Origin of the sequence: Chryseobacterium indologenes, assembly GCA_016025055.1 — a bacterium.
GTDB lineage: Bacteria > Bacteroidota > Bacteroidia > Flavobacteriales > Weeksellaceae > Chryseobacterium > Chryseobacterium indologenes.
Window position 1 is genome coordinate 634,384 of the sequence record CP065590.1, and the last position, 115,343, is coordinate 749,726.

97 protein-coding genes, 1 tRNA gene, 1 other RNA gene and 18 pseudogenes (2 of these 117 only partly in view) are annotated in these 115,343 nt (G+C 36.5%); 41 read left to right on the forward strand and 76 right to left on the reverse strand.

Going from position 1 to position 115,343, the window contains the following annotated elements; translation table 11 throughout:
• A protein-coding gene (locus H3Z85_02900; protein QPQ52453.1) for a ribonucleoside-diphosphate reductase subunit alpha crosses the window boundary here: on the forward strand, positions 1-765 show its 3' end. 894 nt of this gene lie to the left of the window's left edge; the window shows 765 of its 1,659 coding nt (coding positions 895-1,659); its start codon lies beyond the left edge, outside the window; it ends in the stop codon at positions 763-765.
• A gap of 201 nt (positions 766-966) precedes the next feature.
• On the opposite strand, the gene H3Z85_02905 is transcribed toward H3Z85_02900, so the two are convergent.
• Complete coding sequence (locus tag H3Z85_02905; GenBank protein ID QPQ52454.1) at positions 967-4,152, reverse strand: TonB-dependent receptor; 3,186 nt, start codon at positions 4,150-4,152, stop codon at positions 967-969.
• A 712-nt stretch (positions 4,153-4,864) separates the two neighbouring features.
• Between H3Z85_02905 and H3Z85_02910 the strand changes: the two genes are divergently transcribed.
• Positions 4,865-5,755: a DUF72 domain-containing protein gene (locus H3Z85_02910; protein ID QPQ52455.1), complete on the forward strand. Its 891-nt coding sequence runs from the start codon at positions 4,865-4,867 to the stop codon at positions 5,753-5,755.
• Between the two features lie 224 nt (positions 5,756-5,979).
• Here the strand turns inward: H3Z85_02910 and H3Z85_02915 are convergent, their stop codons facing one another.
• The 7 genes and pseudogenes from H3Z85_02915 to H3Z85_02945 form a co-directional block, all read right to left on the reverse strand.
• Positions 5,980-6,573, reverse strand: a complete 594-nt coding sequence (locus H3Z85_02915; protein QPQ52456.1) for a hypothetical protein — start codon at positions 6,571-6,573, stop codon at positions 5,980-5,982.
• Positions 6,574-6,610: 37 nt separating this feature from the next.
• Complete coding sequence (locus H3Z85_02920) at positions 6,611-7,255, reverse strand: HD domain-containing protein (protein QPQ52457.1); 645 nt, start codon at positions 7,253-7,255, stop codon at positions 6,611-6,613.
• Positions 7,252-8,097 (reverse strand): alpha/beta hydrolase, encoded by an 846-nt coding sequence (locus H3Z85_02925; protein QPQ52458.1) that lies wholly within the window; start codon positions 8,095-8,097, stop codon positions 7,252-7,254. Before H3Z85_02925 ends, H3Z85_02920 begins: the two co-directional genes overlap by 4 nt.
• Before the next feature lie 89 nt (positions 8,098-8,186).
• A complete protein-coding gene (locus tag H3Z85_02930; protein ID QPQ52459.1) occupies positions 8,187-9,077 on the reverse strand; it encodes a ribokinase in 891 nt (296 codons plus the stop codon).
• Positions 9,078-9,145: 68 nt separating this feature from the next.
• Positions 9,146-9,782: pseudogene (locus tag H3Z85_02935) on the reverse strand (DUF4241 domain-containing protein).
• A gap of 194 nt (positions 9,783-9,976) precedes the next feature.
• Positions 9,977-10,123: a hypothetical protein gene (locus H3Z85_02940; protein QPQ52460.1), complete on the reverse strand. Its 147-nt coding sequence runs from the start codon at positions 10,121-10,123 to the stop codon at positions 9,977-9,979.
• Between the two features lie 73 nt (positions 10,124-10,196).
• A pseudogene (locus H3Z85_02945) lies at positions 10,197-12,811 on the reverse strand (valine--tRNA ligase).
• Positions 12,812-12,939: 128 nt separating this feature from the next.
• Between H3Z85_02945 and H3Z85_02950 the strand changes: the two are divergent.
• The 4 genes from H3Z85_02950 to H3Z85_02965 all read left to right on the forward strand — a co-directional run bounded on the left by H3Z85_02950 (position 12,940) and on the right by H3Z85_02965 (position 15,638).
• The gene (locus H3Z85_02950) at positions 12,940-13,404 is read left to right on the forward strand and encodes a DUF1573 domain-containing protein (GenBank protein ID QPQ52461.1); all 465 of its coding nucleotides are present in this window, start codon (positions 12,940-12,942) and stop codon (positions 13,402-13,404) included.
• Positions 13,405-13,661: 257 nt separating this feature from the next.
• Positions 13,662-14,534 carry a polyphosphate kinase 2 family protein gene (locus tag H3Z85_02955; protein QPQ52462.1) on the forward strand — a complete coding sequence of 291 codons (873 nt, stop codon included), beginning with the start codon at positions 13,662-13,664 and terminating at the stop codon, positions 14,532-14,534.
• A gap of 147 nt (positions 14,535-14,681) precedes the next feature.
• Positions 14,682-15,059, forward strand: a complete 378-nt coding sequence (locus H3Z85_02960) for a hypothetical protein (protein ID QPQ52463.1) — start codon at positions 14,682-14,684, stop codon at positions 15,057-15,059.
• Between the two features lie 54 nt (positions 15,060-15,113).
• The gene (locus H3Z85_02965; GenBank protein ID QPQ52464.1) at positions 15,114-15,638 is read left to right on the forward strand and encodes a hypothetical protein; all 525 of its coding nucleotides are present in this window, start codon (positions 15,114-15,116) and stop codon (positions 15,636-15,638) included.
• A gap of 57 nt (positions 15,639-15,695) precedes the next feature.
• Here H3Z85_02965 and rnpB read toward each other — a convergent pair.
• Positions 15,696-16,019: RNase P RNA component class A (gene rnpB, locus H3Z85_02970), an RNA gene on the reverse strand.
• A gap of 185 nt (positions 16,020-16,204) precedes the next feature.
• On the opposite strand from rnpB, the pseudogene H3Z85_02975 reads away from it, so the two are divergent.
• The 3 genes and pseudogenes from H3Z85_02975 to H3Z85_02985 all read left to right on the forward strand — a co-directional run bounded on the left by H3Z85_02975 (position 16,205) and on the right by H3Z85_02985 (position 19,049).
• A pseudogene (locus H3Z85_02975) lies at positions 16,205-16,697 on the forward strand (sigma-70 family RNA polymerase sigma factor).
• Positions 16,690-17,364, forward strand: coding sequence for a beta-carotene 15,15'-monooxygenase (locus H3Z85_02980; GenBank protein ID QPQ52465.1), 675 nt, complete (start codon positions 16,690-16,692; stop codon positions 17,362-17,364). Before H3Z85_02975 ends, H3Z85_02980 begins: the two are co-directional and overlap by 8 nt.
• Positions 17,365-17,423: 59 nt before the next feature.
• Complete coding sequence (locus tag H3Z85_02985; protein QPQ52466.1) at positions 17,424-19,049, forward strand: AMP-binding protein; 1,626 nt, start codon at positions 17,424-17,426, stop codon at positions 19,047-19,049.
• A gap of 70 nt (positions 19,050-19,119) precedes the next feature.
• On the opposite strand, the pseudogene rpoN reads toward H3Z85_02985, so the two are convergent.
• From rpoN to H3Z85_03005, 4 genes and pseudogenes are all read right to left on the reverse strand, one after another.
• A pseudogene (rpoN, locus tag H3Z85_02990) lies at positions 19,120-20,582 on the reverse strand (RNA polymerase factor sigma-54).
• Between the two features lie 159 nt (positions 20,583-20,741).
• Positions 20,742-22,190 carry an asparagine--tRNA ligase gene (gene asnS, locus H3Z85_02995; protein ID QPQ52467.1) on the reverse strand — a complete coding sequence of 483 codons (1,449 nt, stop codon included), beginning with the start codon at positions 22,188-22,190 and terminating at the stop codon, positions 20,742-20,744.
• 744 nt (positions 22,191-22,934) lie between these two features.
• On the reverse strand, positions 22,935-23,237 hold the full coding sequence (locus H3Z85_03000; protein ID QPQ52468.1) for an AraC family transcriptional regulator: 303 nt from the start codon (positions 23,235-23,237) through the stop codon (positions 22,935-22,937).
• A 173-nt stretch (positions 23,238-23,410) separates the two neighbouring features.
• Positions 23,411-24,592, reverse strand: a complete 1,182-nt coding sequence (locus tag H3Z85_03005; protein ID QPQ52469.1) for a hypothetical protein — start codon at positions 24,590-24,592, stop codon at positions 23,411-23,413.
• A gap of 386 nt (positions 24,593-24,978) precedes the next feature.
• Here H3Z85_03005 and H3Z85_03010 point away from each other — a divergent pair, with 386 nt between their 5' ends.
• Positions 24,979-25,818, forward strand: coding sequence for an SDR family NAD(P)-dependent oxidoreductase (locus H3Z85_03010; protein QPQ52470.1), 840 nt, complete (start codon positions 24,979-24,981; stop codon positions 25,816-25,818).
• Between the two features lie 101 nt (positions 25,819-25,919).
• Complete coding sequence (locus H3Z85_03015; protein ID QPQ52471.1) at positions 25,920-26,834, forward strand: helix-turn-helix transcriptional regulator; 915 nt, start codon at positions 25,920-25,922, stop codon at positions 26,832-26,834.
• Positions 26,835-26,882: 48 nt separating this feature from the next.
• Here H3Z85_03015 and rimM read toward each other — a convergent pair whose 3' ends face one another.
• The gene (rimM, locus tag H3Z85_03020; protein QPQ52472.1) at positions 26,883-27,425 is read right to left on the reverse strand and encodes a 16S rRNA processing protein RimM; all 543 of its coding nucleotides are present in this window, start codon (positions 27,423-27,425) and stop codon (positions 26,883-26,885) included.
• A 24-nt stretch (positions 27,426-27,449) separates the two neighbouring features.
• Here rimM and H3Z85_03025 point away from each other — a divergent pair, with 24 nt between their 5' ends.
• Positions 27,450-27,791 carry a hypothetical protein gene (locus H3Z85_03025; GenBank protein QPQ52473.1) on the forward strand — a complete coding sequence of 114 codons (342 nt, stop codon included), beginning with the start codon at positions 27,450-27,452 and terminating at the stop codon, positions 27,789-27,791.
• Here H3Z85_03025 and rpsP read toward each other — a convergent pair.
• From rpsP to H3Z85_03045, 4 genes and pseudogenes are all read right to left on the reverse strand, one after another.
• Positions 27,739-28,005 (reverse strand): 30S ribosomal protein S16, encoded by a 267-nt coding sequence (gene rpsP / locus H3Z85_03030; GenBank protein ID QPQ52474.1) that lies wholly within the window; start codon positions 28,003-28,005, stop codon positions 27,739-27,741. The two genes, H3Z85_03025 and rpsP, sit on opposite strands and share 53 nt — an antisense overlap.
• 183 nt (positions 28,006-28,188) lie before the next feature.
• Positions 28,189-28,697: pseudogene (locus H3Z85_03035) on the reverse strand (nitroreductase).
• Between the two features lie 140 nt (positions 28,698-28,837).
• A pseudogene (locus tag H3Z85_03040) lies at positions 28,838-29,286 on the reverse strand (hypothetical protein).
• A gap of 213 nt (positions 29,287-29,499) precedes the next feature.
• Complete coding sequence (locus H3Z85_03045) at positions 29,500-30,024, reverse strand: SRPBCC family protein (protein QPQ52475.1); 525 nt, start codon at positions 30,022-30,024, stop codon at positions 29,500-29,502.
• Positions 30,025-30,236: 212 nt separating this feature from the next.
• Between H3Z85_03045 and H3Z85_03050 the strand changes: the two genes are divergently transcribed.
• From H3Z85_03050 to H3Z85_03065, 4 genes are all read left to right on the forward strand, one after another.
• Positions 30,237-32,258: a M3 family metallopeptidase gene (locus H3Z85_03050; GenBank protein ID QPQ52476.1), complete on the forward strand. Its 2,022-nt coding sequence runs from the start codon at positions 30,237-30,239 to the stop codon at positions 32,256-32,258.
• A 69-nt stretch (positions 32,259-32,327) separates the two neighbouring features.
• Positions 32,328-32,711, forward strand: a complete 384-nt coding sequence (locus H3Z85_03055) for a tetratricopeptide repeat protein (protein QPQ52477.1) — start codon at positions 32,328-32,330, stop codon at positions 32,709-32,711.
• 28 nt (positions 32,712-32,739) lie between these two features.
• Positions 32,740-32,940 carry a YqaE/Pmp3 family membrane protein gene (locus H3Z85_03060; protein ID QPQ52478.1) on the forward strand — a complete coding sequence of 67 codons (201 nt, stop codon included), beginning with the start codon at positions 32,740-32,742 and terminating at the stop codon, positions 32,938-32,940.
• A 63-nt stretch (positions 32,941-33,003) separates the two neighbouring features.
• Entirely contained in the window at positions 33,004-33,735 is a 732-nt protein-coding gene (locus tag H3Z85_03065) for a class I SAM-dependent methyltransferase (protein ID QPQ52479.1), read from the forward strand.
• 225 nt (positions 33,736-33,960) lie between these two features.
• Here H3Z85_03065 and H3Z85_03070 read toward each other — a convergent pair.
• A pseudogene (locus tag H3Z85_03070) lies at positions 33,961-35,363 on the reverse strand (MFS transporter).
• Between the two features lie 40 nt (positions 35,364-35,403).
• Positions 35,404-35,978 (reverse strand): annotated as a pseudogene (locus H3Z85_03075) (TetR/AcrR family transcriptional regulator).
• Between the two features lie 165 nt (positions 35,979-36,143).
• Here H3Z85_03075 and H3Z85_03080 point away from each other — a divergent pair.
• Both H3Z85_03080 and H3Z85_03085 read left to right on the forward strand, forming a co-directional pair.
• The gene (locus H3Z85_03080; protein QPQ52480.1) at positions 36,144-36,521 is read left to right on the forward strand and encodes a VOC family protein; all 378 of its coding nucleotides are present in this window, start codon (positions 36,144-36,146) and stop codon (positions 36,519-36,521) included.
• Positions 36,522-36,671: 150 nt separating this feature from the next.
• A complete protein-coding gene (locus H3Z85_03085; GenBank protein QPQ52481.1) occupies positions 36,672-37,283 on the forward strand; it encodes a hypothetical protein in 612 nt (203 codons plus the stop codon).
• Positions 37,284-37,338: 55 nt separating this feature from the next.
• Here the strand turns inward: H3Z85_03085 and H3Z85_03090 are convergent, their stop codons facing one another.
• The gene (locus H3Z85_03090; GenBank protein QPQ52482.1) at positions 37,339-37,707 is read right to left on the reverse strand and encodes a hypothetical protein; all 369 of its coding nucleotides are present in this window, start codon (positions 37,705-37,707) and stop codon (positions 37,339-37,341) included.
• A gap of 236 nt (positions 37,708-37,943) precedes the next feature.
• Between H3Z85_03090 and H3Z85_03095 the strand changes: the two genes are divergently transcribed.
• The 3 genes from H3Z85_03095 to H3Z85_03105 are packed head-to-tail and all read left to right on the forward strand — an operon-like array spanning position 37,944 to position 39,873.
• Positions 37,944-38,585 (forward strand): TetR family transcriptional regulator, encoded by a 642-nt coding sequence (locus tag H3Z85_03095; protein QPQ52483.1) that lies wholly within the window; start codon positions 37,944-37,946, stop codon positions 38,583-38,585.
• Positions 38,582-39,043: a GNAT family N-acetyltransferase gene (locus tag H3Z85_03100; protein ID QPQ52484.1), complete on the forward strand. Its 462-nt coding sequence runs from the start codon at positions 38,582-38,584 to the stop codon at positions 39,041-39,043. The genes H3Z85_03095 and H3Z85_03100 overlap by 4 nt, the downstream gene beginning before the upstream one ends.
• 5 nt (positions 39,044-39,048) lie before the next feature.
• Positions 39,049-39,873 carry a helix-turn-helix transcriptional regulator gene (locus H3Z85_03105; protein ID QPQ52485.1) on the forward strand — a complete coding sequence of 275 codons (825 nt, stop codon included), beginning with the start codon at positions 39,049-39,051 and terminating at the stop codon, positions 39,871-39,873.
• Positions 39,874-40,138: 265 nt separating this feature from the next.
• Here the strand turns inward: H3Z85_03105 and H3Z85_03110 are convergent, their stop codons facing one another.
• On the reverse strand, positions 40,139-43,129 hold the full coding sequence (locus H3Z85_03110; GenBank protein ID QPQ52486.1) for a fibronectin type III domain-containing protein: 2,991 nt from the start codon (positions 43,127-43,129) through the stop codon (positions 40,139-40,141).
• A 333-nt stretch (positions 43,130-43,462) separates the two neighbouring features.
• Between H3Z85_03110 and H3Z85_03115 the strand changes: the two genes are divergently transcribed.
• The 3 genes from H3Z85_03115 to H3Z85_03125 all read left to right on the forward strand — a co-directional run bounded on the left by H3Z85_03115 (position 43,463) and on the right by H3Z85_03125 (position 46,426).
• Entirely contained in the window at positions 43,463-44,056 is a 594-nt protein-coding gene (locus tag H3Z85_03115) for an NAD(P)H-dependent oxidoreductase (protein ID QPQ52487.1), read from the forward strand.
• 441 nt (positions 44,057-44,497) lie between these two features.
• A complete protein-coding gene (locus H3Z85_03120) occupies positions 44,498-45,697 on the forward strand; it encodes a tyrosine--tRNA ligase (protein ID QPQ52488.1) in 1,200 nt (399 codons plus the stop codon).
• A 264-nt stretch (positions 45,698-45,961) separates the two neighbouring features.
• Positions 45,962-46,426 carry a GNAT family N-acetyltransferase gene (locus H3Z85_03125; protein ID QPQ52489.1) on the forward strand — a complete coding sequence of 155 codons (465 nt, stop codon included), beginning with the start codon at positions 45,962-45,964 and terminating at the stop codon, positions 46,424-46,426.
• A 45-nt stretch (positions 46,427-46,471) separates the two neighbouring features.
• On the opposite strand, the gene H3Z85_03130 is transcribed toward H3Z85_03125, so the two are convergent.
• The 8 genes and pseudogenes from H3Z85_03130 to H3Z85_03165 form a co-directional block, all read right to left on the reverse strand.
• A complete protein-coding gene (locus tag H3Z85_03130) occupies positions 46,472-47,992 on the reverse strand; it encodes a kinase (protein ID QPQ52490.1) in 1,521 nt (506 codons plus the stop codon).
• A gap of 4 nt (positions 47,993-47,996) precedes the next feature.
• Positions 47,997-49,223 (reverse strand): protein phosphatase 2C domain-containing protein, encoded by a 1,227-nt coding sequence (locus H3Z85_03135; protein QPQ52491.1) that lies wholly within the window; start codon positions 49,221-49,223, stop codon positions 47,997-47,999.
• Between the two features lie 47 nt (positions 49,224-49,270).
• Positions 49,271-50,313, reverse strand: a pseudogene (locus H3Z85_03140) (VWA domain-containing protein).
• Between the two features lie 18 nt (positions 50,314-50,331).
• Positions 50,332-50,970, reverse strand: coding sequence for a VWA domain-containing protein (locus H3Z85_03145; GenBank protein QPQ52492.1), 639 nt, complete (start codon positions 50,968-50,970; stop codon positions 50,332-50,334).
• A gap of 86 nt (positions 50,971-51,056) precedes the next feature.
• Positions 51,057-51,734, reverse strand: coding sequence for a TerD family protein (locus tag H3Z85_03150; protein QPQ52493.1), 678 nt, complete (start codon positions 51,732-51,734; stop codon positions 51,057-51,059).
• Between the two features lie 27 nt (positions 51,735-51,761).
• Positions 51,762-52,336: pseudogene (locus tag H3Z85_03155) on the reverse strand (TerD family protein).
• Between the two features lie 169 nt (positions 52,337-52,505).
• Entirely contained in the window at positions 52,506-53,528 is a 1,023-nt protein-coding gene (locus H3Z85_03160; protein QPQ52494.1) for a flippase-like domain-containing protein, read from the reverse strand.
• 3 nt (positions 53,529-53,531) lie between these two features.
• The gene (locus tag H3Z85_03165) at positions 53,532-53,882 is read right to left on the reverse strand and encodes an aspartate 1-decarboxylase (GenBank protein ID QPQ52495.1); all 351 of its coding nucleotides are present in this window, start codon (positions 53,880-53,882) and stop codon (positions 53,532-53,534) included.
• A 399-nt stretch (positions 53,883-54,281) separates the two neighbouring features.
• Between H3Z85_03165 and H3Z85_03170 the strand changes: the two genes are divergently transcribed.
• Complete coding sequence (locus tag H3Z85_03170; GenBank protein QPQ52496.1) at positions 54,282-54,572, forward strand: HU family DNA-binding protein; 291 nt, start codon at positions 54,282-54,284, stop codon at positions 54,570-54,572.
• Positions 54,573-54,814: 242 nt separating this feature from the next.
• Here H3Z85_03170 and pdxH read toward each other — a convergent pair whose 3' ends face one another.
• The gene (gene pdxH / locus H3Z85_03175; protein ID QPQ52497.1) at positions 54,815-55,456 is read right to left on the reverse strand and encodes a pyridoxamine 5'-phosphate oxidase; all 642 of its coding nucleotides are present in this window, start codon (positions 55,454-55,456) and stop codon (positions 54,815-54,817) included.
• Positions 55,457-55,480: 24 nt separating this feature from the next.
• On the opposite strand from pdxH, the pseudogene H3Z85_03180 reads away from it, so the two are divergent.
• Positions 55,481-56,031, forward strand: a pseudogene (locus H3Z85_03180) (YqgE/AlgH family protein).
• Positions 56,032-56,136: 105 nt separating this feature from the next.
• Positions 56,137-56,713 (forward strand): annotated as a pseudogene (locus H3Z85_03185) (N-acetylmuramoyl-L-alanine amidase).
• Between the two features lie 80 nt (positions 56,714-56,793).
• Here the strand turns inward: H3Z85_03185 and H3Z85_03190 are convergent.
• The 9 genes and pseudogenes from H3Z85_03190 to H3Z85_03230 form a co-directional block, all read right to left on the reverse strand.
• Entirely contained in the window at positions 56,794-57,555 is a 762-nt protein-coding gene (locus H3Z85_03190; protein QPQ53830.1) for an aminotransferase class IV, read from the reverse strand.
• Between the two features lie 133 nt (positions 57,556-57,688).
• On the reverse strand, positions 57,689-58,075 hold the full coding sequence (locus H3Z85_03195; protein QPQ52498.1) for an SRPBCC domain-containing protein: 387 nt from the start codon (positions 58,073-58,075) through the stop codon (positions 57,689-57,691).
• A 188-nt stretch (positions 58,076-58,263) separates the two neighbouring features.
• Entirely contained in the window at positions 58,264-59,439 is a 1,176-nt protein-coding gene (locus H3Z85_03200) for an aspartate aminotransferase family protein (GenBank protein QPQ53831.1), read from the reverse strand.
• A 239-nt stretch (positions 59,440-59,678) separates the two neighbouring features.
• Complete coding sequence (locus tag H3Z85_03205) at positions 59,679-61,421, reverse strand: organic solvent tolerance protein OstA (GenBank protein QPQ52499.1); 1,743 nt, start codon at positions 61,419-61,421, stop codon at positions 59,679-59,681.
• A 3-nt stretch (positions 61,422-61,424) separates the two neighbouring features.
• On the reverse strand, positions 61,425-61,898 hold the full coding sequence (locus H3Z85_03210) for a transcriptional repressor (protein ID QPQ52500.1): 474 nt from the start codon (positions 61,896-61,898) through the stop codon (positions 61,425-61,427).
• Positions 61,899-61,965: 67 nt separating this feature from the next.
• Positions 61,966-63,960 carry a KUP/HAK/KT family potassium transporter gene (locus H3Z85_03215; protein QPQ52501.1) on the reverse strand — a complete coding sequence of 665 codons (1,995 nt, stop codon included), beginning with the start codon at positions 63,958-63,960 and terminating at the stop codon, positions 61,966-61,968.
• Positions 63,961-64,077: 117 nt separating this feature from the next.
• Entirely contained in the window at positions 64,078-65,058 is a 981-nt protein-coding gene (locus tag H3Z85_03220) for a pyruvate dehydrogenase complex E1 component subunit beta (GenBank protein ID QPQ52502.1), read from the reverse strand.
• Positions 65,059-65,331: 273 nt separating this feature from the next.
• Positions 65,332-65,751: a DUF2147 domain-containing protein gene (locus H3Z85_03225; GenBank protein ID QPQ52503.1), complete on the reverse strand. Its 420-nt coding sequence runs from the start codon at positions 65,749-65,751 to the stop codon at positions 65,332-65,334.
• A gap of 154 nt (positions 65,752-65,905) precedes the next feature.
• A pseudogene (locus tag H3Z85_03230) lies at positions 65,906-67,832 on the reverse strand (LTA synthase family protein).
• Positions 67,833-67,921: 89 nt separating this feature from the next.
• Between H3Z85_03230 and H3Z85_03235 the strand changes: the two are divergent.
• The 5 genes from H3Z85_03235 (at position 67,922) to H3Z85_03255 (ending at position 71,051) form a co-directional block, all read left to right on the forward strand.
• Positions 67,922-68,635, forward strand: coding sequence for a CDP-alcohol phosphatidyltransferase family protein (locus H3Z85_03235; GenBank protein ID QPQ52504.1), 714 nt, complete (start codon positions 67,922-67,924; stop codon positions 68,633-68,635).
• 61 nt (positions 68,636-68,696) lie between these two features.
• A complete protein-coding gene (locus H3Z85_03240) occupies positions 68,697-69,461 on the forward strand; it encodes a 3'-5' exonuclease (GenBank protein ID QPQ52505.1) in 765 nt (254 codons plus the stop codon).
• Positions 69,462-69,464: 3 nt separating this feature from the next.
• Positions 69,465-69,866 (forward strand): DUF2007 domain-containing protein, encoded by a 402-nt coding sequence (locus H3Z85_03245; GenBank protein ID QPQ52506.1) that lies wholly within the window; start codon positions 69,465-69,467, stop codon positions 69,864-69,866.
• Between the two features lie 81 nt (positions 69,867-69,947).
• On the forward strand, positions 69,948-70,562 hold the full coding sequence (locus H3Z85_03250; GenBank protein QPQ52507.1) for a fumarylacetoacetate hydrolase family protein: 615 nt from the start codon (positions 69,948-69,950) through the stop codon (positions 70,560-70,562).
• A 51-nt stretch (positions 70,563-70,613) separates the two neighbouring features.
• On the forward strand, positions 70,614-71,051 hold the full coding sequence (locus tag H3Z85_03255; protein ID QPQ52508.1) for a universal stress protein: 438 nt from the start codon (positions 70,614-70,616) through the stop codon (positions 71,049-71,051).
• 82 nt (positions 71,052-71,133) lie between these two features.
• Here H3Z85_03255 and H3Z85_03260 read toward each other — a convergent pair whose 3' ends face one another.
• Positions 71,134-71,367 (reverse strand): hypothetical protein, encoded by a 234-nt coding sequence (locus tag H3Z85_03260; GenBank protein ID QPQ52509.1) that lies wholly within the window; start codon positions 71,365-71,367, stop codon positions 71,134-71,136.
• A gap of 42 nt (positions 71,368-71,409) precedes the next feature.
• Here H3Z85_03260 and H3Z85_03265 point away from each other — a divergent pair, with 42 nt between their 5' ends.
• On the forward strand, positions 71,410-72,315 hold the full coding sequence (locus H3Z85_03265) for a hypothetical protein (GenBank protein QPQ52510.1): 906 nt from the start codon (positions 71,410-71,412) through the stop codon (positions 72,313-72,315).
• 6 nt (positions 72,316-72,321) lie between these two features.
• Complete coding sequence (locus H3Z85_03270) at positions 72,322-72,921, forward strand: DUF3109 family protein (protein QPQ52511.1); 600 nt, start codon at positions 72,322-72,324, stop codon at positions 72,919-72,921.
• 60 nt (positions 72,922-72,981) lie between these two features.
• Here H3Z85_03270 and H3Z85_03275 read toward each other — a convergent pair.
• The 17 genes and pseudogenes from H3Z85_03275 to H3Z85_03355 form a co-directional block, all read right to left on the reverse strand.
• Positions 72,982-75,840 (reverse strand): annotated as a pseudogene (locus H3Z85_03275) (insulinase family protein).
• A gap of 133 nt (positions 75,841-75,973) precedes the next feature.
• The gene (locus tag H3Z85_03280; GenBank protein ID QPQ52512.1) at positions 75,974-76,660 is read right to left on the reverse strand and encodes a hypothetical protein; all 687 of its coding nucleotides are present in this window, start codon (positions 76,658-76,660) and stop codon (positions 75,974-75,976) included.
• A 168-nt stretch (positions 76,661-76,828) separates the two neighbouring features.
• Complete coding sequence (locus H3Z85_03285; protein QPQ52513.1) at positions 76,829-78,163, reverse strand: trigger factor; 1,335 nt, start codon at positions 78,161-78,163, stop codon at positions 76,829-76,831.
• Positions 78,164-78,507: 344 nt separating this feature from the next.
• Positions 78,508-79,080 carry a hypothetical protein gene (locus H3Z85_03290; GenBank protein QPQ52514.1) on the reverse strand — a complete coding sequence of 191 codons (573 nt, stop codon included), beginning with the start codon at positions 79,078-79,080 and terminating at the stop codon, positions 78,508-78,510.
• A 51-nt stretch (positions 79,081-79,131) separates the two neighbouring features.
• Positions 79,132-81,516: pseudogene (locus tag H3Z85_03295) on the reverse strand (TonB-dependent receptor).
• A 246-nt stretch (positions 81,517-81,762) separates the two neighbouring features.
• On the reverse strand, positions 81,763-82,119 hold the full coding sequence (locus H3Z85_03300) for a hypothetical protein (GenBank protein QPQ52515.1): 357 nt from the start codon (positions 82,117-82,119) through the stop codon (positions 81,763-81,765).
• A gap of 146 nt (positions 82,120-82,265) precedes the next feature.
• Positions 82,266-84,197, reverse strand: coding sequence for an ABC-F family ATP-binding cassette domain-containing protein (locus H3Z85_03305; GenBank protein QPQ52516.1), 1,932 nt, complete (start codon positions 84,195-84,197; stop codon positions 82,266-82,268).
• A 138-nt stretch (positions 84,198-84,335) separates the two neighbouring features.
• Positions 84,336-84,584, reverse strand: a complete 249-nt coding sequence (locus H3Z85_03310; protein QPQ52517.1) for a hypothetical protein — start codon at positions 84,582-84,584, stop codon at positions 84,336-84,338.
• 72 nt (positions 84,585-84,656) lie between these two features.
• Positions 84,657-85,682 carry a hypothetical protein gene (locus tag H3Z85_03315; GenBank protein ID QPQ52518.1) on the reverse strand — a complete coding sequence of 342 codons (1,026 nt, stop codon included), beginning with the start codon at positions 85,680-85,682 and terminating at the stop codon, positions 84,657-84,659.
• 6 nt (positions 85,683-85,688) lie between these two features.
• On the reverse strand, positions 85,689-86,330 hold the full coding sequence (locus tag H3Z85_03320; GenBank protein ID QPQ52519.1) for a hypothetical protein: 642 nt from the start codon (positions 86,328-86,330) through the stop codon (positions 85,689-85,691).
• Between the two features lie 43 nt (positions 86,331-86,373).
• Positions 86,374-87,111, reverse strand: coding sequence for a hypothetical protein (locus tag H3Z85_03325; protein ID QPQ52520.1), 738 nt, complete (start codon positions 87,109-87,111; stop codon positions 86,374-86,376).
• 249 nt (positions 87,112-87,360) lie between these two features.
• A complete protein-coding gene (locus H3Z85_03330) occupies positions 87,361-88,713 on the reverse strand; it encodes a DUF2235 domain-containing protein (GenBank protein ID QPQ52521.1) in 1,353 nt (450 codons plus the stop codon).
• 149 nt (positions 88,714-88,862) lie between these two features.
• The gene (locus H3Z85_03335) at positions 88,863-89,540 is read right to left on the reverse strand and encodes a response regulator transcription factor (protein QPQ52522.1); all 678 of its coding nucleotides are present in this window, start codon (positions 89,538-89,540) and stop codon (positions 88,863-88,865) included.
• Positions 89,509-90,194 (reverse strand): annotated as a pseudogene (locus H3Z85_03340) (histidine kinase). The gene H3Z85_03335 and the pseudogene H3Z85_03340 overlap by 32 nt, the downstream one beginning before the upstream one ends.
• Positions 90,195-90,289: 95 nt before the next feature.
• Positions 90,290-90,912 (reverse strand): annotated as a pseudogene (locus H3Z85_03345) (hypothetical protein).
• 10 nt (positions 90,913-90,922) lie between these two features.
• A complete protein-coding gene (locus H3Z85_03350) occupies positions 90,923-91,696 on the reverse strand; it encodes a hypothetical protein (protein QPQ52523.1) in 774 nt (257 codons plus the stop codon).
• A gap of 59 nt (positions 91,697-91,755) precedes the next feature.
• Positions 91,756-92,376 carry a hypothetical protein gene (locus H3Z85_03355; protein ID QPQ52524.1) on the reverse strand — a complete coding sequence of 207 codons (621 nt, stop codon included), beginning with the start codon at positions 92,374-92,376 and terminating at the stop codon, positions 91,756-91,758.
• 220 nt (positions 92,377-92,596) lie between these two features.
• Here H3Z85_03355 and aqpZ point away from each other — a divergent pair, with 220 nt between their 5' ends.
• Complete coding sequence (aqpZ, locus tag H3Z85_03360; GenBank protein ID QPQ53832.1) at positions 92,597-93,313, forward strand: aquaporin Z; 717 nt, start codon at positions 92,597-92,599, stop codon at positions 93,311-93,313.
• Positions 93,314-93,362: 49 nt separating this feature from the next.
• Here aqpZ and H3Z85_03365 read toward each other — a convergent pair whose 3' ends face one another.
• From H3Z85_03365 to aceB, 9 genes are all read right to left on the reverse strand, one after another.
• Entirely contained in the window at positions 93,363-93,911 is a 549-nt protein-coding gene (locus tag H3Z85_03365) for a hypothetical protein (protein QPQ52525.1), read from the reverse strand.
• Between the two features lie 44 nt (positions 93,912-93,955).
• The gene (locus H3Z85_03370) at positions 93,956-94,948 is read right to left on the reverse strand and encodes an acyl transferase (protein QPQ52526.1); all 993 of its coding nucleotides are present in this window, start codon (positions 94,946-94,948) and stop codon (positions 93,956-93,958) included.
• A 192-nt stretch (positions 94,949-95,140) separates the two neighbouring features.
• Positions 95,141-95,911: a UDP-2,3-diacylglucosamine diphosphatase gene (locus tag H3Z85_03375; GenBank protein QPQ52527.1), complete on the reverse strand. Its 771-nt coding sequence runs from the start codon at positions 95,909-95,911 to the stop codon at positions 95,141-95,143.
• Between the two features lie 23 nt (positions 95,912-95,934).
• Positions 95,935-96,381: a 6-carboxytetrahydropterin synthase gene (locus tag H3Z85_03380; protein ID QPQ52528.1), complete on the reverse strand. Its 447-nt coding sequence runs from the start codon at positions 96,379-96,381 to the stop codon at positions 95,935-95,937.
• A gap of 71 nt (positions 96,382-96,452) precedes the next feature.
• Positions 96,453-97,895, reverse strand: coding sequence for a serine hydrolase (locus tag H3Z85_03385; protein QPQ52529.1), 1,443 nt, complete (start codon positions 97,893-97,895; stop codon positions 96,453-96,455).
• 82 nt (positions 97,896-97,977) lie between these two features.
• Positions 97,978-98,364 (reverse strand): acyl-CoA thioesterase, encoded by a 387-nt coding sequence (locus H3Z85_03390; protein QPQ52530.1) that lies wholly within the window; start codon positions 98,362-98,364, stop codon positions 97,978-97,980.
• 137 nt (positions 98,365-98,501) lie between these two features.
• Positions 98,502-99,071 (reverse strand): OmpH family outer membrane protein, encoded by a 570-nt coding sequence (locus H3Z85_03395; protein ID QPQ52531.1) that lies wholly within the window; start codon positions 99,069-99,071, stop codon positions 98,502-98,504.
• A gap of 166 nt (positions 99,072-99,237) precedes the next feature.
• On the reverse strand, positions 99,238-100,518 hold the full coding sequence (gene aceA, locus H3Z85_03400) for an isocitrate lyase (protein ID QPQ52532.1): 1,281 nt from the start codon (positions 100,516-100,518) through the stop codon (positions 99,238-99,240).
• A 119-nt stretch (positions 100,519-100,637) separates the two neighbouring features.
• Complete coding sequence (gene aceB, locus H3Z85_03405) at positions 100,638-102,212, reverse strand: malate synthase A (GenBank protein ID QPQ52533.1); 1,575 nt, start codon at positions 102,210-102,212, stop codon at positions 100,638-100,640.
• Positions 102,213-102,338: 126 nt separating this feature from the next.
• Between aceB and H3Z85_03410 the strand changes: the two genes are divergently transcribed.
• From H3Z85_03410 to H3Z85_03420, 3 genes are all read left to right on the forward strand, one after another.
• Positions 102,339-103,817 carry a helix-turn-helix transcriptional regulator gene (locus H3Z85_03410; GenBank protein QPQ52534.1) on the forward strand — a complete coding sequence of 493 codons (1,479 nt, stop codon included), beginning with the start codon at positions 102,339-102,341 and terminating at the stop codon, positions 103,815-103,817.
• A gap of 87 nt (positions 103,818-103,904) precedes the next feature.
• The gene (locus H3Z85_03415) at positions 103,905-104,558 is read left to right on the forward strand and encodes a ComF family protein (protein ID QPQ52535.1); all 654 of its coding nucleotides are present in this window, start codon (positions 103,905-103,907) and stop codon (positions 104,556-104,558) included.
• 150 nt (positions 104,559-104,708) lie between these two features.
• Positions 104,709-105,395, forward strand: a complete 687-nt coding sequence (locus tag H3Z85_03420; GenBank protein ID QPQ52536.1) for an alpha/beta hydrolase — start codon at positions 104,709-104,711, stop codon at positions 105,393-105,395.
• A gap of 1 nt (position 105,396) precedes the next feature.
• Here H3Z85_03420 and upp read toward each other — a convergent pair whose 3' ends face one another.
• Together upp and der are read right to left on the reverse strand one after the other, a co-directional pair.
• The gene (gene upp / locus H3Z85_03425; protein QPQ52537.1) at positions 105,397-106,047 is read right to left on the reverse strand and encodes a uracil phosphoribosyltransferase; all 651 of its coding nucleotides are present in this window, start codon (positions 106,045-106,047) and stop codon (positions 105,397-105,399) included.
• 155 nt (positions 106,048-106,202) lie between these two features.
• A pseudogene (der, locus tag H3Z85_03430) lies at positions 106,203-107,512 on the reverse strand (ribosome biogenesis GTPase Der).
• Between the two features lie 257 nt (positions 107,513-107,769).
• Here der and H3Z85_03435 point away from each other — a divergent pair.
• The 3 genes from H3Z85_03435 to H3Z85_03445 all read left to right on the forward strand — a co-directional run bounded on the left by H3Z85_03435 (position 107,770) and on the right by H3Z85_03445 (position 109,545).
• A tRNA-Gln gene (locus H3Z85_03435) sits at positions 107,770-107,840 on the forward strand.
• A gap of 249 nt (positions 107,841-108,089) precedes the next feature.
• Positions 108,090-109,025: a hypothetical protein gene (locus H3Z85_03440; protein QPQ52538.1), complete on the forward strand. Its 936-nt coding sequence runs from the start codon at positions 108,090-108,092 to the stop codon at positions 109,023-109,025.
• Positions 109,015-109,545, forward strand: coding sequence for a hypothetical protein (locus tag H3Z85_03445; GenBank protein QPQ52539.1), 531 nt, complete (start codon positions 109,015-109,017; stop codon positions 109,543-109,545). The genes H3Z85_03440 and H3Z85_03445 overlap by 11 nt, the downstream gene beginning before the upstream one ends.
• A 121-nt stretch (positions 109,546-109,666) precedes the next feature.
• On the opposite strand, the gene H3Z85_03450 is transcribed toward H3Z85_03445, so the two are convergent.
• From H3Z85_03450 to H3Z85_03480, 7 genes are all read right to left on the reverse strand, one after another.
• Entirely contained in the window at positions 109,667-110,254 is a 588-nt protein-coding gene (locus H3Z85_03450; protein ID QPQ52540.1) for a hypothetical protein, read from the reverse strand.
• Positions 110,255-110,467: 213 nt separating this feature from the next.
• Positions 110,468-111,481: a hypothetical protein gene (locus H3Z85_03455; protein ID QPQ52541.1), complete on the reverse strand. Its 1,014-nt coding sequence runs from the start codon at positions 111,479-111,481 to the stop codon at positions 110,468-110,470.
• Between the two features lie 47 nt (positions 111,482-111,528).
• Positions 111,529-111,975, reverse strand: a complete 447-nt coding sequence (locus H3Z85_03460) for a hypothetical protein (GenBank protein ID QPQ52542.1) — start codon at positions 111,973-111,975, stop codon at positions 111,529-111,531.
• Between the two features lie 10 nt (positions 111,976-111,985).
• On the reverse strand, positions 111,986-112,264 hold the full coding sequence (locus H3Z85_03465; GenBank protein QPQ52543.1) for a helix-turn-helix domain-containing protein: 279 nt from the start codon (positions 112,262-112,264) through the stop codon (positions 111,986-111,988).
• Between the two features lie 117 nt (positions 112,265-112,381).
• Positions 112,382-113,284: a hypothetical protein gene (locus tag H3Z85_03470; protein ID QPQ52544.1), complete on the reverse strand. Its 903-nt coding sequence runs from the start codon at positions 113,282-113,284 to the stop codon at positions 112,382-112,384.
• A gap of 464 nt (positions 113,285-113,748) precedes the next feature.
• Positions 113,749-114,372: a hypothetical protein gene (locus H3Z85_03475; GenBank protein QPQ52545.1), complete on the reverse strand. Its 624-nt coding sequence runs from the start codon at positions 114,370-114,372 to the stop codon at positions 113,749-113,751.
• Positions 114,373-114,385: 13 nt separating this feature from the next.
• Positions 114,386-115,343, reverse strand: the final stretch of a protein-coding gene (locus H3Z85_03480; GenBank protein ID QPQ52546.1) for an RHS repeat-associated core domain-containing protein. The gene runs 2,867 nt beyond the window's last position; 958 of the gene's 3,825 nt are visible here — the last part of the coding sequence; the start codon falls outside the window, past its right edge — the gene reads right to left on this strand; its stop codon occupies positions 114,386-114,388.

A 115,343-nucleotide genomic window follows, 5' to 3' on the forward strand; every position in this document is an offset into this window, starting at 1 on the left:
TCAGAATTTATTGATAAGACAGAAGGAAACTATTACCTTCAGGGAGCAAGAAACTTCGCTATGCGTCACAGAGCTCTTGGATTAGGAGTTTTAGGATACCATTCTTATTTACAGAAAAATATGATCCCGTTTGAAAGTTTTGAAGCAACCCAATTCAATGCAAGAGCATTCAGACATATCAAAGAACAAGCTGAACAGGCTTCAAGAGAGCTTGCCAACATATACGGAGAACCTGAGGTATTGAAAGGATACGGACTGAGAAATACCACGACCATGGCTATTGCTCCTACCACTTCAAGTTCTGCCATCTTAGGACAAACCTCTCCGGGAATTGAGCCTTTCTCTTCCAACTACTATAAAGCAGGTCTTGCTAAAGGAAACTTTATGCGTAAAAACAAATACCTTGCAAAATTATTGGAAGAAAAAGGATTGGACAACGAAGAAACATGGAGAACCATCATGTTGAACCACGGTTCCGTACAGCACCTGAATGAACTGACTCCTGAAGAAAAGGCAGTATTCAAAACATTCAAGGAGATTTCTCCGATGGAGATCATTTCTCAGGCTGCACAGAGACAACAATATATAGACCAGGCACAATCACTGAATCTTCAGATTCCTTCTACAATGCCTGTAAAAGATGTGAATTACCTGTATATTGAAGCCTGGAAAAAAGGAGTAAAAACATTGTATTACCAAAGAAGTTCTTCTGTTTCAAAAGAAATGATGGTGAACTTTGTGTCATGTTCAAGCTGTGAGGCTTAGACTCAAGTAATAAACACGCTATATTATTAAAGGCATACCGAAAGGTGTGCTTTTTTATTTTCTTAACCGGCCGGCTTTATCCCTAAGAAAATTGTACTACTTTTACAGTTACCAGGATAAAAAATTATTGCCATAGAAAAGGCCCGGAAAGAAAATCCGGACCTTGAAAAAGAATTATATCGAAGTAAAGTAAATAAAGTATTAAAAATTATATCTTATCCCCAGCTGCGCCTGGAATCTGGAGGCAAACTGATCGATAGTATATGGCAATCCCGGTGTTTTAAAGTTATAGGTAGGATCACCCGCTGATGGTTGACCTGCAGCTACGTTTCCTACTTTAGTCAATCCTACACTTGCCGTAGAGTTGAATGTATTAGGTACAAAATACACTTTTCCCCAGTCTTTATTCAGCAGGTTGGTAAAGTTGATAATACTTAACGAAATCTGTAGTGTATTTTTAGATTTTTCACTCAATTTGATTTCGTCCATTATTCTGATATCAGCCTGAATATTCCAAGGGGTAACATCTCCGTTTCTCTCGGTAAATTTTCCTCTTCTGGATTTTAAATAATCATTATTGTTGACAAAATTTTCATAATCAGCAATCTGTTGCTGGGCACTTACCAAAACATTTCCTGTTCCGTCTTTGATGGGAACGATGTATTTGGCTGCTTCAGCGGCATCTTTAAAAATATAAGACAGACCTGCCGCTTGTCCCGTATTAGCAATGGTACTGTTGACAAATCCCCACGTGAAAGGATTTCCTGATTGTGCATTGAAATATACATTGGTGTACAACCTGTTCGATTTAGAAATATTAAAGGCATATCCCAGATTTGCCACTACCCTGTTTTTGATGGCAAAGTTGGAAGTTGTCAGCTTAGGATCATTAGGAGTTAATGACTGGTTCATTTGCCAGTTGCTTTCCATAGAGTTTCTGATCCCGTTGGTAATATCTTTAGCATCCCCATAGGTATACGCAACAAAGAAATTGAATCCGAAGTTATATGATTTTGACAACTGCGCTGTCAGGTTATAGCGGTATCCTTCTTTTGTATTGGACAGGAGGTAAGCATTAGAAAACTTACTGTTGATATTGGTGGTATAGATCGGCATCTCATGATTCACATCATAGCTGTAATAGGTCACATTATCCGTTTTATTAACCTGCTGGAATTTTAAGTCGTACAGTACTTTTGTATAAATTCCTTCCAAAGTAAATTTATATCCTTGTAAGTTATAATCAAATGCAAGGGAACTTCTCCATACTCTCGGCATTTTAAAATTATTATCAATAAGGTCTACCTGTACCTTGGAAGAATTCTGCCAGTTCGCAAAATTGGAACCTATCAGCGGGTCTCCGTTGGCAGCAATCTGAGCAGCTGTGGGTGCATTATAATCGTAGCTTCCAAAACCTACCCCGTCATTGTAATACGCATATCCAAGCCATGCAAATGGAATTCTTCCTACAAAAATACCCGAGCCACCTCTCAGAACCATTGATCTGTCTTCGGTAACATCAATGGTAAACCCTAGTCTTGGAGAGATAGTCGGTTTATTAAGATACGTATTGGTTAACTGGCTTAAGGGCGTATAGGTATAAGTGTTCCCAAAATTAGGATCTTGTGGAGAATTGTTTACCAACGGGCTCAGCTGCGGTTTATTAGGCAAATCGGTATAATCGACCCTGATTCCCGGAGAAAGTCTTACCCTTCCCCAATTGATCTCATCCTGCAAGTATAATGAAAGGAGATTGACTTTATACTGGGCATAAGGATTATCAAAAAGAGTCTGTCTGCTGTCTCCGTTAAAAGGATAGGTTCCTCTTATTCTGGAAGGAGTACCGTTATAAAAATCATTCAAACTTTTATAAGATATTCTTCCGTTTAAAGCATTGACAAAACCGTAATTGATATTATACAGTTCATTATGAGTTCCCAATAAGAAAGTATGGTTTCCTGTTTTATAAGTAAGGTTGTCGGTAATTTCGAATGTTTTCTGTTTCATGTTGAAAACAGTTGCTTCCCTGTCATTACCCAACAGAATAGTTCCGCCGTTATAACTGATTTCGACCTGCGGAAACATCGCATTTCCTGAGGTAGGATCTCTGTAATCATGAATAGAAGAATACCCTGCCACAAAACTATTGCTCCATTTATCATTGAAACGGCTTTTCAACTCAAGTGTGGTAGTAGACGCAGTATTTTTCTGGACGAAATCCATACTGGCAAATCTGAAATTGGCGCCATCCCTTTCCAGGTTGGAAGCCTGGGAAAATACTGTATTATTTTTAATGGATAAGGTATGTTTATCATTAATTTTCCAATCTAACTTGTTGAAAAGCTTGGCGCTTTCAGAGAAATTATTGTACTGATTAAAACTACCAACGTTAAAGCCATATTTGTTTTGTACAAAATCTGAAATCTGTTGTGCTACGGTCTGGTTTACCAATGCATTGGGATCACTGGCGTTATAAAAAACAGGATCTGTTCTCTTTGTATATTCGAGATTGGTAAATAAAAACACCTTGTCTCTCACCACCGGCAAGCCAACTCTTCCACCATAGATAAAATCTGAGAAATCCTTGGGCATTTTTGAATGATCTCCTACCCTGTTATTCCCGGTAATCGCAGCATTCCTTCCGTACACATACATAGATCCCGTAATATCATTACTTCCGCTTCTGGTCACCGCGTTGATACTTCCTCCGAGAAAATTTCCCAGCTTTACGTCATAAGGAGCAATATAAACCTGTACATCCTGAATAGCATCCAGACTTATCGAGTTGGAGCGCGTACTGCTACCAGGCATCCCGGAGGTTCCCGTCTGCCCTCCTAACGAAGGACTGAACCCAATGGCATCATTATTTATAGAACCATCAATCGTAACATTATTATAACGGAAATTTGTTCCGTTAAAAGAGTTATTGGCGCTCTGAGGCACCAATTTGGTAACATCCTGAATCCCCCTGTTGATATTAGGAAGCCCTGATATCTGAGCCTGAGTGATTCCCACACCATTCTTTACCGCAGTCTTTTTAGATGTTATTTTCACTTCATCGATTGTTTTTTCCTTACTCCCCAGATCTACCAAAGGTAGATCGTTATTTCCTAAAGACAGCTGTAAATTGGTATTTTCATAGATCACCTTTGAACCATCCAGGACCTCGATCTTGTAAGGGCCACCCGGCTGAAGGTTATCCAGACTAAACTGTCCTTTACTGTTACTTTTCGTCTCAAAAGTACTATTGGTAGGCACGTGTACTACCTTTACAGTGACTTCAGACGAAATCCCCTTTAATCTTCCAAAAATTTTAGAACTGGTTTCCTGTGAAAATGCAAACCCAAACGATAATAAGGCAAAAGCACAGATCAATTTTTTCTTCATATTTTTTATTACTAAAACCTGCCGTAAAAGTAGATGTACTAAATATGAAGTGTGGTAACATAAAATTAATATTATGTAACAGGATGTTTAACATTTCCTTAAAAAAACTTAATATCAATACCAGAGGAGTTTCCGACATTTTTTCCCACATATTTATTATCATTGGCATCTTTACCGCTGATCAACCAGCTGAATATCTCTCCTAGCGGTAATGTAAGAAATGTCTTTTTTAATAATTGTCCCCAGATTACTCACCTCAACTTTTCCGGTTCATCACAATTGCAGGAAGTTTCGTTATGGAATATGGCGAATCTCACATGCGTGAACTTAAGAAACGGCTCAACGGAAGATTTAGTTGATTTTAACAATAATAACTCCGGCTTATCGGTTTGTGTGGATGACAGATGGATGAGGTTCAGATGATGTATCCTGATATCACATTTACGACCAACTGTAGGGAAAGCACACGGGCCCTCACACCGGAAATCACAGGAAAGAAAATCCGTTTTTTTCCCAACGCTGTAAAAGATATTCTTTTTGTGAACGCAGATTCTCCTATACAGGGTTATAACAAATAAAAATCGGGTTACAGAAAAAATCATCACAAAATAACAAGACTTAATACAATTGTTTTCGATAAAAATCATAGAACTTTCTATGATTTTTTTGGTTTATATTTGTGTTTATTGTTTAACACTACAAAATTACAGATATGAAATTCGGACAAGTAGAAGACCCGCCAAAAATAGATTTTACCCTACCCAAAGATCATTCTAAAACCAAAGAAATTTTAAACCTTAATAAAAAAGGTCTTGAAAATATCTCTATCGGATGTGCCAAGTGGAATAAAACGGATCTTAAAGGTTTTTATCCTAAAGGAACCAAAGATGAACTGACCTATTATGCAACTCAATTCAACTCTATTGAACTGAATGCTACTTTCTACGGAATGCCAACCCCGGATCAGGTCAAAACATGGAAGGAAAAAACTCCGGAGAATTTCAAATTTTTCCCCAAAATCACCAATACGGTTTCTCATTTCAGAAGGTTAATTGACGTGACAGATCCGGTTACCCATTTTGCATCGGCTGTCATGAATTTCGATGAAAAACTGGGAATGGCTTTTCTTCAGCTTCATGATAACTTTAAACCCAAAGATTATGACAGGCTGGAAAAATTTGTAAAAGAATGGCCTAAGGAAGTTCCGCTAGCTATAGAACTCAGAAATACCGAATGGTTTACTGACGAAGAAATTCTCAATACAACATGTGAACTTTTCGAAGCCCATCATATTACCAACATCATTGTAGATACAGCGGGAAGAAGAGATATGCTGCATATGCGCCTTACGACTCCCAATGCGTTTATCAGGTATGTAGGAGCTAATGCAGAAAGTGACTATGAAAGGCTGGATGATTGGCTGAAACACCTCACCCAATGGAAAAAGCAAGGGCTTCAGAATCTTTATTTCTTTGTACACCAGAATATCGAAAAAGCGTCACCGCTGTTATCAGCTTACTTTATCAAAAAATTGAACGAGGAATGGAAAACAGATTTGCATATTCCACAAATGGCTACGGAAAACACCGGTACACTTTTTTAATACAAAATAGAAAATTATCTAAAAAAAGATAATCAAACCGATTTTAAACTGTTGATTTTAAAGTGAAAAAATCCTTTTCACATCAAAAAAACATACATTAGGCATGATAAGGCTGTCCGGAAGACTGCAAAGAACAGATGATGCTGATCCTGAATTATCATTAACGCAATACAACCAATGGGTAAGATATCATCTCTTACCCATTGATTTTTTATCTTATATCACTATTTGTTTTTTCTCAGAAGCAATACCAGATTAAGAAATAAAAGCAGAAAATCGAGGGTAATCCAGATTCCCAGTTTTGTATTCTCATAATTATATGCATCGACTTGTTTTTTGGCAGCGTCAGAAAGTTTCATACTCTGGTTGATATAATTCTGTACTTCTACAATCTGATCAATATTCTTGTTGGGAACTGCATGCTGCGAAAAGTAGACGAGGTTCTTTTTGCCGAGATAGCCGACGATCCAGTACTCATCAGACTTATCCATTTTCAGATATTCTACTCTATAATATTCCGGGCGTATTTTACCGATATGTTTAGGAATAAGTGTAGTACTTTTATCCACCTTATCTACATTGATGAGATAAAAATCAAGGGCCTGAGGAAGTTTGTTCACCACCTGAAGTCCTACAGAATTATCCACAAATGCAACAGCACTTTTTTTGATAAACCAATACGCAAAAAACGAGATTGAAAAAACAAGCGTCAGGATCCGAAACAATTTTGCCCATTTTGCTATCCTTCCCGATTTAACCTTATATAAAATCAGGGAAAGCACACAAGTCCAAAAGATAACAACGATGAAAAATTCCATACGGCAAAGATACTGATTTCAGAATTGAGTGGGAAGATTAATCTACATTCCACTCTTTATAAAACTGATCGAGGAAATTCAGCATATAGTCATGCCTTTCTTCCGCCATTTTTTTTCCATGCTCTGTATTCATAAGATTTTTCAGAAGCAATAATTTTTCGTAGAAATGATTGATCGTAGTACCATTAGACTTTTTATATTGTTCCTTGGACATATTCAGGTCAGGCTTCGCTGCAGGGTCATACATCGGATTGTTTTTAAACCCTCCAAAATTAAACGTTCTGGCAATTCCGATAGCTCCAATGGCATCAATTCGGTCTGCATCCTGTACAATCTGAAGTTCAATAGGCGGATTTACCGGAGCCTGATCTCTGTTTTTAAATGAAATATTTTCAATGACAAACAAAACCTTTTCAATGGTTTCATTGGGTACATTCTGCTTTTCAAGAAACTCGCGGGATATTTTTGGGGCTATAGTTTCGTCACCATTGTGAAATTTAGGATCGGCAATATCGTGAAGAAGTGCAGATAATTCTACCACGTCTTTGTCGCAATTTTCTGTTTCGGCAATTTTTCGGGCCAGCTTCCACACTCTTTCAATATGAAACCAGTCATGTCCTGCTTCTGCGCCTTCCAGTTTTTCTTTTACAAATTCTACCGTGTTGTTAATCGTACTTTTCATTTATCTATCAGTTCATTTAAAATAATATCCCAAAGTTTGTGGTTATAACTTCTAAAAAAATTAACGTGGCCGATCTCTTTTTTCACAGATTCCGAGGTTTTTATAAGTCTGTAGGTAGGTTTCAGATTAGGATAGGTATTGTTCAGTAAGCTGAGCACTCCCTTTTCTGTAAGCCATACATCATCTTCGGCACGAATTACAAATACTTTTTGTGTCAAATTTTTAGAATAATCATCAATTTTTTCCAACAGCCTGTTGGTTGATTTCTTGTTTAAAATTAAGGTTCTCCAGTCATATGCACAATTTTTTGGAAGACTTTCTCCAAGTCCAAACCAATTTGCCGGGAAATATCCTAACAATGAAGTAGTTAACGGCTGAACGATTCCAAAGCCCAGATAAGCTTCAATTTTGGTTCTCAATTTCAGGTTTCCTACGAAAGCATTCTGTGTACCTACAAAAATAAATTCATCGAACATTTCGGAATCCTTGTTCATTCCTAAAATCAATGCTCCTACAGAATGGCCAAGGCAATATTTTTTATAATCGGGAAATTCTGTTCTGATATATTGAGTTACGGCTTTATAATCTCTGGATCCCCAAATCCTCATAGACCCGTGGAACCCCCTCATATCCTTCGGCTTCGAGAGTCCGATTCCCCGGTAGTCATAAGTAATCACAGTAAAGCCCTGTTGAGAAAAATAGCTGGCGAAAGAAAAATACACCTGTTGCTTTACTCCTGTTGCAGAGTTAATCAGCAGGAATTTACCGTTACTTTTTTCTGGCCGGAAAAGATGAACGGCTAATAATGCATGATCTTCTGTGGTAAGTATTAGTTTTTCCATATCTTAAAAGAAAATGTCCACTATAAAAGTGAACATTTTAGGTATATTTTTATGTTAAGTTTTAAACTTTTGATATGCCGTAAATAGCTTTAAGAAAGGAAATCTGAGATTCTGGGCAGCCCTGTCTGAGATCCTTTTCCTCTGGAAACCCTTGACGAAACTTCATTTCCGAATTTCACACAATCTTCAATGGTATTCCCATGGCAGAGTGCTATTGCAAATCCTGAAGTAAATCCGTCTCCCATTCCCATTTTATAAACGGTTTCATCTTTATCATTTCTGTAATACTTCATCTCTGTACCGTCAAAATAGATCGTTGAATTGGTATCATCCCTTACAAACACCTTGTTGAAGTATTTAGTAAGAACTTCTTCTCTTTTCTCTTGTCCAAAGATGATATACAGTTCGCTGCTTTTTGCTACAATAAAATCAACATTGGCTAAAACATCATCACTGACCCTCATCGCAGGAGAAGCATACAAACCTACTTTTTTACCATGTCTTTTGGCTTTTTTAACGGTGTATTCCACAACCTCCATTGATACTTCAAGCTGCACCAGAACAAGATCAGCACTGTAAAAATACTTATCCGCTTCGTCAATATGAGATTTATTAAGATATTTATTGGCTGCAGGCACCACCACAATCGCGGCATTTCCGTTGCTGGTTGTCACATATGCCGTTCCTGTCGCTTCTTTATCCGTTTCATGAACAAAACCCACATTGACATTCTCGCTCACAAGGTTTCTCATGATCTGTTGCCCCAGAGGATCCATTCCTACACAGCCTATGAAATAAACACTCGCTCCGAGCCTTGATGTACCTACTGCCTGATTCGCTCCTTTTCCTCCGAAATAGCTATCTGAATTTACAGCTAAAACGGTTTCATTCGGTAAGGGAAGCTTTTCTGTTTCCAGGACAAGATCTATCGAAGAACTGCCTACAACAATAATTTTGGGTTGTTCTGATGAGAAATTCATTGTGTTTTTGACATTAGTTTTACAATTTATAATGAATGAAAATTCTGTATAAAAATAAATAATTTTACTTAACTAATTTCAATAAATTCAGTTATTATCTTCACGGGTGATTGATCTTTATCATAACCAATGTAGCTGGCATAGAATCCTTCACCGTATCCTGTCTCAAAAGCAAGTATAGTTCCGGGATGTGTTTCTGAAGGTTTTAAAAATGCGTACTGGTCAATCGCTCCGTTTTCATCAAAGAAATGTCCATGGAAAAATTCTTCATAAATTCCCATAAAATCTCCGCCTTTATTTTCGTATAACCTCTGCTCAAGGTCATTAAGACTCTGCTGTGTTTCTACATCCATAAAGCAGCCCATTCCACTTTCAACGGGATAACCAAAGACCTCTCCATCAGCCAGTTCTTTTATATTCTGCCCGTTGGTGGTTGCCAGTTTCCATTCTTTAATTTCAGAATGGCTAAAGATAATTTCGGCATAGGCCACACAATTGCTTTCCCTTTCTTTGTGTAGCGTTCACAGAAAAATCCCCTTTCGGGAATTCGGTAGAAAACGGAATCATATCATTGGTGATCAGAGGATCACATGCAACCAGTTTCCCACTGGAAAGATAGATTTTCCCGATTTCAAAACTTTCCAATAAAGGACTTTCTACAAAGTCTTTTGAAAATAGTTTTTTTATGTTTTCTATATGTTTCATTGTATTATATTACTTATTCTCCGTGAAAGGTTAAACAACGCAGAAGGTATTCATCACGGTCAGAATAGCTTACTGACAATTCTTTGAATTGATCCCAATTATTTGTATAGCCCCTTTTCCCTTCTGTTCTGACTTTTCACCTGATTTTCAAACCCAAGAGTTTGAATGATGTCATTAAATGCAATAAAAGAAGACTAGTTGAACCGGTCTTCTTTTATAGGTATCATTTTCAGGAAATTTACCTGATTGATATTGTACAAAATGGTTTCAATATCATGGGCAACTCCTGTATAATAGGAGTTGTTGGAACATCTTAAAATATATACGAAATTTTGTTTCATTTTTATTTCAAAAACAGGCTTTGACTCTGCCGCAGCCCGACATTCCAACAACTTCTTTAGTTATTGGGGTTATTTACAAACTTTTCAGTTTCTCTTCCAAAATTGCAATTTTATCAAGAGCATCTTTTTGTTTCTTACGCTCAACCTCAACAACTTCGGGTTTTGCATTGGCAACAAATTTTTCGTTAGAAAGTTTTTTGTCAACTGAAATTAAAAATCCTTTCAGATATTTTAATTCTTCTTCAGTTTTCGTTTTTTCTTCTCCTAAATCCAGGTTTTCACTCAAAGGAATTGACACTTCCGTAGCTCCTACCAGGAATGTAAAGCTTGGCTTATCCGTTTTCTGTCCGAAGTGGATTTCCGCAACATTGGCCAATTTTCTCACTACTGCTTCATTAGTAAATTCTGCAGCATTAGTATAAACTTCAACAGCCTCTCTTGGCGAAATCCCTTTTGTCTGACGATAGTTTCTTACTCCGGAAATCAATTCTTTTGAAATCTCAAAGTTTTTAATGACATCTTCATTAAAGCTGCCTGCCTCTTTTGCTGAGCAATGACCAAAGCCTCATCCAACTTTCTTTCTGAAATCAGTTGCCAGATTTCTTCTGACTGGAAAGGCATGAACGGGTGAAGTAACTTCATCAGCTCTTCAAAGAAACCAATGGTTCTGTCATAAACTTCTTTAGAAATTCCTTCTCCATAATTCGGTTTGATAGCTTCAAGATACCATCCGCAAAAATCGTCCCAAATTAATTTATAGATCAGATGTAAGGCATCAGAGATTCTAAATTTCTCAAACTGATCATTGATTTCAACAATCGTTTTATTCAATTTATTCTCAAACCATTCTATAGCCTGATTATCTGTAGCAACAGCCGGTTTGTCCTCATGATTCCACATATTGATCAAACGGAAAGCACTCCAGATCTTGGTCATGAAATTTCTTCCCTGAAGCATAAGATCTTCATCAAAAAGAAGGTCGTTTCCGGCAGCAGAGCTTAACAAAATACCCACACGTACTCCATCAGCCCCGTATTTTTCCATCAATTCGATAGGATCCGGAGAATTTCCTAAAGATTTTGACATCTTTCTTCTCTGCTTATCTCTTACAATCCCTGTAAAGTAAACATTTTTAAAGGGAACTTCTTTTTTATATTCTAATCCGGACATGATCATTCTGGCTACCCAGAAGAAAATAATATCCGGTGCCGTTACAAGATCAGAGGTCGGATAATAATACTGAATATCTTTGTTTTCAGGATCTAACAACCCTTCAAATACAGACATTGGCCACAACCATGCTGAGAACCATGTATCCAATGTATCCTGGTCCTGTCTTAAATCTTCTGGAGTCAGTTCCTGGTTTCCGGTTTTTTGTTTTGCCAATAGCAAAGCTTCTTCTGCGGTTTCTGCCACTACAAAATCATCATCTCCCGTTCCGTAGTAGAATGCAGGAATCTGTTGTCCCCACCATAGCTGACGGGAAATATTCCAGTCGCGGATGTTTTCCATCCAGTGTTTGTAGGTATTTTTGAATTTCTCAGGATAGAATTTTACCTCGTCATCCATTACAACATCCAACGCCGGTTTAGCAAGGTCAGACATTTTAAGGAACCACTGAACCGAAACCTTAGGTTCGATAACAGCTCCGGTTCTTTCTGATGTACCTACTTTATTGACATAATCTTCTGCTTTTAATAAAAGATCTTTTTCTTCCAATTCTTTGGCAATCTGTTTTCTTACATCAAATCTGTTTTTTCCTGCATAGTGAAGGCCGTGCTCATTTAAATTTCCATCATCGTCTAAAGCATCAATCATTTTCAGCTGATGTTTTTGTCCGATCTCATAGTCATTGATATCGTGGGCCGGGGTAATTTTCAACGCACCTGTTCCGAATTCAATATCTACATATTCATCTTCAATAATAGGTACTACTCTGTTTACAATCGGAACGATTACATTTTTACCTTTCAGGTGCGCATATCTTTCATCATTAGGATTGATACAAACGGCGGTATCTCCGAAGATGGTTTCGGGACGTGTTGTCGCAACGGAAAGAAATTCTTCCGAACCTTCTATTTTATATTTCAGGAAATATAATTTTCCGTTCTGCTCTTTGAATATTACCTCTTCATCTGAAATATTGGTCTTTGCTTCAGGATCCCAGTTTACCATTCTGTATCCTCTGTAGATCATTCCTTTATTATAAAGATCCACAAAGCTTATAATAACCTGTTTTGAAAGGTTATCTTCCATGGTAAAGCGAGTTCTGTCCCAATCACAAGAACATCCCAGCTTTTTCAGCTGCTCAAGGATAGTTCCTCCATATTTATGAGTCCAGTCCCATGCATGTTGTAAAAACTCTTCACGGGTAATGTCTGACTTATTGATCCCTTCAGACTTCAACTTAGCAACAACTTTAGCTTCAGTAGCGATGGAAGCGTGATCTGTTCCCGGAACCCAGCAGGCATTGAAGCCGCGCATTCTTGCACGACGGACCAGAACATCCTGAATGGTATTATTCAACATATGGCCCATGTGTAAAATCCCCGTAACATTGGGTGGAGGAATTACCACGGTATATGGTGGTTTATCATTGGGTTCTGAATGGAAATACTTGTTTTCCAGCCAGTATTTGTACCATTTTTGTTCTGTTTCCTGTGGATTATATTTTTCTGAAATCTGCATAAATTCTATTTCTTTGGCTTACAATTTGCAAAAATAGTCTAAAGAAAAAAATTTTTAAGCATGAATTAAAATAATTTTTAACTTTGTTTCACAAAATTTATCTAACAAACATATTAACATTCAAGAATATGAAGAAATTAATCGCAGGAATTGCATTATTCGGAACATTTGCTCTGGCATCTGCACAAACTATTACGTTTGATAAAACTACTTTCGACTACGGTACTATTAAACCTGGTGCTGACGGTACAAGATTTTTTACAGTAACCAACACTGGTGATAAGCCTTTGATTATTTCAAATGTAAAACCTTCTTGCGGATGTACTACACCTGAATTTAGTCAGGATCCGATCATGCCTGGAAAATCAGCTAAGATCAAAGTAGGATACAATACTGCGCTTAACGGAGGATTCAACAAAATGATTGAAGTTTTCTCTAACGACCCTGCCAACAGCAGAAGCGTAATCTATATTAAAGGTAACGTAGATGCTAATGCTCCTGAAGCAAAAGTATTAACTCCTGCTGAGCAGAAAGAAGCTGCAAAAGCTGAGAAAAAAGCTGCAAAAATTGCTAAGAAAGCTGCTGCAAAGTAAGCTTTACTCAAAAAAATAAAAAAACCGTCTCTGAAGAGGCGGTTTTTTTATTATATTTATGTTTGATTAGATAGTGTAGAAGCAATAATACGTAGCAGGTATTCAAATTTTTCAACAACATTACCCAACGTTTTGACTGGAACCGGTTGATAGGTTGTACTTTATTCAGGCAGATAAAGCTCGCCTCTTTTGATATAACCACGCACAACGACAATATCTTTTAATCAATACTGAATCATTTAAATTTAAAAAAACATATGGACACCAATTTCACAAATGATTTTCGGGTAGACGGAAAATTCTCAATCAAGAAAGCATCAACATCATACAAAGGAAAACTGACTAAAGAGGAAGGTACTGAACTATTGATCAAGGAGAAAGAAAAACTTCGTGAATTGCAGGAAAGATTGTATGCAGACGGAAGCCAGTCTTTGCTGGTTGTGCTTCAGGCAATGGATGCCGCAGGAAAAGACAGCATGATTGAACATGTTTTCGGAGGCGTTAATCCACAGGGTTGTAACGTTACCAGCTTTAAAACTCCCAGCTCAAAAGAATATTCCCATGATTTTTTATGGAGGCATTATCTGGCATTGCCCCAAAAAGGAATGATCGGAATTTTCAACCGGTCTCATTATGAAAGTGTATTGGTTTGCAAGGTACATCCGGAATATAATTTAAGTGAAAAAACCTGGTCTTCAGTAAAAGATTTTGATGATACATTCTGGGAAAACAGATATGAGAGCATCCGTAATTTTGAAAAACACCTTGCCCAAAACGGGACTACTGTTATCAAGATCTTCCTGAATGTATCGAAGGATGAGCAAAAGAAAAGATTGCTGGACAGAATTAAGGAGCCTGATAAAAACTGGAAATTTTCCACAGGAGATTTACCTGAGCGGGCATTGTTTGATCAGTATATGAAAGCGTATGAAACGGCAATTAATGAAACTTCAAAAGATCATGCTCCGTGGTATGTACTTCCCGCTGATAATAAATGGTTTGCAAGGGTTGCCGCTGTTCAGATTATCATTGATGCTTTAGAAAAAATGAACCTAAAATATCCGCAACTTTCGGACAAAGACAAACAAGGGCTTATTGATGCTAAAAATACTCTTGAAAGTGAACAATAAAATAATGTAGTATTTTTATACGTAATTGAATAAATAAGAATATTTTTAATTTAATAAATAAAAACAGTGAATAATTTAAATTAATCACTGTTTTTTTATATATTTATCACAAGTGATTTTCACTTTCAATTATAAAAACTTTTACCTATGAAAAAATACCTATCGGTAGCTGCATTAAGCCTTATTGGCTTAATCTCCTGCAGTAACGAACAAAACATTCTTACCAGTGTAGAAAGTATGAAAACTCCCGAAGTAGAAGCTTTTGACAAGGCTTTCAAAAGTTTGGGAGATCCCAAAAACCAACCTACAGCTGAAGAAAAACAAGGAAATTCTGTTGAATTAAGTGACAGAAGAAAAGAAATCATCCTTCCGTCCTCAAAAGCATTAATTGTCTCTACAGGTGTTTCGGAAGCGGAAATGAACAGAAAAACAGGAGGTGATAAAAATAAAATCATCGCCTGGGCACTTGATATTAGTTTCAAACAGAAAGAACAGATATACAAAACAGTAAAGATTGCTAACTAATCTTTAAGAGTTTCAATATCACTTTTTTATTCTCTCACATTTTAAATTATTATCATGAAAAAAATAACCCTGTTCATTTTCTTACTGGTGACAACCATTTGTTTTTCGCAAAGTAAGGTCTTTGTTGTTTATAATTATTCTGACCTTAAGCTTGAAGGCCGATTAACTGCCTGTAACCCAACCAATTTCTATCCTGCTGTGACTGCCAATCCCGCTCCAGGAACTACAATATTTACAATACCTGCCAAACTGATGACGAAGATTTACTCATTGGATACTTCAGGAACTTCGATTGTACCAATATATGACTGGTCTGTAAGTACTTCTCCTCAGACCGGTGGCAGCTATAATTATACTGATCCTTACCTCACTACCATTATGCCTTATCTGGCCTGGGGTGCCTTTTCATTTAGAACTGTGGATAAGACGGGTGCTATCCGGGATTATTTCAATATGGGAAATCCAAATGTATATCCCTCCACAGTTTATACTAATCAGGTTGGCCAAAATATGCCCAATATCACTGTGGAATGGGTAGAATATGCAGATTATATAGCTTTAAGCGTATATCAAAACTAAAAAAATAAAGCGGAGAACATTCTCCGCTTATTTTTGATATAAAATACAGTCTATAAAATCACGAGAAAATCTATAAGCCGGATTTTGTACTTCTGAAGAAGCGCCTGTTATTTATCTACGTTTTACATTACTGCAAAACTTGAGCTGATTACCCCTCGGCTTTCAGGACGAGCCGCCCCTATTTCCATTACTGAAAAGAACCGATATACTTATCATTGCACCGCAAAGAGTTTACCTGGTTTCACTACAGCCGAACTGTACCTGCTTTCTGTTGCACTTGTCCTACCCTCACGGGTGACGGATGTTATCCGCTTTGCTGCTCTATGGTGTCCGGACTTTCCTACCTCCCGTAAACGGGAAATCAACAGGCCGATTTTCTCGCGGATGCAAAGATACGTAAATTTCATGGTAAAACAGGTACACACACCTGAGAGCAATCTGATCTCAGCATTTTTATCTTCGGCTCGAAACTCATTTTTATGCTCAGTTTTTATCCTTTTAGGATTTTACGATTATAATTTTCACTAATTACCACATTATTATTATCTTCGTGCGATTATACATCTATGAATTCCAGGGAAAAAGAATTTGCGCAACTTATTAAAGATAATCAGGGCTTGATTATTAAAGTATCGCGCTTATATACCAATTCTCTTGAAGATGAAGAGGATCTTTTTCAGGAAATCGTATTACAGCTCTGGAGAAGTTATGATTCTTTTAAAGGAAATTCCAAAATTTCTACATGGATGTATCGTGTAGCGCTCAATACAGCCATTACTCTTTTTAGAAAAAAAAAGCAAAAGCCTTCCCACGAATGAACTTGATATCAACCACAAGGATTTTGTGGAGGATGATGATGAGAAACAACAACAAATTTCGCTTTTGTATACTGTGATCAAGACTCTTCCTAATATAGAAAGAGCCATTGTCATGATGTATCTTGACGATCTGCCTTACAAGGATATTGCAGAAAACCTCGGTATCACTGAAGTCAATGCCCGCGTGAAAATGAACAGATTAAAGAAAACCCTTAAAGAACAGATGGAAAAATATGCCTGAATTTGATTTAGACAGTTTTAAAAAAACATGGCAGGAACAACCTGTTCAGCCTAAATATGACAACAGTGAGATTCTTCAGATGTTGAATCGAAAGTCGCGTAATTACGTAAAGTATATTTTCTGGATCAGTGTTGTAGAATTTTTATTCTTTTCCGTACTGGGGTTGTTCTATTTTTTCCAGGAAGAAGAATCAGATAGTTTTCGCAAGGTACTGGAAAGATTGGGAGCACAGGAAGCGCCCGAGGTTGAAAACAATTTTGGCCATGTCTACCTGGCGATTAAAATACTAAGCTTACTCATTACAGCATATTTTGTATTAAAATTTTATCAGAATTACCGGAGAATAAAGATCGAAGAAAATCTTAAGGGGCTTATTACAAGAATCATTAAATTCAAAAGAACAGTTAATGCCTTTATTTTGATCAGTATTGTACTTCTGCTTGCCTTTACCTTCGTACTGACAGCTTTTATATTTTATATTTTAGACGCTCAGAATGTGCAGCCTAGCAACTCCAACCTTACCATTATCATTGTCGGGATTACAGTGAGTACATTTCTTGCTATATCGATGATCTGGCTGTATTACAGGCTGGTATACGGTACCATTATTAAAAAACTGGATAAAAATTTAAAGCAACTTAAGGAAATAGATTCTCAGGAAAATTAATATACGTAGGTTATAGTTCAAGATATATTCATTATTTTTATTCCACCAAATCTTACACTATGCCTTTATCTTATGTCTATGGAGCATCCGAGGTTCCATTATTAGGACAGACTATCGGAGCCAATCTTAAAAGTACAGTTGAAAAATACCCCCATCAGGAAGCATTAATCTGTGTTCATCAGGATTACAGGGCTACGTATCAGGAATTTTATAATCAGACAACTGCTGTTGCAAAAGCATTGATATTCTTAGGTGCAAAAGCCGGTGACCGGGTTGGAGTATGGTCTTCCAACCGTTACGAATGGGTACTTTTACAGTATGCAACGGCCAGGATTGGGACGATTTTAGTCAATATCAATCCCGCTTACCGTACGCATGAACTTACCTATGTTCTTAATCAGTCTGAAGTTCGTTTTATCTTTTCTTCTTTACATTTCAAAACCAGTAATTATAAAGAAATGGTAGAATATGCGAAAGAAGTATGCCCGAGCCTTGAGCACGAAATTTTCTTTGATGATACCTGGGAAGATTTTGTAAATAACGGGCAGAATATTTCTGATGAAGTACTTCACAGTTTTGAAGAACATGTACAGTTTGATGATCCTGTGAATATTCAGTATACTTCAGGCACTACGGGTTTTCCTAAAGGAGTAACACTTTCTCATCATAATATTTTAAATAACGGGTATTTTATCGGGATACGTTTACATTATACGGAAAAGGACAGGGTGTGCATTCCCGTACCTTTTTATCATTGTTTCGGAATGGTCATCGGGAATATATGCTGTACCGCTCACGGAGCCTGTATGGTAATCCCGAATGACAGTTTTGATCCGGATATCACCTTAAAGGTAGTCTCGGATGAAAAATGCACATCTTTATATGGTGTTCCTACTATGTTTATTGCTGAACTGGCTGTAAAAGATTTTGAAACCTATGATTTTTCAAGTTTAAGAACAGGAGTGATGGCAGGTTCAGTTTGTCCGCCAGAAATCATGAAAAAGGTGGAAAGCCTGATGAATATTAAGGAAATGAGCATCTGTTACGGAATGACGGAGACCTCTCCCGTCTCTACCCAGACTTTAATTGGAACTCCATTGGCCAAACAGGTAAGTACCGTAGGCACAGTACAGGATCACCTTGAGATAAAAATTGTTGATGAAAACGGCAGAATCCTGAAACGCGGGGAACATGGCGAACTTTGTACGAGGGGATATTCCGTTATGCTGAAATACTGGAATGACCCTGAAAACACAAAAAAAGTATTAGACCACGCGCGCTGGATGCATACAGGTGATCTGGCGGTAATGGATAAGGATGGCTATATTACCATTTCAGGAAGAATTAAGGACCTGATCATCCGCGGAGGAGAAAATATTTCCCCTAAAGAAATTGAAGATTTTTTATATACCTATACCCATATTCTGGATGTTCAGATCATAGGTATTCCCAGTGAAAAATTTGGAGAGGAAGTCATGGCATGGGTGAAGGTAAGAAAAGGATTTACCATTACTGAAGATGAATTGGTTGAATACTGCAAAGGAAAAATTGCCCATTATAAAGTTCCGAAATACTGGAAATTTGTAGATGAGTTTCCAATGACAATCTCAGGAAAGATAAGAAAAGTGGAAATGCGTGAAATTTCTATGAAAGAATTGGGTCTTGAAAATGCTAAAAATATATAACTAAATTATATTTTACTAAAAACAAAAGGTGAACATTTAACGTTCACCTTTTTATATTATCCGATACTATCTATAGTTCTTTCCTTAATCTTGCAACAGGAATATTAAGCTGCTCACGATATTTTGCGATCGTTCTTCTGGCAATATTATATCCTTGTTCTTTTAAAATCACTACCAATGCATCGTCCGTTAATGGTTTTCTCTTGTTTTCTTTATCGATTACTTCCTGCAGGTGGGTTTTGATTTCTTTTGTAGAAACTTCTTCTCCGTCATCATTCGTTAAACTATCAGAGAACAGATCTTTAAGATAGACGATACCGTTTGGGGTATCGGCATATTTACTTTTACCACTCTGGAGATGGTAGAAATATCAAATCCCGTTATATCTGCAACATCTTTTAAGATCATTGGTTTCAGAGATTTTTCGTCCCCTGTAATGAAATAATCTTTCTGGAACTTTACAATCGCGGTAATGGTTTGTAATAATGTATTCTGACGCTGGTTAATCGCATCGATATACCATTTGGCAGCATCAAGCTTTTGTTTGATAAACAAGGCCGCTTGTTTATGCTCTGAAGAGTTTTTATCGTGTGAGTAGGTTGACAAAATATCTTTGTATTCCTCAGATACTCTCAGAGTCGGTGCATTTTTACTGTTAAGCATCGGAATTACCTGTCCGTCCTTCACCTGAATCACAAAATCCGGGATAATTTCCTGATTGATGGTAATCGTCTGGGTATCAAAGTTACCCCCTACTTTTGGAGATAGTTTTGATATTTCGTCCAATGCATCCTTCAGATCATCTTCTTCAATATCATATTTCTGGATGATCTTATTGTAGTGCTTATTAGTCAGGGCATCAAACTGATACCTCAAAATATTGGCTGCTAAAGAAACAGCTTTATCTGAGCTGACCTTCTTCTCAATCTGTAATAATAAACATTCCTGCAATCCTCTTGCACCGACACCCGGTGGATCCAGTTTCTGAATGTAATTTTCTAGAATATCCTCTACCCTTTCTCTGGTAGTATAAATTCCTTGTGAGAAAGCAAGATCATCAACGATAGATTTAATTTCCCTTCTCAAATATCCGTCAGTATCCAGATTGCCGATAAGGTATTCTGCAATTTTCAGGTCTTCTTCACTGATATTCACCAAATGGATCTGCTCCAGCAGATAATCATATAAAGACTGGCCTTCCGTCAGCAGGCTTTCATTATCAAACTCTTCATCATCAGGGGAGTAATTGCTGGATGCGGTTTTATAGCTAGGTTCGTCGTCATAAAGATATTCATTAACGTCGAAGTCTGTTTCAATGCTTTCTGTACCCTCATCCTGATAAGCATCTTCCAAAGAAGAATATTCATCTTCTTTAGAATCTTCTTTTACAATTTCCAAAGCAGGGTTTTCTTCTAACTCTCTCTCCAACTCCTCTTCAAATTCAAGAGTATGAAGCTGAATCAGCTTCATCAACTGGATCTGCTGAGGAGCCAGCTTCTGTCCTAATTTGAGTTGTAAGTGTTGTTTAAGCATATTCGTGTTTGCGTTTTAACATAACATATTCTACGAATTTAATAAATTTATTTGATAAAAGATACAATTAGCATGATTTTTGCATTACAACTTTCAACATAATAAACTATTAAACAATAAAAAAAGCCTTAATTTTTCATTAAGGCTTTTTTTATTGTTCTAGAATTCAGCACTTTTCGGCGTTCTAGGGAAAGGAATCACATCTCTGATATTTGTCATTCCCGTTACGAAAAGAACAAGTCTTTCCAATCCCAAACCGAAGCCTGCATGCGGCACAGAACCAAACTTACGGGTATCAAGGTACCACCAAAGCTCGTGCTCATCTACATGCATATCTGCCATCTTCTGTTTTAAAACATCCAGTCTCGCTTCTCTTTCCGATCCTCCGATAATTTCACCAATTCCCGGGAAAAGAACATCCATTGCTGCCACTGTTTTATTGTCATCATTTAACTTCATATAGAAAGCTTTGATTTCTTTCGGATAGTCAAATAATACTACTGGGCTCTCAAAATGTTTCTCAACAAGATATCTTTCATGCTCAGACTGAAGGTCTGTTCCCCATTTTTCAACAGGGTATGCAAATTTTCCTTTTTTGTTTTCCTTAGAGTTCAATAAGATCTCGATTGCTTCCGTATAACTTACACGCTTGAAACGTTTAGCCACTACATTCTGAAGTTTCTCGATAAGGCCTTCTTTTGCTCTTTCTTTTTCAGGTTTTGACTTCTGCTCTTCTTCGAAGCGCTTATCAAGGAATTCAAGATCATCTTTACAGTTGTCCAGAACATATTGAATCACATACTTCAGGAAATCTTCTGCAAGGTCAATATTGTCTTCAAGGTTGTTGAACGCTACTTCCGGTTCAATCATCCAGAATTCTGCAAGGTGTCTTGTTGTGTTAGAGTTTTCAGCACGGAAAGTAGGGCCGAATGTATAGATTCTTCCTAATCCCATAGCTGCAGTTTCTCCTTCAAGCTGTCCTGAAACGGTAAGGTTGGTTTTTTTTCCGAAGAAATCCTGTGAAAAATCAATTTCGCCCTCTTCAGTTTTTGGCATATTGTTCAGGTCAAAGTTCGTCACCCCAAACATTTCTCCTGCTCCTTCTGCATCAGCTCCGGTAATTACAGGCGTATTGATATAGAAGAACTGGTTTTTGTTGAAGAATGAATGAACGGCAAAACTCACTGCGTGACGTACTCTGAAAACAGCTCCAAAAAGGTTGGTTCTGAATCTCAGGTGGGCCTGCTCACGAAGTTTCTCCAAGCTGTGTTTCTTAGGCTGAAGAATTGTACTTTGAAGTTCTTCAGTAAAGTTATCTCCTAAAATGATAATTTTTTTAGCGATAATTTCCACAGATTGTCCTGCTCCCTGGCTTTCTACCACTTCACCTACTACTTTAAGAGAAGAAGCCGTACTAATTTTTTTGATGATCTCTTCATCAAAATTTTCGAAATCAACAACTATCTGCAAATTATTAATCGTAGAACCATCATTAAGCGCAATAAAGCGATTCGCACGGAATGATCTTACCCATCCGTAAACTGTAATGTCATGATGTAATACTTTCTTGTAATCCTTCAGGATTTCTTTGATCGTTTGCTTTTTCATTTGTTGATGATAAATTTTTTATATAAAAATTAATGTCTGCAAAGTTACAAAAAAACAGCGCAACTTAATGATTGCGCTGCCTTTAAAAATCATTTAACAAGCATTAAAACTTTCAATTCAGGAAAACTATATTTTTTATGGTTATTACCTGACCACTCTAAAGATTTAAATTTATCTGAATATGATCCTGAATTTCAATAAAATTCGCATTAACCTGAACGAATATCACTATTTTATAAAGAATACATTATATTCTGAGTTTTCATGGTTTTTAGTTTTTATCCTTTGTATCGAAATGGTTATTAGTTTTTTTTGAGGTGATACTTTTCCGGTCAATAATCCGATCTATAACAACGTGGTTGATTCTCATGGTTTTTGTTGAAAGCAGATCGAACGGACTTCTGTTTTAATTACTTTAATAATTTTCAAATGATTATTTTCTACGTACCAAATTTTTAATGTTTACCTGTTCACTTTCTTTTTTCTTTTTTCTTTTTTAATGTTTTTTTTCGATTAATTTTTTCCGGTCATTCAAACCTGATTGTTTTTTTGCTGATCAGCAATTTTAATTTTGAAATTCAGACTGTGCACATCCAAGTTCCAAATGTTGTGTGTTTTTACCTGGAACAAAGATGCATGAAGAAGTGTAACGACACAAGCAAATAGTCCATAAATTCATAAATTTATATACCTAAAAACATGAATTTATAGATGATAAAATATTGATAACGAAACAATTAAATATTAATCCACTTTCATTTCTTCTATTTCTTTCAAATAGACGGAAAGTGGTGTTCCGGTTCTTTTTTTGAATGCCATTGTGAAGGCCTGTTCATTATTGTACCCTAATTCTTCGGCAATAAAAGGAACTTTATAAGAGCGAAATTTTCTGTCGGTAGCCAATCTGCTGATGGCATAATCAATTCTTAAATCATTCAGATAGGTAGCGAAATTTTTTCCTTTGTAGGTATTGATGATTTCTGATAAATATCTGGAGTTGGTTTTTATTTTTTTAGCAAGAACACCTAATGTAATTCCTTTACTCAAAAACTGTTCTTTTGTTTCAAAGGTTCCAAGCTCCTGCAAAATAGTCTGGGCAATGTCTTCAGAAATTGTTCTGCTCGTTTTATCTTCAGCATTATCGGTGAGAAAAGAATCTGAATCTATTTCATTCTTTGATTCGTCATCCGTCTTTATTTTTTTCTCATTTACAGACTGGATCAGATCCTGAGCAATTTTTTTATATTTTTTTCTGTTTTTTTATACTTAAAATAAAAGTTGATAAACAGGAGATGGGAAATCAATAAAAGGCTTATGACAATATAAAAGAGTTTCTTCCTTTTTTCAAGTCCATTCGTAATCGTTTCTTTTTCCTGTTGTAAGGTCAGCACATCATATCTTCCCGGGAGTTCCCGCGATATGTACCGGAACTGCGTATTGAGAATATGGTCAATTTTAAAAAAACGTTCAACATAGTACAGCTGTTTTTCCTGATCTCTTATTTCCTTATAATGATTAATCAGATAGGTATAAACTTCTCTGAGCTCAGGATATATATAATCTGTCTTAAGGACTATAGAATCAATTTTCTTAAAACATGCGATCGCGTTGTCTTTTTGTTGAAGTCCTGCATAGGATCTTCCTAGATTCAAAAGTGTGTAATTTTCATTTCGTTGACTTTCATTACCGGGTGTAAAGAAAAATTTTTCGCATTGCAACAAATCATCAATTGCATTTTGATATTTTTTTGACTGCAAATGATAATACCCTAATAATCCTAAGTTTTGATAATAGCGGTACATATCATTATTTTTTTTGGAAGCCTGCAAACCCTCTTGGATCAGTATATGAGCCGAATCCATTTTATTAATCTCTATATAAGCGCCCGCAAGATTGAGCTTAAGGCCATCGCGCTCCTCATCGCTCATATATTCAGCATTATACAAATAATTCCTTAAGGTTTTAGCGGTTTCGGCGTGTTTTCCGATATAATTGTTCAGATTAGCAATTCCGATATGAGCCAGGGCAATCTGTCTTTTATCATCTTTTTCCTGTGCATATTTCAGCCCCAGCAGATAATTATCCAGCGCAGCATGAAGATCATTGAACTTCCAGTATAAATTGGCCCTCAACAAGTAAGTTCTGGCAGGATTATAAATTTGTTGAGAGTTTTTTGTAATCTTTTGTAGACTGTCAAGATATTTTAAAGCAACCGGTAAAGGTTTATCAAAATGTAAAAGTACATATGCCTCAGCAATCTGATCAACATTGTTCTCAGCTTTAGCTTTTTTCAGATACAGTTCAGCATTATTTTTTCTGATTTTGTCATCACCTGATTTACCTTTATAGAAATTGTTTTCCAATTCGCCATAGGTACTTTTTTTCTGAAATGTTCTTTTCAACACTTGTGGTTTGTGCATTTAATATGTTACTGAGAATGAGTAACAGGATCAGATATTTTATTCTCATCAATTTCCAGGGTATCTTACAAAAGTATTATTATTTGGTATAAGTTACAACAAAGGCAGCCTAATCCGGTCAGGCTGCGTTTTAAAATCATAAACAATTTTAATCCAGAATGAAAAACCAGTCTGTTTCTACGGAAAAAGAATTAAATCCTTTGATAAAAAACGTTTCCTGAACACTTTGATAAAGGTGAATATTGATTGAGATTTTTCTGTATAATCATCATTCACGATTTGGATACATCATTCACCGATCCGGCTACATTTTCTCTGTCGTAAGTTTCCATCTTTGTCCCATCATTTAAACAAAAAAATATTTAAAAATGGAAACAAAAAAAGTATGGTTCGTGACAGGAGCTTCAAAAGGCTTAGGATTTGAATTGGTTAAAAAATTACTGTCGGAAGGATTTCGGGTGGCCGCAACAAGTCGTTCCGTTGATTCCCTGTTTTCCGCTTTCGGAGAAACTTCAGAAAACTTTCTTCCTCTCGGTGTAAACATTACAGATAATAACGATATTAAATCTGCTATAACGAAAACAGTGGAACATTTCGGACGAATTGACGTGGTTGTGAACAATGCAGGCTACGGGCAGATCGGAACTCTTGAAGAGCTTACCGATGAAGAAGCAAGAGAAAATTATGCCGTGAATGTTTTCGGAACGCTGAATGTGATCAGGAATGCAATGCCTTATCTTCGTGAACAAAAATCAGGAAATATTTTCAACATTTCTTCTGTTGGAGGGTATTCTGCTAATTTTCCAGGCTGGGGAATCTATTGTTCTACAAAATTCGCTGTAGCCGGATTTACGGAAGCACTCGCTGAAGAAGTAAAAGACTTCGGAATTCATGCTACGGTTGTTTATCCGGGGTATTTCCGCACAGATTTTTTAACGAAAGATTCGGTAAAAACACCAGCCAACCCAATACAGGCCTATGAAGCAGCAAGAAATTCGGAACAGGCTCACCTCAATGAAATCAATGGTAATCAACCTAATGATCCTGAAAAAGCAGCAGATGTCCTGATCCGGATTAGTAAAGAAAAAAATCCGCCTGTCCATTTATTATTAGGGGTAGGAACAGTGGAATTTCTGAATAACAAAATTGATATTTTAAAGAAAGATGCAGAGAAATGGGAAAGTCTTACGGTTTCTACAGCGATTTAGTCTGATCATATCATCCTTTAGCTTCGCTCACGTATGGGGAGCTAAAGGCTTTTTAAGTCAGTGCATTATATATTATTTACAAAACCCCTACCTTAGCTAATATGAAACAGCCCGTCCGTTTTAATTCTATTTCAGATTTTCATGCTTTTTGTAGTCTGCCCAATCCTGAGCATCCGTTGATCAGCATTATAGATTACAGCAAAGTGCGGTATGTAGTGGATGATCATGAATTGAAGTGGATACAGAACTTTTACTCCATCGGCCTGAAAAAGAACGTCAGTCCCAAGTTCAATTACGGACATCAACAATATGATTTTGATTCAGGAGTATTGTGCTTTGTTTCACCTCAACAATATTTAAGTCTTGAAATCAATCCGGATGTTGAAGTAGAACCTACCGGGTTTTTATTGCTGATTCACCCTGATTTTCTATGGAATACTTCATTAACGAGGAAAATTAAATCTTATGACTTCTTCAGTTATCAGGTAAAAGAGGCTCTTTTTCTTTCTGATAAAGAAGAAAAAATTCTTGTTGATATTTTTAAAAATATTGAACGTGAATACCAGACCAACAACGATAGATTTACACAGGAACTGATCATTAGTCAGATTGAATTATTACTGATTTATTCTGACCGTTTTTATGAGAGACAATTTTTCACCAGGAAAAAATCGAGTCATGAGCTGTTATATAAATTTGAAGATATTCTTTCCCGGTACTTTGATAACGGAAACCTTCTTGAAAATGGTATCCCATCCGTAAAAAGCATTGCTGAGCAGATGAATATCTCACCCAACTATCTTGGGACCTTGCTCCGCCTGCATACCCGGCAAAATACACAGCAGCATATTCAAAATAAGTTAATTGATTGTGCAAAAGAACGTTTGAGCACCACCAGTTTATCTGTAAGTGAAATTGCTTATGAGCTGGGATTTGAGCATCCGCAATCTTTCAGTAAACTGTTTAAGCAGAAAACCAACCAGTCTCCGGGAGAATTCAGAAAATTATTTAATTAGTGATATAATAAAAAGTAAATGACGATGAGGATTATTGTTTCACTGCAATTATTCGTCTTTCTTGGAAGGGATCAGAAAAACATCGATAAGCCCTTCAGGAAGTTCCATTTTAATGAATCTTTCTTCTCTGTTTACTTCAAGAATCCAGTCTTTAATCATAGGAATTACCACTTCTTTTCCATCCAGATTGGTAATGAAATATACCTGTGCTGTCTGATCGTTTACAGATCTTATGACTCCACAGTTATTATCATTTTGGTCAAAAATTTCAAATCCGATGATCTCGTGATAGTAGAATTGTTTTCCTGAAAGTGTAGGCAATGTAGTAAGCGGCAGGTAAACACTTTTACCTAAAACCTGATCTACCATTGCTTCAGAAGAGTTTTTGAATGCAAGATTCAGAGCATCTAATTTGCTCCATGATGATTTTTCAATAAAAAATGGAACCAATAATCCGTTGATTTCAACGAATATTGATTCCAATTTATTGTAAAGCTCGGGTTGATCGGTATCCAATTTAAGGATCACGTTGCCCGCAAGTCCGTGTCTGCGTGTGATTTTACCTAAAAAATAGCAATCTTCTTTACGCATAACAGAGTTTGTTCTTAAGCTTCAGTGTTTTCTTCAGTTTCAGCAGCAGGAGCTTCTCCTTCTGTAGCTTCAGCAACAACTTCTTCAGCAGGTGCGTTTGCAGCTTCTTCAGCAGCTTTAGCATCAGCCTCAGCTTGTGCAGCAGCAGCTACTCTAGCTTCGTTTACTTTTACTTCAGCTTCGAAAGCAGCTTTCTTAGCATCAGCTTTAGCAGTAGCTAAACCTTCTACTTTACCTTGTACTTTAGCATCTTTAGCTTCTACCCAAGCGTTGAATCTTTTCTCAGCTTCAGCTTCATCAAAAGCACCTTTAGCTACACCACCTTGTAAGTGTTTTTGTAAAGAGCACCTTTGTAAGATAAAATAGCTCTAGCAGTATCAGTAGGCTGAGCACCGTTGTTTAACCACTGTACAGCAGAATCAACGTTCAACTCGATAGTTGCTGGATTAGTAATTGGGTTGTAAGTTCCTAGTTTTTCGATGAATCTACCATCTCTTCTAGCTCTTGAATCTGCAACCACGATGTGGAAAAAAGGTTTACCTTTTTTACCGTGTCTTTGTAATCTGATTTTTACTGACATAATGTTTGAATTTTACGGGAACTCGTCCCAGTTAAATATTTAAGAGTGCAAAGATACATAAAAATTCTAATTGAACAATTAATAAATATAACAATTTATTAATCTAACGGTATAACAATATTTTGCACCTGTTTAAACCATTGATATATTGGAAAATTTTCACATTGCTTACATAGAAACATGCTATACTGTCCCCATATAGAACAGCCCCAAACATTTTTGGTTTTCTTCGATAGTGAGAGAATCTTTCAAGTGGTTGACAATTGTTGGGGAACTCCAGTAACAGCCGATATTGTTTGCTGTACAAGTCAGATACATGTTCTGCACGGCCATGGAAGTAGCTGCTATTTCTTCCCAATCAGGAACCATACCGCTGAAGTTAACAACGATAGAAACGACTACGTCAGCTTTATTGATTTTAAAACCGATATCATTATATTTTTTTCCAGGAAAAGCTGTTCAGGCTGGGTTGCTTTATAAATAGCCTGCATTTCTGAGGCAAGCTGAGCTTTTTCTTCTCCTTTGAATATTTTGAAGCGCCAAGGCTTAGTCCGTTTATGATTAGGAGCGAATGTGGCAGAGTGTAGAATTTCTTCCAAAATTTCCTGAGATATTTCTGCATCAGCATAATCTTTTGGAAAAATACTTCTTCTCTGCTCTATGATTTCTTTTAAAATGGGTGCTTTATTCATACCTGCAAATTTACAACATGGAATTCAATCTGTTGTATTTAAAACAAGTATTCCATAAAAGAAAAAACTTCAAATACATTTGAAGCTCTATTGATCAGATTTATGATTAATAACCTGTGAAAAAAAAAATTATCATTCACTTATAATACTTCCACAATCTTCTGATGGATCTTGTTTAACGTAAATTCATCCCCAGATTTCATTCCCATCATTTTTTTGGCCATCGGACTTTCCGAAGATATGGCATAAAACCTGTCTCCTTCAAAAAGAACTCTCCCAGGGATACAGAAATATAAAACCGGGCTTTATTGGTAATCACCAGCGAACCAAGCTGTACTCTTTCCGTAGAGGTATTCAGTACTTTTGCCATATTTCTTTTAAGATCGTTCAAAGCTCCCAGCTGTCGCTGCATCTGATAGATCTCCTCCTGCATTTCTTCCCTCATGCTGTCATACTTCGGAGTTTTCTTGATGTCACGGCTGGCTTCAAGAGTAAATTCGATAAAATTTTTAAGCTTCTCTATTTTCTCTGCGATAGTCATTGTCACAAAGTCTCTGATATCACTTTTTTCAAATACAATCTTCTCCATACAATCGATTCTTTATATAAAGATAATATTTTTAGAATAATAATATCCATTTTCATTCCATCATAAAAATTATTAATCATTTATCGTCAAAAAAAAAGAAAAACTTAGCAACAGTGACTTTTATTACTAAAAAAGCTGTCTTCAACCAGAAAACAGCTTCAATATAATTTTTTTTAAATGCTCTATTGAATATGTGAGGACCTTTCTGAGATTCTACTTCTCTGCAAGTTTCTTAAGATCTGCCAGCCCCTGTCCGAACATTTTATCCATATTATTATCCATCATTGGCTTCATCATTTTCATCATGGTATTCAACTCATTGTCGATCATCCATGTTACCTTTGTTCCGTTTCCTTCCGGAGTTAAAATTATATTGCTCACCGCGTCACCTTCAAAGGGTTTAATAAAATGAAGTTTTGTCACCATCTTTTCATTAGGTACAATTTCAGTAATTGATTGTTCACCTTCACTGTCATCACCTTTCCAATGATAAGAATCACCCATTTTACTGCCTTCTCCTGAGTATGTAATGGTAATATTTTTTATTTCTTTCGAAAAAGGGTCCCAGGTATTATAGGCTTTTAAAGAACCTGCGTGCTGCCATACCTTTTCTTTAGGTGCATTAATGACTACAGATTTTTCAAAATGATAATTTTTACTGAAAGCCAGCATAGCAAAGATCGCGTATACGATAATCAGCAAAATGATAATGCCGATAATTTTTAAGAGTGTTTTCATAGTATTATTATTTAAGGTTTAATTTTCTTGTGTAATCGTTTACATTTTTGTTCAAAATTAAATATTCTCCCTCCACTCCAACTTCTCCTATGACAAGATAAATTAAAGATAGTGTATTTTTGTCATACCTGTACATTAAGGCATTATTTTTGAGTTTTCAAGCCCAGATTCCCCTGTGAATCATTAAATTTACCTTTAATAAAAATCGAAAAATGAATATTTTAACAGAAAAATTTAACACACCATATCATTCGGCTCCTTTCAGCCAAATTAAAAATGAAGATTATCTTCCTGCCTTTAAGGAATTGATTCAGAGATCAGAAGAAGAAATTGATGCTATTGTTAACAATCCTGAACCGCCAACATTTGAAAACGTTATTGAGGCATTAGCTTATTCAGGAGAACAACTGGATGTGGTTTCCAATATTTTTTTCAATTTAAATTCGGCAGAGACCAGTGATGAAATTCAGCAAATTGCCCAGGAAGTTTCTCCGATTCTGACAGAATATTCTTCAAAAATATCTCAAAACGAAGCCCTTTTCAATAAAATTAAAAAAGTATACGACGAAAAAGAAAAATACGACCTTAATGAAGAGCAGGAAATGCTTTTGAATGAGACCTACAAAGGCTTTGTAAGAAGCGGTGCGTTATTAAATGAAGAAGACAAGGAAAAATTAAAAAATATCAGCATGGATCTTTCTGTAAAATCGCTACAGTTTGGTCAAAATGTACTGGCTTCTACCAATGCGTATTTTAAGCATATTACTGACAAAGGGCAATTGGCAGGTATTCCGGAAGCCATTAGTGATCAGTTTGCTGAAGAAGCCAAAGAAAGAAACCTGGAGGGATGGGTAGTTACCCTTCAATATCCAAGTTATATTCCTTTCATGACTTATGCTGAAAACCGTGAATTAAGAAAAGAGCTGGCCTTAGCAAATGGTAAAAAATCTTTTGACGGTGGTGAATTCGACAACCAAAATCTGATCAAAGAACTTCTTCATTTAAAACAGCAGAAAGCTCAGCTTTTAGGATATACTGATTATGCTGACTATGTTCTTGAAGAAAGAATGGCCAAATCTCCGGTGAAAGTTTTTGATTTCTTACATGAGCTTTTAACGAAAGCAAAACCTTATGCTGATAAAGAAATTGAAGAATTAAAATCGTTGGCAAAAGCTGATGGTATTGATGACATGCAAAGTTATGACCATGCTTTCTATGCAGAGAAGCTGCGCAAACAAAAATACGACCTTAATGATGAAGAACTGAAGCCTTATTTTCCTTTGAACCAGGTTCAGGATGCTGTTTTCGGACTGGCTGGTAAACTTTTCGGATTAACATTTGAAGAAAGAAATGACATACCAAAATACCATGAAGATGTAAAAGTATATGAAGTAAAAGAAAACGGTGAGTACAAGTCATTGTTATATGTTGATTATTTCCCGAGAAAAGGGAAAAGAGCCGGGGCATGGATGACGAGCTACAAAAATCAATTTATACAGAATGGAGAAAATTCCCGTCCGCATATCTCTATCGTTTGTAATTTCAGCAAACCTACAAAAGATACTCCTAGTTTACTGACCTTCCAGGAAGTGACTACCCTTTTCCACGAGTTTGGACATGCGCTTCACGGGATGATGGCCAATACACAATATCCTAGTCTTTCCGGAACTTCCGTAAAGTGGGATTTTGTGGAATTACCGTCACAGTTTCTTGAGAACTTCTGTTATGAACCGGAATTCTTAAAAACGTTTGCTAAACATTATAAAACCGGAGAAGTGCTGCCGGATGAAAAAATAGAAAAAATCGAGCAGTCTAAAAACTTTATGGAAGGCTACCAGACATTAAGACAACTCGGATTCGGAATCCTGGATATGAGTTATCATACAAAAGTCGAAGAACTTGAAAAAGAAAGCATCAAAGACTTTGAAGACAAGTATACCAAAGCCACCACACTTTATCCTTTGAATGCTGAAACCGCTATGAGCCCGAGTTTCTCGCATATCTTCCAGGGTGGATATTCTGCAGGATATTATTCTTACAAATGGGCGGAAGTATTGGATGCAGATGCTTTCCAGTATTTTAAAGAAAACGGAATTTTCAATCCTGAAATTGCGGCAAAATATAAAGTTCTTCTTTCGTCAGGAGGAACAAAAGATCCGATGGAGTTGTACAAAAATTTCAGAGGAAGCGAGCCGAAAGTGGAAAGCCTGTTGAAAAGAGCGTTTGGCAGCTAACAAAAATAGAATACTAAATTTTCATCATATAACATATAAACGGTAAGAATCAATTCTGTAATTGTAAAAATGAGTAGTATAACATCAAGATTAGAAAACGTAAAAAAACTCCAGGCTAAAAGATGGGAAAATGAAGACCATTGGGATACATTAAATGATTTACTGGTTAAGGAACTGGATGAAATTTTGCTGGTTGAGCCTGAAAATACTTCAGCATTAATCAATATTGGTGCGATTTACTCTGATATGGGGGAAAATGAAAAAGCGTTATTCTATTTAAAAAAAGCGTTACATCTGGGTTCGAATGACAAAAACTTATTTGTCAATCTTGCAGTGGTACTGATTTATATGGAAAAACATCAGGAAGAGTATCTGGAATACCTTGAAGAAGTTGAGGATAAAACCGAGGATCCGCTTACGTTTAAAGCCTATTTTGATCCTCAGTCTCATTAAAATCTATTATCAATTAAAACCTTACGCCATGTTATTAGCTATTTTACTTCCCTTCCTTTCCTTTATGGTTCGTGGGAAAATTATTACGGGAATTATCTGTCTGATTTTACAAATCACTGTAATCGGATGGCTTCCTGCCGCGATCTGGGCTGTATTATCTTTAAATAATGCCAGAGCAGACAAAAGAACTGACCGTTTGATCAAAGCAATGCGTGAAAACGAAAAATAATTTATATTTTGAAATCCTTTACCCGGGTAAAGGATTTTTTTATCTCACCTAACGACTGATCCTATGAAAGAAAATAAATACGATACCCCGTCACTTTTCGATCAATATGAAAAAATGCTCCGTTCTCAATTGGGGCTGGAAGGTGCCGGAGAATGGCAGACTTTAAAAGGAATGCTCCCTGATTTTAAAGCTAAAAAAGTTCTTGATCTCGGATGTGGATTTGGCTGGCATTGCCGCTATGCCATTGAAAACGGTGCCGAATCCGTTACCGGAATTGACCTCTCTGAAAAGATGCTGGCCAAAGCTCAGGAAATCAATAATCTGAAGGGCATTCAATACGAACGAAAAGCTCTGGAAGATGTCTCTTATCCTGAAAGCACATTTGATATTGTTCTCAGCTCATTAACATTGCATTATGTGGAATCATTTGACCCCATCGCCAAAAGTATTCATGGATGGTTAAAACCCGGAGGATATTTTGTGTTTTCAGTGGAACATCCGGTCTTCACTGCAGAAGGTGGACAGGACTGGGCATATGATAAAGATGGGCAGAAAATCTATTGGCCGGTCGACCGTTATTTTATAGAAGGAAAGAGAAATACGACATTTTTAGGTGAGAATGTGACCAAATATCACAGGACCCTGACCTCCTACCTGAATAGTCTGTTACAATGTGGTTTCAGGCTTAAGGAAATCATTGAACCTCAGCCTGGCGAAAGCATGCTGAAAGAAATCCCTGAAATGAAAGAGGAGCTCCGCCGTCCTATGATGTTGTTAATAGCTGTAGAAAAGTAAACAAATATTAGTAATATTAGGATTAATCGCATTCGTCACATGGGAGTCTACCTTCCGGAAGAAGATCTCTACGTCACATGGCTCAGCAATTGCGACTGCCATTCTCTTACTGAAATCACTAGAAATATAGCAAAACTCACATCGGCATTTTTGAAAAAACAAACTTATAATAGCAGGAAGTAAAAGATTATCATATTACTAAACAAAGCATGCCGTTCCGGATGCTCAGGGACGAATTCTTTTGGGAAGAACATATTCCGGAACTTTGAAAACAGCCAGCATTACAAAAAAAGACAAAGAATATTAATCAATACAGCTATTGAAAAAGCATACTGATAATGCTCTTGTAAAGACTTCCCGCCAAGAAAATAATAATATATACTTCCAACAGCCACAATTCCTACAATAGCTGCTACCTGCTGGAAAGTATTGTAAACCCCCGAAGCACTCCCCGCCAAAGATTCAGACAGTCCAGATAATGCAATATTCGCTAAAGAAGGAATGACAGATCCGACTCCCACGCCATGCAACAACAGCAAAATATAAAAAATATACAAAGGCGTTCCGGTTTTGAATAAAAAAATCTGCAGCATAAGAACGATTACAATCAAACTCAGGCCCAGCAGCAAAACATTTTTCCCATAGGTTAAAATCAGTCGGGGAGAAACAAACGAAGCCAGAATAAAGCCGGCACCCTGGAATACAATCACCTCCCCTGCTGCTAACGGGTTTATTTGTAATCCATCCTGAAGAAACACAGATAAAATATAAAAATACGAATCCAGCATAATGAAAAAGAAGGTCACCGCTATAATGCCGAGGTTAAAATTTTTGTATTGAAACAATTTAAAATCAATCAGGTAAGAGCATTTGTTCCGGAGTTTTGTTTTCTGGCTTTGAAAAAAATACAGCATCACCACAACCGATACGAGTATGGAAAGAATATTCTTCGGAGTAAAACCTTCCTGCTCCGATGACGTCAATGCATAAGTAAAACAGAAAAGTCCTGTTGAAAGTATAAGGACACCCTGGATATCAAAAGTTTTTCTGACAGGGTCTTTAGATTCTTTCAGGAGTTTCAGGCTTAGGAAAACTGCCGGAAGACAAATAGGAATGTTCATCAAAAAAATAAGTCTCCAGGCTTCTTTCATAATGGTAAGAGACGAAAAATATCCGCCCAGAAATTGCCCGAGTATAGTCCCTATCCCAATAGTGATCCCGTACCATCCCATAGCTTTTGTTCGCTCTTCATGATGAGGAAACAGGATCTGTATCATCGACAGCACCTGCGGAGCCATCACCGCTGCACTGATTCCCTGAATGCATCTTGAAATAATAAGCGGAACAGCCCCTACAGATATTCCACACGCTACAGAGCTGAGCATAAAAAATACCAAGCCCATAATAAATATTTTCTTTCTGCCGTATACATCTCCAAGCCGTCCCCCTGTAATCAAAAAAGAAGCAAAGCCGATAAGATAAGCGGCAATCATCACCTGCATTTCACCATGAGACGCATCAAGATCTCTTTGGATGGAAGGAATGGATACGTTGATAATAAAAATATCCATTATGGTTAATAGCTGACCAAAAAGTACAACTATAATTATTAATTGATTACGTTTCATTTTTATATAGATATATCTATTTTTTTTAATTCAAAAAAACTTAGGATACTAAATCTTCCACAATTTTTTTCACCTGAACAAAAGCGTCATTGCTTTTAGTAATCGTTGAGGTGACCACAGCTCCTTCGATCAGTAGAAAAATATTTCCTGTAAGTGCCTCTGCATCTCCTCCACATTCAATTACCATAGTTCTGATCAAGTCTTTTTGTTTCTCTTTATGTTTTTTACAAACTCTGAAACAGCAGGATTTGTATCTCCTATTTCAGAAATAATCTTTATAAACTGACAGCCGGCAAATTGAGAAGATCGCTGTAGTTTTATACGATAATCGATCAAACTCAATAGTTTTTCTTTAGGATCAGAAATTTTACCCGTACCTTCTTCAAAACCGTTAAACCATTCCAGCTCTTCCTGAAGTAAATAAGCCTGAAGAAGATCATTTTTGGATGAAAAATGATTGTAAAGAGATCCTATGGCAATACCGGCCTCTGCAATAATCTGGTTGATTCCCGTAGAATTAAAACCTTGCTTATAAAACAGATCTGAAGCTACCCTGATGATCCGGTCTTTAACTTTTTCTTTTTCATTCTGAAAACTTTGTACAAAGCTATACAAAAAATAGATAGATCTATCTATTTTTTAGCCTTAGCTATAATTTTTTTTATATTAGCACACAAAATAGTTCTGTAGATGAGATTGATACAATTTATTTTTCTTTTTTTCACAATGATAGGTGTATCTTGCAATTCACTGCAGAAAGAGCCAGCCAAAACAAAAATTATGACCCGATCTAATCCTGTTGTTTACTTTGAAATTCCGGTTGCTGACCTGGAACGTGCAGAAAAGTTTTACACTGCTGTTTTTAACTTCACATTTGAGAAGGAAATCATCGATAATTACGAAATGGCTCTGTTTCCGTTTGAAGAAAAGAATTCAGGTATCACTGGAGCATTAGCGAAAGGAGAGGTCTATAAACCTACTAAAGAAGGCGTGATTATCTATTTTAAGACAGAAAACATCGATGAAACTTTAAACAGAGTTCTGACACAAGGTGGAAAAATTCTTTATCCAAAGAAAACAGATGAAAAGCATGGCTTTGCTGTTGCAGAATTTGAAGATTCAGAAGGAAACAGAATTGCTTTGCATCAAACCCTGTGATTACAATAATCTCTAATCTCTTATTCAGTATATTTAATAATAATAATTTAAATTTTACTATTTCGCATTACCATTCTATGCATACTATTTTGTAGATGTTATTTTGTATCTTTAGTTACCAATTCCACAAAAAATATTTGGTACATAGCTATGGCAGAAGAACTTTATTTCATAAAAACCAACCCGAATATTGCCAAGATTAATTTGTACAATAAAATCTGTCGTGAAGAAGATGATGCTCTTAAGTTTATACCGGAAGGTAATCTTGACACCATTAAAGATAAAATAAAAGATTCTGTTGAAGAACTTTCTAAAGAAGAACTTTCAAACATATTCACCTGGTTTTCTTCCATTTATCCGGCAGATAATGAAGAAATTAAAACTCAGCTTTTTATCAACGGAATTGATCTTTTCTATGAAATTCCCACCTCAGAGCATGTAAAAACGTTTTTACAGATCCTTTCTGATTATGAAAAATCGGCTAAAGAACATCTTGATTACATTGTTGATGCCCAGAATTTCAATCAGTTTCTGATCTATGGAATTTTTTTTACAGAGATTATCAGCAAAGACAAGAAACAAGATAATATCCTTTCCGACTACCTGAAATCGGATTATCAGACTTTATTTTTACTCGCCGAAAATCAATGTAAAGAAAAAAATTTCGAAGAAAAAAACGGGCTTATCCTTCAACGCAACTTTGTTGAACTCTATGACCAGACTAAATTTTACAAGGGCTCTATCATACAACTTGAACAGTAACGGGAATTATACTTTCAAAAATTTAATTAAACCTAACTGATCAATCTCCGGACCTTTATTTTTCTTCTTTTTTAAACCTTCTGAATGATTTTATTCTAAAAAGATAATATAATATTCCTCCGGAAAAATACGCCATCACATCGAAAAAATCTGCAGTAAAGACATTGGAAAGCCGGGGGCAAAGTACTTCAAACAAAAAAGACAGATAAATGGCTGAAGTGAGCACAAACTTTACATCAGATTTCCATGTATATCCCAAAAAGTTCATGATCATTTCTATCAGATAGCAATACATCGGAACCGTGATAAGATCCGTAAAATACTCATTGATAACCGGGAGATAAATACTGTTTTTTCTCAATCCTATGATAACAGCCCATAGAATCAGGCCAAGACAAAACCAATATGATATTTTCCCTTTCATCACATATGTAAAACAGCCATAATAATCCCGATGATGACCTGCAGAATTTTGGCTGTAATATCCTGTATTGCAGGTTCATTCTTCTTTTCGTTTTGGGCAGCTGATTCATAATCAAATTTTCTTTTACCTTCCATTGTGACAAGATTTGATAGTGCAAATATAATAAATTAGAACAATTGTTCTAATTATTGAAATATGACTTTTATCCGCTCTTATATTTTTTTTATCTTTGATGGATGAACACAAAAGAAAAGATTCTGTCAAAAGCTCTGGAATTATTTAATGAGAAGGGCTACAATACCATTACCACAAGATCTATTGCGGCAGAACTTGGGATCAGTGCAGGAAATCTTCACTATCACTTCAAACATTCTGAAGACATTCTGAAGATTCTTTTTTCTGAAATGACTCAAAAAATGGACGGGCTCATGGACGGGATGAAGAAAATGGAAAACAAAACCCTGGAAGATCTTTATCAGCTTACTCTTTCAAGCTGTGAGGTTTTTTATTCTTACCGTTTTATCTTTATCAATTTTGTAGATATATTACATAAAATCCCTGAAATAGAAACACAGTACGAAGGTATCAACTTCAGCAGAAAAGAAGAGTTTCAACAGATATTCTCCGGTTTTCAGAAAAATAATATTTTCAAAAAAGATATTCCTGATTTTCTCATGAAGAGCTTTACGGAACAGATTTTTATTATTGCAGATAACTGGCTCACCCACAACAGATTAATTTTAAAACTTGATAATGAAGCAGCAGTACAACATTATGCATTGCTTCAGATGAACCTGTTTTATCCGCTTTTGAATGAAAAACAGCAAAAAATTTACGAACAAAAATATATTGACGGAAAGAAAACGATATCAAAATGATCATAAGAAGGGGAAATGAAAATGACCTTGCTGAAATGAAACAGCTTTTTGCAGAAACGATCACCAGTATCTGCAAAGATGATTACACTGAAGAACAACTTGAAGCATGGAGATCAGGTGCTGAAAATAATGAACGTTGGCTCAAAGTCATCCACGAACAGTTTGTCTTGGTAGCCATATCAGAGCATACTATCGTTGGTTTTGCTACACTTGATCAAGGAAATTACCTGGATCTTTTCTTTGTTCATAAAAATTATCAGCATCAGGGTATTGCCTCTCAGCTTTACGAACAGATTGAAAATGCTGCCAGAAAACAGACTGAAAGATATATACGTTCGGACGTAAGTAAAACCGCGAAATCTTTTTTTGAAAAGCTGGGATTTTACGTTCTTAAAGAGCAAATCGTACCTATAAAAGGAATTGCTCTTACCAATTTTAAAATGCAGAAAAATCTTTAATGAGTATGCAGAATGTAAAACAGGAATATCGTGAACACAGAATTCCCGCAACGCAGGAATTTGAAAATGTGTTTACCCATTTTTACTTCGCCGAAAACGGTTCTGAACATCCTGTGACCAAAACCCTGCTTCCTACTTATCAGACGATTCTCTTGTTCTGTTTCGGAGAACAGGTTTCTATGTCTACCCATGAAAAAACAATAATCACAGTAGACGAATGTATGGTTTTCGGACCTGTGAGACAGTCTTTTGACTATACCCTGCCTTCAAAAACATCTATTCTGGTGGCCAATTTTAAAGACGACGCTTTCTACCGTTTTTTTGGCAAAGGGGCAATTGAATCCCATGTTGTACAACATCCTGATGATTTACTGAAAGAAAATTGTTTCGCCAACCTCTGGTATCAGCTTACTACCCTACAATCACCTGAAGAACAGGTTAACTTTATTTTGAATTTCTGCAGGCCTTACTTACGTGCTCGGGACCAGACAAGCCTGTTACTGAGTAATTTTGAACAGGACCACCTTAATCCTGTGAAAACGATTGCTGAACAAATCCAGCAGACAGAAAGGAATATTCAGCACAAGCAGAAAAAACAGTTCGGATATTCTTTGAAAGAAATCAATCGCTACCTCAGGTTTCTGAAAGCTATCCGACTGATAGAAGAGGAAAGTGCCGGACCAACCAAAATAAGCTGGTTCAATATTATAGACCAGTGTGGATACTACGACCAGAGCCAGCTCATCCACGATTTTAAGCACTTTTTACACATATCGCCGGCCAAGTATCTGAAGTTCCAACAGGATATATGCAACCCGAAATCTGAATAACCCATTTTGATTTTTACTATTTTCAAACATTCCTGATGCTGTACATTTGTTTTATCCACTTAAAAGCAGCACAGTGAGACATGTAATGATCTCTCCGGGTTTTTGCAAATCACGTTCATAATTCCTCTAAAACCATTCCCTGGATTTCCCATGAGTTAGGAAAAAACAAAAACAGTAGAAATATTAAAATTTCTACTGTCTTATGATAAAATTGTATTTGTTTTACTGTCGGAAGTATTTATCGAAATCTTTCCAAAGCCTCATTTTATTTCTTGATGAATTTAGATTTAAATACATCTTTTCCTTTGTCATCAATTGTAATTACATATCCCCCTTTTATCAAAGAAGAAATATTAATTTTTCCGTCATTGATACTTCCGGTATTCAGTAGCTGACCAGCTGCACTATAAATCTTATAGGTTGCTTTATCAGAAACTTTCGTAATATTTAATACATCACTTGCCGGGTTAGGATATAATTGGATAGTATTATTTTTAACCAAGTCTGATGTTCCTAAATTAGATGAAGCGGCCACAACACTATAGTCTTCAACCTCCCCATAGCTAACTGTTCCACAAGCATTTATCAGCGAACCACCTACATTAGACTGCCCTCCATACGTTAACTTAATTCTCATTCTCAAAGGCAGACCGGTCACAGCGGATTGAGGAACAGTAAATGAGCCGGTAACAGGGCCTGTTATCGCGCCAACTGGAAAGTTAAGAATTTTTTCAGAGTCATCAAATATACCGTTTCTATTAAAATCGATCCAGGCAGCCACTGCATCAAGATCCGGATTTCCTACGGTTACTGAAATTGGATACGTTGTACCTCTTACTACATTAATCTGAAGAGCAGGATTGTTTGTATAATTAGTATAAGCACTTCCGGTAGAGGTATTATTGATATTTGCAACTGTAACGTTAGCAATATACTCATCATTTATATTATTTGCCTGAGATGTACAATAAGTTAAAGTTAGTGTTGTAAAGTTTGCAGATGGAGAATAAGTTCCGGTTGTTCCACTACATACCGTAGCGACCTGTACTTCATACGTAGCACCGTCCTCTAAAGTATTTAATGTGGCATTAGGTGAAGTTAAACTTATTTCAGTCCAGGTAACATCGCTAGCTTTTTTGTAACGAAGTTTATATGTTGCTCCTGTAACCGGCTGCCAGGTAACATCAGCTGAATGCGTTGTAATATTTGTCACAACCAAATTGGTAGGTGCATTCCCGTCACAAGGAGCAAGCGTAGTAACCATTACTGATTTAACTGCGTAAAATATATTTCCTATTGCAGAAATTCTTAGTTTAATGGTCTGTCCGTTCAAAGAAGATGGAAAAGTATAGTTTTCAGAACCGTCATTTGGTGTGGAATCTGATAATACAGTCCATGTTGTTCCGTTATCTGTTGTATAATCTATCTTTACATTGGCTACATTATACGGAGCTGCTGCAGTATTGGCTACATCCCATTCTATTGCAGTAGGAACACTGTTATTAGCATATAAAGTATTGATTTTAAATGGTCCGTCACTTCCGACAATAACTGTTTGCTCTGCAAACTGAGTCTGCTGCTGATCGGGTGCGGGATTATTATCTCGCACTGTTACAGAGAATTTTGTGGTTCTCGGTACCATAGAAACGGACTCCCATTGGTTATTTGAATTATTTAAAACTCCGGACATTACTGATGACAACTTCGGGAAATATCTGGTTGGGCTGGCAGAAGGGGCAACAGATCTAAACGAACCTCCTGTAGAAGTTGTCCCTATATTACCACTGTTAATCCTTGTACCTGCATTATCTATCTCCTCCCAGGTATATGTTAACGGATCATTCTCCGCATCAGTAGCAGAAGCTGTTAATACAAATGCAGTTCCTAAAGGAATATTATAGGTTGGTAATGCAGCTATAACAGGTGGGTTATTTGTTATTGCAGTTTCTACATCACAATTTTTTGCAATTAAGTTGGCCTGAACCTGCTTAATACTTGCAATATGGAAATAAGGATCCGAATGAAGCTGTACATCTGTTGTGGTACCTGCAGGAGCACTTTGGTTTGTAATACCTGCATATCCCATAATTGTAGATCCGGAACCGGGCTCCATGTTAACACTATAACCTTCTAAATTATGTGAAAAAGTATGGTTTGCCCCTAACTGATGCCCCATTTCATGGGCTACATAATCGATATCAAAAGTATCTCCTGAAGGAGGGAATGTAGAAGAGGAATTTACTGTTCCTGTAGCAGGAGAAGTAATTCCAGCCCCTTTTCCTATATCATTAGGTCCCAAATTTGGATTGCCGGGTTCTAAACATACACACCCGATACATCCTGCATTTCCTCCTCCTCCGGAAGCTCCAAACAGGTGACCTATATCATAATTATCATTTCCTACGTTCGCTGTAAGCTGGCTTTGTAGTGATGTATTCCATGAACCAGGAGGAGACAGGGGATTAGTAACCGTTGCATACGGATCCGTAGCAGGATTATCAAAAATAAGAGCAGGATAGCTCAAAACATTTAAATGGAGTGCAAAATCTTTTTCAAAAACAGCATTTACTCTGGTTATTGTTGCATTAATTTGTGCAATAGCATTAGCAACTCCTCCAAAATACTGCGTATATTCTCCCGTAACTGACATTGCCAGTCTCATGGTTCTGTATTTTTTATCAGACGACCTGGAAAACGAATTTGACTGGTTAGCAAATGATTGTCCGTCTTTCAACAATTCTTTAATCTGGCTTTGTGATATTGCATTCTCTTCTGTTGAGCATAAAAATCCGTTTTCATTCTTTTTTGTTTTGGGATGTAGTCCATACACTGTTTTATCAGCATTTACCGGATCAATAAATTCATACTTCCCATCCTGAATAATCATCGATTGAAAATCATTAGGAGCAACAGAAAATCTCAAGTATTTGGTAGGATCGTCCAAACTAGCTCCGACATAAGATCCTAACTGATATTGATCAGCAAATTGTTTTGTCATAACTGGAAAACTGTACACTGCAAACCTTTCTATCTTTCCGCCCATAGTTGGGAGCAAAATTTCCACAGGTTTTGCATTCGGACCCATTTCCTGGGCATTTTTCAACTGTGATTTTATTTTATCCAAATCCAGTTTGTAATAATTTCGGATATTATTCGATCCTAATTTGTCTCCTCTTCTATAATCAGTAGGAGTCCACTGTGAAAAAACAGTGATTCCTAGTAAACTACAGAATAAGACAGTAAATAATTTTTTCATTTTTTGTAAAATTTAATAGAACAAATGTAAACAATATACCCCAGCAAAGTGAAAAAAATTTATTATGTTAAACACTGCAAACCAATACAATACAAATGTAAATTATTTAATTTTAATTAATCATTCTTTACTATTATGCGTTTATTTTATTATAAAAAAACAAAATACAAGTAAAATATTCACATTTGTTCTTATAATATCTTTTTAAGATTTTCCGGAAAGCCGGCTGTTGCATATACGATAGTTACATCCTGATGTTGAGATTTCGTTTTCTTACAATTTTTGAAACATCAGCTGCTCTAAATTTGTCTCATAATGTAAAACAACAGAGCAATGAAACACTTAATCATCTACGTACACCCGAATGAAAACAGCCTAAATCACAGTTTATTAAGCCATGTCAAAGAAATCCTCAGTTCAGGAAATAATGAGGTAAAGATCAGGGATTTGTATGCCCTTCATTTTGACCCTGTTCTTTCTCTGCAGGATATGCAGGGCTGGCATGCAAGAGAAGTTTCGGAGGATGTACAACGGGAACAGGAACATATTTTATGGGCAGATCAGATTACATTTATTTACCCTATCTGGTGGACGGGTTTACCGGCTGTGATGAAGGGCTATTTTGACCGTGTCTTCAGTTATGGTTTTGCCTATCGGTACGACCAGGGAATACAAAAAGGACTTTTAAAAGGGAAAAAAGCGGTTATTATCAATACTCACGGGAAATCCCATGAGGAATATCAGCAATCAGGTATGGATAATGCTTTGGCACTGACTTCAGATCTTGGAATTTTTAAATATTCGGGGCTGGAAATCATCCGTCACTTCTTTTTCGACAAAGCAGATAAAGCATCATCTGAAAATATCAAACATTGGAAAATGCAGATTTCAAATGCTTATTATCCCTCTTTACTGAACGCTGAATAAATTGATTACCATAAGGCACTTTAAAAATATCATCCTTATAGTGCCTTCACCCAAACATCAGATACCTGGGTTGATATCATGTTTTTTATTTTATTATGGCATGGTATTAGCTTCAAAGGATGTAAGTAAAATTGTTTTGAACCATTATTTTAAACCATTAAGATTCGAAAATGGTTAAGTTTTAAACTAATCTTGTTATAACCTTTCACTTATATCTTAATGGTTTAAATATTGGAATTTTCAAAAAAACTTTATATTTGTCATATAGTTCATGAAACATTTAAACAGCATATTGCGTCTTCCGTTTTTCAGTGAGTATTACATCCCGTTCTATCGTTCGGGAAGACTTTCTATAGCTGTAATTCAATAAAAATAACCTAAAATTATATACAGAGCCCGGACAGAATTTGTCCGGGCTTTTTCATTTTAAAACCATTCAATATGATCAACACATTACAGGAAAACGTGGCCATTATCCTGCCTGAAAAAGGCTTGGAAGAAAAATTACTGCAGGCCCAGTCAGAAAACAGAAAATTATCTATCAAACTTGGCTTTGACCCGACTGCCCCTGATTTGCACCTCGGGCACGCAGTCGTACTCAAAAAGCTAAAACAGTTCCAAGACCTGGGACATCAGATCATTATCGTCGTAGGAAGCTTTACCGCCAGAATTGGTGATCCTACAGGAAAAAATAAAGCCAGAAAACCCTTAAGCCCCGAAGATGTACAGCATAATGCCCAAACTTATATCAACCAGCTTTCCAAGGTTATAGACGTAGAAAAAACAAAAATTGCATTTAACTCTGAATGGCTGGATGCTCTTGATTTTTCGGAAGTTATCCAGCTTTTATCGAAAGTAACGGTGGCACAGCTGATGCACCGTAATGATTTTAATAAAAGATTTACCGAAAACACTCCTATCGGAATGCACGAACTTGTTTATCCTATCCTGCAGGGCTTTGACTCTGTAAAAATTGAATGTGATATTGAGATGGGAGGCACCGATCAGTTATTTAACTGTACCATGGGAAGACAACTGCAGGAAGTTCACCGCATGCCCGCTCAGATCGTTATGTGCATGCCCCTGTTGCGAGGTCTTGACGGAAAGGAAAAAATGAGTAAATCACTTAATAATATCATCGGACTGACTGATGAACCCAATGAAATGTTTGGAAAAACAATGTCTATTCCCGATGCATTAATTGATGAATTCATTGATCTTACCACCGACTTTCCCTTGGAAGAAAAAGCAGCATTGAAGTCAAAAATAGAAAATGGGGAAAACCCGATGGCTATCAAAAAACTCATTGCTAAAAATATTGTCCGACAATACCACGATGAAACTTCAGCAGAAGATGCAGAGGCATTTTTCATGAATCAGTTTCAGAATAAAAATTTTGAAAATAAGGCTTATGAAGCTATTTCAATCCACAATTTATCCCATGTCGGAAATAAAATGATTGCTGTCGACCTTTGTCATCAATTAAAAAGTGACCTCAGCAAATCTGCCGTTAGACGACTCATCGAAAGTGGAGGAATTCAGATCAATACTATAAAAATAACAGATCCGAATGAAGAAATAGAGCTTTTTCCCCACATGAAAATAAAAATCGGGAAAAGAGCGTTTTATGAACTTGTATAAAAAGGATGAAAGCAGGAAGTTGGAAGCGAGAAGTGTGGTTGACTTATTTCCGGCTTATTTGCATGTGTCAACATTGATAAGGTAATTCTTCCAACTTCTTACTCCTGGCCGCTGGGTTGTCATTTTTTTATGCCTGAACCATCATAATTCAATATCTTCGTTCCATTAAACTGATACCAGTGAGCTATATCATAGCTGATATTAAACCGGATGGACTGATTCCCGGAGATTTTTGTATGGTATAAAATTAGATTTTGAAAAAATATGGATATTGAACTTACTTACAAAAAAGCAACAGAAAACGATATTGATTATCTTTTTGATCTGAGAACAAAAACGATGGTTCCGCATTATGAAGAATCTAATCTTCCGACTGACCGTGAAACTACCCTTCAGAGAATTCTTTATGAGTTTGATAAAGCATACATTATCTTCATGGATCATCATCGTGTCGGATTATTAAAAGTCAATGAAACTGCTGAAAAGACAGAAGTTCTGCAGCTTCAGATAGGGCCGGAATTTCAGGGCCGTGGATTGGGTGGAAAAATATTAAAAAATATCCTTGATGATGCTGCCCAAAAAGGCAAGATCGTATGGCTGAGTGTTTTAAAAACAAACAAAGCACAACATCTTTATACCAGCCTTGGCTTTAAGGTCGTAGGTGAAGATGAGCACTCTTTTTTATGGAAGCTAAAAAGCGTTGATCTTAAGGTGAAAACGGAAAGGTGAAAATGAAGAAACGACGGCCAACTTAATAATCTTCATTTCGCGCTGCTATCCATTCATTCCGTTTACCATCGTCACATACATCAGCCTTCCTCCTTCTTCAGCGGAAAGTAATATTTTTTTACCATCGGTGAGCTCTACCATGGAACCCGGAAGGATCTCCTTCTGTTCCGTGATATCTTTCATTCCCTGTAAGCTTTGATTAACGAGTACCCATTTTCCCTGATGGAATGTGAAATATCCCACCGGCATTTTATCCTGCATGGTCAGGTTCTCATTGCGGATTATTTTCCTGGAAACATGCCACTTGAATACATATTGATTGTGATACACCATCAGCCTGTGATTTTCCGGTTTCCATACCTCATCATCAAATTTAAAATAGAGATCCAGCACCGGAAGTGTTCCCTGATGAAGAGTACCACAGAAAGGGCACTTAGGATGAGCCGTATTATCGAAGACATACCATTTTTCCGTACAAGCGGGATTCCTGCAAGGCTGTATGAGATCTACGGTTTTCAGCAAGGCGGTCTCCCATTCATTAGCCGTGGGGCGTCGGATCGGATCATGTAAACCGTCTACAAATGCTTTCCTGAATAAATCGGAAATATAAGGACCTGTAACCGAATGGGGAATCTTTTCAGGATCTCCCCAGAAAGCATCCCATTTCCTCAAATGATCAGCTTTTACCTGATTGGTGGTATTTTCCGGATCTTCTACAAACTGGGCTTTTTCGCCCATAGAGAGAAGTTCGTCTTTTTCCGGATCAAGATCCCATATTTTACCGCCACGCAGAGGATGTCGTCTCAGCAGATACATGTAAATCAGCACTGCAAGGGCGTGCAGGTCTGTTTTTTGGTTGGGATGAAACCGTTGAGGGTCCTGTAATCCCAGGTGTTTTGTTTTTAAAACTTCAGGAGCGATAAAATCAGCTGTCCCGATGACTTCGGGAGGAAATAATTTTGGAACAACGAGGCCGTCAATATCAATGATACATGCAGATTTGGTAACCGGATCCACCAAAATATTATTGTATGACAAATCGGAATGGGCCAATCCCATCTGATGGAGTTTTTTAACGCCGCGACTGAAGTTGATGGAAATCTGAAAATAGCTGAGCCAGTCCCCCAGCTCAGAAGGATCAAGCCTCAACGGATATTGCTGATTTCTGAACATTGGAGCCGTAAACCACTTTCCTACTTTATCTTCTCCCCGGATATTATCTGAACCGATGTATCCTTTGGCAAAGAAAAATTTCTGAGGATAAATAGGAACGACAATTCCCGTGAGCTTATTTTTTTCCACAATATCATAGGGCCATCTGAAAATTTCATTGAGAAAATAGCCGGAAGCATTGCCGTTTTGTATGCTTTGCAGGTAAGTGGAAACAATTCTTCTGATCCGCTCCTTCTGGCCTTCCTCCAGAGGATTCCGGTAAAAAGCGACTACATAATCTCTTTCCGGAGAAAAATAGACATCCTTCACACCTCCCTGAATGGGCTTTTCATCTACATACTCATAGGATTGGGTTGCATCCAGGATAGAGACAACTCGTATGGTCTTTTTCATGTTATTAATAAATTATTCCCAGGGTACGGTCATCATGATTTCCTCTGCTCCAGAAATCCCCCCAATGGAGAAGTTGCTGATCAATTTCTTTATCGTTGGTAAAGTCGACTTTCCGGCGGTCATCATTATTTCCGTTCAGATCATTGAAGAATGCCTTCCAGCTTTCCGGATCTTCGAGTTTATTTTCTGTGGCAAATTTAGGATCGTAAATACCGTCTGTCATCAGTACAAGATAGGCAAAATCATCAACACGGGTCATTTCGAAACGGGAAACAATCTGATCATTAAAAATTTCTTTCATGGTAATAAAGCGGGTTCCACCACTGAATTCCCCTACATCCATGGGGTTCAGAAGTTTTACATCGGAAAAATCAGAATCAATAAGATTAACCGGGCAGTCTCCTACTCCAAAGCTCATAATCACATATCCAAAACTGAATTTTTTAACCAAAGCAAAAATAAGGGTAGTATTCAGATCACTTAAAGAAAAATCATGCTCTGAGCTCCATGTTTCTAAGGTATTGTGGGTATTTAAAACACCTTCATACAAAATCCTGACAATATTCTGATGAGCTTCATACTGTACTTGCGGAGAATAATCTGTGGAATAATGAAGCCGGATATTTTCCTCAATCTTATGCAAAATTGTCGTTGAGTCAAAAAACCGGTTTATTGATTCCGTAGCTATTTCTGAGCCTTTTCTTGCCAGTTTTGCGGATCCGGCACCGTCTGCAACAGAAATAATATTCCAGTCCGCAGGAAGGTTCCTGACAGCAAAATCATCTTCCCGGAAATTGCCCTCATGGGCATGGGAACGGCCTCTTTTTGAAACCACTACAATTCTCTTATCTGAAAACTTCCCTTTGTAAGAATCTTCATCCGGCTTGTAGAATTCATCATGGATATCAGAAGGAATATTTTTCCACAAATCTTTAGGATTGGCATTAATGAGCAACTGTACTTTTTTTATTTCAACAGTATGAGGGTCTGCAGTATGAAAAAATTGAATGTCAAGATGATGGACATTGGCAGCAGCCGGAACCCCGGACAGTCTATCATTTTCAAAAAGAAGTCCCGTTTCTTTGAGGTTATCTATATTTTTAATCCTGATATCCGGAAAGTCCTCCATGTCGAAAATGAACTCATAAAATTGATCTGAATTCGCATTTTTCAAGACCCAATATACTTCTTTAAACTCTTCTTTCTTCCTATCAATAACAGATTTCTCCATAGGCTTTGATTGAATTTTAGAAATCAGCTGCTGAAACTTTCCCATGGTTATCCCAATGTTCTGTTAATGTCAAATCCCTCACTGGAAAAGCCATAATAGTCTGAAGTACCACACCATGGACACTTATTGTATCCTTCGCCCTTTAAACAATGGATGCCTCCACACGAACAGGTAGCCAATGCCACAGGATTGGCACAATGCGGGCACGAAGTTCCTCCCTGCAGTTCTTCTATGGAAATTTTTAAATGCGTCCTTTGGGAAGAAGAAAGCCTGTAATATGATTTTTCATCAATTTTATAAGCCCCGTCTAACCGGTAATACCTTGTAGACATGCCCGGAATTCCGGATGCTGCAAAAGTTTTTTTAAACTTCATCAGGTAGAGCTTTTCCGTTTCTGAACATTTACCGTTCAATACCACAAAGTTATTGTCCGGAAACCTCTGTTCTATATCAGGATCTACTTTTTCAAGAATCACAGTATCTATTTTTGACAAATTGATTCCTTCTTTCTTTGCTTCAGTAACACTCTGGCTTGTCGTCTTAATAGAATCTGTTACCCATTTGAAAAATTCTTTGTATGAATTTTCATCAGAGTTATTAAACAATAAAACATGTTCAGCCAGGGAACCCAGCAGTTTATAATTGGTATTTTCGCCAATAGATACCGCAATGGTACTTGACTTACCATTGTATTTATTATTCCACCTTTCAATAGCTTTGGTGGCATCGTCGGTCGGAACTCCGTCTGTAAACAGAAAAACTATAGGTTTCCAATCGCCCTTTCTTTCATACGTTGTTTTTACAATGTCCCTGTCTATGCAATCCATAATCTTAATCAGCCCCTGAGACAATGAAGTCCCGCTTCCGATTGGAATTTTCGGAGGATAAAAACTGATAATATCCTGTAACGGAGTAATTACTTCAGCTTCTCCGGCAAAACCGACAATGGAAATATAAACCGTCTCCAAGGAATAGGGATCTTTTTCAAATCCCTGATAATATCGGCAATACCTTCCTGTACCTGCTCAATAGGTTCTCCTACCATAGATTCGGAGATATCCACTAAAAAATAAATAGGCAGTCTTCTCATACCTGTAAAGAGATATTTTTAAATGATAATATTAAGTTCAGATGGCGGCGGCGGTAATGTTATGCTTTCTCCCGTACTTTGTGACTGGCCTCCCTGAGTAATGGAAGAGCTCACCCATCTGAAAAAAGAAGAAAGGGTAATGGCATCCGTAGTATCCAGTTTTACGACATGATCTGTCAATTCTTTTAAAAACTGTTCGTCTGCTTTCGGCCCTGCTGCACAACCGACAATCGCTCCGAACTCAAGATCTCTGAGTACGGGAATCATCTGTCTGTACTTCTGAATATCCGAAGGTTTTCCATCCGTAAATATAAAAAGTAACGGCTGCCAGTCGCCCTTCTCTTCAGAAGAACCTTTTACATGCTCTTTCTTAACGAGTTCTGCCACCATCTCCAAAGCAGCTCCTGTATGCGTGGGCCCGCTATCCGGACATGTAATCTCCATCGGATAGAAACTGGCAAGATCAATCAGAGGAACAATATTTTTAACATCCCTGTCAAAAGTAGTGACACTCAGATGAAGGCTGTCCATCGCCTGCGGATCTGCACGAAGCATGCTGACAAGTCCGTTGAACCCGTTGTTTAGTGCCTGGATCGGCTCCCCGTTCATAGAACCTGAAGTATCCAATAAAAAATATGCTAATAATCTTCTGGTCATGGTAAGACAAGTATTAGTTCTGAAGCCGGCGGGGAAAGTCGAAGACTTTCAAGCCGGCTTTGATATGTTAAATAGAAATCTAAGACTTAGTTTGAATAGGCGTATTGCTGTCTTAAAATATCAATAAAGTTATCCGTATGGTGCGGTTCACCTACAGCGCGGAACTTCCAGTCTCCATTGTGGCGGTAGGCTTCCGCAAAGACCATGGCACACATTCCGTTCATACTTGAATCCCCGGAAAGGCTGTATCTGGTAATTTCTTTTCCTTTAGCATCCACGGCACGGATAAAAGCATTTTCAATCAGTCCGAAATGCTGGTTATTGGTTCTTCCCTGGTAAATGGTAACAAGGAAAACAATTTTCTGATAACTCTGGTCCAACTGATCCAGTTTAACGATGATCTGCTCGTCATCACCATCTCCGGCTCCGGTTCTGTTATCTCCTGTTAGCCATACATTTCCACTCGGGTGTTGCATAGAATTGAAGAAAACCACATCTCCCTGATAAAGTCCCATCTGTCTTCCGTCATTCGTCTGAACGGTTCTTCCCAGATTAGCGACCTTGCCGTTTCCATCCAAAAGAAATGCGACTGCATCAAGATCGTATTCAGCTTCTTTATTAAATAATTTCCCAAAGAAACCACCTCCCTGCTTTCTGACATCCCATCCTAAACCGATCGTTACTTTTGAAAGGTCATAAACACTTTCTCCGCGGTCATTTTTTCTTAAATCAATCGTCTGACCTTTCTGTAAATTAATTGCCATAGTTATCGTTTTGTGTATTTGCTTATATTATTTGATAATTTGTCCTTTATAATACTTTTCCAGGAAAAAGCCTAAATCTGCTCTGTATCCGATTCCTGACGCTTCAAATTTCCAGCTGCCGTTTCTCTTATACAATCTTCCGAATTCAACACCGGTTTCAATGGAAAAATCCTCATCAAGTTCATATTTTGCAATTTCCTGGTTGGAATGGTTATCCACAACCCTGATGTATGAATTTCTGACCTGACCGAAGTTTTGCTTTCTTCTTTCAAAGTCTTCTATGGTTACCACAAAAGGATTTCCTCAACCCTTGAATCTACTTTATCAAGATCAATAATGATTGCTTCATCATCATCTCCGTCACTGTTTTTCCCACTCGGATCATCTCCTGTATGAGAGAGGGCTCCATCCGGGGAATTCAGGTTATTATAAAAAACAAAATATTCTTCGCTTACCAATTTTCTGTCCGAATCAATCATGATCGCTGAAGCATCAAGATCGAAGTCATAGCCCGTTCCTTCATTAGGATCCCAACCGAGTCCGATCGTCATTTTAGTCAATCCTATCTCGATTTTCTGTCCTTTCTGTAGATTAATTGCCATAGTATTTTAAATTATGAATTATTTTTTGCATTAAGATAAATGTGATTTATGAATTAACCAAATATATTGATGAAAATAATATTCGCACTACACCTTTGGGTAGTAGAAATCCACAAAAAAAGTCCAATTTTTCAATTGGACTTTATCTATAGATTATAAAATTAATTTTTTATAAATTCTGATCTGAAACGGCGGCATTTCTTGCCTTTGCCAGCATCGGGATAGAAATAAGCCCCATGACAAGCATAATCACAATCTGAAGCGGTAACGAAATAAAGGAATAGGTAAGCCCCATCTCCCCTCCAAGTTCGGCACTTTTCCCCATTGAAATAAATAAAGCCATAAATCCGAACTTCATCGCCAGATTATACGCCCCTATTCCTCCACTGGCAGGAATAATCATTCCTAACGTTCCTACAACAATAATGAAAAATCCGTCTGCAGGGCTGAATCCTGAAGTTTCCGGAAGGGCAAAACATACAAGATATGCTGCAAAATAGTAGCAGATCCAGATTCCCAGGGTATAAAGAATGAATTTTCCTTTTTCTTTTAATTTGAAAATAGTCGTCAATCCCTGGAAAATCCCGTCGATAAAATTTACAATTTTACCTAGAAAAGGAACTCCGGAAAGTCTCTTTTTAAATACAAAGAATAAAACAGTACCGGCAATCAGTATAAGAAGGACCAGCAGTATCTTATCAGGATTAAGCTGTACCCCGGAATTTTTATAGAATGACAAAATTGCTTCGTACTTAAATAGCAATGTCAATCCAAGAAATCCCATCATACATAATAAATCTACCACTCTCTCCAGAATAATGGTACCGAAAGATTTGTCTACGGGAACTTTTTCCACACCATACAATGCTGTAGCTCTTGCCAGTTCTCCACTTCTCGGGATGGTAAGATTCATTAAGTATCCAAAAGAAATTGACCAGAGCGAGTTTGAATTTGAGATGCTGTGCCCCATTGGCTCCAGCATAAGATTCCATCTGATCGCCCTGAACCAGTAAGCGAGTAAACCAAATACCGAAGCAAATACTACCCAAAGATAGTTGGCTTTGGCCAATGACTGCTGAATCACTTTAAAATCAAGCCCTTTTAAGGCAAGCCATAAAAAAAAGCCTGCAAAAGCAAGCGATATTACTATTGTGAGAACCGACTTTAAGGGATTTTTTGATGTTTTCTCCATGAATCAGGTAAGAAGGTTTGTTTTTTCGTCGGGGAAAACAATTTTCGGCTGAAAGTCTTTCGCTTCCTCCGGGGTCATCTGTGCATAGGCAATGATAATGATGATATCATCTTTCTGTACTTTTCTTGCAGCAGGACCATTCAGGCATACTTCTCCTGATTTCCTTTTTCCTTTGATAACGTAGGTATCAAAACGCTCTCCGTTATTGACATTGACGATATAGACCCTCTCTCCCACTACCAATCCGGCAGCTTCAATAAGATCTTCATCTATCGTTATACTTCCTATATAATTAAGGTCAGAGGCTGTTACTCTCACCCTGTGGATCTTAGACTTAAAAACTTCTATTAACATACTGCAAATTTATTAATAAAAATTAATAAAACAGACCTTCTTAATCATTTTAAAACTCCCACTAACACAGGTATTTAATTTTACAAAATACAATAAATACAAACTTTGATTATAAAATCAATAAGCATATGCTTAAAAACTTTAATACTTTATACGTAATTTAGAATTTAATAAATACAGAAAATAATATTAACTTTTTGCTAAAGTCAATACACATAAGCATTTGGCATGATTTTAGTAACCCGTAACGTAGATTTTTCGTGAAAAACCGAATTATCATATTTTAACTATTTTCCCTGAAAAGTAAAAAAATTGTATAAGTTTTAATAAAAAAATTGCACAATTAGAAAATAGTATTATATTTGCTATAATTACGAACTAACTTTAATATTAAAAATTATGAACAAGTCTGAATTAATCGACGCAATCGCAAAAGATGCAGGTATCACTAAAGTTGCAGCTAAAGCTGCTTTAGAATCTTTCATTGGTAACGTAACTACTACTTTAAAGAAAAAAGACGGAAAAGTTTCTTTAGTAGGTTTCGGTACTTTCTCAGTAGCTGAGAGAGCAGCTAGACAAGGTATTAACCCTGCAACTAAAAAACCGATCAAAATCGCTGCTAAAAAGGTAGCTAAATTTAAAGCTGGAGCTGATTTATCAAATGCAGTTTCTGGTGCTAAGAAAAAATAATCATTCAGATTACAAAAATTCAAGGGCTGTTTCTTAGAAGCAGCCTTTTTTCATGTGTTTATGTGAGCGATTTCAGATACTATCCTGGAAAGGTAGCTCTTGAAGATAATATAAAACTCGAAAAATGACATTTTGCCTCTCATCTTATCAAGCACCAAAAAAATAAGCGGACTCATGCCCGCCAGTGTAATTATCGAGGATAAATCTCTCTAAAATAATTTTCAACTCTCAACTTTCACCTCTTAAGGTGCTAATCTTGAAATCTTCCAATCCAAATTTTCGAGTTGATAGATAATTCTGTCATGAAGACGATTGGGTCTTCCCTGCCAGAATTCAATTTCATACGGTTTCGCAATATATCCTCCCCAGTTTTCAGGCCTTGGGACTTCACTGTTTTCGTATTTCTTTTCCAGGTCCTTCAGTCTTTCCTCCAGGAACTCTTTATTGGGAATCACCTGACTCTGTGGAGAGGCCACTGCTCCCAGCTGGCTTCCTTTCGGTCTTGAATGAAAATATCCGTCACTTAAGTTTTCAGCTACTTTTTCCAGGTTTGCTTTGATAATAATCTGTCTCTCCAGATTGGGCCAGAAGAAATGAAGACACGCCTTATGGTTGCTTGCTATCGCCTTTCCTTTTCTGCTGTCATAATTGGTATAAAAAATAAATCCTTCATGAGTATAAGCCTTAAGCAACACCATTCTTGTTCTCGGACAACCATCTTCTTCCATTGTAGAAACAGCCATAGCATTTGCTTCAGAGATCACAGCACTCTCACTTGCCTCCAAAAACCAATCCCTGAACTGCTCTATGGGATTTTGTTTTATCTCACTTTCAATAAGTTGGGATTTCTCATACACTTTTCTTTTGTCATGCAGGTTTTCCATAAATATTTTTTATTAAATTTGAGTATGAATCACTCATACAAAGGTAAAATATTAATCTCGACCCCTGACATTTCCGGCGATCTTTTTCAAGATCTGTAGTCTTGGTTATTGAACATAATGAAAGTGGTGCATTTGGTTTGATATTAAATAAAAAGAACAGCCAGATGAGTACTAAATTCAACGATTTTTTTGATTTTAAGATCGAAGTATATGATGGCGGGCCTGTAGAGAATGATAAAGTATTTTTTATTGTAAAAAGCAATAAAAAAGTTACTGAAATTTATACTGACATTACTGATGAGTATTATCTTACAGAAGATATTGAACGGATCATCAGTGCTGTTTTAAATAACGAACTGGATATCCACAACGTTAAAATCTTTTCGGGATATTCGGGATGGTCTCCCAACCAGCTCGATACCGAAGTACAAAGAAAAATGTGGACGGTAGTGGATGTTTATAATCTTGACTACACGCTTCCGAATGATCAGACTTTATGGAAATCTATCATGCAGAATCTTGGAGGTGAATTTTTACTATGGGCCAATTCCCCGGAAGATATATCATTGAATTAATAAAAGATCGGTAAACCTTTTGAAAATAATTAACAAATTTTAAGATTACGTTAACCAATTTTTAAAAAACTTTTCACGTTATTTGAAAAACCAAAATCAATAAAAATGAAAGGGATTAATTTACTTGCTATATCAATCTTTTCTACTTTGTTTTTATCGTTTACCCCTGTCAGCAAAAAGTACATTGTCATAGATGCCGGCCATGGCGGAAGTGACAGAGGAGCCGTATATGGTAACTTTTCTGAAAAAGATATTTCACTGAGTATTGCCAAAGAAATACAGAAACTTAACGTCAGCGATACGTATGAGGTGATTTTGACCCGAGATTCCGACAGCTATCCAAGCCTTTCTGAGAGAACAAAGCAAATCAATACACTTAATCCCGAAATGGTTATTTCACTTCACATCAATTCTTCATCCATGGAAGAAACTCCCAAACACGGACTTGAAGTATTTGTTCAAAATGCAGAAGAATCAAAGAAACTGGCGGGAAAAATCTATAAAATTTAATGTCCGTAAAATTGAAGAAACCAATCTGCACATGCTTCGAGAAACTAAAGCGCCTGCGGTATTGGTAGAACTTGGATTTATTAATAACTCGGCAGACAGAGCTTACATGACGAGTGAAAAGGGACAAAAAGAAATCGCGCAAAAATTCGTTGAGATCATCAACGGAAATTAATAAAAAAAAACAATTTCTGATGTTATCAGAATAAAACCCGGTAAAGGACTTTATAATGTTGTTTACCGGGTTTGTCAATTTTATGAGGTAAAACTCTCTTTCCAGCTTTCTACCAGTTTCAGGAAACGAGAGGTTTCAAAAGTTTTATTTCTGATTTTACCTACAGAGAAGATCCCTTTCTCATCAGAAATCATTAAAATTTCTTCAGCTTTCTGAGATTCAAAAGCAATGATCTCATGCTCCTGAATGTCTGCCAGTTTATTTTTATGTAAGAAGGTAACAAAATTTTCCATTAAAGGAGAAATGTAAGCGCCTTCAGTCTGTTTAGGCACCTTAATGACATCCCCTTCTAAAAAGAGAAGATTCCCTGAAGTGGTGCGTGCAATTCTTTTGTTGGGATTTAAAAGAATAACATCATCCAAATCATTTTCCTGAGCATAGATTCCGCCATAAATATTTTCCGGGCAATGGACTCTGATATTGCTCAGCAGGTTATTGTTGACATTAATTTCTTTAATCAGATCCAGCTCCAGCGGTCTTTGATGTACATCCAGAAAGTCGTTCATTTGCTGTACTTCATAAAAGTAAGAAACTGAAGATTTTGATAATGTTGTTCCATCATTATTTCTGAAGACCTGAAAATTGATAATTCCATTCTGGATTCCGGCATCTTCTATTATTTCTTTTTGAAAAAGAGATTGGAAATACTCCAGGGTGTAGGTTAAGGGAATATTCATTCTCATCTTTCTCATGGAAGCCATCAGGAAGAAATAGCATTCTTCATCCATGACCAATTCACCGTTTCTCACAAAGAAAGAAACCTTCACAGCATCACCTAACATAAATGCTCTGTTCTTTACATGTAATGCTTCTGATGTAAAATATAGATTTTCCAATTTTTGATGTGATTTATTTACAAAAAAATAATGAACGATAAATCGTTCATCAGTTTTATCATTTTAATACAGCCCGACATTATGCTGCACCTAATTTTATTCTAAGGTTTTCAATAAGATTTTCCCAATACATTGCGTTTTCCTCTTCATCACCTTCTTCACAGAAATCTGTAATATTCAGTGCTAAATCTTCTGTAATATCATCTATTACGATAGTCATTTCAAAGAAATTCTTAGTTCCTTCGTCTTCTTCCCATCTGAAACGCACGAAACCTTCAGGCTTATATCTGATCAAAGTGGCCTTTTCTGCGGGTCCTCCGCCCCAGCTAAAAAAGAAGTCATCGCCTTTCTCTGTTACCTCATCCGCAAACCATTCAGACAATCCCTCTGCAGTTGCCAGATATTCGTATAAAATCTCTGATAAACAGTGCATTGGAAATTCGTAATGGACTTTATGTTTCGCCATATAATCTTTGTTTTATCGTCCCGCAATATATAAATTAATTTTTTTATTACACAAAAAAGGAATTACTTTTTTAAAGAATCTTCATGATATTTATCAGAGATTTTAAATCTGTATTATGTTAAATAAGAACAATTTAAACTATGATGTAAAGCATAAAAAAATCTCTCCGTTTTGGAGAGACATGATATTTAATTTTCATTCAGAATGTCTAGTATAATCTGACAACCTTCCCTGATTTCTTGAGTGGAGATTGTCAGTGGCGGGGAAATTCTCAGATATTCGTTTCTGTATAGCTGCCAGAACACAATAAGACCTTTCTCCATACATTTTTTGGCGACATCCAATGTATATTCCGGAGTCCCCAGATTGACAGCAAGCATGAGTCCCTTGCCATTAATATTTTTAATTTTAGGATGCACCAACAGTTCTCTGAATAATTTCTCTTTTTCTGAAACTTCTTTCATCAGACCACTTTCTAAAACTTCTTTTAACGTAGCATGACTGGCTGCTGCAATCAGAGGGTTTCCTCCAAAGGTGGTAATATGTCCGAGTTTGGGAGAATGGGATAATGTTTCCATGATCGCTTTAGAACTCATGAAGGCTCCTACAGGAACTCCTCCACCCATTCCTTTTCCCATAACAAGGATGTCGGGAACGATTCCGAAATGTTCGAAAGAAAATAGCTTTCCGGTTCTTCCGAATCCGGGTTGAATTTCATCAAGGATCAACAGTGCCCCAACTTCTTCACACCTTCTCTTCAGTTTGATCAGGTAATCATGATGGGGAACTAAAAAACCTGCTGCCCCTTGGATAGTTTCCAAAATGACACAAGCTGTTTTCTCGGTGATTTTATCGAAATCATTTTCATTATTAAACTCTATAAAAGATACCATTGGCAGCAGCGGGCGAAATTCTCTTTTATGGATTTCGTTTCCGGAAACACTTAAAGCCCCATGAGTATTTCCATGGTAAGAATCTTTAAAGGAGACAATTTCTTCTCTTCCGGTATATCGTTTTGCCAGTTTTAAGCTTCCATCAATTGCTTCAGCTCCGCTGTTGACCAGATAAGTAACTTCCAAAGGATCAGGAGTGGCTTCTGCGAGTAATTTACATAACGCGATGGGTTTATCCTGTGCATATTCACCATACACCATTACATGAAGGTATTTATCGGCTTGTTCTTTGATTGCATTGACTACTTTAGGATGTGAATGTCCTAAGGTATTGGCAGAAACACCTGCTACAAAATCCAGATATTTTCTACCATCGGTACCGTAGATATAACTTCCTTCCGCTTTTTCAACTTCAAAACCGGCGGCAAACTTTGTTGTTTGTGCCTGATATATAAAAAAATCTTTTTGCATTTCCATGATCACGAAAAATTTCAGCAAAGCTATAAAAGATTCATCAAACTCCGAAATTTTTAGTTACAATAAAAATCACTCTTACCATAGGGATAAGAGTGATTCGTTTAATAACAAACTTACTTTATAGCACCTTTTCTACAGTCATATAATTATCATTGGTAATCGTATAACCAATAGTTTCACTTACTCCGGAAACTGCATAAAAAAACCGCCTTTCCGGCGGTTTTTTATCTATATTATTTTCTGGTTCTTTTTGGTTTTTTGGCTTCCTCTTTAGCCTTTTCGTCATCTATCGCTTTCTGCGCCTTATCGAATAATTCGTTATCAGAGATATACTGTATTTCTTCATTGTTGGGACTGTCAACCAGAATATCCTGCCATTTCCTGATCCGATCTTTGGTATTCCAGTTAAAATCCGGAAACTTTCTTTTTGATGGTTCTATTTTACTCATCGGATAGGTATCTGAGTTGGCACCAATACTACAGGAGATAATCTGTAAGGCTTTTTCTTCAAATAGTGCTCCGATAATACCGCAGGTTGACAAGGTAATTCCAATTCTTTCCGGTTTTTTAGTCTCCTGATCCGTATCATCTACGTAAACGATAGATTGGGCATTGCCTATAACTTTTGCTTCTTTAATGTCATTCTTTTCATAGTAGACTGTCATTAATTTTCCTTTCACCTGATTGAATTCATCTTTCAGGTTAAGAGAATCAACTTTACTGATGGCAAAGGCATTTCCAATTACCCTCAGAGAGTCTATATTTTCGTTTTCAGTATTAAAATAAGCTTCTACTTTATCACCGGTCACCTGTTTCTCTCCACTCCATAAAATCGGCTTTGTATACATATGCATAATACCGTCCGTTTCGTTAAAGGTGATGGAATCTGCTCTACCCTGGGCATTTGATTTGTAGACCCTGGCTTTTTTATAAGCCCGTAAAAAGCTTTTCTTTATTTTAATGTCAAGTGAATCCGGTTTTTGATAAGAGATTATTTTTTCTGCGGCAAAATACACGGAATCTTTCTCCATTGCTTTTACCGCATAGGGATTTTTGGTCATCATCGCAGAATCTTTCTTCTCAAAAATCTCACCGTATCCTCCTTTTATATATCTTCTTTCCTTAGGATCATCCAATGTTACATTACCCGTAGCTTTTCCGAATCCTGTAAGCTGATTAAAATACATATCATCACCGGTAAGGATCTTATCGTTATAAAAGATCTTGGAATTCTTATTAAGGAAAGCTTCCTTCGTTTCCATTCGATAAGTACCTCTTTCGGTGTACACCCTGTTTTTGGGATTGGCTCTGTTGGTAATGGTGGTGGGTCCGAAAAATTCAGCCACTTTGGTATTCTGGTTCTGTTTGATATTTACGCCCTCAATAATGTATTGAGCATTATCGATCTTTACATTTCCTACAAAGTCGATCATCTTTGTATCCAGAAAATACGTTGCAGACTTTGTATACATCACATTTCCCTGGCTGTCAGAGATTGTTCCGCCGGTATTGAAGTAGGCCTGATTGGCAAGCCTGTCGTAGTACAGAATATCTGTTTTTATGGTTTGTTTGGGATCGGTAAGGACAACGCTTTTCCGGGCTACACCTTTTTGGGTGTTTCCGTCGTATTCCATTTCTCCTGCGGTAATTACCGAGCCGTCAGCGTTCTGAAGCCTTGTATTCCCCATGGCCTTTACAAAGTTCTCTTCGTTGTATAAGACCACCTCATCAGCTGTAAGAACAGATCCCTGATGTTCTATCTGAACATTTCCTGTAAAGTATTGATTACCCTCATATTTTGCAGGGTCTTTTATGATTTTATCCGCATGGATGATCTTTATTTTATCCTCAGGTTTTTGCGGTTGCGGTTTTGCCGGAGAAGGAGCCTGCAAATAAGGATCTCTCTTCACTGGAGTTTTATCCTGCGCAACACTGAGCGTAGAAATAAAGATAAACAGAAAAAGGATTATTCTCATTAATTAGTCATTCTTAGTGCCATAGAAATATAGCGAATGAGAATCAATTTTTACGCCAAAAGCTTCTTCGATGGCTTCTTTGATTCCTTGGATTCTTGGGTCACAGAATTCAATAATTTCTTCAATTTCTTTATCAGAATCTTTTTTGTAGATCACCAAATGGTCATGCTGTTTATCAAAATAAGACTTCTCATAAGATGAAGAGGTTAATGTCTTTTCTCCGAACTGATGTTTACGGATTAGTCCTGCGTCAAGGAAAATCTCAATAGTGTTATAAATCGTAGCTTTGGAAACGTGATATTTTTTCTGCATCATCAGAAGATACAGATCATCCACATTAAAGTGATGATCCATATTATAAATTTCTTCCAATATTGTATACCTCTCAGGTGTGTTTCTGAACCCTTTTTCTAAAAGGTAGTTCCTTAAAACATCCTTGATCAAAGCTATATTTTTTTCTTTTTGTACTGTATCCATTAAAAAAATTATCTACAAATTTATCGATTTTTATTTAAATAGATAGTATGGTTTAAAGCCTTGTGACTTAAGAATTGTGACGGAAGTATCCGGATTGTTCAATCTTATTGTCGTAAACCGTCAATTCTGTGATGGGTGCAGATTCTACCTCAACGTTGTGTGAAGACACTCCCCATGCCTTAAAGTCGTCACTTCCGATATACTTCACAAAGTTGTAAATATTAAGGGTAATCTTCTGTTTAACAGTTAAAAGTATATCGTTGATATAGGTGTTATCTATGATCACATATTTAAGATCCGGCGGTATGTTATGGGCTCTCAAAGACGGGTGACTGCTTCTTGAAGGAATGGTTTCGTCTGCCATTAGATCCTTCAGAACCATATTGAAATAATCGTTGATTCTTCTGTCTACTTTGAACCCTAATAGGAAGTTAATTTTATATACTGTTCCGGGAAGTATTTCATCCACAGTGTATTTAAAAGTATAGGGATCTTCCTGATTGACTATGCTCAGGATGAAATAATGATCTGCTCTTTTTGGCTGCTTTTTGATGATAGAGTAAATAATTTTTGATTCTACTTCATCATTTCTTTTAGCACGACTTAGGTAGGCTAAGTTGGTGGCATATTTTGGAATAGACTCATCCAGTTTCATATCTTTAAGAATAGATACGTATTTTTCTATTTTCACAAACTGGATAAATCTGGTTTTGATCAGTCTTCCGTTGTACCATGCATACATGGAAACTCCGATAGAACCGGCCAATACAACTGTAATCCATCCACCTTCCATGAATTTGATAATGTTGGCACTGAAGAAGCCTAATTCGATAGCCATATAAACCATTGCAAAAACCAGAATCAATACTTTGCTTACTCTGTGTTTCAGTAGCCAGAAAACCAACAGGACTGTCGTCATCAGCATTGTTACTGTGATGGAAAGTCCGTAGGCAGCTTCCATTTTCCCTGATTCCCTGAAATGAAGAACCACAATGATACACAGGATAAGAAGTCCCCAGTTGATTCTTGGGATATACATCTGCCCTTTTACTCCCGAAGGGTAATCAATTTTTTGATTTGGCCAAAGGTTAAGAGACATGGCTTCTGAGAATATGGTGAATGAACCTGTAATCAATGCCTGGCTGGCAATAATTGCAGCAGCTGTTGCCAAAATTACTCCCGGGATGATCATCCATTCTTCCATGATTCCAAAGAACGGGTTTACTACAGAGAATCCAGGCTTGTCATAATTGGTCAGAAGCCATGCTCCCTGCCCAAGATAGTTAAGAATAAGCATAATCTTAACGAATGCCCAGCTTACCCTGATATTTTTGGCTCCGCAGTGTCCCAGATCAGAATATAGTGCTTCTGCTCCGGTTGTACAAAGGAAAACAGCTCCAAGGATTACAATTGCACTCGGAGAATTGACAATGAGTTTATAAGCGTAATAAGGATTGAAAGATCTTAAAATCTCAAAATTTTCGCTTAAATGCATTACTCCCAGACCTCCTAATACAAGAAACCAAACTACCATTACAGGACCAAAAAACTTCCCGATAAAGCTGGTTCCGAATTGCTGTACCACAAAAATGGCAATCAGGATCCCGATAGTAATAGGTACAACAGGAGTATGTGGATTATAAATTTCAAGACCTTCAATAGCTGACATAACGGTAAGCGATGGCGTAATGACGCCGTCTGCAATAAGGGCTGCAGCACCAATGATTGCTATAAGGTACAACCAGCCTTTTTTAAGATTTCTTACCAAAGAAAATAAGGCAAGAATACCTCCTTCCCCTTTGTTATCTGCTCTTAAAGCAATAATCACATATTTGATTGTAGTCTGCAGGGTAAGGGTCCAAATAATACAGGAAAGGGCTCCCTCAATGTATTCGTTGAATGGCATATTGCTCCCTTGGGATCTTGCATTCACAATTGCTTTCATTACGTAAAGCGGAGAGGTACCAATATCTCCAAAAACAATTCCTAGAGACACTAAAACTCCAATAAAGGAAAGTTTCTTGATGTCGAAGTGGTAGCCATCTTCTGTAACTTCTGCCATATCAGCTTAATTTATTTTAAAGGCGCAAATTTATATTAATTTTATGACGTCAAGAACTTTTCTTCATGAATATAATAAATGAAAAAACTTCCTTTCGGAAGTTTTTCTCTATGATGATTACTTAACGTACATTGCTTTTTTAATTTCCTCTTTTACTTTTTCAAGCTTCGGGAACCATTCTGCGAATAATGCAGCTGAATATGGAGCAGGTGCATCAGGAGTAGTAATTCTCTTGATCGGAGCATCTAAATAATCGAATGCTTTTTGCTGTACCATATACGTAATTTCTGAAGATATTGAACCAAAAGGCCATGCTTCTTCTAAAATAACCAATCTATTTGTTTTCTTTACAGATGCTAAAATTGTATCGAAATCTAAAGGACGAGCTGTTCTAAGGTCAATTACCTCCACAGATATTCCTTCTTTTTCCATATCTTCGGCAGCTTGCAATGCCAATTTCATGATTTTACCAAAAGAAACCAGGGTAACATCTTTACCTTCTCTCTTGATATCAGCTTTGCCTATTGGTAGGTAGTATTCTTCCTCAGGAATTTCCATTTTATCTCCATACATCTGCTCAGATTCCATAAAGATCACAGGATCGTTATCCTGAATTGCAGTTTTCAGCAATCCTTTTGCATCATATGGGTTAGAAGGCACTACCACTTTAAGTCCCGGGCAGTTGGCAAACCAACCTTCAAAAGCCTGAGAGTGGGTAGCTCCCAACTGTCCTGCAGAAGCCGTAGGCCCACGGAAAACGATCGGGCAGTTCCACTGTCCACCACTCATCTGACGGATCTTTGCCGCATTATTGATAATCTGATCAATTCCTACCAAAGAGAAATTGAATGTCATAAATTCTACGATAGGTCTGTTCCCATTCATTGCAGCTCCTACAGAGATTCCTGTAAATCCAAGTTCTGCAATCGGTGTATCGATCACTCTTTTTGGACCAAATTCATCCAGCATTCCTTTTGAAGCTTTATATGCACCATTATATTCTGCAACTTCCTCCCCCATCAGATAGATGGATTCGTCTTTACGCATTTCCTCGCTCATTGCCTGTGCAATTACCTCACGAAAAGTATATTCTGCCATATTTTCTTGAAAAATTTAGACTACAAAAATAGTGTTTTTTTATTATACACATCATAAAAAAGGCATCTCATTTGAATGAAGGGCTTCAATAACCATAATAATTCAGGAAAGAATATTTTATAAAATAAGGAAGTTACCGACGGACGAGGCCTATTAAAAATAAATTTCACCGCTTACCTCCTAATCATAAGAGATTGAATTTTCATAACAGGCATTAAAAAAAACAACATTTCATTTCTGAAATGTTGTCTTAAAATTCTATTTAAACTTATATTAATTAGCTTTTTCCCAAACCTGGGTTCTTCCAAGTAAAGATAATCCAAGGTAACCTCTTACGTTCAGCTTATCTCCGCTTTTTGTAATGGTACATTTATAGGTTTTCCCTGTTTTAGGATCTGTAATGCTTCCACCTGTAAACTCATCACCATCCTTTTTGAGTCCTCTGATGATTTCCAGGCCCAGAATAGGTTTTCCTTTTCTGTCGTCTTTACAGGCTGTACAGTTTGGATCGGCAGGTTTTATCAATAACTGGGAAACTTTACCGTAATATTTTCCATCTGATTTTTTAAATATCTCTACAATAGATTTAGCCTGTTTTGTTTCGTCATCTATCGTTTTCCACTTACCTTCTATCTGTGCAAATGTAAGCACACCAAACATCGAAAGCGCGAATGTTAACAACATTTTTTTCATATTTCTTATAGTTTTAATTTTAATTCAATATTCTTATCTACGTATTGATAAAAATATAAATTAATTTTCAACAAACAAAAACTTTTATTATACGAAGCATAAAGTGGTGAAAATAACAAACATAATCGCCGGCTTTGGGTACATCAAAGAGTTTTTAATTCAATTTTCTGTTAATTACCCTGCTCATATAATCCTGATACCAGGCTTTTGCGGTTTGCTTCCCTTTTTCCACTTCAGGGGTTTTAAGTTGGCTGATCAGATTCTTTTCAAGTCCGAGGTCTGATTTTTCATAGACTCCTATGATATCTTTTCCGTCAAAACGATAGATATAATTTCCGATGATAAATTGCTCGGTACTCCCGTCGGAGTTAACCACGATGGAAGTGTAGTTTTTGTCACTTACCAGGCTTTTCCCCCAGCTTCTTATAGGTTTATTGTATCCGATAAGGTCTGCCAAGGTAGGATAAATATCTGTCTGCTGTGCAGTTTGCTCATTCACTCCTTTAAGCTGATATTCAGGATTCGGGGAATAAAATATTAACGGAACGGCAAACCTGTTCATTGCCTTTTCATATTCAGAATAATAAATCTGATTGGTGTGGTCTCCTGTAAATACAAAGATAGTATTGTGGAACCAAGGCTGTTTTTTAGCCGTTTCAAAATACTTTTTAATGGCATAATCGGTATACTGTATCGGCTCATGCATTTCTATCTTTCCTTTTTAAATTTACCGTTATATTTTTCAGGAATTTTAAAAGGGTGATGGGATGAAGCCGTAAATACTGTGGTCATAAAAGGCTGGGACTTTCCTACATTTCTGGCAAAATACTGAAGGAAAGGCTCATCCCATATGGCCCACATCCCGTCAAAATCTTCATCATGATTGTATTCTGTCTTCCCGAAATAATGTTTAAATCCTAGAATATTACCAAATCCTAGAAATCCCATAGATCCATTTGGGGCCCCATGATAAAAAGATGTATCATAGCCCAGGTCGTTACAAACTGAAACGATAGATTGTATTTTCTGATTAGAATAAGGTGAACCTGTGAAAGCATCTGTAAGGCTCGGAATTCCTGCCAGTACACTGCTCATCCCGTGAATAGACTGTCTCCCGTTGGCAAATGCATTGGGAAAAATAAGGCTTTGCCCCGCCAGACTGTCCATAAAAGGTGTGTAGGAAACATAGTCTTTGATATTTTTATCTTTATTAAAGGCTCCGGAATATTCTCTTCCGAAAGATTCTACAATAAAAATAACGATGTTGGGACGGTTTTCTACTTTTCTTTCATACAGTTTGTAAGGCTGCACATTATCTTCAATATATTTTTCGTCTACAAAATGTACCTCTTTAAAATTATTAGTATTTAAGGTTCTGAAAAACGAAAAAGTGCTGTTGAGAACAATATTTCCCTGAAGCGGATTCGTTACAAAACGGGTGGCATCCACCATGTTGATAGGCCTTGTGCTATGTTTGAAATCTCCTCTGATTCCGCCTACCACCAAAACTACGGCAAGGCATAGAACAAGTATGGAGGAAAGGAAATAATGAACCATTTTTACGGGTTCTTTCTCCTGAACTTTGACTCTTTTATATAGAAAAACCCACAGAATCATTAAAACAATATACCCAATAAATACAAATGGGTGCTGCCCTATAGAAATGAAGAGTGTTTTAGAAACATTGGATTCATGCTCTGCTACCTGAAATACTGCTGAAGTAAGCCTTGACTGTGAGAATTTATAATAAATAAAATCTCCGAAATTCATAGCATAGGCAATCCCGTTGGTTAAAAAATAAGTCCAGAAAAGAACTTTTTGAAAGCCTTTCCTGGTATTGATTATCAAAGGTAAAAGACTAAGCAGGATAAATAGGGAATTGACATATAAAATTGCGGTGGTATCGAAAGCGATACCATGATAGGCAAGCTTTACATATTCTGATATCGAATCAACTTTTATGAGATCTTTATTAAAGTACCAGAATAAAAGTCTTGCGATCTGATAAAAAAAGTATGCTAAAAAATTCTATACAGTAATGCCAGAATTTCCTGTTTTCTCAATCCTTTTAAAAATTTCATGGGGCAAATTTACATCAAAATCACTTTCATGCCATTTTTAGTTCATATTATTTTGAGTCAGAACTTTTAAAAACTGTAATTTTGTGCTTATGAATTTTATAAAAAATAATCTGGCCAATGCCTTAACCCTGGCTAATTTATTTGCAGGTTGTATAGGAGCAATACATCTTATTTCCGGAGATTATCAGACTACGGCAATTTGCCTTATTCTCTCCGCCGTTTTCGATTTTTTTGACGGTTTTGTAGCCAGAGCTTTACGATCAAATTCAAATCTGGGACTTCAGCTTGATTCTCTTGCCGATATGGTAAGTTTCGGACTGATCCCGGGACTCACGATGTATAAAGCTCTTGAACCGTTTGGAGCAGAACTGATGGGGCTTCATTTACCATTTGAGGTAAAATACCTTGGTTTAATTGCTACCAGCTTCTCGTGCTTGCGACTTGCTATTTTTAATCTTGATGAAGAACAGAGATACTATTTCAAAGGTTTAAATACACCAACAAATACGGTTTTACTGTTTGGTTTGTATTATGCTTTTAAAGAAACCGGAAGTTTCAGTTTCCTTTTTGAAAGTGAAATCCTGTTACTTTTACTTACCCTTATTACTTCCTTTATGCTGATCAGTCCTGTTAAAATGATTGCCATGAAGTTTAAATCCAAAGCATTAAAAGACAATTACCCTAAAATAGCATTATTACTGGGTGGTATTGCAATTCTGGCAATATTTAAACTGGTTGGGATTCCTTTGCTCGTTATTTATTATATCCTGATTTCCCTTGTTTTTCAGAAACAATTAAAATAAAGTAGAAAACCAGGTTTATCCTTTATAATATTATTAATACTTTCAAATTACTACTATAAAAATGAACTTAAAACTCCATAAACCTCTTTGTGTATTTGACCTTGAAACCACAGGAACCAATATTGGAAAAGACAGAATCGTTGAAATCTGCATTTTAAAAGTAAATCCTGATGCTTCCAGAGAAAGCAAAACATGGCGTGTAAATCCTGAAATGCCGATCCCGAAAGAAAGCAGTGACATCCACGGAATCTATGATCAAGATGTAAAAGATGCTCCAACTTTCAGAGATATTGCTCCTAAAATTATGGAAATGCTTGCAGGCACTGATCTGGGAGGATTCAATTCGAACAGGTTTGATGTTCCCCTTTTGGCTGAAGAGCTTTTAAGGGTAGGTATGGATTTTGATCTGAGTAAATTCAGATTGGTGGATGCGCAAACTATTTTTCATAAAAAAGAGCCCAGAAACTTAGGAGCTGCTTATCAGTTTTATTGTGGAAAAACATTGGAAAATGCACACTCGGCTGAAGCTGATGTCATGGCTACTTTTGAAGTTCTGGATGCCCAGGTGGGTAAATATGATGACATCCCGAATGAAATTGCACCGTTAAGTGAATTTACCTTTCATAATAAGCATGCTGATCTTGCCGGGTTTATCGGATATAACGAAAAACTTGAAGAGGTGTTCAACTTCGGAAAGTACAAAGGACAGTGTGTAAAAGTAATATTTCAGAAAGATCTGGGGTATTTCGGATGGCTTCAGAATGCTGATTTCCCTTTATACACCAAAAAGATTTTTACAAAGATTCAATTATCAAGTAAATTTTAAAAAATGTCAGACCTGATTCGTTTTAAGTTTTATGAAACGGCCCTTGAAGCTAACAGGGACAAACAGATATTGGCTGAAAACGGCATCAACAGCTTCATTGCAAATGAACAGCTTATTCAATCTGATTGGTTGCTATCGCAAGCTGTAGGCGGCATTCAGCTGCAGGTATTTGAGAATGATGTGGAAAAGGCAAAAGAAGTTCTTCAGGACTATAATGATAATGAGAAATTCACTCTTGAAGTAGAACATACGATTTCAGATCCTGAATTTGATTTTGTATGCCCGAAATGCGGCTCTAACCATATCTACAGAGATGACAGTGCAACAAGCTTTTTTGGTATATCTTTTTTGACGAGCCATACATTCAAATGCTACTATTGTGGAAATGAGTTTAGTCACGAATAAATAGAAAATAAAATATTCAGAGTAATAAAAAGATTGCTTCGTTCCCGGCAATGATGCAGTTTGAAAAATAAATAACGAACTATGAAAATAATCTGCATAGGAAGAAACTACAGCGAACACGCGAAAGAATTAGGAAACGAAATTCCTGAAAATCCTGTTATTTTTATGAAGCCCGATACGGCTGTTTTAAAAGGGAATGATTTTTATATCCCGGAATTCTCAAATGACATCCATTATGAACTGGAAGTCGTGGTAAAAATTTCAAAAGGCGGGAAATACATTCAGAAAGAATCTGCTCACAAACATTATGAGGAAATAAGCCTGGGAATTGATTTTACAGCAAGGGATCTTCAGTCTGAACTAAAAGGAAAAGGGCTTCCCTGGGAACTTGCCAAAGGTTTCGACGGCTCAGCTGTAGTGGGAAATTTCTTTAAAAAAGAAAATTATAATCTTGAAAATCTGTCTTTCTCACTGCTGAAGAACAAGGAAAAAGTACAGGATGGAAACACAAAGGATATGATATTCAATATTGATGATATTATTGCTTTTGCTTCCCAGTATTTTACATTGAGGGTAGGTGATCTTATTTTCACAGGAACCCCAAAAGGAGTTGGAAAAGTTGAGGAGAATGATATTCTTGAAGCTGACCTTGAAGGAGAAAAAAATCCTGGACATCCGAATATTATAAGTATTTAACACCAAAGTCTGGTAAATTTTTCCTATCTTTAGGTAACAAAATGAAAGGTTATGATAAATATTGTATTACCCGTAGATTTTGGGGACAAGACAGACCAATTGGTGGAAGGTGCCATAAAATTTGCAAAACAGCTTAACGGCAGAATTTACCTCATTCATGTAGCACCATCAGATATAGGATTTGCTATTGGTGATATGGGATTTCAATATTTTCCGGAAGTGGAAGCCAATGAAATCAGAGAGGAACTGATTCAGCTCAACAAAATTGAACAAAGAATCATTGCTCATGATATCGATTGTGAACATCTGTTAAAGCAGGGACTTGCCAAAGACATTATTCTGGAACATGCCAGGGATAAAAATGCAGATTATATTGTAATGGGTTCTCATGGCAGAAGCGGAATCTATGATGTATTTGTGGGCAGCCTTACCAAAGGGCTTACCAAGAGTTCCCCGGTTCCGGTTTTGGTACTTCCTATCCACGACTAAGAAAAGAAAATTTTAATCGTTAGTAATAAAAAAACCGATCAAATAAATTATTTGATCGGTTTTTTACTATATAACCAATTAATTAACCTTCTTTTTTATAGATATTCGGATCGTAGTAAGGATGCTTACCTTCCGTTGGAGAATAATAGTCTTTATCTTTATCACCACCTAATGTTACAACCAATACGTAGCACCAGTAAGTGAATAATACACAGCAAACTATAAATAGAATCCAGTTTAAAACATTTCCAAAAGCATCAAAGAATCCGAAACTCCATTTGAAAACTTTGCTTAAGAATAGAAAGAAAGACGTCATTATTTTCCTTTTTTAAATTAACTTTGTACAAATTTATAAAAAATGTTTAAATTACTTTCAAAAGAAAGCAATATTTTTTCAATTCCTGTATATATTGGTTTTCTTCTTTTAGTAGTAATAATATTTAACATACTGAATTTCAATACTTACGAAGCAATAATTGCCGGAATTACTTTTCTGGGAATTGCTTTGGGATATTTTTGTTTTCACAGTGTTGCACTTAATTATCAAACTCACCTTCCTCTATTTTTATATACTTGTTTTGCCTTCGGGTTGTATCCCGGAAATTTAGATATAGGAATTGCGGTTTCTCTGCTTACCAATTCGTTTCTTATCCTTCTTCTGACCAGTGCGGATGAGGATATCAGAAAAAAATCTTATGTTTTGGTAGGAGCCATTGTAGCATTAAATTTTATATTTCTTCCTACCACCTGGCCCATGGCTGTATTTGTTATCATCCATGTTATTGCAACCTCGGCGAAAATAGGATTAAACCTTTTCAGGTTTTTACTGGGGATCGTGCTGATTGCATTCAGTTATTTTTCTGTCATGTATTTCGTACATTTTACTTCATGGAATATCGATTATTTTCCTTTTGGCAAGATGAGACCTATGGCTGATTATACGGAATTACTTCCTTTGATTCCGGTAGTCATGATGTTAATTTATGCAGTATATGACCATTTTCAAAACTATAATAAGAAAAGCCCCATAAGCAGGTATAAATACACTTTCCTGCTGGTCTTTTCTCTGGCACAGCTTGTTACCATTATCATGTATATGAATACCAACTATGAGTATCTGCTCCTGTTAGCATTTCCTTCAAGTATTATTCTGAGCAGGATGATGAGATTTTTACCAAAATATTGGATGCAGGAGGCCAGCTTATGGCTTATTATTATCAGCCTGCTTACCTTTAAGGCAGGTACAGTTTTTGACTTATTTTAAAAAATTATGATTCAGATAGACGATAAATTGATTTCTGAGGAAATTTTTTCCGAAGAATTTGTTTGCAACCTTACCAAGTGTAAGGGTGCATGTTGTGTGGAAGGAGATGTGGGAGCTCCGTTGGATAAAGACGAGCTTGAAATATTGGACAGTATTTTTGACAAAATAAAACCTTATCTCACTCAGGAAGGCATCAAAGCCCTTGAAGAACAGGGAACATGGACTACTGATCCGCACGACGGAATGTATGTTACTCCTATGGTGGAGGATCGCGAATGTGCCTATGTAACTTTTGATGAAAAAGGCATTACGAAATGCGGTATTGAAAAAGCCTACGAAGACGGTGCTGTAGACTGGCAGAAACCTATTTCCTGCCATCTTTACCCGATTCGTATTACAGAATATTCTTCATTCACTGCTTTGAATTATCATGAATGGAATGTGTGCAGCGACGCCTGTACTCTGGGAAAAGAGCTTCAGGTTCCTGTCTATAAATTCTTAAAAACTCCATTGACAAGAAAATACGGAGAAGATTTTTATAACGTACTCAGCGAAGCAGCCGAGGAATGGAAAAAGAATACGGCTCATAATCTTATCAGGATTTGATTCAAATAAAAACCGCAGAAAATTAGTTTTCTGCGGTTTTTATTTGAAAGAGCAGCAATTTTATTGTTTTGCTCCTTTATGCTCTTTACTGTCTGTCAATACTTCAGTTTTATCCGTCTTTTCCCAGCCATCTTCCGGCATTAATACGGCGACATTACGACCTTTAGAAAGATATTTTTTAGCCACTTCCTGCAGGTCTTTTACGGTAAGTGCCTTTACTTTTTCCTGGTGGTTCAGAATATCATATGGATCGCTTCCGTCTACCTGACTCTGAGCAATACCCTGCAACCAGAATCCGTTGTCTTTTAGGCTTGTTTTGTATTCGTTGTATTCACCTTCTTTATATTTGTCGAGGTCTTTTTGCTCAGGACCTTTATCAATAAGCTTTTGAAGTTCGGCCGTTGCACTTTTGATTAATTTTTCAACATTTTCGGGCCCACAAGGGAAATTAATACTAAAACTATAGGTACCATACGGAACTTTGCTCAAGCCGCCACTTGCTCCGCCGCCATAAATGCTACTTTCATCTTCTCTCAATTTTTCGAGAATTTTAATGGTAGCCACTTCTCCCAGTGCCGAAAGGGCCAATGCTTCTTTTTCGTTATATGGTGTTTCTCCGCTGTAAGAGATGTTTACCAGGCTTTTAGGTTCTTTGCCTTTTTTGTAAACCTTTGTATAATTTCCTTCTACCGGTCTGTACCCTGTATCTCTAAAAGTAGAAGGCTGTCCTGAAACAGGAAGATTAGCAAGATAATGAAGGGCTTCATTTTCAAGCTGCCCTTCGTCTATATTTCCAACAAAATAAAAATGGAAGTTCGCTGCATTGGCAAATTTCTGTCTGTAGATCTCATAGGCTTTTTTATAGTCTGTGTTCTTCCAGTCTTTTTCAGTAGGTTCAAGACCTATAAATCGGGGGTTCTTTTGATTGACAAACTTTGCATATTCACTGGAAAAATAATATTCAGGATCAGCAGCCAGATGAGTCAGCATCGCAGATTTCTTTGTCTTATATGCATTGAATGATTCCGGATTATAATTTAATTCCGTAAAACAAGCATAGATAAGCTCCATAGCTGTTTTTAAGTCTTTCTTGGAACTTGTTCCCGACACCCCTTCTGTCAATCCGCTAATGTAGGAACTCGCGCTCACCTGCTTACCTGCAAGATAATGAGTGAGATCCGTTTTTGAAAGGCCACCAATTCCTGCTTCTAATAAAGCATCAAAGGCAAACTGTGTTTTATTGTAATCCGCATCCGGAATAATGGAGCTTCCACCTAAGCTTACTGCTGCAAATAGAATCTCATCGTCTTTAAAGTCTGTTTTTTTGAAAGTAACTTTTATGCCGTTGTTTAACGTCCAGGTTGTTGTTCCCAGTTTAGCATCTGTTTCTGTCTTTGTGATTTTTCCTTTAGATTCAAAGGGTTTTATTAAGGTTTCAGCTTTTACCTTTTCTACGTATGGTTTGAGATCTGCCACTTTCAGATTTTCAAAAGTATTCAGAACCATAGATTCTGTCGGCATTTTTATATCATCTTTTGCAGGGCCGGTAATGACTACTACTCTGCTGTCGTCTTTCACAAGCTTGCCAATAATTGCGTTCGTTTGCGTCAGTGTTATCGTGGGTAAAAATTTTTTAATCTGGTCATATTCCCAGCTGATTCCGGGAATGGGTTCCTGTCTCAAAAAGTTGTCGACATACCCACCGATCAGGGCACCACTTTCATTTTTATCTCTGTTATTATAGGCCCATTCATAAGAGGAAAGAACCTGAGATTTCGCCCGATCCAACTCAGAAGGGGTAAATCCGAATCTTTTGCTCTTTCAACCTCTTCCAAAAGGATCTTCAGTGCATTAAGCTGATCACCATCTTTGGTTACGGCCGATCCCTGAAATGCTTCCTTTGTTCTTGCATAGGTTCCACCGTGATATACAGCGCCATAGGTAAAAGGTGGATTCGTTGAATTGATCAGTTCTCCTAACCTGCTGTTCAGCATGATATTCACAAGTCCTTCTACAACTCTTTGCTGATATTGCTCAACAGTACTATCCGGTTTGTAGGCTTCCTCGTCTTTGATCATAAACTGTACCCCGGAGCTTGTGGCATCAGGATCTGTTTCTATGGCTACAAGTGTTTGTTTGTGGTTGGGAAGATCAAAACTTTTTCTTTCTTTGGGATTTACCGCTTTTTTATACTTCCCGAAATTATCCCTGATTTTCTTTTCAACCTCTTCTACATTGATATCTCCTACAACGATAATGGCCATCAGGTCAGGCCTGTACCAATCCTGATGAAATTTTCTGATCAGATCAGGGGTAAAGCTTTCCAGCACTTTTTTATCACCAATGGGAAGTCTCTCTGCATACAGAGATTTATACAGCTGTTTGGGAAGATATTTATCCTGCATTCTTTTATCAGGACCAAGCCCCAATCTCAGCTCTTCCAGTACGACTCCTCTTTCTTTATTGATCTGTTCGTCAGAAAGGGTAGCATTAAATGCCCAGTCTTCCATTACCTTCAATCCTGTATCCAGATTCCCGGGTTTGTCCAGCGGAACCGGGAGCATGTAAACCGTTTCATCAAAACCTGTGTATGCATTAAGATGCTGCCCGAACTTTACTCCAATCGACTGCAGGAAATCTACTAATTTATTATCCGGAAAGTTTTTGGTCCCGTTAAAGTTCATATGTTCCATAAAATGGGCAAGCCCTCTTTGATTTTCATCTTCAAGAATGGAACCGGCATTGATTGCCAGGCGGAAATCGACCTTCTTTTCAGGAAGCGCATTTTTCTTAATATAATACTTCATCCCGTTGGGAAGGGTACCGATTTTTACAGAAGGGTCTACCGGGATATTTTGTCCGAAAAAAACTTGTGGAAATCAAGCTGACAAACATCAATGAAACTAATCTTTTCTTCATATGCTTTCTTTTTCACTACAAAAGTATACATTATTTGTAGACTATGTCCTTAAACTATAGTTAAACCTTGATAAAAGGTCATAAAAAAACCGGAAATCATCCGGTTTTCATTTTATTAGAGTTATATGACTGCTTATTTGAAATCAGCATCCGTAACTCCTGAATTGATTACAATTTTAGTAGTTTTAATATTCACTTTCTGTCCTGCACCTTCAGCCTCTATTTCAGCAGGGAACTGCAATCCGTCTACAGTCATATAGCTTTTCATCGTTACATTTCCTTCCCCTGCAATAGATTTGTATAAAAGCCCCGTTGAAGCGTCAAAGTAGAATTTTCCTTTATCTGAAGTAAGCACATTATAATCTTTCCCATCCAGTTTTTCTACAGTCACATTCTGAAAAGTGGCCGCCTCAAAAGCCAATGCATCTACAGGTCTTCCTTTTTTAAATTCAGCAATTTTATCAGCAGGAATATCAGTCTTTGTTCCCATCTGATCAAAATATCCTTTTTCACCGTCAAATAACTGAACCATCTGTTGTCCCATCAATGATTGTACGGATTTGAATTTATTACCTAACTTTTTTGTTGTCATGGTAATTTCCATCCCCTGAGCGCTGATAACGTTGTCTGTAATAACAGATTTTACAGCATCTAATTTATCTTTTCCTCCTAAAACTTTAAAATAATTATCAATTACCTGTTTAGGTGTCAAGTTTGATTTTGCGGCCTCCGTTTTCACAGAAGCGGCATCTTTCTTCTGAGCTACAGCCGGAACAGAAAATAGTACGGCACAGAAAAATGGAATGATGATCTTTTTCATATTATATTAATAAGTTTAAAGGGTAAATATATGAATATTGACGGACATGTAAATAACCGGTCATTAATAATTGACAAACGGGTCTTTAAGATCAGTTAGTTTCAGAAAAATGAAAATAAAAAAACCGCCAGCAAACTGACGGTTTCAAATATTTATATCGGTGTATAATTATTTTTTAAGTTCTTCTAAAAATTCGTCGTGAGAAATTTTAGTTTCTTTTTTGCTAGCTTTTTCAAGAATTACATCTTTTAATTTTGCCATAGCAACTTCAGAAGAGATTTGTCTTACCTGCTCCTGATCTTTCAGCATTTCAACAGCATATTTCTGGATTTCCTCATCACCTAAGTGGTGGATTCCGTAGATAGCCAATTGGTTTTTCACTAATTGCTCAGCTTGTGCCAATACATCAGCGTAGTCAAGGTTGATTTCGTTATCAGTCATCAATTTACCTTCAATGATCTGGTATCTTAGCTGGCTTTTCTCTGCTTCAAGAATTTCTTTAGCCTGATCTTCAGACTGAACATTCTGGTTAGAGAATAGTAACCACTTTACAAGGAAAGTTTCCGGAAGTTTTACTTCTTCCTTCTCTGTTACTTGCTCTAATACTTTATTCACAAAGTGAACATCAGCATTTTGCTGGAAATATTCATCCAATTCAGTCTTTACTTTGTCTTTCAACTCGTCTTCAGACTTGATGTTTCCTTCTCCGTATACTTTGTCGAAAAGATCCTGGTTAAGTTCAGCCAAATCTAATGAATAGAAGTCTTTTACTTTTACTTCTACTTCGTTGTGGTGTAGGTGCTCAACTTCTTCTTTGCTGAATCCTAATTCTTTAGCCAGTTCTTCGTCACCTCCAAGAGTTTCTTTCGTCACTTTTACAGATCCATCCATTTTTAACCCTTTTACTAATTTGAAAGCTTCTTTGTTTTCAGCTGTTATAGTAACATTTTTTGGGTGGTGGTGGTGCTCTCCTTCAGCATCTTCTTCTACAACCTGAGAAACTTCTAAAGCGATATAAGAATCTTTGGTGATTTTATCTTGAGGAACCTGCTCAGCGAAACGCTTTTGCATGTTTTCAATGCTCTTGCTGATTTCTTTTTCAGAAGCTTCTACTTTATAGTGAGGAGCTTCATATTTAGCTAAATCTATCGTGAATTCAGGCTCATATCCTACTTCGAAAGCAACTTCCAACTGATCAGCGTTGTAATCTAATTCGTTTACTGGCTGAGGAATTGGCTGACCAACTAATCTTAATTTGTTTTCATTAACATAGTTGTTCAAAGCATCAGAAACCTGTCTGTTGATTTCTTCAAATGCAATACCTGCTTCATATTGTTTTTTAACCATACTCAAAGGCACTTTCCCTTTTCTGAACCCAGGAACTTGCGCATTTTTAGCATAATTAATCAATTGCTTTTCTACTTTTTCTTTGTAGTCAGATTTCTCCAATGTTACAGTAAGTAATGCACTTACATCATCATGGTTTTGTGCGGTAACCTTCATTATTGATTAAAATTTTAGGTTGCAAAAATATGAATTTTTTATGAAAATCACTCATCTAAAGTCAACTTATAACGTCAAATATTGTTAAAAGAGAGATTATGTAATTTTCAACCATCTCTATAGCGGGAAAGATATGTAAACAAAGAGGGTTCAAAATGTCTGACTCTTCTCATCATAAATAAATTATATTACTGAAAACCAAATATTTAAATATCACTAAGCGTATTCCAAAACATCCACATTATTCCTGTAAAACCTCTTTTGAGTTTCTATATTTTTTTATACCCAGCCATAAAAAAGCCACCGGAGTTTTCCGGTGGCACAAACAAGATTAATGATCCTAATTAATTACTTAGGTTGTATTTTGCTTCAGCGTCTGTTTCTCCGCCTACTACGCTTCCCCATGCTGTTCCTGATTTGGCATCATTTACACTTTGCGGAGAATGGATAAGGGTTAATTTTAAGAATGGCGCTGTTCCGTCAACCGCTTTTACCACTGTCCACTTCGTTCTTAGCCCTACTCTTTTCCCGTCATTTCTTAAGTCACCTCCATCTGTTCTTTCTACAGTAATATTAGATTTTGGAAAATCAAAAATCAAAAAGTGCTCATTTTTAGCATCAATGATCTCCTGGGTAGCATCTTCATTTCCGTTTCTGAATTTGGCCTGAACAGTGTAGGATTTCCCGTCTTTAAGAGGGATAGTTGGCGTTCCTCCTGCTCCTATACTGTAATCATACGAAATTGTATTTGTAGTTCCGTCTTCTGTTACCAGAAGAACAATATTGGTAAGCTCTTCCTGCGGAAGATCATCTTCTTCTGCAGAACCGTTTCTCTGACAAGAGGTAACCACGGTAACCGTAATTAATAAAGCTGCTAATAATCTGAAGATATTTTTAGTATTGAATAGTTTGTTCATTGTTAATGAATTTTAAAAATTGTAATTTTTTAACTTGTTGGTTTTGAATCTTTAGAATTTGTATCTAAAGTTTAAAATAAAATTTCTTCCGGGCTCATCTGCAAAGAATCTCAGACGGTTCAGATACTCCCTGTAAGAAGTATTGAAGAGATTGTTCACAATAAGACCTGCAGAAAGGTTTTTGCTGATGTTGATTCCGGTTTGGATATTCCATAATGAATAGCCGCCGGGCGGAGTACTGAAATCGATTTCTTTATCCACCAATTCACCGTTGACGTAAAGTTCCAAGGGTGCATTTCTGACCGGGAATCGGGTTTGCTTTACAAACGTCTGATTTTCCACGGTGAAATAGAAGTTACTCCATTCCTGCTTTTTGAATTGGAGAGCATTGGAAAAATTAGGCGGCATCATTAAAATCAACGGTTCATGGTGCGTGTCGTCCTGCCCATACACATAGCTTCCTTTTCCTACATATGTAAGGTTATCTGTAAGCCTCCAGCTGACATCCAGATCTACCCCATACATTTTGGCATCAATCTGTTGGTATACCCATTCCGGGAATACTCCCCTGATAGTCCCCTTGATACCAACCGGAATTTCATTAATGAAATTTTTGGTGATAAAGAAGTATGGGTTTACAGAAATATTTAACCCTTTAAGCACATTGAATTTTGAATCTATATTCAGATTAAACTGATGTCCCTGTTCGTTTTTCAATCCCATGTATCCGGTTTCGATAATTCCGGCCGAATGATGAAGCCCGTCTGAAAATAATTCCGCTACATTAGGAGATCTTCCTACTTTAGCATAATTAAATTTCAGATCAAAATTGGCATTTGGACGGTATTCCAAACCTGCATTGAAAGAAACATTGTTATAATTAAGCTGTGGCCGTGTCAGCACTCTGTTCTGATCTGTTTTCACATAAAACTGTGGATACTGATCTGCATACAGTTTCACCCAGTCGCTCTTGTCATACCATTTGGTCACATCGTACCGGGTAAAATCATATCTTACCCCAGCTTCAAAATTAAATTCCGGCGAAATTTTATATTTGAAAACCGAATAAGCGCCCGCAGAATATTTATCATAATTCGGGATAAGGCGTCTTGCCTTTGTTGCCGGATCTGAATAGTTGTTTTGAAATACTGCATCAATTCCGGTTTCCAAAGACCATTTTTCCCTTTCCAGTAAATCATTAATATTAAACTGGTGCGTCATCAGCTCCAGATCCAGAGACGGAGTATCCTTAAGATCTCCCCTTCGGATGTCATATTCCTGTCTGTGGTTGTACTGATAACTGTAGGTAGCAGACAGTTTTCCGATATTTTCAAACCTTTTGAAAGCGGAAATTTTGGCAATATGATGCTCAATAACCTGTCTCGGGTTATCAATATCATAACTGAATTTACCTGAATAAATGGGTGGATTGGCATTCATTGCCCGGTCATAATCCTCGGAAGTAGAAACGTGAGAGTCTCTTAAAATCCCGATAGTCTGATTAGTCAGGTAATAATCAAAGGAAATTCCTCTTTCGTAGGTATTATTCTGTACCGTAAAATTGAAAGAAGAAAAATCCATTCCTGTATTTTTTAAGGTTGTAGTCGGGAGCGCTCTGATCACCAAGCTTTTTAATGCTTCCTCCTGACTTTACGGCCCATCCGTTTTTCCATACTTTGGCAACGTCTACATCGAGCCCGAGACCTCTTCCGTTGGAAATTCCCGTAAGCCCTACTGAACCTTTGATGGTATCCTTTTTAGGAAAGATTTCAGGTTCCATAACGATCACTCCTCCAATGGCATCACTACCATATTTCAGAGCAGATGCCCCTTTGATAACATCGATATGCTGAAAGTTATTAATATCAACATTCGGAGCATGTTCTACCCCCCATTCCTGTTCTGCAAGACGTACTCCATTGTTCAAAATGCTGATACGGCTACCATACAGGCCATGAATGACCGGTTTTGAAATATTATTTCCGGTTTTCAGGGCTGTCACTCCCGAAATTTTAGAAAGGAAATTTCCCAGATTATCTGTAGAGTTTTTCTCTATGTCAGATTTACTGAGTGTTTTAACCACAAGTGATCCGTTGTTTTTGTGATTTCCGTGTATGGTTACGGTTTCGATATCATTGCTGTGATGTTCAAGGGTAATTGCCAGATGAACATCCTGATCAACTCCTATATTTTCAGTATAATCATTGCAATCAGGATGTTGGGCAATGAGTGTATACTTCCCTGCAGGAATTTTATCAAAGGAAAACTTTCCTTTTTTATCTGTTTTTGCTGTAAAGTTTCCGATTTTCACAACCGCATTTTCCAGCATGGTTTTATCATGAAAATCATGAACGGTTCCCTGTACGGTATACGTTTTTGTGCACTTGTAAATACTGATCCGCAAAAGATCAGCAGCAGGCAATATATCAATTTCATTGTAAATAGATTGATTGCATACCCTTCAACAGGGTATATTTTTCGTTAAAATTTATTGAATGGGTACAGAGGTTCTGAATTTTTAAGACCAAGAATTAAAGCCAGGAAATTCCAGATCAGTGATTGGTTATTTTAACATTACATGACCAATCGTGCGCTACCTTTTTTCCAAAGGAATTAAACATTGAAAATAAAAAAACTGAACTTAAAAGTATAAAAACTTTAAACCCTTTGAGAATCTATCGATTAAGAAATTGCGGGAGGTCCCCGAAGTTGGAAAGTGAATTTGGTCTGAGACCAGATTTTCTCCTGAATCGTGATGATTTGCTTTACTTCCTGGGTATAATGCTCAAGAGTTAAGCTGAAATCTTCAGGAGCGAGGGTGTGTCCGGTTACCAAAAAGTGGCAGGCCAGACAGTCGCCAGCTTTCTCTTTAGTAGCAGCTTTCGTCATTGTATTTTCTGTTTTTTTAAGATTGAAGGCCTTAAAATAGTCTACAGAATCGTGATGGTGAAAGCTTTGAGAAAGCAGCGCGAGGAAGTACACTCCAAACAACAGCTTGGAGATAAAACTCTTTAGGTTTCTGCTTTCTTTAAAAATCATGGTTCAAAATTATGAAAATAATTTAATTGTTTCCTTAAACTTTCATTAAATTACTTTATGATTATTGATAATATGTAGGAATGAAGAAGATTCCGTTACAAAAAATGCTTCATAATTTTTAGTTTATGAAGCATTTATATTGTCATTTAATCAAGTTGAGTTCCCAGATATTCCCATTCCTGGAGGGCGTTATCCAGCTCTTCTTTGGCTTTGTTATATTTTTCCAAAGTTTCGTCCGAAGGGTTTTCCCTGGTGAAAGAAGCTTCCATTGCCTCTATATTGGTTTCCAGTTCGGAAATTTTCTCTTCAACTTTTTTAATTTTATTCTGAATATTTTTTTGCTCTTTGCTCACAATAACGGATGCCTGACCAGCACTGACAGCAGGTTTTTCTTCTGCTTTCTTAGGTTCAGGTTTTACGTCTTCATTGTGAAGCTTGGCTTTCTCTGCCGAGATTTCCCTGATCGTCTCCTTTTGTCTGTATTCCAGATACTCATTGATGTCTCCGAGGAATTCTTTCATTTTTCCGTCACGGAATTCGTAGATTTTATCACAAAGTCCCTGAAGGAATTCTCTGTCGTGAGAAATCACAATCAGCGTCCCTTCAAAATTCTGTAAAGCCAGCTTGATAATTTCTTTAGACTGAATATCAAGGTGGTTGGTAGGTTCGTCCATGATCAGGGTATTGAAAGGACGAAGCAATAGTTTACAAAGCGCAAGACGGTTTCTCTCTCCTCCGGAAAGTACTTTTGTTTTTTTAGAAACAGCATCTCCCTGGAATAAGAAAGATCCTAACAAATCTCTTACTCTAGGTCTGGTTTCTTCTGTAGCAGCATCTTCTGCTTCTTCAAGAACTGTTTTATTAGGGGTCAGTACTTCCTCCTGGTTCTGGGCAAAGTACCCGATGTTTACGTTATGTCCAAGATTCCAGCTTCCTGAATAATCTTTAATATCTCCGGCCAGAATTTTAGCCAGCGTTGTTTTTCCTTGTCCGTTCTGACCTAGAAGGGCAATTCTGTCTCCTCTCTGAACAATGAAATCCACATCATCAAAGATTTGTTTTGAACCGTAGGCTTTACCTAAATTCTCCGCTTCAAAAATTACTTTTCCGGGAACCATAGACTGTACGAAACGGATATTGAATTTGGAAACATCTTCATTATCGACTTCAATACGTTCTATTTTGTCCAGTTTCTTGATCAGTGACTGAGCAAAAGATGCTTTTGTAGCGCTGGCACGGAACTTATTAATATTATCTTCCATTTGTTTGATCTCCGCATCCTGATTCTTTTTAGCCTGAATCAGTTTTTCACGGCGATCTTCTCTCATGACAAGATATTTTGTATAATTGGCTTTATAATCATCAACTTTTTTATTGTTGATATCAAACGTCCTGTTACAAACGGCTGTCATAAACTGCTTATCGTGGCTTACGAGAACGATCGCACCCGGGTAATCTTTCAGGAAATTTTCCAGCCAGATGATAGACTCCATATCAAGGTGGTTGGTAGGCTCATCGAGAAGCATGATATCATTCTTTTGAAGAAGTAATTTTGCCAGCTCAATTCTCATTCTCCATCCTCCGGAAAATTCATCAGTAATTTTCTGAAAATCATCCGCTTTAAAACCTAAACCAAATAAGACCTTTTCCATATCGCCTTCAAGATTGTAGGCATCATGATTCATCAAAAGGTCATTCAGTTCGGTCATTTTATTAATTAAATCCGTATAGGAATCACTTTCGTAATCTGTCCTGGTGGCCATTTGGTGATTGACTTCTTCAAGCTCATTTTTCCAGGCATTGATTTGCTCAAAAGCCTGCATGGTTTCATTCCAGACGGTTCTTCCTTTCACAAAATCAAGATCCTGTTTCAGGAAACCAATGGTAACGCTTCCCTCTGTTATCACTTCTCCTTCGTAGAAATTAATTTCCCCGGAAAGCATTTTCAATAAAGTGGATTTTCCAGCTCCATTTTTACCTACAAGACCTACTTTATCATCCTTTTTAATGGTGAAATTGACATTTTGAAACAAATAATTTCCAGAATGATGTAATCCTAAACTTTGAACAGAAAGCATTTTAATTAATAATTAGTAATGAATAATGAATTTTCGGCTGCAAAAATACGGAAAAAGAAATGAATAGGCCAGAAATAAAAAAAGCTGCCCGAAAATAGGCAGCCGTTTGTTTATTGCTAATGAATTTTTGTTAAGCGTTTATCCCTGGATAAGCGGAGGCGTTTTTTGGCCTGCTTCTACCATTGCAATCATTTCTACAAGGCTTTCTGCAGCCTCTTTGTACTTTACCTGTCTGATCCCGTGATGAGGTCCTATATCGTTTTGCAGTTCATTCAAAGTAGTTGCCTGAGCCATTGTAATCGGTTTGCTACCATTTTTAATACTGATCTCATAGTTACAGGTATCTAAAAGTTTGTTTGCTTTTTTAAGCCATGCTGAAACTAACATAATATTTTGTTTTTGGGATTAATAAATAATTGTACACCAGATGTTTTGAGCTCAAAAATTCTACACTCATCATTATGCCCACTTTATGGTATATAATTCTGCAATATTTTTGGGCCTCGTTTCAAGGCCATCGGCTTCAACATCTGTTCTTGAGCTGCTTTTTGTGTCGATAATACTCATCGGAGTGGGTCCGTTTCCGGGAGGAATCATCGCTGTTGTGGAAAATTTCAATCCATGATCATGCTTTTTAAAAATATCATTCTCAAAGGTACTGACATGGTCTCCTGTAATCGTTCCCGTTCCCGGAGCTTTTCTTTCTGTAGCATTCATATCTACTCCGGCCTGGTTATTCCAGGCACGGCTAAAGTATCCACGCATATCCAGCAACATTGAAAATCCGTTCGGTCCCTTTCCAAACCTATAGTTAAGAATTGAATTCAGCCTTGTATAGTTGGCATCCAATTCTATAGGTGCCATACATAGAGAAAACTCTCCTTCAGGCGCAAACTCGGTAGCAATGTATTGTCTTCGCTCACCGATGACTCCCTGAATGATACACGGGAGGTTCCTGAGTGCCACCCAACCTAAATTGGTGCAGCATTGGGAAATTCTTATTTCTGCATTGGGAACTTTTGAAGAAATGCCAAGAATAAGCTTTGTAGCTGACGGATTTATGGTATGCCGCAGGTTCAATTCATAGTCTCCGGTTTGAGATACGGTCACCGAGCTGGAATCCATTCCGTCAGATAACTGCATTGTTACTTCCCCACTCACTTTTAAGCTTAAAACAATCTGAGCGGAAGCTGTCTTTCCCGGAAGCATCTGTTTCCATCTGGGAAATTCGTGCAAGGCCTGCTTAAAGGTCATTTCATCTGAAGTCTGACTTTTAAGAATAACCAACTGACCGGAATTTGAATCAAACGAAATCTTTCCGTTTGCTCCGTTATCATTGTATAACCAACCATCGGGAATGCCATAAATAAGCGCGCCGTTTTTTGATGTCTGATTACTGAAGTAACGGAAATCATCATTATACACCAGATTATTTTGTCCTAATGCATACAGATAATCTTCGGTAGTAATATTTGTATTTTCCATGACCTTTTATTTTTTTGTGGGAAGTTTTCCTATTCTGAATACATTGCTCAGTGAATCAAAATAAACATCCATATCCTCCTGAAAAATGACAGAAAGGTATTTGCTTATGGTGAAACCCCTATTCTGCATATTAGAGGGAACAAAAAGAGATGAGGCAATGGCCATATTGGAAAAAATACCACTAGCGGTAAAAAGCCAGAGCTCGTCACTGTAATCAAAATAATTAATAGTGTTGACAGATGCTGTGTCTACGTTGCAAACTCCAAAGACACCGTTTATTTTCTGAGCAATACCAGGATACAAAACAGAAGTAGATGCATTTTCTATTCCTAACAAATCGGGAGGACAAATTCCGGGGGTACCATAAAAACCAATATTGGAGACGGTATATCTCTGCCCGTACTGAGCATCCGTGGAAACATTTTCTTTGTATGTTTCCATACTCTGGGGCTGATTTCTACTCGCCAGCGCTTTCCAGCAGTCTGAAAATGTACACGGATTATTATTAATAAATGGAGCAAATGCCAGACATATATATCTGAGATCTGCAGCTCCGGGATAAGCCCTTATGATACCTACCATCTGATTGGTAGTATTCAGATAATTGACTCCGTTTTTATCAAAATATATGTTTAATGTAGTATCCATAATAAAATCCCGAAGGAAAAATATCCTTCGGGAATGTGTATTTTTAGAAAATGTTTAATAACTGTGTCAATGACTCTCCTGATGATACCGGGTTTACTGGTGCTGTTCCAGGTACACTTTCGATACCATAGGTTCCTGCAATCATTTGCAACTCATATGCTACATTCTGAGCACTGAATATAAAATTACATCCCGGAGCTGTAGCATTACCTGTTACAGATCCTGACGTCATATTGGTTTGAGCAGCAAATAAAACCACTTTCTCGTTTGGCTCCATGCTTACTGAACCTAGTGGTGTACATGTAAATGCGCAGAATGGCAGATATTGACCGTTTACTTTTGCAGCTAATCCTATTGTAATATTCGGGGTACCTGCTCCTCTTTCATTTTTCACGGTAATTACTCCTGCCGGAGCTGATCCGTTGGTGGAGAAAGAACCGTCCTGATGAAAAACGACAGCTGTTCCTAAAGGCACTTCATCAGATAATGCCTGCATTTGTATAGTAGTATTGGTCCCAATAGTTGACTTATTGAAAACATAAACCTTATATTTCGGTTCGTAATCAATTTCTACCGCTCCAAACATATCACTGTAGTTAATGGCAAACCAAGCCGGTACTCCTGTAGAAACCTGATTAGGTCCGGAAGCACCTTTGTACCCCATTAGCTTGTAATTGTTTTGTTGTAAGTACTGAAGAATCGCTTTTTGCTCACTTGATGTAAAATCAAAATTAATTGAAAATATTGTAGTAGCTGCTGTTTTGATAAGTGTCTTTTCCATGTTTTTAGTCTTTGGTATTCTTACTCTTTTTATGATTAGGCTTTTCAGAATCCGCCCTGTTCATATTTTATTTTGAAGCTTCAAATGAACAATTCAAAGTAACGGGAATAAAAAAACAAAAACTACAGTATAAAATACCAAATTCACCATTCAGTACTTATACTCAATGATTTAGAGCACTCAAAAATAAAGGGAGCATCGTTTGAGATGCTCCCTAACCTAAATTTAAAACTGAAAAAAGTGCCCGCACTAATTATTGATTGGGTTTATGCTTACCACTGAAGGGCTCTTTACAATCGACCTGATCCAGATGTCATTATTTGGTACACTGGTTCCGTATAAAAAGTCTGCGACAAAACTGTCTTCGGGAAGATGAAGCTCTACCGAAAGTCTCCTGTCACACGTCTGATCTACAGAAGTACTGCTGGAAACGTTCAGTCCGTTATTGATAAGTTCAATATTAATTTCGTATTGTGATCTCCTGAGCAGCTGATCAGTGCAGAGTCCAAAATTGGCTGAAATATGGATATAATCTGCCAGCTTTTTGAAATCATACACCGGTTTTTTACCGGCAGAAAGGTCCTGTACATATTCCCGCAGGATCTTATAAAAACGTTTTAGAAATTCATGTTTATTATAATCGGTACCAAAATAGATATCAGAATCTGTATTAAAAACTGTAGCAACTGAATTGGTCTCGTCCATCATCAGTTTTCCATACATTTTTGACAGGTCATTATAGACCTTATCCCGGCATAAGTAAGCCTGGAAGAAAATTTTCCCGTTATCAATTTCATATCCGGAAAGCAGGTCATCCCATATTTTATTTCCGGCAGCATCTGTTTTGGCATTCCTTATATCGGAAATATAATCCTGTAAGTCATTATCATTCACAAAATCTGTAGAAATATAAACAGATTGCGGTCCTTCCAGATAGCCTCCTCCTATATCGGCATGCGCTCCGGGAACAAAAATCTCTTTCCATACTGCTGACAGACTTTCGGATTGCTGGTCCTGCATTGCTTTAGAATTTTCAAAAAATCCGGTCAAAGGGAAAAAGAATCTGCACTCATTGACTGCACAAATATGCAATGCATGCTCCACCTGATCAGGTAAACTAAGATTATAGGTATTAAAAGGTTTTGATTCTACCGTATCGAAGACACCAAGAAATCTGATCTTGCATTGCTGCAAAGGATAATATGATAAAAGCTGATTACAGAAAGTTCTTACCAACATGCCCCCTCTTCCGAATCCATAAATATAAAAGTGATATTCTTTTGTCGTATCGCGGATTATCTTTTGAACGAAGTCGTCTGCTTTCCGGAGTTTATCATCTGAAGAATATCCGGTTCCGTAGGGTGGATTGGCACATGTTGCCATCGCAAAATTATTATCTTCATTACCCGTTAAAGTTCCGATTCCTTCGATGTATACTTTTTCGTCTCCGTTAAATAAGCTGTATAATTTATAGATATTGGTGAAGGTGCCATAGTAGCTTTCATTATTGTTCCGCGGTTTATCCGGTGAAAGAATATTTACCCCATTATTTCCTGTACCATCAAAGAAAATCCCGATGGAAATCACTCTGCTGCCATTCATGCTTTTATTTAATTTTTATTACAAATCCTGTCTGTGTTTTTATTTTTTTATAATCTCTGAGAGAGACATTTCAAAATAACAGAAGAAAGGAAAGCTAAACTAGAGTGGAAAGTACCAAATAAAAAATTCCGTATTTCTACGGAATCTGGTTATATTTTTTCAAGTGAGTAAATATTGTTGACAATGGCATATATGACAATTCCCACAGTATTCTTGGCTCCGATCTTCTCCAGTATTCTTTGCCTGTGACTCTCAACTGTTCTGGGGCTTATAAAAAGTTTTTCGCCTATTTCATTGTTGGTAAACTCCTGACAGATAAGCTTTACAACATCCTTTTCGCGTTCAGACAGCTCATCCTCTGTTTCAAAGAGAGAATTTTTCTTGGCTGTGCTGTTCATATAGGTAAATAACATCTGGTGGTCTTCTGCAGTAAAGAAGACGCCATTTTTATCAACCATGGTAATGGCATCAATGAATGTTTTCTTATTTGAGTTTTTAGGGAGGAATGCAGATACTCCCAACTTGACCATATATCCGAGAATAGAAGTCTTGTAATGGGAAGAGAGAATAATAATTTTAAGGTCGGGATACTTTTCTTTGAGAATTTCTACCAGCTCAAAACCATTCATCGGTTTCATCTGAACATCCACCAGTGCAATATCAGGAAAGTCTTCTTCTGAAAGCAATTCCAGTTGGTCAATAAAATCGGGGCCGTTATCAGAGGTGAGGCGAACCGATATATTTTTTTCATTCGACAGCAGCATTTTTACCCCTTCCAGGATCAGCTGTTCATCATCAATCAGGGCTAATTTGATTTGGGAACTCATTGTGTGTTGGTATTTTAATGATTAAACGACTTCCTTTATGTAAAAAAGTTTTTTTCCATTTGTGGGTAGCATTCATTGATTTTATACGGGATTCAATATTCTTGATACCCATGCCTTTTTTCACCCTTTCATATTCAAACCCCTGCCCATTATCTGAAATGACGACTGCCATATATTGGGAATAATCTTTTAGATAAATCCAGAGATCAGTTGCGGTAGAATGCCTGATGACATTGGTGGTAAACTCCTGAATAATCCTGTACAGCTGAACTTCCACAAAAAGATCTTTTTTTTCATACCCTGGCATTACCCGAAGAGAAATATTAATTTTATGGGAAAGGTTTGTGATAAGCTCTTCTACATATAAGACTAACCCCACAGATTCAAGGTTTACGGGATATAATGAATGGGAAATCCCTCTTGCAGCATCGATAAGGGCAGACATCTGATCATGGATATTTTTCTTAATCAATTCATCTCCCTGTGTATCAAGATTATTGAGCCATAAGGAAAGAATATTGAGTCTGTTTCCAAGGTCATCATGAATCATTACCGCAATTTTTTTCTTTCTTCCTCCTGAGCCTTGATGCTTTCCAGTGCCAGCTTTTTCTGATGAAGAACTTCAGCCTCATGCTGTACATTTTTCTCTTTAATGATCCTGCTGATGAAAGCTCTGTAGGCAAGCAAAATAAAGGATACGATAACTGCTATGGTAACAATTATAAGGATTAACAGGTTTATATTTAAAGTTACTTCTTTAATTTGATGAAAATATATAGTAATGAGCAGTACAGAATACTCGAGAGAATATTATTGGCACTGAGAATTGTATAAAAATCACCTTCGGACAGGTTTGCAATCTGATGCTGAACGATAAAGACAAACACTGAAACCGAGTAATAGAAAAAGATACTTGCATCTACCCATAGAAAACGGTTCTGTACAGAAGTATCTTTAATTTCTTTTATCAGGGTAAAGCCTGACAGGCATATGATTATAATATTAGAAACTACTTTTGCAATATCGGCATTTGCAGGGTAATTGAAACCATATTTTGAGATCATTAAACCTGTAGCCAGAATTCCGGTACATGCGAGAAAATATCCGTGCCAGTCGAGCTTCCGTATAAATAGACCGGTCAATAAAAAAACTCGCCTGCAATATATAAAGGATAGAGAAATGAAGTATCGTTAAATTTGAAAATATAAGGCAGAATAAGATTTAAAAGTTCAATAAAAAAAAGAAAAGCAATACAATAAAAATACTGCCTTTCTTTATTATTCAGTATATTATATTTGGCTACTCCCCACAAAATAACAGATAGAAGCAGCGCATAATTCAGGAATAAAATTGCCTTATAAATTTCAGCCATCCTTTTTATATTAAAAGCCGTCCATAGGTATTCTGCACACCGGCGGACACGGTTTTGCCCAATCGTATGTATTGGCCTCTGTAAGGGCACTACTACCGGTATTTTCAAGATTTTCAAGGAAGGAAATAAAAATAAGGGTCACCAGCATTCTTCCGTATATATCATTATATTTCAACCCAAAAGAACATACAATTCTTTTTAGCCCAACGTTTTCAAGACATAAATCTGCAGTAGGAACATAAAATTTTGTAAATATTCTGGCACCTTTATAATCTGTACATTCCTGATAAAACCATTCCATCCCTTCATTTCTCCATTTTTCAATAGCTTCCAGTGCCTTATCCTGTTCAAGAACCGGTTTGTTTGAAATCGGAAAAGACATGTCAGCATTCTTATCAATATCTTGAAGATCTTTAGAGAGAAGGGCATTTTTGACAACAGTATACTGCTGTATTTCCTGGAGTCTGAGATCGTACTGAAGAGGAGAAAGTAAAGTGCACGGATATTCATCCATATCTTTCCTGTATCCTTTCTCATCCATAGGATACAAAATAAGGATCACCTGTGCATCATACACACCCATTGCAGCACAAAACTCTTCATATTTACTATTCTTCCTCATCCAGTCGAGATGACCGGCGTTAATTTCAAAAATGTAGTTGGTAGGAAGTAATTGTTTAAGTTCAGGAAAATGAGCAAGATGTAAACTCCACTGATCCATTGCTGCCTGGCACTCTTCTTTTCGCAGCATGAAATCTTCACTGTTTAATGTTATCATAGTCATGATTTTTTAGTTCTATAAAAATATAGAAACTACACATCTTATGCAAGAAAGAATTTTAATTAATAATTTCTCACAGTAATATGATAACAACTCTGCTGCTTTTCTTTGATGTAATAAATTCTACCAGCATCTACATAATGCTTTAAAACTTTCTCCATCGCTATTTCCATTCTGGGATTGTATTTGTGAACATCATTGAATCTGACATAGGAGATATCAAAAGAATTCCCGTAATTGTGAGAACTTATTCCTAATGATGCATTAGAATTGACTCTTCTCAGCCTGCACTGATCTTCCAGCGTTCTGGTCATTGAAGAAACGGTAAATGTTCCGCCTTTTGTATCCTTACTGAATTTGGAAGCTATTTTTTCCAGTGTGGTTTTCGCTTTAGATACCATGTACGCCCTGCTGTAATCAAGCTTTTGAATGCGGTACCCTTTGCCGCTTTTTTTTATTTTATGAAATTTCCCGTTGTTGATATATTTCTGTACAGTTTTGGAATCTTTGAGTAACTGTACTCCAAAACTCTTTGAAGCATCGAGATGCGGTTTGTAAAGCGCTGTCGGCTCTACCTTCAGAACAGAAGTCAGATCATAGCAGGGAAAAGCTTTTCTGGCTGCCTGTGCATGATGTAAGGTATAAACAAAAGGTACGAAGACCACACAAAGAAACTTTCTCATTAACCACCCTTTTAAATTACTAATGAAAGATAAAACGTTTATGTTATCTCTTTCAACTTTGATAATAATACACTTTACCCAAATCCCAAACAAACATTAAACCAAATTATCAATTTAACATTTTTTGTTCTCTTGTTTTTGAAATATTTTTTCAGTTTTAACTTTTTAATCTAAGATATAAATTCTACATTTGAGATACATTTTAAAAATAAACAATATGATAAAAAAACTTTTTGCTGAATTTTTCGGCACATTTTGGCTTGTTTTCGGAGGTTGCGGAAGTGCTGTTTTCGCGGCTGGTGTTCCTGACATCGGGATCGGACTTTTAGGGGTTGCCCTGGCCTTTGGTCTTACTGTTCTCACGATGGCTTACGCGGTAGGTCATATTTCCGGGGGCCACTTCAATCCCGCTGTTTCTTTCGGGCTTTTGGCAGGAGGAAGATTTCCTGCAAAAGATCTTATCCCTTACGTTGTAGCACAGTGTCTGGGTGCGCTTGTTGCTGCAGGATGTTTATATACCATCCTCAACGGAGCCGGAGTTGTTGATTTTTCAAAACCGGGAGCTTTTGCCACCAACTTTTACGGGGAAGCTGTATATAACGGAAAAGCATTCAGTATGGGAGCTGCGTTCCTTGCAGAGTTTTTATTGACTGCCTTTTTCCTTATTGTGATTATGGGAGCTACTGATAAATGGGCCAACGGTAAGTTTGCCGGGATCGCCATCGGTCTTGCACTCACTTTGATTCACTTAATCTCTATTCCGATCACGAATACTTCTGTAAACCCTGCAAGATCCCTTTCGCAGGCCGTTTTCACAGGTGGGCTTGCCATGTCACAACTTTGGTTGTTCTGGGCTGCTCCTATTCTGGGAGGAATTGTAGGTGGTTTAATCTACAAATTCTTACTTCAGAGAGATACTGCAGAAATCACAGATTAATTTACGAACAATAATTAACGATAAAATCCTGTCATGCGACAGGATTTTTTTATTTTGACTTTTTAATAATATCAAACGGATTTTTAAAAATAAGCTCTTCGTGTTTCCCTTTGATCTCCATCTTACGCTGCAGCAGATTCAGAGCCATCTTCCGGATGAAAAGATCCTTGTCGTTCAGATTCCAGTATGAGTCCTGATGAAGGTTTTTAGGTGGCCGGATCAGGAAGAATTCAGTATCCCAGGTATCTTCATTATGATAAAACTCTATAATGCCGCAATGTTCAGGAATAATGCCGGCATCTACCATACCCATCGGAAGTAAAAAGCTGAATGCATTACAAACATAATCTCCACAGGAGATTTTATCGTGTTTCAGAAATTTTTCTCCTGTATCTTTATTGAGATATGACTTTTTGAAATCATTTTTAAAATCACTTTTCGAAAGCTTGATTTCGATTTCATGACTCATTCCTTCTCCGTCAATGATCAGTATATCTGCTTCCCAGTCAGCCTGAAAATAGTTCGTCAGCACGAGTTCTTTTTCAAAATCGCAGTGGGTATGAATGTATGCATGAACAAGTTCTTCTATTTTAATCATTTTGACAGAAGGGAATTATATTTTTATATCTTTGATTTCAGCGATCAGCTTACCAGAAGACTGCAGCCACGGATATCAGAATGATCTATCCGTCCCAGCACCTGAAATTGATCACCCATTATTTTACCCAGATCCTGGGTAGCAATAAACGAGCACGAATGCATGTTGGCAAGGTCTATAATATTAATTGCCCCGGTTCTGCCTTCTTTTTCGTACGAGAAAGGATCTTCAGCATTTCTCACCATGATCCTCATCCAATTGGGGCATTTATATTCATTATTCCCTAAAGAATAGGCTTGTGACAGCAATTCTGTCATCGAATATTCGGAATAGATTTTATCTGTTTTAAGACCGTCCTGCAAGATTTTTAAAAGCTCATCTTTGGTCATTTCCTCCTTCCGGCCTTTCATCCCTCCTGTTTCTATGACGATCATATTTTCAAGAACATGCAGAGATTCCTCATTCAATCCCGAATGACAGTAATCTAAGAAATCCAGCAGGGCAAAGGAAACCCCAAAAAGAATAACTTTTTGATTTCCCAGCTGATTTAATAACTGAAGCAGCTCGGAATGGTTATAAAGAAAATATCCGTTTTCAGGTTTTCCTGATTTTTTCATCAGATAATCTACCATATAGATCAATGATGAGTTCTGTTTTTCCAGGTAACTTGGCAGCAGTCCTAAGAAAATAAAATCCTCAGGTTTCCCGATAAACTGTTCAAAGCTTTTATAAATACTCTCTTCATACAAAGCGGGATCGGCAATATGATGTTTCGAAAGATTCATCTGCGTGGTTCCGGAACTTTGGAAAAAGAGATCAGCTCTGACATTTTTATCAAGAATATGATGATTTTTAAACATTTCTATGGGAAGAAAAGGTATTTCGGCCAAGGTATTCACCTCATCGGGGTTAACTTTTAAAAAGTCAACGAACTTCCTATATATTTCAACATTTTCATACTGATAGCGAAATGTTTTTAAGGATGCATCCAGGAAGTCCTGTTCAGTTTGTATGTTGAATATATTTTTCACTTCCATATTTTTTAATCTTCATTATTACTTCATTATAAAGCAATTAACAGAAAAGACATTTTTATTTAATAATTTTTTAATAGAACGAATATACTTTGGTAAAATTCTTGCAAGTACTTAATTGGAATATGGATTAAAAACAAGAATAGATTTCGGTCTATTCGAAAATTACCTCTTTTAGGGGTAATTTTTTTTGTTCTATTTTTCAAAGACTTTCAGTTCAAAATCTTTTTCAAAAACCCCGTAGGTAAAATAGGAAATCCAGTCTCCAAGGTTAATATATTTTGAATCCGGTTCCAGATTGAGGACCATGGGAAGATGTCTGTGTCCGTAGATGAAATAATCAATCTTTTCAGTCTTCAGTTTTTCTTTGGAATAAATGATCAGAAACTCCCTGTCTTCACCTAGAAATGCTTTATCTTCTTCGCCGGAAATCATTTTATTCTTTTGAGAAAGGTACAACGCGATTTTCATGGCAATATCGGGATGCAGCCATTTAAAAAACCATTGAGCTACAGGATTGGTGAATAATTTTTTCATTCTTTTATACCCTTTATCTCCGGGTCCCAGACCATCTCCATGGGCGAGCAAAAACTGCTTGCCACCCATTTCAAAATATTGTTTCTGGTAAAAAACCGTACAACCGATTTCTTCTTCCAGGTAATCTTTCATCCATAGATCGTGATTGCCCACAAAGAAATAAATGTGAATTCCCCTGTCTTTCAATTCGGCGATTTTCCCGAGAACACGTACATATCCTTTGGGTACAACATGTTTCCACTCATGCCAGAAATCAAAAAGGTCACCCATTAAAAACAGAACCTGTGCATCTTCTTTGATCTCATCCAGCCAGCGAATAAACCTCTCTTCACGCACACGACTCTCTTTGGGTGTGGGAGCACCAAAATGCTGATCTGAGGCGAAGTATACCTTTTTCCCGGGTTCTAAATTAATTATTGTCTTTAACACCGTTTGAGTTTTGTTGAATACTTTTATTGATTATCTTCTGCAAACCATTCTCCATAAGAGTTTTCTGTCTCATGAAGTTTAAGATAAGCTAAAGAAATACCTTCAGGAAGTTTTGATTTTATTTTTGAAGCAATGGCATACAACATGTTTTCACAAGTCGGCTGAAAACTGCAATAGATTACTTTATGACCTCTCTGTTCAAGATCATCTCCCAATTCTTTGTGAGGAGATAAGGCATTAACAAGCACTGCATGATCCCATACATCAACAATTTCAGATTTCACGATACTTTTGATATCTCCAAAATCGACCACCATCCCGTTTTTAGGGTTTTCTATATCATTAATCGGTTTTCCTTTCACCGTTACAAACAGTTTATAGGAATGTCCGTGCATATTTTTACACTTCCCATCGTAATTGTAGAGTACGTGAGCCGTTTCGAATGTAAAAATTTTTGTAATACGTATCATACTGCAAAGATATGATAAAACAGTTGAACACAGAAAAAGACTGTATCTATTAAAGGTATTAAAGTATTCTTTTAGTCGATTTTCAACGTTAAATTATTATCCCTTGTTCCATCTGTATTGGAAGAATAGTAAGGAACCGAAAGCCATCCGTTTGTATTCATCACAAACTTAAAACCATATGTTTTCCCTTTTTCAAAATAAGATTTGGGTAGGGCAAGTTCAAAGGTATTGTTCTTTTTCAGAATCATCCGAAATGCTTTATCACCGGTATTCCAATTATTAAATGAACCTGCAACGGTAAGATTTCTGATATATTCAGTGCTCTGTTTTTCTGGAAACTGGTAGGAAAAAACGACTTTATCTTTTTCTATACGATAGCCATAAGTTTCTTTTTTATGATCAGGATAAACAAGAGGTTCAGACTTTGTGTATTCTTCTGCCACCATATAAGGATTCAGCAAACGTTTATCCATAATTCCTGCTATCTGATTCACCATTGGAAAATAAACCGGAAATTCTTTGTATCCGTTATACATTAAGATAATAGCCATATCGTTTTCGGGAAAAATCCTGTATGCACTTACATTTCCACCGGAAAAATGATATGATTTGATGTTATTAAATTCTGAAATATCCCAGCCATGGGTGAAAGCCACTTTTTTATTTTTATATTCGAACGGTTTCCACATCAACTCCCGTGTGCCAGGTTTTAGAAAATCATTTTTGGCAAGATGAATGCTCCATTGTAAAAAAGCAGGCAATGTAATCGCCAGTCCATTGGCTGAATGCGCCCTTCTCCCTTCTACAAATGTGGATTTATCGTATTGACGGGTTTCTTTATTATAAATATATTTCACGATTCTGTTGGGAATTTCCTCCACAGAATCTGATGAAAACACCAACTGATTCCGCAAGTCAGGAAATTGATTTTTCACGATATAATCTTCAAATTTTTCTCCTGTTACCTTTTCAATGATCATGGTAATCAACAGATAGTTTGTCTGGTTGTATCTGTAATCACTGCCGGTTTCAAATTCCATATTTTCTTTTGACAACCGATCAATAACCTCAGCATCGGTGGCATCTTTCGAAATATCGCTGAAGTGAATCCAGTCCGGAAGACCCGAAGAATGGGAAACAAGATTTTTAACCTGAATATTTTGCCATTTTGCCGGTAAATGGTCTATATATTTTGAAATGTTGTCGTCCAACGATACTTTTCCCTGTTCAATCAGCTGAAACAGACCAACATTTGACATGAGCTTTGTCGTAGAATATATCCTGAACATCGAATGCGAATCGACCTTTTTATTGGTTTCCAAGGTTTCAGTTCCATAATATTTCTGGAAAATTACCTTATTATTTTTTACAATCCCAACAGCCATTCCCGGGATCTCATTGACCTGAATAACATTCTTTACATAGGTATCAATTGCTTTTGATTGCTCAGGAGTCTGGGTATATCCCAACAGTGAAAAGTGTATAACTAGGGGTATGAAAATTTTGTTTTTCATTGGTTATGATGTTAGTGATTCTTATAAAAGACAGTTCAAAGCCTCACTATATTACAGTTCATACAAAGTGAGTTGTTTTTCTTCACTTTAATTTCTCCAGCCAGTCGTTTTCCAGTCTTTTAATCTTCTTTGCCTGAGGATCAAATAAAATCCAAAGTGTAGCGGAGTCTACGACAAGCTGATCATGGCAATAAAATTCCACTTTTCTCGGTTGCTTTGCACCTTCAGGGGTTTGAGGGTAAGTTTTGACGGTGATGATATCGTCCAGATAGACTTGTTTTTTGTATTGAATATGATGATCAAGAAGCATCCATACATCGTTTGCATAGTCGGTTTTATGTTTTAGGAGATCCCAATGTTCTGCTGCTACTTCCTCTACCCAGTGTACATATTGCACGTTGTTCACATGATTGTTCCGGTCAATATGTTCTTCTGCTACTCTGATCTGTTTCTCGTATATTAAATCCATCTCTGCGAAAAGTTTACTCAAATGTATCACTTAATCCTAAAAAAATCCCGCTTTTATCCATTAAAAGCATCCATTTTATACAAAAAAAGGAACCAGATATATTCTGATTCCTTTTAAACATTTATAGTATATTATACTTATTTCTTAGCTTTTGTAGCCGGAGCAGAAGCGGTTGCTCCTAATTTTGTTTTTACGGATGCTGTGATATCTTCAGTTCCGTCTGTGTAGATAAGGTTATTATTGTCAGGTTGCGAAACATCAAATACGAAATTTAACCCTTTTTCTTTAGCAACGGCAGAAATAGCTCCTTTTACTTTTTGTTGTAACGGAACAAAAAGTTCATTTTGTTTTGTAGAAATTTCTTTGCTGGCCTGTGCTCTGGCTTCTTCTATTTTTTTACCTAATGCCTGCAGGTCTGTCTGGGCAGCCATCAATTCTTTAGTTACCGCCTCTCTGTTGGCTTCGCTCAGGGTTTTCTCTTTATCTTGTGCAGCTTTTAGCTTTGTCTGATACTCCCCTATTAATTTTTCGATTTCTGTCTGTTTTGTTTTTGTCAGATTATCAACGGTTGAAGTAATTGTTTTTACCTCAGATAAACTTGCAAAAATCTCATCTGTGTTTACACTTCCGATCTTTTGTTGAGCGTTGGCAGCATTAGCAGTTAATGTTAAACCTAACGCGATAAAAAGTCCTTTAATTAAATTCATTCTGTATATTTTTTTTCGAAAATTTTCGTCCCCAAATATAATATAAATTTTTATTCATCATCATCCTGGTTTTCTGCCTTACATAAACACAGTAAACAGCTATTGAGCAAACCATAAAAACCTTCCCAGAAACGAGAAGGTTACATCAAAAAATAAGGAAAAATGACTAATGAAACTGGGCAGTTTCCGTAGAGTCTTTCATTGCTACGGTAGCCGATGAGCCATTGGTAACAATATTCTGTATTTCATCAAAATATCCTGTTCCTACAAAAGACTGATGCTTCACTGCTCTGAAACCTTTTTGTTGCAAAGCAAATTCCCGCTCCTGTAATTCAGAATATCCTGCCATTCCTCTTTCTTTATAAGCAAGAGCTAACTCAAACATTGCTGTATTTAAAGCATGGAATCCTGCCAAGGTAATAAACTGGAATTTATATCCCATTTTGGCCAGTTCCTCACGGAAAGTAGACATTTCTTCAACACTCAGTCTGGCAGCCCAGTTGAATGAGGGTGAGCAATTGTATGCTAACATTTTTCCCGGAAACTTGGCGTGAATTCCTTCTGCAAATTTTCTTGCCTGTTCTAAATCCGGATTTGAAGTTTCCATCCAGATAAGGTCGGCATAAGGTGCGTAAGACAGTCCTCTGTCTATTCCTTGCTCTACTCCGTTTTTTACGACATAGAATCCTTCGGAAGTTCTTTCTCCTGTCACGAATTTTTTATCTCTGTCGTCAATATCCGATGTCAGCAAATCTGCAGCGTCAGCATCTGTTCTTGCAATAATCAAACTTGGAACTCCTAAAACATCAGCTGCCAAACGCGCTGCCACCAATTTATTGATGGCTTCCTGTGTAGGAACGAGTACTTTTCCGCCAAGGTGTCCGCATTTTTTTGCAGAAGAAAGCTGATCTTCAAAATGCACTCCCGCTGCTCCTGCTTCAATCATTTGTTTCATGAGTTCAAAAGCATTTAAGTTTCCGCCAAAACCTGCCTCAGCATCAGCAATTATCGGGACAAGATATTCTTTATCTCCGGTTCCGTTTACCGATTGTATCTGATCTGCCCTTAACAGAGCATTATTGATTTTTTTTACTACTGAAGGAACAGAGTTTGCAGGGTATAAAGACTGGTCCGGATACATCTCTCCTGAAAGGTTCGCATCAGCCGCTACCTGCCATCCTGAGAGATAAATAGCTTCCAGCCCGGCATCCACTTCCTGTACCGCCTGGTTGCCTGTGAGTGCCCCGAGCCCTGCCACATACTCCCGGCTGTTCAATTTATCCCAGAATTTTTCTGACATTTCTTTTGCAATGGTATACTCAATTTTGTACGAACCACGAAGTTTTAAAACTTCTTCTGCAGTATAAGGTCTTTTTATTCCGCTCCAACGAGGGTTCGTCAGCCAATCTTGCTCTATAGCCTGGATTTGTTCTTGTCTTGTTTTCATAATATTTGGATTTTGTTATTTTTTGTAATGATATAGGGGTAAAGTTTTGATCATGAAGCACCGACATTCCTCATCGGTTTACAATTCTCCATTCTCCATTTTCAATTTTCAATTTTCAATTAAATAAAAGGATATGCTTTGAGCGTTAAAAATTCTTCAAATTTTTCCGAGAACACCAATTCATTGAAAAGTTCTTTAGCCAGGTTGAATTTTCCTTTTTTAAAACGTTCCTCTCCAACATATTTTTCAATATTTTCCATTTCTTCGGCTTCCCATTGCAGGATCATATGGCGGGTCAGGGTCCTGTCATCACTTAAAACCGCTTCATTTTTCAGCCATTGCCAGATCTGTGTTCTTGATATTTCGGCGGTAGCTGCATCTTCCATAAGGTTATAAATCGCTGCTGCACCGGTTCCCATCAGCCAGCTTTCAAGGTAAAGGATACCTACGTTAATATTTTTTCGGACTCCTTTTTCGGTAATATCGCCTTTAGGTATTTCCAGAAGATCGGTTTCTCTGATATGGTATTCAATTTTTTTGTCTATCTGGTTTTTTGAGGGCATATGCAGGTCAAAGACCTCTTTTGCTACTGCAACTAATGCAGGATGGGCAACCCAGGTACCGTCATGACCGTTTTTCACTTCCCGTTCTTTATCATTTCTGACCTTTTCAAAAGCAATTCTATTGGCTTCATCATCGTCTTTTACAGGAATCTGAGCGGCCATACCTCCGATAGCGTGAACATTTCTTTTGTGGCAACCTTCAATTACTCTTTTTGAATAAGCGCTCATGAAAGGTGAAGTCATTGTCACCTGATCTCTGTCCGGAACGATAAAATCCGGCAGGTTTCTGAATTTTTTAATAAATGAGAAAATATAATCCCATCGTCCACAATTGAGTCCGGCGCTGTGCTCTTTTAATTCATATAAAATCTCATCAATCTGAAATGAAGCGGTAATGGTCTCTATTAAAACGGTTGCTTTGATTGTTCCTTCCGGAATACCCATATAATTTTGTGCAAAAACAAAAACATCATTCCACCAACGGGCTTCTTTATAATGTTCCAGCTTGGGAAGATAGAAATAGGGGCCACTTCCGTTAGCCAGCAAGTTTTTTGCATTTCTGAAAAAATACATTCCAAAATCAATTAATGATCCTGAGGTGAGTTCACCATTGATTTCAATATGCTTTTCAGGAAGATGTAATCCTCTTGGACGGACTAATAAAACGGCAGTTTTTTCATGAAGTCTGTAGACTTTACCCTTTTCGTTCACAAAATCAATAGACCTGTTGATGGCATCGGAAAGATTGATCTGTCCCTGCATGCAATTCTCCCATGTCGGCGAGCTGCTGTCTTCCAGATCAGCCATGAAGGTGCAAGCTCCCGAATTCAGGGCATTAATAATCATTTTTCTGTCTACGGGCCCGGTAATTTCAACTCTTCTGTCTAATAAATCTTGCGGTAATGGTGCACACACCCAGTTTCCGTTTCTAATGTCTTCCGTTTCTTTTAAAAACTCGGGAAAAATACCTTTGTCGAATTCCTGCTGTGTTTTTTTTCTTTCCTCTAAAAGTTCTAATCTTTTCGGATTGAATTTCTGGTGAAGCTCAATCAAAAAATCATTTAGATCCTGAGTAAATATCTCATCAAACTGTGTCTGTGACTTAATAACTAACTGGGTTTTAGTTTCCATAACTTGTTGATTTTGTGATTCTGTTTTACAAACATAAACAAAAATTTTCACAAACAGCGAACGTTCGCTAAATTTATTTAAAAATTATTATGCGAATAATCGCATCTAATTATCTATATTTGAGTAATGAATTCAGACAGCGACTTTATCAAAACAGTTTTCGGGCTTAAACTGAAACAGCAGCGACAAAAGAAAAATTGGTCGTTACAGGACCTTGCCGTAAAGACCGGGCTTTCAAAATCTTACCTTAACGAAATTGAAAACGGGAAGAAATATCCGAAACACGACAAGATCATTCAACTTTCAGAAGCACTCAGCTGTACTTTTGATGATCTGGTTTCTACCAAACTGGATAAGAGTCTGTCTCCGTTTAATGAAATTTTACAATCTGATTTTTTCAAAGAGGTTCCGCTGGAATTATTCGGTATTAATAAAAACAACCTCATCAGTATCATCAGTGATGCTCCTAAAAAGGTAACGGCCTTTATTAATGCGCTGATTGAGATTTCCCAAAACTATAATCTCGGAAAAGAGAGGTTTTATTTTGCTGTCCTAAGGTCATTTCAGGAGTTGTATGATAATTATTTCCCGGAAATTGAAGAAAAAGTAAACCTGTTTGCCGAAGAAAATCAATTGGAGATCAACAAGGATTTAAAATCTGATGTTCTGGAAAAAATTCTTTTGGAAAAGTTTAATTACACCATTCAGTCTGAAGGTTTTGAAAAATATGGCACTCTTGACAATCTTCGTTCTCTTTTTATCCCGGAGCGCAAATTGCTGCTTTTGAATAAAAAGCTTGAAAAGGATCAGAAGACATTTATTTTAGCAAAAGAAATAGGCTTTAATGTCCTTGAATTAAAAAATCGTCCCAATACTTATTCGTGGCTTGATTTCGGAAGTTTTGAAGAGATCCTCAACAATTTTTATGCTTCATATTTTGCCGGGGCCCTTCTAATTTCCAAAGAAATTGCCATTGAAAAAACTTCAGAATTTTTCCGGCAAAACCAATGGGCTCCTGAAAGCTTCGGAAGCCTTATCAACAGTTTCACCCATTCTCCGGAAACCTTTTATTACCGGCTGACTAATATTCTTTCGGCGGAAATGGGAATTAGAGATTTATTTTATTTGTGTCTTGTCAAAAAGAAAGGTTCAGATAAGATCCAGATTTTAAAAGAACTACACCTTAATCATCAACAGGCTCCTCACGCCAACGCCACCAATGAGCATTACTGCAGAAGATGGATAGCTGTAAAAAACCTTGATGACCTGAAGGAAAACGAAACGCTTACCGACGCACAGATTTCTCATTATAAAGATCAGGGGGTAAGTTATCTGGTTATTTCGACCTCGCAAAAAAATCCTTTCTCTGACGGAAGCAACAGAAGTTATTGCCTTGGGATTTTACTGAATTCTCAGACGATCAAAAAAGTCAATTTTGTCAAATCCCCTACGTTGCAAACCATTAATGTAGGTGTAACCTGTGAATCCTGCAGCATCCCGGACTGTGAAGTAAGACAAGCTTCGCCCGTACGACTGGAAAAGGAACATTTCAATCTCAGCATGAAAAATTCTATTGAGAAGGTGAGAAAAGATTTCGAGAGGTAAATTCAGAAATCCTGTTATGAAAGAGTGTTAAGATAAAAGGTTGATACCCATTGAAATGTATTTTATATCTTTAAGAAAAACACACTCATGATACTTGACCTATTATTTCCTAACCGCTGTATTCATTGCAACAGAATGATTGATGCTGAGTTATTGGTATGTGATTTATGTTTTGATCAGATTCATTTTACGCATTACAATTATTTTGAAAACAATCCTATCCGCGAAAAATGCAGCTTGCTCTTTCCTGTTGAGAATACCTTTGCTCTGATACAGTTTGAAAAAGAAAACCTGAGCCGGAAGCTTATCCATGAGCTCAAATATAAAGGAAGGGAGAAAGTCGGAAAAATTCTTGCAGAATGGACCACGGAAGTAGTGGATTTTAAAAACCGGAAACCCGATCTCCTGGTAAGCGTTCCTCTTCATCCGAAAAAATTAAGAGAAAGGGGATATAATCAGCTTCACCTTTTCACGGAGACATTGTCGGAATTTTACAGGATTCCGTTTGATCATCAGCTTATCAAAAGAAATCACTATTCAAAAGCCCAGGCATTAAAAGATAAGAAACACAGGCTGGAAACTGTGAATACCTTTTCTTTAACCCAACCTGTTAGCGGGCAACATATTTTACTGATCGATGATGTCTTTACTACCGGCAATACCATCTCTTCTATAGCCTGGGAGATTTTAAATTCCGGCAACAATAGGGTGAGTGTATTGGTAATGGCTATAGATGTTTAATTTTTAATTGAAAATGGAGAATTGAGAATTGAGAATTGAAAGTTGAGAGTTGAGAATTGAAAGCAGAAAATTTCATTTCTCAAGGATTGCTGTTCGACAATTTTCTTTTTTCCGTTCTTTTTTCTTAATTTTCAGGAAAACTAAATAGCAATGCTCAATTTGATTTTACTACACGGAGCCTTAGGTCACAGTGATATATTCACCCCTTACCTGGAAACATTATCGCAATATTTTAATATTCATACTCCTGTATTTTCAGGACATGGAGATACAGAACTTCCTGCGAACGGCACCAGTATAGAAAAATATACGCTGGAATTATCAGACTATTGTACAAAAAATAATCTGACAGATGTTTATATTTTTGGCCACAGCATGGGAGGCTATGTTGCTCTTTGCTATGGAATGAAAAATCCGGAAAATATAAATTCCATTATGACTTTGGGGACAAAATTTGAATGGAACGAAGAACAGGCTTTACAAGAGAGCAAAATGCTTGATCCCGATATAATCCTTGAAAAGGTTCCTCAATATGCACAGCTTTTAGAATCACAACACGGCTCAAAATGGAAACAATTACTTCCTGCCATAGCTGATCTGATGGTTAATTTAGGTAAAAATCCTCCATTGGAAAACAATCTGGCTACGATTACTATTCCTACTCAGATTATGGTAGGTGACCGAGACCATATGGTAACCATTGAAGAAAGTCTGAATGTCTACAGAACCCTCCCTAATGCAAAAATGGCCGTACTTCCGGATACAAAGCATCCTATGGATAAAGTACGACCTGATTTATTAGTAAGCTTAATAAAAGATTTCTGGAATCTTTCTTAATTTATCGCTGAAGTTTTTCTCCGTAGCTTAGGTCTCCCGCATCTCCTAAGCCAGGGGTGATATACCCTTTAGACGTTAAGTGTTCATCTATAGCTCCTACCCAAATGTAAGCATCGGGATATGCCTTTTGAACAGTTTCCACACCTTGTCTGGAAGCAATAGCTGCTACAATATGAAGCTGGGTTGGATTTCCGTTTGTCAACAAATCTTTAATAGCTTCAATTAAAGATGCGCCGGTTGCCAGCATTGGATCAGCTACAATGAGTGGTCTGTTTTCAATACTTGGACAGGTAAGGTAATCCTGTTTGATAGAAAAATAATCATTCGCATCATGTTTTCTATAAGCTGCAACAAAACCGCAATCTGCTCTGTCAAGATAATTAAGGATTCCTTCAAACAATGGAACTCCGGCTCTCAGAATAGTAGTAATAACCGGCTGTACTGCAATTTCTCTGCTTTTGATGGTATCTAAAGGAGTCTGGATTTCAACTTCTCTTTGCTCCAGTCCTTTGCTTATTTCAAAAGCTGCGATTTCTCCTATTCTTTCCATATTTCTTCGGAATCTCATCCGGTCATGTTGAACTTCAACGTTTCGAAGTTCATTAATCCATTCATTAACAAGAGAAAAATTATCTGATAATATAGTAAGCATGAAGATCTTAAATTTTTAATTAGGGTTAGTCTACATTAATTCCTGCAAAATTACAACTAAAAAACGAATTTGCATTTTAACACGAGTCATATAGATATATCTATAAAAAATCTGGCAAGGAAATCGCCTCGCCAGATTTTATGTAAAAGTCATTTTTATTTTTGTCTGAAATACACTTCAATCGGAACTCCGGTAAACCCGAATTGTTTTCTCAACTGGTTTTCAGTAAATCTCTTATAAGGCTCCTTCACATACTGTGGCAGGTTGCAGAAGAATACAAACTGTGGCGAAGGTGTAGGAAGCTGAACGCAATATTTGATTTTAATATATTTCCCTTTCAATGCCGGAGGTGGGGTGTGTTCGAAAATCGGAAGCATTACTTCATTCAATTTTGAAGTTTTGATCTTCTTTTACGATCTTCATATACTTCCATAGCAACTTCCACTGCTTTTAAGATTCTTTGTTTTGTTAATGCAGAAACAAACAGAATTGGAATATCCTGGAACTGACCGATTTTATCCTTAATTGATTTTTCAAAATCACGCATGGTATTGGTTTGCTTGTCTTCGATCAAATCCCATTTGTTGACAAGGATAACAATTCCTTTCCTGTTTTTCTGTGCAAGGCCAAAGATATTCATATCCTGAGATTCCCATCCCTGGGTAGCATCTACCATAATGATCACCACATCAGAATATTCGATAGAACGGATAGATCTCATTACGGAATAGAATTCCAGGTCTTCATTTACTTTAGACTTTCTTCTCATCCCGGCAGTATCTACCAATACAAACTCGTGTCCGAATTTATTGTACAGCGTCTGGATGCTATCTCTGGTCGTTCCTGCAATATCTGTTACGATATTTCTTTCTACATCCAATAAAGCATTGGTCATCGTAGACTTACCTACGTTAGGACGTCCTGCAATGGTAATTTTTGGTAATCCTTCGAAAGGATCTTTATATTCTGTAGTCGGAAAGTCTTTAACGATATCATCAAGCAAGTCTCCTGTTCCGGAACCCGTTGCTGAAGAAAGTGTGTAATATTTATCAATTCCTAACTGATAAAATTCTGTTGCCGGAAGTTCTTCCTTAGAAGAGTCTACCTTGTTAATAACAATATAAATCGGCTTGTTGGATCTTCTCAATATCCTGTAGATCTCATGGTCAGTATCAGTAAGCCCCTCTTCCACATTCATCATAAAGATGATAGAAGTTGCTTCATCTACTGCCAGCTGTACCTGCTTACGGATCTCTTCCTCAAAGATATCATCTGTACCTACATCATATCCTCCGGTATCAATTACCGTGAAGTCTACTCCATTCCAGTCAGATTTTCCATAATGGCGGTCTCTGGTTACACCGGCTGTAGAATCTACGATAGCTTCTCTTCTTTCTAGAAGACGGTTAAAAAGCGTGGATTTCCCTACATTGGGACGTCCAACGATTGCGACAATATTTGACATAAAAAATGTTTAATAATCCTTTGCTATGCTCAGGATAAGTTATTAATGGGTTACTCCAACTTTTGGAGCCCAATTTTTTGCAAAGATAAGGTTTTATTCTTTAGGAGTGTGGATGTAAGAAAATTTGAAAAAAAATTAAAAAATTAAAACTTTGGATATCAATCCATAAAGCCTTTACCAGTATAATTCCGTAAAATAATCTTTAATTTTCATTTTTATATTTCAAATAATTTATATAATTTCGCAGCATCAAAAACAGACCCATGGTGTAGCGGTAACACTACTGATTTTGGTTCAGTCATCTGGGGTTCGAATCCCTGTGGGTCTACAATTTAATAATTAACCACTTGATTTTCAAGTGGTTTTTGTTTTTCTAGTCAATATTTAGTCAATAAGTTTTATCTAAGCAAATTTTTAGTATTAATTCTAAATACTAATAACTGTCAAATCATTTAAATTTAATCGATGAAGGTAGTAGAAGTTGATTTTATTTCTTCCAAATATCATTACGGAAAACCTTAATCATCATTTTACAAAGAAATGTATATTTGTAAAAAAAAAAACTATATAACATAGCATGGATATAAATCAAATATTAGAAAGAGTAGATGAGTTTAATTCAGATAGAAGATATTGGTTTGTAAGAACAGATAATGGTAGACATTTTCCAGACTACATAAAAAATAACTATATTGCAATAGGTTGGAGTTACATAACCTTAAACGATATTAAGAACAGGTCAGATTCTGAGGTTAAAGAAAAAATTGCAAAAAAAGAAGGTTTAGATCCATCTAATACAAAACAGAAAGCAAAAATAACTTCAATATATAATAAAATTGAACGTTTTTCTAAATTAAAAAAGGGGGATATTATTGTTGTTCCTAGCAGAAGATCTGAAAGACTTGCATTTGGAGAAATAACCGATGATGCAAGTTTTGAATTTGACGATGCAACTGCAAGTGGCCACACTAAAAGAAGACATGTTAAATGGTTACAAAACAAAAGTATTTTTGAACTCGACCCATATTTTTTCAGATTGCGAATTAATAGGCATTCTATTAGTGATATAGGTAGTTTTGCACCATATATTGATAAAGAGATAGGAAGTCTTTTTAAGAAAGATGACAAGACACATTATGTTTTGAGTATAGAAAAACAAGACAATATTAATTTCAGAGAATTAAGTGGATTCATGGATAATATTGAAAGTTTACTCGCTGACATTTCGACAGAGTTTAATTTTAAGGAGAATAATGAAGAGTTTTATGTAAAAATGAACTTACAATCTCCTGGGAAAATGGAAATCATTAAGGGAGGAAAGTCTTTAGCTGTTTTGGCTTTTTTACTATTTTTTACTTCTTGTAAACATGACCCTGAAACAATAAAGGATCCTAAAGTTAAGAAATTTGTTATAGAGCATAGAAAGACTCTAGATAACGCTGGGGCTGAAATTGACAGCTTAGATATTAATATAGATGAAATTATAGAACCTTTTAAGAAAAATGGAAAGTAATTTTTTTTCTGGCTCAGAAAATTTGTATAAATATTTAGTTAGTGTTGGCGCATTAATGATGATTTTATCTGTGTATTATCCTTTAAATGAGATGCAGAAACTTGAAATTGTTAAAATAAATCTTAATTCTGATGTTAAAAATTTGGATTACGATATAAAAGAGAATCAAAAAAGAATAGCTAAACTCAAGAAAGAAATTAAGGAAATTACTATTTTGCCTGAGAAAAAACGCGAACTATTGAACAATATTAAAATTTCTCATAAAGCAAATATTATTAATCAAATCAAATCCGAAGCCAAGGTAGAGGAAATTGAGAAAAGAGAAGGCTATATTGCTCTATATAAATGGATTTTCTTCATATGCTTTCCATTAGGATTTGTCGTGGGGATATGGGGGTTTTGGCATTGGAGAAAGGCAAAAAAAGATGAAGATGCTAAGTGTAAATTAGAAAGAGAACTTTTACAAATCCAAGTCAACAAGGCTAGAAATGAGATAAATAATAATTCTTCGCAACCTTAATAAAGTTCCCCATTATTTAATGGTGGGAACTTTATTATAACTATTAGATTAAATATTGAATAATTAATTCATTATGACTCTTTAACATGTTTTAATATGTGGTAATGATAAAAAACAACCATCATAACAAAAATTTTTCTATATCTCCAAAGGCAATAGATTCTCTACTATTTAGCTTCTCCATCAACTTTAAATATCTCTTAGTGGGCTTACCCTTATAAAATTTCTTAAAATACTTTTTATGTAGTTCCTCATATACACCATCATCCAAACAGGCACCAAAAGACTTATCCCACTCCCTCCACCTTTTACTATGGAGCTGTTTTTCATAGTACAAATCAGAAAAAGCTGTACGGTGTAAAAAGTATCCACAATTTAAATGCAACTTTCTACAAACTTTAAAAGTACTGGGACAAACAAAAAACCAAAGTAGACCATTTCCCAGATTAGAAGGTCTTGTCATAAGCTGCACAGTGTAGTTAATCTTTTGAGATTGGTTGTAAGTATAGTCAAAGGTTATACTTCCTTTTGTCTCATTAGTATCAATAATAACAGCAATTGAACTGGTTCTATCCCCATTCTGGTTTGTCCAGTAGATGCTTTTATTTAGAAATACATTAGGTTCCAAATAGCCTAACTTTCGTAAGTCTGAAATACTTATACATTTCAATCTTTCTATTTCGTCCGGATAATTACTCAAACGTCCCATATAACTTAATTTTATTTTTAATTTTTAATCTTTCATTTTATTTCGAATAAATAACCTAAATTATTAAGGAACTTTCTATTTATCTTCAGCTTATTCCCGAGCATATCCTTTATTTATCATGCTTAGGAACGCATAAAATATATTCTAAAACACATCTTCATTTAAGTCATTTGCTTTTAAATTCTTGCATCATTAATTTTAGACTTTTTAGCCCTATATCTGAACGGTAATAAAGTCTAAACTTTTGTTTTTCACCTCACATAAGTTATTGGTAAAAAGGTCTAATCTTTTCTCTGTTAAGTTTTCTATTTTCTGCTTAATCAGCTCCAAAACTTTTCCTTTCAGATTTTGAGAATATTTTAAAGTCATTTCCTGAAATTTTTTCTTATGATAATATTTATCTTTTTTGTTCAAGTTAACCCAATAGTTCGGGTTGCGATAGTCTTTCAGTTTATTGATTTCTGATCGTCTCATTTTGGTTTCATCTGTTGTATAATCATAGAAATATATTTCATGAAATTCCTTTAATAGAAGGTTTTTGAAAGAAATAAGCATTTTAGATTTAACAATATCTGATAAATAAACAACTCCTAAATCATTCAAAGTACTCATTTTTAAAAACTTTATTTCAAACCGTAATGTATTCGCTTGCAATTGTTTTTCTATAGTAGCTTTCAAACAATGAATCTTTCTCTGCTCATTCTCCTTTTCAATATTCGGCCTCCTCGCTAGTCTTTTTAATTTCTTTTCATACTGAGCTGTTTTATTGTAAATTTTAATAATGTATTCTGTTTTAGCAGACTGATAATAAAAAGAACCTGAAATGGTTTTGTTAAACTCTACTGATCGGTGGAAAAGTAAGTTTTGAAGTATTTTGTTAGGATCAAATGGCAATTGAATATTTACACCAATTTCAATATTTTCGAGCCTGCAACATTCAGGTTTCAATCCAAGTTCTTTTTCAAGGTCGTTTAATGCTGTGGAAATATTATGTACATCTAAATCATTTCCATTAAAATCTGTACGATTAAAAAATTTATGAATGCTTCCCTTAATCAAAATTCTGTTAGAGGGGTATTTCGTGATTTCTATTCCAAAATAATCGCCTACTTTTTTATTATCTGTCTCACCCGTTTCATCATTCACAGAAATAATAAAATCAGTTTTATTGGTGGGAAGCTTATAATCGTTGTCCGTATAATGAAATTTTACAAAGTCGGCCGGCATAATCTCAATCTTTGAACAGTCCAGTGGTCACATCTTTATAAAGTATATTACTTAAAAGAATATGGCTGATACTTGCTTGTTATCACTATACTTTGAACTACACCTTTTATCTTTTCAGCAAGTTCTGATTTCTTACACGGATAAAACTCACGAACAATAATCAATTCAATTATCTGAGCTTCTCTAGGATAATATATAAGGCATAAAACCTTTTTATTTTCGACAAATAAATCCACAAAGTAGAAATGGCTTATTCCTACAGGTTTTAATCCAAGTTTTGTACATATAGACCAATTAGAAGCATCACGAAACCACAAAAGATTATTGAGCCCACTAAAAGTATTATATCCATTGTTTTTCTCAAGACGAATCACTTCAGGCAAAACAATTGTGCTAACAGATTTTGTTACTTTTCTGTTTTTATACTGCCTGAAAGTTTTTCTAACCTCATCTAATTGATAGATAATAGTCTGGTAGTTACTAGAAGCTGTCATAATAGAAAATTTAATCGTTAATTATCATTGCATTTTCTATTTCGTCAAGTCTGTAGTATACTCTTGAACCCAGTTTGTAGGATTTCAGTATTCCACGTTTACGCCACTCGTGAATTGTAGGCTTGGTAACTCCAAATCTTTCACAGATGTCATCTGCTGAAAGGTAACGTTTGGGCTCATTTTCTTTAAATGTTTTTTCTAAATCGGTCAGTAAAGATTCTTTCACTTTACTTACAATTTCGCTGATGAGGTTGTCTGGTTCTACACCAATAAAATTTATAGATTCCATTGTATTGTGAGTTTTATTTGTTTCACAATACAAAGTTTGAAATTATCTTTACCCTATTTTATTCTCTTGGGGTAGCTTTGTGGTAGCTTTGTGGTAGAAAATCACTTAAAAAAGTCTTTAAAAAGTCTTTGAATTATAGAAATTTCTAATTTTATTTTTATGTTTTTCTGTAATCTGATAATCTTTTGAGGATTTATTTTTTGTTTTTCTGTTCAAGCAATACTTTTTTACATTACTATAGCTTCCCCCAATCAGATTTTGGATAATTTTATATTCATTTTCTGGAGAAACTCCATCTTTAATAAGTTTAGCAAAAACTCCTAATTTCTCCAATAAAACAATTTTTTCAGGAATGGAAAAAATACTTTTATCATCTGTTGCTGCCTTTGTATTATTTTCCTGCTCTTTTTCAGGATTTATTTTCTCTAAAATAAACTGATTTATTTGTTTTACCTCATCTAAAAAAAGAATATATCGGTCAAAATTAAAGAGAATACGCGCTTCTCCAGACTCTCCTTCTTCAAATAGAATTTCCCCTCTCTCATTTTTTACTGGCTCATCATAGTCATCATATACTACTCTTTCTTTGACAATGACTTTATTTATATAAAAAAAGGGGGTTAACAGGTAAATAACATTATTAAATATAAATCTTTCATGACTGACGTAATCTGTAAAATCACCATCAAAACTATAGAGAAAATCAGCTACTTTTTTATTATTGGTCAATTTGAATTTCTCCTTAAAATTGCTTTCTAGCACACCTATAAAAATGGAAGTATAATTAATAATGTCATATTCGTACGCAATCCCAACAGCTCCGAATGACATATCTGAAAGTACATATCTATGATCCTCTTGATCAAATTCTCTATAACCGACGTAATATCCTGCACAAGAATATAAATTATCAAGATATTCTACTTCTGTTCCTGTAGAGTTTTCGTTAAGCCATTTTTTTAAATCATTCTGATAATTATCTTTAAACTCTTGAAATGTATAATAAAAAGGATAATCCATGTAATTTAGTATTTGGAATCACTAAGATAATGGAATAATGCGACAAATTATGTCGTATATTATAAAAAGTATTTTTAAATACAAGATAATTATTGGGATTGAATGATCTTATATTTTGTTCTTGTTAAAAACTACATTAAAACCAATTATGAATTTTCTGAACTCAAAAATTATCATGTTCTTCAATAATGGATTGTCTCGTTCTGGAATAACTTTATATTCATTTTTAATGTCCTTTGTTCCAATCAATATTGATGTCAATTACTTTAGTAATATATCGTTTTTATATAGTAAAACCACCGCAGTCGCAGTGGTTTTTACTTTTATTCAAGGATATGAGCGAGACACTAGCCCTAGCAAAGAGGAGCTTAGCGAAATTTTTCATGAACTCCATCATTTTTAAAATGTTTTAGTAAATCTAAAAGTTTCATATAGTTTCATTTATAACACTTTAATATCATAGTTTAATCCTTTGAAACACTAATTTTTTTATTTTCCATTAAGAATCTATATCCAAAAGGTATTGCTAAATATCCTAAAATATCAGCACGTGTAAATGCAACATGATGATAGTGGACTGTCATTAAAGATTCGATATTATCATCATAATCATCAGTAATTAGCCACCAGCCTGACATATTTTCAGGTGATTCATACCTAATCGCCTCTATATCTTTACCTTCATAAACTCCTTTAGAAATAACAACCATCTGGTTGAAATTAGGAAATTGAGTTGGCAATCCATAATGTGCACATATTTCCGACTGATTTCGAATAATTGAAATTGCAGTATCACAACCTTTATTAAATTCACTTCCATCAGAATTGATTTCATATATATCATAGAAATTTTCTTCTAACCGAAACTGCAATAGCCAGGAGTAATATGCAATATTCTCTTTATCAGAAATTATTGGTCTATTCTCAACAATATAATCAATAAAAAATTTTATAATACTTACATAATCATCTTGATCATTAACACCCTTAATTACTCTTATTTCCTTACCTATGTAAGACGCTAACCCTTTAGTTTTAACATAAATATTATCATTTATGCTTATTTCAATTTCTTTATATATTATCATAATTGTAATTATATTAATTACTTATCTTTGGTAAAACACCTTGTTTTTTCATTCCCCCAATGATCCCACCTTGACTTGAGCTGCAAAATCTACAATGAGGGTAAAAGGTTTGAGGCCATCCACTTGGGATTAAAGCATTTGCAGGTTGATGATCTAAAATAAAATTACCCGATTTAGTTCCTGGACTTTTTTGCCCACATGTGTGGCAACCCAAACTATATCCTTGTTCATTAATAACTTTTCTTTCATCAACAGTAAAATTTCTACTTTTTCCATTTTTTGCTACTAGCCCTTCACCTGCGAAAGGTCCAGCATTTAATGTTCCATTTTTAGCAACTGCATTTTTTGAAATCGCTTTAGCTTCCTCTTTAAGAATACTTTTTTCTACAGCTAATAGTTTTAAGGCATCATCTGTATTTCTTGTCATTATCAAGAAAGGCAATGCGGCATACTTCATATTGCTCTTATCAGAACCAGAAATAACCATTCCTATTCCTTCATAAATTCCCCAAGGATCACCTGCTCCTCCCATATACCTGATTGGACCATCATTTCTCACCCCTATCATGGGATCAAGTCTTCCGCCTCCATTCTGGTAATTAAATCCTGCAAGGGACTGATTAAATGCCATTCCCATTGCTAAGATATTCGGAAGATAGTTATCTCCTAAATTCCAATTATAAAATTTTCCTTTTCCAGTGATATTAACTTCAATGGTAGTAACAATCGCGCCAATACCGCCTTCCTCATAGTTGGAATTAAGACTTTTGTAACCACCATCATATCCTAATAAAATACCATTTCCATTCTCTAAACCAAATTTTGTATTAAACCACGTCCCAGATCCTAAATTAAAAGCGGTATTAATCAATCCTTCAGCAGACATTGAAGCACCGCCTCCGCCACCACTGTATCCTGTGTCTATAGATCCAAATTCAGCACCTCCTCTTCCTAACCAATTAGGATTGATC

Coding starts and splice junctions, on each gene's coding strand:
- rimM (QPQ52472.1), bottom strand. CDS start 27,425: ATGCGTAAAGAAGATTGCTATTTTTTAGGTAAAATCACACGCAGACAC.
- H3Z85_03475 (QPQ52545.1), bottom strand. CDS start 114,372: ATGATAATATATAAAGAAATTGAAATAAGCATAAATGATAATATTTAT.
- asnS (QPQ52467.1), bottom strand. CDS start 22,190: ATGAAAAAGCAAACGATCAAAGAAATCCTGAAGGATTACAAGAAAGTA.
- H3Z85_03255 (QPQ52508.1), top strand. CDS start 70,614: ATGATAAATATTGTATTACCCGTAGATTTTGGGGACAAGACAGACCAA.
- H3Z85_02980 (QPQ52465.1), top strand. CDS start 16,690: ATGCCTGAATTTGATTTAGACAGTTTTAAAAAAACATGGCAGGAACAA.
- H3Z85_03125 (QPQ52489.1), top strand. CDS start 45,962: ATGGATATTGAACTTACTTACAAAAAAGCAACAGAAAACGATATTGAT.
- H3Z85_03415 (QPQ52535.1), top strand. CDS start 103,905: ATGATACTTGACCTATTATTTCCTAACCGCTGTATTCATTGCAACAGA.
- H3Z85_03460 (QPQ52542.1), bottom strand. CDS start 111,975: ATGACAGCTTCTAGTAACTACCAGACTATTATCTATCAATTAGATGAG.
- H3Z85_03225 (QPQ52503.1), bottom strand. CDS start 65,751: ATGAAAAAAATGTTGTTAACATTCGCGCTTTCGATGTTTGGTGTGCTT.
- upp (QPQ52537.1), bottom strand. CDS start 106,047: ATGCTTACTATATTATCAGATAATTTTTCTCTTGTTAATGAATGGATT.
- H3Z85_03190 (QPQ53830.1), bottom strand. CDS start 57,555: ATGTTAGGTGATGCTGTGAAGGTTTCTTTCTTTGTGAGAAACGGTGAA.
- H3Z85_03215 (QPQ52501.1), bottom strand. CDS start 63,960: ATGGCAGAAGTTACAGAAGATGGCTACCACTTCGACATCAAGAAACTT.
- H3Z85_03260 (QPQ52509.1), bottom strand. CDS start 71,367: ATGACGTCTTTCTTTCTATTCTTAAGCAAAGTTTTCAAATGGAGTTTC.
- H3Z85_02940 (QPQ52460.1), bottom strand. CDS start 10,123: ATGAAACAAAATTTCGTATATATTTTAAGATGTTCCAACAACTCCTAT.
- H3Z85_03270 (QPQ52511.1), top strand. CDS start 72,322: ATGATTCAGATAGACGATAAATTGATTTCTGAGGAAATTTTTTCCGAA.
- H3Z85_03385 (QPQ52529.1), bottom strand. CDS start 97,895: ATGAAAAACAAAATTTTCATACCCCTAGTTATACACTTTTCACTGTTG.
- H3Z85_03245 (QPQ52506.1), top strand. CDS start 69,465: ATGTCAGACCTGATTCGTTTTAAGTTTTATGAAACGGCCCTTGAAGCT.
- H3Z85_03130 (QPQ52490.1), bottom strand. CDS start 47,992: ATGAAAAAGACCATACGAGTTGTCTCTATCCTGGATGCAACCCAATCC.
- H3Z85_03200 (QPQ53831.1), bottom strand. CDS start 59,439: ATGCAAAAAGATTTTTTTATATATCAGGCACAAACAACAAAGTTTGCC.
- H3Z85_03350 (QPQ52523.1), bottom strand. CDS start 91,696: ATGACTATGATAACATTAAACAGTGAAGATTTCATGCTGCGAAAAGAA.
- H3Z85_03165 (QPQ52495.1), bottom strand. CDS start 53,882: ATGTTAATAGAAGTTTTTAAGTCTAAGATCCACAGGGTGAGAGTAACA.
- H3Z85_03015 (QPQ52471.1), top strand. CDS start 25,920: ATGAAACAGCCCGTCCGTTTTAATTCTATTTCAGATTTTCATGCTTTT.
- H3Z85_03170 (QPQ52496.1), top strand. CDS start 54,282: ATGAACAAGTCTGAATTAATCGACGCAATCGCAAAAGATGCAGGTATC.
- H3Z85_03045 (QPQ52475.1), bottom strand. CDS start 30,024: ATGAAAACACTCTTAAAAATTATCGGCATTATCATTTTGCTGATTATC.
- H3Z85_02910 (QPQ52455.1), top strand. CDS start 4,865: ATGAAATTCGGACAAGTAGAAGACCCGCCAAAAATAGATTTTACCCTA.
- H3Z85_03220 (QPQ52502.1), bottom strand. CDS start 65,058: ATGGCAGAATATACTTTTCGTGAGGTAATTGCACAGGCAATGAGCGAG.
- H3Z85_03095 (QPQ52483.1), top strand. CDS start 37,944: ATGAACACAAAAGAAAAGATTCTGTCAAAAGCTCTGGAATTATTTAAT.
- aceA (QPQ52532.1), bottom strand. CDS start 100,518: ATGAAAACAAGACAAGAACAAATCCAGGCTATAGAGCAAGATTGGCTG.
- H3Z85_03325 (QPQ52520.1), bottom strand. CDS start 87,111: ATGGAAAAGACACTTATCAAAACAGCAGCTACTACAATATTTTCAATT.
- H3Z85_03300 (QPQ52515.1), bottom strand. CDS start 82,119: ATGATTTTTAAAGAAAGCAGAAACCTAAAGAGTTTTATCTCCAAGCTG.
- H3Z85_02960 (QPQ52463.1), top strand. CDS start 14,682: ATGAAAAAATACCTATCGGTAGCTGCATTAAGCCTTATTGGCTTAATC.
- H3Z85_03330 (QPQ52521.1), bottom strand. CDS start 88,713: ATGAATGGCAGCAGAGTGATTTCCATCGGGATTTTCTTTGATGGTACA.
- H3Z85_03410 (QPQ52534.1), top strand. CDS start 102,339: ATGAATTCAGACAGCGACTTTATCAAAACAGTTTTCGGGCTTAAACTG.
- H3Z85_03470 (QPQ52544.1), bottom strand. CDS start 113,284: ATGGATTATCCTTTTTATTATACATTTCAAGAGTTTAAAGATAATTAT.
- H3Z85_03355 (QPQ52524.1), bottom strand. CDS start 92,376: ATGAGAAAGTTTCTTTGTGTGGTCTTCGTACCTTTTGTTTATACCTTA.
- H3Z85_02955 (QPQ52462.1), top strand. CDS start 13,662: ATGGACACCAATTTCACAAATGATTTTCGGGTAGACGGAAAATTCTCA.
- H3Z85_03380 (QPQ52528.1), bottom strand. CDS start 96,381: ATGATACGTATTACAAAAATTTTTACATTCGAAACGGCTCACGTACTC.
- H3Z85_03100 (QPQ52484.1), top strand. CDS start 38,582: ATGATCATAAGAAGGGGAAATGAAAATGACCTTGCTGAAATGAAACAG.
- H3Z85_03010 (QPQ52470.1), top strand. CDS start 24,979: ATGGAAACAAAAAAAGTATGGTTCGTGACAGGAGCTTCAAAAGGCTTA.
- H3Z85_02965 (QPQ52464.1), top strand. CDS start 15,114: ATGAAAAAAATAACCCTGTTCATTTTCTTACTGGTGACAACCATTTGT.
- H3Z85_02930 (QPQ52459.1), bottom strand. CDS start 9,077: ATGAATTTCTCATCAGAACAACCCAAAATTATTGTTGTAGGCAGTTCT.
- H3Z85_03055 (QPQ52477.1), top strand. CDS start 32,328: ATGAGTAGTATAACATCAAGATTAGAAAACGTAAAAAAACTCCAGGCT.
- H3Z85_03280 (QPQ52512.1), bottom strand. CDS start 76,660: ATGAAAAAGATCATCATTCCATTTTTCTGTGCCGTACTATTTTCTGTT.
- H3Z85_03090 (QPQ52482.1), bottom strand. CDS start 37,707: ATGAAAGGGAAAATATCATATTGGTTTTGTCTTGGCCTGATTCTATGG.
- H3Z85_02915 (QPQ52456.1), bottom strand. CDS start 6,573: ATGGAATTTTTCATCGTTGTTATCTTTTGGACTTGTGTGCTTTCCCTG.
- H3Z85_03105 (QPQ52485.1), top strand. CDS start 39,049: ATGCAGAATGTAAAACAGGAATATCGTGAACACAGAATTCCCGCAACG.
- H3Z85_03305 (QPQ52516.1), bottom strand. CDS start 84,197: ATGCTTTCTGTTCAAAGTTTAGGATTACATCATTCTGGAAATTATTTG.
- H3Z85_03370 (QPQ52526.1), bottom strand. CDS start 94,948: ATGGAAGTGAAAAATATATTCAACATACAAACTGAACAGGACTTCCTG.
- H3Z85_03120 (QPQ52488.1), top strand. CDS start 44,498: ATGATCAACACATTACAGGAAAACGTGGCCATTATCCTGCCTGAAAAA.
- H3Z85_03235 (QPQ52504.1), top strand. CDS start 67,922: ATGAATTTTATAAAAAATAATCTGGCCAATGCCTTAACCCTGGCTAAT.
- H3Z85_03445 (QPQ52539.1), top strand. CDS start 109,015: ATGGAAAGTAATTTTTTTTCTGGCTCAGAAAATTTGTATAAATATTTA.
- H3Z85_03080 (QPQ52480.1), top strand. CDS start 36,144: ATGACCCGATCTAATCCTGTTGTTTACTTTGAAATTCCGGTTGCTGAC.
- H3Z85_03160 (QPQ52494.1), bottom strand. CDS start 53,528: ATGGAGAAAACATCAAAAAATCCCTTAAAGTCGGTTCTCACAATAGTA.
- H3Z85_03455 (QPQ52541.1), bottom strand. CDS start 111,481: ATGCCGGCCGACTTTGTAAAATTTCATTATACGGACAACGATTATAAG.
- H3Z85_03060 (QPQ52478.1), top strand. CDS start 32,740: ATGTTATTAGCTATTTTACTTCCCTTCCTTTCCTTTATGGTTCGTGGG.
- H3Z85_03205 (QPQ52499.1), bottom strand. CDS start 61,421: ATGAGAATAATCCTTTTTCTGTTTATCTTTATTTCTACGCTCAGTGTT.
- H3Z85_03420 (QPQ52536.1), top strand. CDS start 104,709: ATGCTCAATTTGATTTTACTACACGGAGCCTTAGGTCACAGTGATATA.
- H3Z85_03365 (QPQ52525.1), bottom strand. CDS start 93,911: ATGATTAAAATAGAAGAACTTGTTCATGCATACATTCATACCCACTGC.
- H3Z85_02985 (QPQ52466.1), top strand. CDS start 17,424: ATGCCTTTATCTTATGTCTATGGAGCATCCGAGGTTCCATTATTAGGA.
- rpsP (QPQ52474.1), bottom strand. CDS start 28,005: ATGTCAGTAAAAATCAGATTACAAAGACACGGTAAAAAAGGTAAACCT.
- H3Z85_03210 (QPQ52500.1), bottom strand. CDS start 61,898: ATGGATACAGTACAAAAAGAAAAAAATATAGCTTTGATCAAGGATGTT.
- H3Z85_03135 (QPQ52491.1), bottom strand. CDS start 49,223: ATGGAGAAATCTGTTATTGATAGGAAGAAAGAAGAGTTTAAAGAAGTA.
- H3Z85_02905 (QPQ52454.1), bottom strand. CDS start 4,152: ATGAAGAAAAAATTGATCTGTGCTTTTGCCTTATTATCGTTTGGGTTT.
- H3Z85_03450 (QPQ52540.1), bottom strand. CDS start 110,254: ATGGGACGTTTGAGTAATTATCCGGACGAAATAGAAAGATTGAAATGT.
- H3Z85_03395 (QPQ52531.1), bottom strand. CDS start 99,071: ATGAATTTAATTAAAGGACTTTTTATCGCGTTAGGTTTAACATTAACT.
- H3Z85_03065 (QPQ52479.1), top strand. CDS start 33,004: ATGAAAGAAAATAAATACGATACCCCGTCACTTTTCGATCAATATGAA.
- H3Z85_03240 (QPQ52505.1), top strand. CDS start 68,697: ATGAACTTAAAACTCCATAAACCTCTTTGTGTATTTGACCTTGAAACC.
- H3Z85_03050 (QPQ52476.1), top strand. CDS start 30,237: ATGAATATTTTAACAGAAAAATTTAACACACCATATCATTCGGCTCCT.
- H3Z85_03115 (QPQ52487.1), top strand. CDS start 43,463: ATGAAACACTTAATCATCTACGTACACCCGAATGAAAACAGCCTAAAT.
- H3Z85_03440 (QPQ52538.1), top strand. CDS start 108,090: ATGGATATAAATCAAATATTAGAAAGAGTAGATGAGTTTAATTCAGAT.
- H3Z85_03285 (QPQ52513.1), bottom strand. CDS start 78,163: ATGAAGGTTACCGCACAAAACCATGATGATGTAAGTGCATTACTTACT.
- H3Z85_02925 (QPQ52458.1), bottom strand. CDS start 8,097: ATGGAAAAACTAATACTTACCACAGAAGATCATGCATTATTAGCCGTT.
- H3Z85_03250 (QPQ52507.1), top strand. CDS start 69,948: ATGAAAATAATCTGCATAGGAAGAAACTACAGCGAACACGCGAAAGAA.
- H3Z85_03290 (QPQ52514.1), bottom strand. CDS start 79,080: ATGAACAAACTATTCAATACTAAAAATATCTTCAGATTATTAGCAGCT.
- H3Z85_03085 (QPQ52481.1), top strand. CDS start 36,672: ATGGCAGAAGAACTTTATTTCATAAAAACCAACCCGAATATTGCCAAG.
- H3Z85_03265 (QPQ52510.1), top strand. CDS start 71,410: ATGTTTAAATTACTTTCAAAAGAAAGCAATATTTTTTCAATTCCTGTA.
- H3Z85_03145 (QPQ52492.1), bottom strand. CDS start 50,970: ATGACCAGAAGATTATTAGCATATTTTTTATTGGATACTTCAGGTTCT.
- pdxH (QPQ52497.1), bottom strand. CDS start 55,456: ATGGAAAACCTGCATGACAAAAGAAAAGTGTATGAGAAATCCCAACTT.
- H3Z85_03465 (QPQ52543.1), bottom strand. CDS start 112,264: ATGGAATCTATAAATTTTATTGGTGTAGAACCAGACAACCTCATCAGC.
- H3Z85_03335 (QPQ52522.1), bottom strand. CDS start 89,540: ATGAGTTCCCAAATCAAATTAGCCCTGATTGATGATGAACAGCTGATC.
- H3Z85_03195 (QPQ52498.1), bottom strand. CDS start 58,075: ATGGCGAAACATAAAGTCCATTACGAATTTCCAATGCACTGTTTATCA.
- aceB (QPQ52533.1), bottom strand. CDS start 102,212: ATGGAAACTAAAACCCAGTTAGTTATTAAGTCACAGACACAGTTTGAT.
- H3Z85_03150 (QPQ52493.1), bottom strand. CDS start 51,734: ATGGCAATTAATTTACAGAAAGGTCAGACGATTGATTTAAGAAAAAAT.
- H3Z85_03310 (QPQ52517.1), bottom strand. CDS start 84,584: ATGTTAGTTTCAGCATGGCTTAAAAAAGCAAACAAACTTTTAGATACC.
- H3Z85_03390 (QPQ52530.1), bottom strand. CDS start 98,364: ATGGATTTAATATACGAGAAACAGATCAGAGTAGCAGAAGAACATATT.
- H3Z85_03315 (QPQ52518.1), bottom strand. CDS start 85,682: ATGGAAAATACAAATATTACTACCGAAGATTATCTGTATGCATTAGGA.
- H3Z85_03320 (QPQ52519.1), bottom strand. CDS start 86,330: ATGGATACTACATTAAACATATATTTTGATAAAAACGGAGTCAATTAT.
- H3Z85_03110 (QPQ52486.1), bottom strand. CDS start 43,129: ATGAAAAAATTATTTACTGTCTTATTCTGTAGTTTACTAGGAATCACT.
- H3Z85_02950 (QPQ52461.1), top strand. CDS start 12,940: ATGAAGAAATTAATCGCAGGAATTGCATTATTCGGAACATTTGCTCTG.
- H3Z85_02920 (QPQ52457.1), bottom strand. CDS start 7,255: ATGAAAAGTACGATTAACAACACGGTAGAATTTGTAAAAGAAAAACTG.